At 64.0% G+C, this 111,386-nt stretch carries 104 protein-coding genes and 1 pseudogene; 65 read left to right on the forward strand and 40 right to left on the reverse strand.

Translation table 11 applies throughout. From position 1 onward, the window contains the following. From FNJ84_RS16245 to FNJ84_RS16260, 4 genes are all read left to right on the forward strand, one after another. On the forward strand, nt 1-1,436 hold a 1,436-nt coding region (locus FNJ84_RS16245; RefSeq protein WP_143794359.1), incomplete at its 5' end, for a type VI secretion system Vgr family protein. A gap of 4 nt (nt 1,437-1,440) precedes the next feature. Then, nucleotides 1,441-2,499 (forward strand): hypothetical protein, encoded by a 1,059-nt coding sequence (locus FNJ84_RS16250; protein WP_143794360.1) that lies wholly within the window; start codon nt 1,441-1,443, stop codon nt 2,497-2,499. Between the two features lie 140 nt (nt 2,500-2,639). After that, on the forward strand, nt 2,640-3,155 hold the full coding sequence (locus tag FNJ84_RS16255) for a hypothetical protein (protein WP_143794361.1): 516 nt from the start codon (nt 2,640-2,642) through the stop codon (nt 3,153-3,155). Then, a complete protein-coding gene (locus FNJ84_RS16260) occupies nt 3,155-3,757 on the forward strand; it encodes a hypothetical protein (protein WP_143794362.1) in 603 nt (200 codons plus the stop codon). The genes FNJ84_RS16255 and FNJ84_RS16260 overlap by 1 nt, the downstream gene beginning before the upstream one ends. Nucleotides 3,758-3,847: 90 nt before the next feature. On the opposite strand, the gene FNJ84_RS16265 is transcribed toward FNJ84_RS16260, so the two are convergent. After that, on the reverse strand, nt 3,848-5,227 hold the full coding sequence (locus tag FNJ84_RS16265) for a HAMP domain-containing sensor histidine kinase (RefSeq protein WP_255471255.1): 1,380 nt from the start codon (nt 5,225-5,227) through the stop codon (nt 3,848-3,850). Further along, nucleotides 5,220-5,891 carry a response regulator transcription factor gene (locus tag FNJ84_RS16270; protein WP_143794363.1) on the reverse strand — a complete coding sequence of 224 codons (672 nt, stop codon included), beginning with the start codon at nt 5,889-5,891 and terminating at the stop codon, nt 5,220-5,222. The genes FNJ84_RS16265 and FNJ84_RS16270 overlap by 8 nt, the downstream gene beginning before the upstream one ends. Before the next feature lie 169 nt (nt 5,892-6,060). Here FNJ84_RS16270 and FNJ84_RS16275 point away from each other — a divergent pair, with 169 nt between their 5' ends. The 10 genes from FNJ84_RS16275 to FNJ84_RS16320 all read left to right on the forward strand — a co-directional run bounded on the left by FNJ84_RS16275 (nt 6,061) and on the right by FNJ84_RS16320 (nt 16,246). Further along, the gene (locus tag FNJ84_RS16275; RefSeq protein WP_255471256.1) at nt 6,061-7,593 is read left to right on the forward strand and encodes a glycosyltransferase family 39 protein; all 1,533 of its coding nucleotides are present in this window, start codon (nt 6,061-6,063) and stop codon (nt 7,591-7,593) included. Continuing rightward, nucleotides 7,593-8,606, forward strand: a complete 1,014-nt coding sequence (locus FNJ84_RS16280) for a glycosyltransferase family 2 protein (protein ID WP_255471257.1) — start codon at nt 7,593-7,595, stop codon at nt 8,604-8,606. The genes FNJ84_RS16275 and FNJ84_RS16280 overlap by 1 nt, the downstream gene beginning before the upstream one ends. Beyond that, nucleotides 8,600-9,007, forward strand: a complete 408-nt coding sequence (locus FNJ84_RS16285) for a GtrA family protein (protein ID WP_143794364.1) — start codon at nt 8,600-8,602, stop codon at nt 9,005-9,007. The genes FNJ84_RS16280 and FNJ84_RS16285 overlap by 7 nt, the downstream gene beginning before the upstream one ends. A gap of 87 nt (nt 9,008-9,094) precedes the next feature. After that, nucleotides 9,095-9,760, forward strand: coding sequence for a helix-turn-helix domain-containing protein (locus FNJ84_RS16290; protein WP_143794365.1), 666 nt, complete (start codon nt 9,095-9,097; stop codon nt 9,758-9,760). 39 nt (nt 9,761-9,799) lie between these two features. Continuing rightward, complete coding sequence (locus tag FNJ84_RS16295; protein ID WP_185968568.1) at nt 9,800-11,392, forward strand: ABC transporter substrate-binding protein; 1,593 nt, start codon at nt 9,800-9,802, stop codon at nt 11,390-11,392. 72 nt (nt 11,393-11,464) lie between these two features. Beyond that, nucleotides 11,465-12,472 (forward strand): ABC transporter permease subunit, encoded by a 1,008-nt coding sequence (locus tag FNJ84_RS16300; protein ID WP_143794367.1) that lies wholly within the window; start codon nt 11,465-11,467, stop codon nt 12,470-12,472. Beyond that, a complete protein-coding gene (locus FNJ84_RS16305; protein ID WP_143794368.1) occupies nt 12,469-13,371 on the forward strand; it encodes an ABC transporter permease subunit in 903 nt (300 codons plus the stop codon). The genes FNJ84_RS16300 and FNJ84_RS16305 overlap by 4 nt, the downstream gene beginning before the upstream one ends. Nucleotides 13,372-13,374: 3 nt before the next feature. Continuing rightward, the gene (locus tag FNJ84_RS16310; protein WP_143794369.1) at nt 13,375-14,226 is read left to right on the forward strand and encodes an ABC transporter ATP-binding protein; all 852 of its coding nucleotides are present in this window, start codon (nt 13,375-13,377) and stop codon (nt 14,224-14,226) included. Then, on the forward strand, nt 14,226-15,098 hold the full coding sequence (locus tag FNJ84_RS16315) for a dipeptide ABC transporter ATP-binding protein (RefSeq protein WP_143794370.1): 873 nt from the start codon (nt 14,226-14,228) through the stop codon (nt 15,096-15,098). The genes FNJ84_RS16310 and FNJ84_RS16315 overlap by 1 nt, the downstream gene beginning before the upstream one ends. Continuing rightward, entirely contained in the window at nt 15,098-16,246 is a 1,149-nt protein-coding gene (locus tag FNJ84_RS16320) for a Xaa-Pro peptidase family protein (protein ID WP_143794371.1), read from the forward strand. The genes FNJ84_RS16315 and FNJ84_RS16320 overlap by 1 nt, the downstream gene beginning before the upstream one ends. A gap of 43 nt (nt 16,247-16,289) precedes the next feature. Here FNJ84_RS16320 and FNJ84_RS16325 read toward each other — a convergent pair whose 3' ends face one another. Next, nucleotides 16,290-17,975: an amidohydrolase gene (locus FNJ84_RS16325; RefSeq protein ID WP_143794372.1), complete on the reverse strand. Its 1,686-nt coding sequence runs from the start codon at nt 17,973-17,975 to the stop codon at nt 16,290-16,292. A gap of 349 nt (nt 17,976-18,324) precedes the next feature. Here FNJ84_RS16325 and wrbA point away from each other — a divergent pair, with 349 nt between their 5' ends. The 6 genes from wrbA (at nt 18,325) to FNJ84_RS16355 (ending at nt 22,994) form a co-directional block, all read left to right on the forward strand. Continuing rightward, nucleotides 18,325-19,008, forward strand: a complete 684-nt coding sequence (gene wrbA / locus FNJ84_RS16330; RefSeq protein ID WP_143794373.1) for an NAD(P)H:quinone oxidoreductase — start codon at nt 18,325-18,327, stop codon at nt 19,006-19,008. 24 nt (nt 19,009-19,032) lie between these two features. Continuing rightward, nucleotides 19,033-19,620 carry a VOC family protein gene (locus FNJ84_RS16335; protein ID WP_143794374.1) on the forward strand — a complete coding sequence of 196 codons (588 nt, stop codon included), beginning with the start codon at nt 19,033-19,035 and terminating at the stop codon, nt 19,618-19,620. Nucleotides 19,621-19,712: 92 nt separating this feature from the next. Continuing rightward, entirely contained in the window at nt 19,713-20,726 is a 1,014-nt protein-coding gene (locus FNJ84_RS16340) for a TAXI family TRAP transporter solute-binding subunit (protein WP_143794375.1), read from the forward strand. Continuing rightward, a complete protein-coding gene (gene rraA / locus FNJ84_RS16345) occupies nt 20,723-21,250 on the forward strand; it encodes a ribonuclease E activity regulator RraA (protein WP_221932001.1) in 528 nt (175 codons plus the stop codon). Before FNJ84_RS16340 ends, rraA (FNJ84_RS16345) begins: the two co-directional genes overlap by 4 nt. 45 nt (nt 21,251-21,295) lie before the next feature. Beyond that, entirely contained in the window at nt 21,296-22,261 is a 966-nt protein-coding gene (locus FNJ84_RS16350) for a hypothetical protein (protein ID WP_143794377.1), read from the forward strand. A gap of 16 nt (nt 22,262-22,277) precedes the next feature. After that, nucleotides 22,278-22,994 carry a dienelactone hydrolase family protein gene (locus FNJ84_RS16355; protein ID WP_143794378.1) on the forward strand — a complete coding sequence of 239 codons (717 nt, stop codon included), beginning with the start codon at nt 22,278-22,280 and terminating at the stop codon, nt 22,992-22,994. A 40-nt stretch (nt 22,995-23,034) separates the two neighbouring features. On the opposite strand, the gene FNJ84_RS16360 is transcribed toward FNJ84_RS16355, so the two are convergent. Both FNJ84_RS16360 and FNJ84_RS16365 read right to left on the reverse strand, forming a co-directional pair. Next, nucleotides 23,035-24,210 (reverse strand): MFS transporter, encoded by a 1,176-nt coding sequence (locus FNJ84_RS16360; RefSeq protein WP_143794379.1) that lies wholly within the window; start codon nt 24,208-24,210, stop codon nt 23,035-23,037. Nucleotides 24,211-24,374: 164 nt separating this feature from the next. Further along, the gene (locus tag FNJ84_RS16365; protein WP_185968569.1) at nt 24,375-25,091 is read right to left on the reverse strand and encodes a GntR family transcriptional regulator; all 717 of its coding nucleotides are present in this window, start codon (nt 25,089-25,091) and stop codon (nt 24,375-24,377) included. Nucleotides 25,092-25,228: 137 nt separating this feature from the next. On the opposite strand from FNJ84_RS16365, the gene FNJ84_RS16370 reads away from it, so the two are divergent. From FNJ84_RS16370 to rraA (FNJ84_RS16395), 6 genes are read left to right on the forward strand one after another with little or no spacing between them, the layout of a single operon-like run. Continuing rightward, nucleotides 25,229-26,446 carry a CaiB/BaiF CoA-transferase family protein gene (locus tag FNJ84_RS16370; RefSeq protein ID WP_143794381.1) on the forward strand — a complete coding sequence of 406 codons (1,218 nt, stop codon included), beginning with the start codon at nt 25,229-25,231 and terminating at the stop codon, nt 26,444-26,446. After that, nucleotides 26,446-27,354, forward strand: a complete 909-nt coding sequence (locus FNJ84_RS16375; protein ID WP_143794382.1) for a hydroxymethylglutaryl-CoA lyase — start codon at nt 26,446-26,448, stop codon at nt 27,352-27,354. Before FNJ84_RS16370 ends, FNJ84_RS16375 begins: the two co-directional genes overlap by 1 nt. Next, entirely contained in the window at nt 27,351-28,649 is a 1,299-nt protein-coding gene (locus tag FNJ84_RS16380) for a TRAP transporter large permease (RefSeq protein WP_143794383.1), read from the forward strand. Before FNJ84_RS16375 ends, FNJ84_RS16380 begins: the two co-directional genes overlap by 4 nt. Before the next feature lie 30 nt (nt 28,650-28,679). Next, on the forward strand, nt 28,680-29,714 hold the full coding sequence (locus tag FNJ84_RS16385; protein WP_143794384.1) for a TRAP transporter substrate-binding protein: 1,035 nt from the start codon (nt 28,680-28,682) through the stop codon (nt 29,712-29,714). 2 nt (nt 29,715-29,716) lie between these two features. Then, the gene (locus FNJ84_RS16390) at nt 29,717-30,214 is read left to right on the forward strand and encodes a TRAP transporter small permease (protein ID WP_143794385.1); all 498 of its coding nucleotides are present in this window, start codon (nt 29,717-29,719) and stop codon (nt 30,212-30,214) included. A gap of 30 nt (nt 30,215-30,244) precedes the next feature. Continuing rightward, nucleotides 30,245-30,772 carry a ribonuclease E activity regulator RraA gene (gene rraA, locus FNJ84_RS16395; protein WP_143794386.1) on the forward strand — a complete coding sequence of 176 codons (528 nt, stop codon included), beginning with the start codon at nt 30,245-30,247 and terminating at the stop codon, nt 30,770-30,772. Here the strand turns inward: rraA (FNJ84_RS16395) and FNJ84_RS16400 are convergent. Next, entirely contained in the window at nt 30,764-31,267 is a 504-nt protein-coding gene (locus FNJ84_RS16400; RefSeq protein ID WP_143794387.1) for an Lrp/AsnC family transcriptional regulator, read from the reverse strand. The two genes, rraA (FNJ84_RS16395) and FNJ84_RS16400, sit on opposite strands and share 9 nt — an antisense overlap. A 131-nt stretch (nt 31,268-31,398) precedes the next feature. Between FNJ84_RS16400 and mdeB the strand changes: the two genes are divergently transcribed. The 3 genes from mdeB to lpdA are packed head-to-tail and all read left to right on the forward strand — an operon-like array spanning nt 31,399 to nt 37,041. Then, complete coding sequence (gene mdeB, locus FNJ84_RS16405) at nt 31,399-34,059, forward strand: alpha-ketoglutarate dehydrogenase (protein WP_143794388.1); 2,661 nt, start codon at nt 31,399-31,401, stop codon at nt 34,057-34,059. Nucleotides 34,060-34,069: 10 nt separating this feature from the next. Continuing rightward, nucleotides 34,070-35,335, forward strand: a complete 1,266-nt coding sequence (locus tag FNJ84_RS16410) for a 2-oxo acid dehydrogenase subunit E2 (RefSeq protein WP_143794389.1) — start codon at nt 34,070-34,072, stop codon at nt 35,333-35,335. An 8-nt stretch (nt 35,336-35,343) separates the two neighbouring features. Further along, nucleotides 35,344-37,041 (forward strand): dihydrolipoyl dehydrogenase, encoded by a 1,698-nt coding sequence (gene lpdA, locus FNJ84_RS16415; protein ID WP_143794390.1) that lies wholly within the window; start codon nt 35,344-35,346, stop codon nt 37,039-37,041. 13 nt (nt 37,042-37,054) lie between these two features. Here lpdA and FNJ84_RS16420 read toward each other — a convergent pair whose 3' ends face one another. Further along, the gene (locus tag FNJ84_RS16420; RefSeq protein ID WP_143794391.1) at nt 37,055-37,708 is read right to left on the reverse strand and encodes a TenA family protein; all 654 of its coding nucleotides are present in this window, start codon (nt 37,706-37,708) and stop codon (nt 37,055-37,057) included. Then, a complete protein-coding gene (locus FNJ84_RS16425) occupies nt 37,701-38,543 on the reverse strand; it encodes a BtpA/SgcQ family protein (RefSeq protein WP_143794392.1) in 843 nt (280 codons plus the stop codon). Before FNJ84_RS16425 ends, FNJ84_RS16420 begins: the two co-directional genes overlap by 8 nt. A gap of 33 nt (nt 38,544-38,576) precedes the next feature. Here FNJ84_RS16425 and FNJ84_RS16430 point away from each other — a divergent pair, with 33 nt between their 5' ends. Beyond that, nucleotides 38,577-39,455: a PfkB family carbohydrate kinase gene (locus FNJ84_RS16430; protein WP_143794393.1), complete on the forward strand. Its 879-nt coding sequence runs from the start codon at nt 38,577-38,579 to the stop codon at nt 39,453-39,455. A 9-nt stretch (nt 39,456-39,464) separates the two neighbouring features. Here FNJ84_RS16430 and FNJ84_RS16435 read toward each other — a convergent pair whose 3' ends face one another. Genes FNJ84_RS16435 through FNJ84_RS16460 form a run of 6 tightly spaced genes read right to left on the reverse strand, consistent with a single transcriptional unit; the run spans nt 39,465 to nt 45,083 of the window. Next, nucleotides 39,465-40,229 carry a glutamine amidotransferase gene (locus FNJ84_RS16435; protein ID WP_143794394.1) on the reverse strand — a complete coding sequence of 255 codons (765 nt, stop codon included), beginning with the start codon at nt 40,227-40,229 and terminating at the stop codon, nt 39,465-39,467. Nucleotides 40,230-40,251: 22 nt separating this feature from the next. Continuing rightward, entirely contained in the window at nt 40,252-41,316 is a 1,065-nt protein-coding gene (locus tag FNJ84_RS16440) for a phosphotriesterase (protein ID WP_143794395.1), read from the reverse strand. Further along, nucleotides 41,313-42,317 (reverse strand): ABC transporter permease, encoded by a 1,005-nt coding sequence (locus FNJ84_RS16445; RefSeq protein WP_143794396.1) that lies wholly within the window; start codon nt 42,315-42,317, stop codon nt 41,313-41,315. The genes FNJ84_RS16440 and FNJ84_RS16445 overlap by 4 nt, the downstream gene beginning before the upstream one ends. Continuing rightward, nucleotides 42,317-43,105 carry an ATP-binding cassette domain-containing protein gene (locus FNJ84_RS16450; RefSeq protein ID WP_143794397.1) on the reverse strand — a complete coding sequence of 263 codons (789 nt, stop codon included), beginning with the start codon at nt 43,103-43,105 and terminating at the stop codon, nt 42,317-42,319. The genes FNJ84_RS16445 and FNJ84_RS16450 overlap by 1 nt, the downstream gene beginning before the upstream one ends. Further along, nucleotides 43,102-44,037 carry a substrate-binding domain-containing protein gene (locus FNJ84_RS16455; RefSeq protein ID WP_143794398.1) on the reverse strand — a complete coding sequence of 312 codons (936 nt, stop codon included), beginning with the start codon at nt 44,035-44,037 and terminating at the stop codon, nt 43,102-43,104. Before FNJ84_RS16455 ends, FNJ84_RS16450 begins: the two co-directional genes overlap by 4 nt. Nucleotides 44,038-44,063: 26 nt before the next feature. Further along, nucleotides 44,064-45,083, reverse strand: a complete 1,020-nt coding sequence (locus tag FNJ84_RS16460; RefSeq protein ID WP_143794399.1) for a LacI family DNA-binding transcriptional regulator — start codon at nt 45,081-45,083, stop codon at nt 44,064-44,066. Between the two features lie 333 nt (nt 45,084-45,416). On the opposite strand from FNJ84_RS16460, the gene FNJ84_RS16465 reads away from it, so the two are divergent. Both FNJ84_RS16465 and FNJ84_RS16470 read left to right on the forward strand, forming a co-directional pair. Next, a complete protein-coding gene (locus FNJ84_RS16465; protein ID WP_143794400.1) occupies nt 45,417-47,465 on the forward strand; it encodes a DEAD/DEAH box helicase in 2,049 nt (682 codons plus the stop codon). 177 nt (nt 47,466-47,642) lie between these two features. Then, nucleotides 47,643-48,134 (forward strand): RidA family protein, encoded by a 492-nt coding sequence (locus tag FNJ84_RS16470; protein ID WP_143794401.1) that lies wholly within the window; start codon nt 47,643-47,645, stop codon nt 48,132-48,134. A 110-nt stretch (nt 48,135-48,244) separates the two neighbouring features. On the opposite strand, the gene FNJ84_RS16475 is transcribed toward FNJ84_RS16470, so the two are convergent. Beyond that, a complete protein-coding gene (locus tag FNJ84_RS16475) occupies nt 48,245-48,760 on the reverse strand; it encodes a hypothetical protein (RefSeq protein WP_143794402.1) in 516 nt (171 codons plus the stop codon). Nucleotides 48,761-48,796: 36 nt separating this feature from the next. On the opposite strand from FNJ84_RS16475, the gene FNJ84_RS16480 reads away from it, so the two are divergent. From FNJ84_RS16480 to FNJ84_RS16500, 5 genes are all read left to right on the forward strand, one after another. Beyond that, nucleotides 48,797-49,012, forward strand: a complete 216-nt coding sequence (locus tag FNJ84_RS16480) for a hypothetical protein (RefSeq protein ID WP_143794403.1) — start codon at nt 48,797-48,799, stop codon at nt 49,010-49,012. A gap of 3 nt (nt 49,013-49,015) precedes the next feature. Continuing rightward, on the forward strand, nt 49,016-49,816 hold the full coding sequence (locus tag FNJ84_RS16485) for a flavin reductase family protein (RefSeq protein WP_143794404.1): 801 nt from the start codon (nt 49,016-49,018) through the stop codon (nt 49,814-49,816). Between the two features lie 607 nt (nt 49,817-50,423). Continuing rightward, nucleotides 50,424-51,623 carry a 3-oxoadipyl-CoA thiolase gene (gene pcaF / locus FNJ84_RS16490; protein WP_143794405.1) on the forward strand — a complete coding sequence of 400 codons (1,200 nt, stop codon included), beginning with the start codon at nt 50,424-50,426 and terminating at the stop codon, nt 51,621-51,623. Between the two features lie 228 nt (nt 51,624-51,851). Beyond that, a complete protein-coding gene (locus tag FNJ84_RS16495; RefSeq protein WP_143794456.1) occupies nt 51,852-52,190 on the forward strand; it encodes a helix-turn-helix transcriptional regulator in 339 nt (112 codons plus the stop codon). A gap of 143 nt (nt 52,191-52,333) precedes the next feature. Further along, nucleotides 52,334-53,329 carry a cation diffusion facilitator family transporter gene (locus FNJ84_RS16500; RefSeq protein WP_143794406.1) on the forward strand — a complete coding sequence of 332 codons (996 nt, stop codon included), beginning with the start codon at nt 52,334-52,336 and terminating at the stop codon, nt 53,327-53,329. A 9-nt stretch (nt 53,330-53,338) separates the two neighbouring features. Here FNJ84_RS16500 and FNJ84_RS16505 read toward each other — a convergent pair whose 3' ends face one another. Then, nucleotides 53,339-54,046 (reverse strand): FCD domain-containing protein, encoded by a 708-nt coding sequence (locus tag FNJ84_RS16505; protein WP_185968570.1) that lies wholly within the window; start codon nt 54,044-54,046, stop codon nt 53,339-53,341. A 115-nt stretch (nt 54,047-54,161) separates the two neighbouring features. Here FNJ84_RS16505 and FNJ84_RS16510 point away from each other — a divergent pair, with 115 nt between their 5' ends. The 5 genes from FNJ84_RS16510 to FNJ84_RS16530 are packed head-to-tail and all read left to right on the forward strand — an operon-like array spanning nt 54,162 to nt 59,611. Beyond that, entirely contained in the window at nt 54,162-55,127 is a 966-nt protein-coding gene (locus FNJ84_RS16510) for a TRAP transporter substrate-binding protein (RefSeq protein ID WP_143794408.1), read from the forward strand. Nucleotides 55,128-55,167: 40 nt separating this feature from the next. Continuing rightward, nucleotides 55,168-55,647 (forward strand): TRAP transporter small permease, encoded by a 480-nt coding sequence (locus tag FNJ84_RS16515; RefSeq protein ID WP_143794409.1) that lies wholly within the window; start codon nt 55,168-55,170, stop codon nt 55,645-55,647. 3 nt (nt 55,648-55,650) lie between these two features. Next, nucleotides 55,651-56,955 carry a TRAP transporter large permease gene (locus tag FNJ84_RS16520; protein ID WP_143794410.1) on the forward strand — a complete coding sequence of 435 codons (1,305 nt, stop codon included), beginning with the start codon at nt 55,651-55,653 and terminating at the stop codon, nt 56,953-56,955. Beyond that, nucleotides 56,955-57,677, forward strand: coding sequence for an RraA family protein (locus FNJ84_RS16525; protein WP_143794411.1), 723 nt, complete (start codon nt 56,955-56,957; stop codon nt 57,675-57,677). Before FNJ84_RS16520 ends, FNJ84_RS16525 begins: the two co-directional genes overlap by 1 nt. Further along, nucleotides 57,677-59,611 carry an aconitase family protein gene (locus FNJ84_RS16530; protein ID WP_185968571.1) on the forward strand — a complete coding sequence of 645 codons (1,935 nt, stop codon included), beginning with the start codon at nt 57,677-57,679 and terminating at the stop codon, nt 59,609-59,611. Before FNJ84_RS16525 ends, FNJ84_RS16530 begins: the two co-directional genes overlap by 1 nt. Before the next feature lie 26 nt (nt 59,612-59,637). Here the strand turns inward: FNJ84_RS16530 and FNJ84_RS16535 are convergent, their stop codons facing one another. From FNJ84_RS16535 to pobA, 10 genes are all read right to left on the reverse strand, one after another. After that, nucleotides 59,638-60,129, reverse strand: a complete 492-nt coding sequence (locus tag FNJ84_RS16535; RefSeq protein WP_143794413.1) for a MarR family winged helix-turn-helix transcriptional regulator — start codon at nt 60,127-60,129, stop codon at nt 59,638-59,640. A gap of 68 nt (nt 60,130-60,197) precedes the next feature. Continuing rightward, nucleotides 60,198-61,376: an NAD(P)/FAD-dependent oxidoreductase gene (locus FNJ84_RS16540; RefSeq protein ID WP_143794414.1), complete on the reverse strand. Its 1,179-nt coding sequence runs from the start codon at nt 61,374-61,376 to the stop codon at nt 60,198-60,200. Next, nucleotides 61,373-61,696 carry a 2Fe-2S iron-sulfur cluster-binding protein gene (locus FNJ84_RS16545; RefSeq protein ID WP_143794415.1) on the reverse strand — a complete coding sequence of 108 codons (324 nt, stop codon included), beginning with the start codon at nt 61,694-61,696 and terminating at the stop codon, nt 61,373-61,375. Before FNJ84_RS16545 ends, FNJ84_RS16540 begins: the two co-directional genes overlap by 4 nt. 10 nt (nt 61,697-61,706) lie before the next feature. Then, complete coding sequence (locus FNJ84_RS16550; RefSeq protein ID WP_255471260.1) at nt 61,707-62,939, reverse strand: cytochrome P450; 1,233 nt, start codon at nt 62,937-62,939, stop codon at nt 61,707-61,709. A gap of 14 nt (nt 62,940-62,953) precedes the next feature. After that, a complete protein-coding gene (locus FNJ84_RS16555) occupies nt 62,954-63,664 on the reverse strand; it encodes an ABC transporter ATP-binding protein (RefSeq protein WP_143794416.1) in 711 nt (236 codons plus the stop codon). After that, entirely contained in the window at nt 63,657-64,418 is a 762-nt protein-coding gene (locus FNJ84_RS16560) for an ABC transporter ATP-binding protein (RefSeq protein ID WP_143794417.1), read from the reverse strand. The genes FNJ84_RS16555 and FNJ84_RS16560 overlap by 8 nt, the downstream gene beginning before the upstream one ends. Next, complete coding sequence (locus FNJ84_RS16565) at nt 64,405-65,355, reverse strand: branched-chain amino acid ABC transporter permease (RefSeq protein WP_143794418.1); 951 nt, start codon at nt 65,353-65,355, stop codon at nt 64,405-64,407. The genes FNJ84_RS16560 and FNJ84_RS16565 overlap by 14 nt, the downstream gene beginning before the upstream one ends. A gap of 3 nt (nt 65,356-65,358) precedes the next feature. After that, nucleotides 65,359-66,219 carry a branched-chain amino acid ABC transporter permease gene (locus FNJ84_RS16570; protein WP_143794419.1) on the reverse strand — a complete coding sequence of 287 codons (861 nt, stop codon included), beginning with the start codon at nt 66,217-66,219 and terminating at the stop codon, nt 65,359-65,361. 54 nt (nt 66,220-66,273) lie between these two features. Continuing rightward, complete coding sequence (locus FNJ84_RS16575; RefSeq protein ID WP_143794420.1) at nt 66,274-67,440, reverse strand: ABC transporter substrate-binding protein; 1,167 nt, start codon at nt 67,438-67,440, stop codon at nt 66,274-66,276. 583 nt (nt 67,441-68,023) lie between these two features. Then, nucleotides 68,024-69,202 (reverse strand): 4-hydroxybenzoate 3-monooxygenase, encoded by a 1,179-nt coding sequence (gene pobA, locus FNJ84_RS16580; protein ID WP_143794421.1) that lies wholly within the window; start codon nt 69,200-69,202, stop codon nt 68,024-68,026. A gap of 91 nt (nt 69,203-69,293) precedes the next feature. On the opposite strand from pobA, the gene FNJ84_RS16585 reads away from it, so the two are divergent. The 6 genes and pseudogenes from FNJ84_RS16585 (at nt 69,294) to FNJ84_RS16605 (ending at nt 75,019) form a co-directional block, all read left to right on the forward strand. Further along, nucleotides 69,294-70,160, forward strand: a complete 867-nt coding sequence (locus FNJ84_RS16585; protein WP_255471261.1) for a helix-turn-helix domain-containing protein — start codon at nt 69,294-69,296, stop codon at nt 70,158-70,160. A gap of 19 nt (nt 70,161-70,179) precedes the next feature. After that, nucleotides 70,180-70,338: a hypothetical protein gene (locus FNJ84_RS22060; protein ID WP_185968572.1), complete on the forward strand. Its 159-nt coding sequence runs from the start codon at nt 70,180-70,182 to the stop codon at nt 70,336-70,338. 291 nt (nt 70,339-70,629) lie between these two features. Next, nucleotides 70,630-72,273: pseudogene (locus FNJ84_RS16590) on the forward strand (BCCT family transporter). Nucleotides 72,274-72,439: 166 nt separating this feature from the next. Beyond that, on the forward strand, nt 72,440-73,555 hold the full coding sequence (locus tag FNJ84_RS16595; protein WP_143794423.1) for a mandelate racemase/muconate lactonizing enzyme family protein: 1,116 nt from the start codon (nt 72,440-72,442) through the stop codon (nt 73,553-73,555). A gap of 1 nt (nt 73,556) precedes the next feature. Further along, entirely contained in the window at nt 73,557-74,288 is a 732-nt protein-coding gene (locus tag FNJ84_RS16600) for an SDR family NAD(P)-dependent oxidoreductase (protein WP_143794424.1), read from the forward strand. Beyond that, entirely contained in the window at nt 74,285-75,019 is a 735-nt protein-coding gene (locus FNJ84_RS16605) for an SDR family NAD(P)-dependent oxidoreductase (RefSeq protein WP_143794425.1), read from the forward strand. Before FNJ84_RS16600 ends, FNJ84_RS16605 begins: the two co-directional genes overlap by 4 nt. A 4-nt stretch (nt 75,020-75,023) precedes the next feature. Here FNJ84_RS16605 and FNJ84_RS16610 read toward each other — a convergent pair whose 3' ends face one another. The 4 genes from FNJ84_RS16610 to FNJ84_RS16625 are packed head-to-tail and all read right to left on the reverse strand — an operon-like array spanning nt 75,024 to nt 79,510. Then, a complete protein-coding gene (locus FNJ84_RS16610) occupies nt 75,024-76,364 on the reverse strand; it encodes an FAD-binding oxidoreductase (RefSeq protein WP_143794426.1) in 1,341 nt (446 codons plus the stop codon). Then, a complete protein-coding gene (locus tag FNJ84_RS16615) occupies nt 76,361-77,863 on the reverse strand; it encodes an aldehyde dehydrogenase (protein WP_143794427.1) in 1,503 nt (500 codons plus the stop codon). Before FNJ84_RS16615 ends, FNJ84_RS16610 begins: the two co-directional genes overlap by 4 nt. Beyond that, nucleotides 77,860-78,783, reverse strand: coding sequence for a dihydrodipicolinate synthase family protein (locus FNJ84_RS16620; protein ID WP_143794428.1), 924 nt, complete (start codon nt 78,781-78,783; stop codon nt 77,860-77,862). Before FNJ84_RS16620 ends, FNJ84_RS16615 begins: the two co-directional genes overlap by 4 nt. Nucleotides 78,784-78,793: 10 nt before the next feature. Further along, nucleotides 78,794-79,510, reverse strand: coding sequence for a GntR family transcriptional regulator (locus FNJ84_RS16625; protein WP_143794429.1), 717 nt, complete (start codon nt 79,508-79,510; stop codon nt 78,794-78,796). Nucleotides 79,511-79,657: 147 nt separating this feature from the next. Between FNJ84_RS16625 and FNJ84_RS16630 the strand changes: the two genes are divergently transcribed. The 4 genes from FNJ84_RS16630 (at nt 79,658) to FNJ84_RS16645 (ending at nt 83,724) form a co-directional block, all read left to right on the forward strand. Beyond that, nucleotides 79,658-80,743 carry a glycine betaine/L-proline ABC transporter ATP-binding protein gene (locus FNJ84_RS16630; protein ID WP_143794458.1) on the forward strand — a complete coding sequence of 362 codons (1,086 nt, stop codon included), beginning with the start codon at nt 79,658-79,660 and terminating at the stop codon, nt 80,741-80,743. Then, on the forward strand, nt 80,743-81,678 hold the full coding sequence (locus tag FNJ84_RS16635) for a proline/glycine betaine ABC transporter permease (protein WP_143794430.1): 936 nt from the start codon (nt 80,743-80,745) through the stop codon (nt 81,676-81,678). The genes FNJ84_RS16630 and FNJ84_RS16635 overlap by 1 nt, the downstream gene beginning before the upstream one ends. 34 nt (nt 81,679-81,712) lie before the next feature. After that, complete coding sequence (gene proX / locus FNJ84_RS16640) at nt 81,713-82,696, forward strand: glycine betaine/L-proline ABC transporter substrate-binding protein ProX (protein WP_143794431.1); 984 nt, start codon at nt 81,713-81,715, stop codon at nt 82,694-82,696. A gap of 80 nt (nt 82,697-82,776) precedes the next feature. Next, nucleotides 82,777-83,724, forward strand: a complete 948-nt coding sequence (locus tag FNJ84_RS16645) for a GlxA family transcriptional regulator (protein ID WP_143794432.1) — start codon at nt 82,777-82,779, stop codon at nt 83,722-83,724. Between the two features lie 6 nt (nt 83,725-83,730). Here the strand turns inward: FNJ84_RS16645 and FNJ84_RS16650 are convergent, their stop codons facing one another. Beyond that, the gene (locus FNJ84_RS16650; protein WP_143794433.1) at nt 83,731-84,372 is read right to left on the reverse strand and encodes a TetR/AcrR family transcriptional regulator; all 642 of its coding nucleotides are present in this window, start codon (nt 84,370-84,372) and stop codon (nt 83,731-83,733) included. 115 nt (nt 84,373-84,487) lie between these two features. Here FNJ84_RS16650 and FNJ84_RS16655 point away from each other — a divergent pair, with 115 nt between their 5' ends. Genes FNJ84_RS16655 through FNJ84_RS16670 form a run of 4 tightly spaced genes read left to right on the forward strand, consistent with a single transcriptional unit; the run spans nt 84,488 to nt 90,270 of the window. Next, a complete protein-coding gene (locus FNJ84_RS16655; RefSeq protein ID WP_143794434.1) occupies nt 84,488-86,533 on the forward strand; it encodes an NADH:flavin oxidoreductase in 2,046 nt (681 codons plus the stop codon). A 1-nt stretch (nt 86,534) separates the two neighbouring features. After that, entirely contained in the window at nt 86,535-87,563 is a 1,029-nt protein-coding gene (locus tag FNJ84_RS16660) for a proline racemase family protein (protein ID WP_143794435.1), read from the forward strand. Continuing rightward, entirely contained in the window at nt 87,563-88,294 is a 732-nt protein-coding gene (locus tag FNJ84_RS16665; protein ID WP_143794459.1) for an NAD(P)-binding domain-containing protein, read from the forward strand. The genes FNJ84_RS16660 and FNJ84_RS16665 overlap by 1 nt, the downstream gene beginning before the upstream one ends. Beyond that, a complete protein-coding gene (locus tag FNJ84_RS16670; RefSeq protein WP_143794436.1) occupies nt 88,291-90,270 on the forward strand; it encodes an FAD-dependent oxidoreductase in 1,980 nt (659 codons plus the stop codon). The genes FNJ84_RS16665 and FNJ84_RS16670 overlap by 4 nt, the downstream gene beginning before the upstream one ends. Before the next feature lie 8 nt (nt 90,271-90,278). Here FNJ84_RS16670 and FNJ84_RS16675 read toward each other — a convergent pair whose 3' ends face one another. Together FNJ84_RS16675 and FNJ84_RS16680 are read right to left on the reverse strand one after the other, a co-directional pair. Continuing rightward, nucleotides 90,279-91,364, reverse strand: a complete 1,086-nt coding sequence (locus FNJ84_RS16675) for a hybrid-cluster NAD(P)-dependent oxidoreductase (RefSeq protein ID WP_143794437.1) — start codon at nt 91,362-91,364, stop codon at nt 90,279-90,281. Nucleotides 91,365-91,368: 4 nt separating this feature from the next. Beyond that, nucleotides 91,369-92,607: an aromatic ring-hydroxylating dioxygenase subunit alpha gene (locus FNJ84_RS16680; RefSeq protein ID WP_143794438.1), complete on the reverse strand. Its 1,239-nt coding sequence runs from the start codon at nt 92,605-92,607 to the stop codon at nt 91,369-91,371. 323 nt (nt 92,608-92,930) lie between these two features. Between FNJ84_RS16680 and FNJ84_RS16685 the strand changes: the two genes are divergently transcribed. After that, nucleotides 92,931-93,386, forward strand: coding sequence for a MarR family winged helix-turn-helix transcriptional regulator (locus FNJ84_RS16685; RefSeq protein WP_143794439.1), 456 nt, complete (start codon nt 92,931-92,933; stop codon nt 93,384-93,386). A 64-nt stretch (nt 93,387-93,450) separates the two neighbouring features. Here the strand turns inward: FNJ84_RS16685 and iolE are convergent, their stop codons facing one another. Continuing rightward, nucleotides 93,451-94,353 carry a myo-inosose-2 dehydratase gene (gene iolE / locus FNJ84_RS16690; RefSeq protein WP_143794460.1) on the reverse strand — a complete coding sequence of 301 codons (903 nt, stop codon included), beginning with the start codon at nt 94,351-94,353 and terminating at the stop codon, nt 93,451-93,453. 271 nt (nt 94,354-94,624) lie between these two features. On the opposite strand from iolE, the gene FNJ84_RS16695 reads away from it, so the two are divergent. Together FNJ84_RS16695 and FNJ84_RS16700 are read left to right on the forward strand one after the other, a co-directional pair. Beyond that, nucleotides 94,625-95,605, forward strand: a complete 981-nt coding sequence (locus tag FNJ84_RS16695) for a substrate-binding domain-containing protein (protein WP_221932002.1) — start codon at nt 94,625-94,627, stop codon at nt 95,603-95,605. A 210-nt stretch (nt 95,606-95,815) separates the two neighbouring features. After that, nucleotides 95,816-97,567 (forward strand): alpha/beta hydrolase, encoded by a 1,752-nt coding sequence (locus FNJ84_RS16700; protein ID WP_185968573.1) that lies wholly within the window; start codon nt 95,816-95,818, stop codon nt 97,565-97,567. Nucleotides 97,568-97,682: 115 nt separating this feature from the next. Here FNJ84_RS16700 and FNJ84_RS16705 read toward each other — a convergent pair whose 3' ends face one another. Then, complete coding sequence (locus FNJ84_RS16705) at nt 97,683-98,618, reverse strand: LysR family transcriptional regulator (protein ID WP_143794442.1); 936 nt, start codon at nt 98,616-98,618, stop codon at nt 97,683-97,685. A 107-nt stretch (nt 98,619-98,725) separates the two neighbouring features. Here FNJ84_RS16705 and FNJ84_RS16710 point away from each other — a divergent pair, with 107 nt between their 5' ends. Genes FNJ84_RS16710 through FNJ84_RS16735 form a run of 6 tightly spaced genes read left to right on the forward strand, consistent with a single transcriptional unit; the run spans nt 98,726 to nt 105,393 of the window. Then, entirely contained in the window at nt 98,726-99,874 is a 1,149-nt protein-coding gene (locus tag FNJ84_RS16710; protein WP_143794443.1) for a CaiB/BaiF CoA-transferase family protein, read from the forward strand. 1 nt (nt 99,875) lies between these two features. Further along, nucleotides 99,876-100,829, forward strand: a complete 954-nt coding sequence (locus tag FNJ84_RS16715) for a hydroxymethylglutaryl-CoA lyase (protein WP_143794444.1) — start codon at nt 99,876-99,878, stop codon at nt 100,827-100,829. 45 nt (nt 100,830-100,874) lie between these two features. After that, complete coding sequence (gene dctP / locus FNJ84_RS16720) at nt 100,875-101,864, forward strand: TRAP transporter substrate-binding protein DctP (protein ID WP_143794445.1); 990 nt, start codon at nt 100,875-100,877, stop codon at nt 101,862-101,864. Beyond that, the gene (locus FNJ84_RS16725; protein ID WP_143794446.1) at nt 101,861-102,400 is read left to right on the forward strand and encodes a TRAP transporter small permease; all 540 of its coding nucleotides are present in this window, start codon (nt 101,861-101,863) and stop codon (nt 102,398-102,400) included. The genes dctP and FNJ84_RS16725 overlap by 4 nt, the downstream gene beginning before the upstream one ends. Next, a complete protein-coding gene (locus FNJ84_RS16730; protein ID WP_143794447.1) occupies nt 102,397-103,683 on the forward strand; it encodes a TRAP transporter large permease in 1,287 nt (428 codons plus the stop codon). Before FNJ84_RS16725 ends, FNJ84_RS16730 begins: the two co-directional genes overlap by 4 nt. 45 nt (nt 103,684-103,728) lie before the next feature. After that, on the forward strand, nt 103,729-105,393 hold the full coding sequence (locus tag FNJ84_RS16735; protein ID WP_255471262.1) for a thiamine pyrophosphate-dependent enzyme: 1,665 nt from the start codon (nt 103,729-103,731) through the stop codon (nt 105,391-105,393). A gap of 19 nt (nt 105,394-105,412) precedes the next feature. On the opposite strand, the gene FNJ84_RS16740 is transcribed toward FNJ84_RS16735, so the two are convergent. From FNJ84_RS16740 to FNJ84_RS22555, 5 genes are all read right to left on the reverse strand, one after another. Then, a complete protein-coding gene (locus FNJ84_RS16740) occupies nt 105,413-105,811 on the reverse strand; it encodes a DUF4150 domain-containing protein (protein WP_143794448.1) in 399 nt (132 codons plus the stop codon). A 4-nt stretch (nt 105,812-105,815) separates the two neighbouring features. Then, nucleotides 105,816-106,820 carry a DUF2169 domain-containing protein gene (locus tag FNJ84_RS16745; protein ID WP_143794449.1) on the reverse strand — a complete coding sequence of 335 codons (1,005 nt, stop codon included), beginning with the start codon at nt 106,818-106,820 and terminating at the stop codon, nt 105,816-105,818. 45 nt (nt 106,821-106,865) lie between these two features. Continuing rightward, the gene (locus FNJ84_RS16750) at nt 106,866-109,292 is read right to left on the reverse strand and encodes a hypothetical protein (protein ID WP_143794450.1); all 2,427 of its coding nucleotides are present in this window, start codon (nt 109,290-109,292) and stop codon (nt 106,866-106,868) included. Continuing rightward, on the reverse strand, nt 109,289-110,305 hold the full coding sequence (locus tag FNJ84_RS16755; RefSeq protein WP_143794451.1) for a hypothetical protein: 1,017 nt from the start codon (nt 110,303-110,305) through the stop codon (nt 109,289-109,291). The genes FNJ84_RS16750 and FNJ84_RS16755 overlap by 4 nt, the downstream gene beginning before the upstream one ends. A gap of 1 nt (nt 110,306) precedes the next feature. Continuing rightward, the coding region (locus FNJ84_RS22555) for a type VI secretion system Vgr family protein (RefSeq protein WP_143794452.1) at nt 110,307-111,386 on the reverse strand (1,080 nt) is incomplete at its 5' end.

Below are 111,386 nucleotides of genomic sequence, written 5' to 3' on the forward strand. Positions count from 1 at the left end.
TGTGCCTGTCGGCCAGCCATCATTTCGTGTCCGAGGCTTACGGCTCGGGCGGTCCGGGCAGCGACGGCTATGCCTTTACGGGCAGCTATGTGCTGATGCCGGACACGGCGCCGATGGTGCCGCCGCGGCGGACGCCGGCGGCGCTGGTGCAGGGCCCGCAGACGGCGGTGGTTGTCGGCGAGGGCGAGATCGACTGCGACGAGTTCGGGCGCATCCTGGTGCGGTTTCACTGGGATCTGGCGGGGGCCTATTCGATGCGCTGCCGCGTCAGCCAGAACTGGGCCGGGGCTGGCTGGGGCGGCATGGTCATCCCGAGGATCGGGATGGAGGTTCTGGTCGAGTTTCTGGAAGGCGATCCCGACAAGCCGGTCGTCGTTGGCAATGTGTTCAACGGCAAGAATGATGCGCCCTATCCGCTGCCCGCGCACAAGACCAAGGCCGTCTGGCGGTCCAAGACCCATCAGGGCGAAGGTTTCAACGAGCTTAGCTTCGAGGATGAGCAGGGACAGGAAAACATCGCCCTTCACGCGCAGAAGGACCAGACGCTGAAGGTTCTGAACAATCGCATGAAGCGGGTCGATAACGACCAGATCGAAAGCGTTGGCAGCAACAAGTCGATCGAGGTCGGCAGCAATCATCAGGAACGCATTGGCGGCTCGATGAACCTGACGGTTGGGGGTGGCAAGGCCGGGTTGTTTGCCGCGCTGGCGGGGGTCGCGGGTCAGGCGACGAAGGATGCGCTGAACGTGGCGCAGGAAGCGGGCGATCCCTCGATCCCGGCCTTTCTGGGTGGGGTCGTTGCCGCGACGATTGGCGGCGAGATGGCGTCGGGGCCAAGGATATCGGCCTTTGACGCGGCCGGCCAGAACCGCGCGATTGCCGGGGCCGAACAGGTGGGCACCGGCACCGCATTGGGAAGCGTTCTGTCGTCGATCATGCCGGTTTCCGGGGTCATGAACACCGTGATCGAGAAGTTCCAGTCCGACACGATCGGGCTGGCGCGGACGGAACAGATCGGGCTGTTCAAGAACACCATGGTCGGCGCGGTGCGCAACACCATGGTCGGCGGCAAGGAATTCACCAAGATCGGGGTCGAGCAACGGCTTCAGGTCGGCAAGATCAAGACCGTCGATGTCGGCGAGGAATATACCACCCATAGCGGGCAGCGGGCTGCCCACAGCTCGGGCAAGCTGTATCAGATTTCCTCGGAAGAGAAGTTCGAGGGCACCTCGAAGGTCTGGGAAATCAAGGCTGATGACACCATCCTTTTGTCGGCGCCCGGCGGCTATGTCGAGATCAACAAGACCGGTGTGCGCATCCGCGGATTGAAGGTGCTGATCGAGGGCAATTCCATCGACTTCAAGTCAGGTGGTCCCGGCGAGGGCAGTAAATGCCTGCGCGCCATGGCCAAATCGGCCACCCCCTTCGTGAGGTAGGCCGATGCAGCAGGACGATGCATGGTCGTTGGGCGGGACCGTCCGATCCGAACCCGAGGCACGGGCTAGGGTCTCGCTGGAACAGGGGCTGCTTGCGCTTGATCACAAGGCGGCACCGGTCTTTGCGGTCCTTGATGGCGCGCAGTTCGATAACCTGCCGCAAGAGCTGATGATGGGCGGGTTCGTCAGCCGGTCGCTTTACCTTGACCGTGGCGACAACAATCCCGAACAGATCATCACCGCCCCGCATATGGTCTGGCTGGACGAGCGCCCGGAAAAGATCGGTGGCCGGGCGCCCGAGATCACCATCCCCGCATTGCTTGACCTGATTGTCGCCCGTCCCGCCGCCGTCTTCTGGCAGTGTCCCGATGGTGCGAATGCCCTCTACAGGCATCTCAGGGGCATCAATATGGTGCTTTATCCGAAGGCGGCATTGCCAGATTTCGAGGAGCCCGATACCCTGCCGGGGGATGGTGACGTTTTCCCGGCTGCACCGGATACGCATACGCTGGTCCTGTTTCGTCACGCAGATTCGAATGTGATTGCACAAAGCCTGCCTGCCCTGGAGCCAGCCCATCTGGCCCGATTGTTCGGACCGGCAACAGCAATTCTTGCCATGCCGGAACGGGAATGGTCCTGGTCAGACGCACCGCTGTTCGCGGCCAGGCCCGATGGGCTGCCTGCCGCGCCACCCGGTCCATTGCGTTTGTCACAGGCCGAGCTGGATGGAATTTCACAGGCGGCAGAGCGTGCATCGCAACAGCGCATCGTCGCCTATCTGGGCGCGGCGGCGCCGCAATATACCGATCGCCTGCAACCGCAGCAGCTGCATCAGCTGACGGATGCCGCCATTCGTGATGGCCGGCAGATCGGTCTGCGCACCGAGAAGGGCTTTGGCCTGCTTGCCATGCTGTCGCTGCTGACGGGCGGGGAATTGCTGCGTGATCAGCGCTTCATGTCCGGTATTGCAAATGATCCAAGACCGTCAGACGAGGTTCTTGATGAGGTGTTTGACGATATTGCCAATATGTCGAAATCAGATCTTGCGGCGCTGACCCCATGATCCTGCCATTTCTTGCCGCGCTCGCCGTTCGTGCCGTCATCAGTTACGCTGTCAAGGAAGGCATCGAATATGTCGTCGACAAGGCCCGTGACGCTGCGGTTCGGGCGATTGTCAATCGTGCCCGGAACTATGCCGAACAGATGCTGATCAAGCAGGCGCGCGAACAATGCCCAACCTGCGATCCGCAGGATATTCTGAAAAAGATGACCGATCCCTGCGCGATGTTGAACAGGGGAAAGGGCAGCGGGCCCTATCGGGGCGGGTCCGATACCGAAATGGGCAAGCCCGTGGGTGATGGCAAGGACAGCCATCACATGCCGGCAAAGGCAAACTATCCGACCTGGAAAAGCACCACGCCAAAATCGGTCTATGGAAAATGGCCGGCCATACAAATGGACGCAAAAGATCATGGAAGCACGTTCAGCAATGGCCGTAATCCGCTAAGCGGGGCTTATGCGCGGGCGCAGAAATATGCTTTCAAGGAATATGGATATCTGGCGGCCTTTGCGCTGGATGTGGCGGAAATCAAGCTGAAATTCGGGAATAAATACGACGAAGCCCTAAAGGAGGCGGCGGCCTATGCGGCTTGTGTCGCGGCTTTCCCTGATAAGTATAAATGGAAAGATACTGGCGGAAATAGAAGGGGCCGGCGATAATGGATCAGCACTACAAGTCAGACAAGGGCTTTGGGCCTTTGCAGTTTGGCATGACCCGCGACGAGGTGGTGGCTATCATCGGTGCGCCCGTTAGGCAGCAAAGTTTCGATCCGGCGCAGGCCGCTGCGCCCGATGCACTGATGGCAACCATCGAAAATGCCGGGGTCGAGGGCGCAGACGAGTTCGTCGCCCAGATTTACAAAGGTCAGGCCTTCGACGAATACAATACCGGAGAAGGCGAAAAAAGTACGCAGGCGCCTGCCTGGTTGTCCTATGTTACCTATTTCCATGGAAGTTTATCAGCAATCGCTGTATATGATTATCCAGACAAGGTCTATGTCGGAGGGGTCGATATTAATGATCGCACGCCGATGGAAGTGGCGCTGTCATTGTTGGAAATATCTGACAATGCCTATGAAGAAACAAGCTATATGTATTTTCCCGATCTGGGCGTCAAACTTTTCGTAGAGCCAGAGGCATCCGGCCCCAACATTTTCCTGGATGGGCGAACGGAAGAGGCACTTTTCGATGCAGATGAATATTCCCGCGTCGAAAAGGACGATGTTATCGAATATCTTTCAAGCCTTGAGGACGAGGATTGAACGATCGCCCGATGCAGATCCTTTGCTGGGTCATCTGCATCTCTGGCTGATCCATGCGGGCCGGCCAGCACCGCGGGCCGTGTTCCGATCTTACTGAAACCTGATCCAGACGCGCAGGCCGGGATGGTTGTCCTGCATCTCGACGCGGGCGCCATGCAGATCGGCGATTGCCTTGACCATGCTGAGGCCCAGCCCGTTCCCCGGCGTCGTGCGGCTTTTCTCCAGGCGGTAAAAGCGGCGCATGACCTTGTCGCGCTCATCGGCCGGGATGCCGGGGCCGTCATCCGCAATCTCGACGGTGATGCCGCTCGGGCCCGCTGACAATGTCACCTCGACCCGCGCGCCGGCGGGGCTGTGGCGCAGCGCGTTTTCCACCACATTCGCGATCATCTGGGTCAGCAGGTGCCCGTCGCCCTGAACCGCAGCCTCGGCGTTGCCGACCGTGACGATCAGCGTCTGACCATTCTCGTCGGCCACGGCGCCATAGGCATCCTCGATCCGCGCCAGGATCGGGGCCAGCGTGATCGTCGTGAAATGTTCCGAGCGCCGCCCGGCCTCGATCTGGGCAATGCTGAGCAGGCTGTGGAAGGTCTCGATCAGGTGATCGACGATCTCGGTCGCGGCCTGAACGTCTTCTTCGGTCTGGGCCGACAGCTTGCCCGATTGCTGCATCGCATCCAGCCGCTGACGAAGGCGCTGCATCGGGGTGCGAAGATCATGGGCAATATCGGCCGAAATCTGCTTCTGGCTTTCGACCATGCGCTGAAGCTGGGCAATGGTGCTATTGATCTCGTCGGCGACGCGGACAAGATCGTCGCCTTCGCCGCCCGAGGTCGGCGCCCTTGTCCCCAATTGTCCGGCGGCCACGGCTTTCAATGTCGATGATATCTGGGTCAATCGCCGTTCCGTCCTGCGACCGACGATCACGCCGGCGATCAGCCCTGCAAGCAGCAGCATGACAAAGCCGATGGCAAAGCCGCGTACAAGCACCTCGCGCAGTTCCTCAAGGAAATAGGTGCTGGTGCCAAGCGTCAGGCGGTTCGGGCCAAGATCGACGGCATGCAGGTGATAGCCGATCACCTCGTGGTAGCGCGGGTGCACCGGGCTGACCGTATCGGCCGGGACATGGCCACTGGTGCCGTGCCAGTCGATATTGGCCACATTGCCGGCGATGATCCTGCCGCCCGCATCCTCCAGCAGATAGATGCGGTAATCCTCGAAATTGAAGCCGGCGAAACCATCCAGCTTGGCCAGGACGGCATCCAGCCCCGCGCGTTGATACAGCTGGGCAAAGCCCGCCGCGTCCTCTGCCAGCTGGTCGGACACCCATTCGGTGATCTCGCGGTTGGCAAATATGGCGGTCAGGACGAAAACGATGGCGGTGATGATGGCGTAAAGCGCCGCGAAACGCAGCGACAGCCGCGCCGAGGTCGAACGCAGAAAGCGCGATATGGCCGCGCGGCTAGCCATGCAGGCTATAGCCGGCGCTGCGGATGGTATGGATCAGTTCGGTGTCGAAAGGTTTGTCGACCTTGTTGCGCAGCCGGCTGATATGGGTTTCCACCACATTCGTTTTGGGGTCGAAGTGGAAATCCCAGACCGATTCCAGCAGCATCGTGCGGGTCAGCACGCGGCCCGCATTGCGCATCAGGTATTCCAGCAGGCTGAACTCGCGCGGTTGCAGGTCCAGCAGAACGCCGCCGCGCGTCACGGTGCGGCGGATCAGGTTCATTTCCAGATCGGCGACCTGCAAGACGGTTTCTTCTGTTTTAAGCGGCGGCCGGCGGGTCAATGCCGCAAGGCGCGCCGCCAATTCCTGAAACGAGAATGGCTTGACCAGATAGTCATCCGCCCCGGCCTCCAGCCCTTCGACGCGGTCGTCGATGCCACCCATCGCGCTGAGGATCAGGATCGGCGTGTCACAACCCGCGCCACGCACCGATTTTATCAATGTCAGCCCGTCCAGCCCCGGCAGCATCCGGTCGAAAATCATCACGTCATAGTTGTTGTCCAGCGCCGACAGAAAACCGTCGCGGCCATTGTCGCAATGATCGACCAGATGGCTTTGCGCCTTCAGGCTTGCGATGATGTATTCAGCCGTTTCGATATGGTCCTCGACCACAAGGACGCGCATGGGCTTTGCTTTCTGCACTGGTTTCGCAACAGCAGGGATAGACCCGTGCGCGCGGCGGTCAAGACGCTGGAACATTACGGATTGGTATAGTTCCGGCAAGCACCCGGACAGTTCGGCTTAGCTAGATCGCGGGTGACATCAGCCCAAGCCGATCGAGCAGGACGATATAATGATAATCAATGAAACCTATCCGGGCCATGGCCCGGCGGTGGTTCAGGCGCGACCCGGTGCGCGCCTGACGGGGCGGTATTTGCGCCTGGACGCCGGGTCGCGCCGCTTTCTGATAGCCGTTGCCGCAGCCTTCTGCGCGCTGCGGATCTGGGCGATGGTCGTGGTGCCTTTCACCGACACGACCGAGGCCCGCTATGCCGAGATTGCCCGCAAGATGGTCGAAACCGGAAACTGGCTGACGCCGCAATTCGACTATGGCGTTCCGTTCTGGGGAAAGCCGCCCTTGCACAGTTGGCTGTCGGCCGCCGGCATGCAGGTCTTTGGCGTCCATGAGGCGGCGGCACGATTTCCGATCCTGCTGACCGCGCTGGCGGTGCTGGCGCTGATCTTGATCTGGGTGCGGGACAAGGTTGGCCGCGATGCCGCGATCTGTGCGGCGGTGGTGCTGGCGACGATGGGGCTGTTCTTCGGCGCCTCGGCTTTCGTGATGACGGATATGCCTATGGTGCTTGGGACAACCCTGGCGATGGTGGGTTTCTGGAATGGGATCGAGGATGAGGCCGGCGTTTCCCTTTGGGGATATGCCGTCTTTCTGGGCCTGGCGATCGGACTGCTGGCCAAGGGCCCTGTCGCGGCCGTCCTTTGTGGCATCCCGGTGGTTTTGTGGCTGGCCCTGACGTGGAACTGGCAGGTTCTGCGCCGCCTGCCATGGGGGCGCGGGACGGTGCTGCTTCTGGTGCTGGTCCTGCCCTGGTATGTCGCCGCCGAGAAGGCGACGCCGGGCTTTCTGCACTATTTCCTGATCGGGGAACATGTGCAGCGGTTCCTGTCCCCCGGCTGGCAGGGCGATCTTTACGGGTCGGGCCATCAGGAAGCCAAGGGCATGATCTGGCTGTTCTGGCTGATGGCCGCGCTGCCATGGAGCCTGGTTCCCGCGCTGCTGTTGACGCGGGCGCGTGCCACATTTGGGGCTTTCCGGCGGGATCGGTCCGGCTGGCTGCTGTATTTGCTGCTTTGGGCGCTGTCGCCGCTGCTGCTGTTCTGGCCCGCCTCGAATATCCTTGCGGCCTATGTCCTGCCTGGGCTGCCAGCCGCCGCGGTTCTGCTGGTGGTGTTGTTCGCGCAGGTGTTTGGCCCGCGACCGGGCCGGGCCGCCCGGATCGGGTTTGCCACGGCCTCGGTCGCGACGCTTGCCTTGTTCACGGCGCTGACGGTGGCTGCTGCCTTTGCGCCCGGCCAGATCCGGCTGAAATCCGACAAAGGGCTGGTTGCTGCTGCCAGCGCGGCCTTGCCCCACGCGCCGCTTTATACCGTGGGCGGGCGCAGCTATTCGGCCGAGTTCTATTCGCAGGGTCAGGCGCGCGCCGTCGACACCGCCCGATTTGTCCGACTGGCCCAAGGGGGGGCGCCGGCGGCGTTTTCAGTAACGCCGGACATGGTGACGCAGGCGGCCGGGCTGGGGCTTCGCAACATCGGCGCCTATGGGCGCCATGTCCTGTTCGTCACGCAAGGCGAAGGTAAGGTGAAGTGATGGGAAAGATGCGCGATATTGCTGTTGAAACCGCCGATTTGTTGCCAAACTGGCGTGATCTTGATCCCGCACTGCCGGATCTGTCCTTCGTCATCCCGGCCTATAACGAGGCCGAGACCATCGCCGAAACCCTGTGCCGGGTATCGCGCAAGGCGCGGCAATTGGTGGCGCGGTCCGAAATCGTGGTCGTCGATGATGGCAGCAGCGATGACACGCTGGACCGGGTTCGCGCCGGTCAATGGCAGGTGCCCGTTCGCCTGCTGCGCCTGTCGCGGAATTTCGGCAAGGAACAGGCGATCATGGCCGGGCTGCGCCATGCGAGGGGCCGGGCAGTCGTGGTGCTGGATGCCGATCTGCAAGAGCCGCTGCACCATGTCGATACCATGCTGGACCATTATCGCGCAGGATATGAGATCGTCTATGCCGTCCGCGCCCATCGCGACGATGAAGGCTGGTTGAAGCGCCGCTGCACGGCCGCCTTCTATCGGTTCCTGAATTTCGGCAGCGAGGTGGCGATGCCCGCCGATGCGCGGGATTTCAGGCTTATGGATCGCAAGGTCGTCGACGCGCTTTGCGCCCTGCCGGAAAACAACCGCTTCATGAAGGGGCTTTATGCCTGGGTGGGGTTCCGCGCGCTGGCGATTCCGGTCGAGTTGCAGCCGCGCGGCGGCGGGCGCTCGAAATTCGGCTTTCGACGGCTGTTGCGGCTTGGCCTGACGGGGCTGACCGCGTTCACCGACTGGCCGCTGCGCATGTGGACGGGCATCGGCATGGTTCTTGCCACATTGTCGATCTTTTACGGGCTTTTCCTGGCCGGCCGCACCTTGCTGCTGGGTCATGACGTGCCCGGCTGGTCGACCCTGGCGGTGGCGGTCTTTTTCTTCAGCGGGGTCCAGCTGATGTCTATTGGCGTTCTGGGCGAATATCTTGCGCGCGTGTTCAACGAGGTGAAGGGGCGGCCCGGCTATCTGATCGCCGAGGATGTCAGCCTGATGCCCTCGCCCGAATGCTGAAGCCGGTCGTCCGTTTCGCGCTGACCGGCGGGGTGGCGACCCTTGTGCATCTGGGTGTCGCGCTGGTGCTGGTCCGCCTTGGTGTCGCGCCGCCGGTCGGGAATGCAGCGGCTTTCTGTGCCGCGTTCGTGGTCAGCTTCTGGGGGCATCACCTCTATACGTTTTCAGGGCATGGCGCGGTTGCGCATCATGCCCTGTTCCGGTTCCTGATCGTGGCGATTATCGGGTTCCTGTGGAATGAAACCATGCTGCTGTCGCTGTTGGCCACCGGCACAACGACCGCCGCCGGGGCCATCCTGTTCTCGACCGCTTCAGCCGCGCTTTGCACCTTCATCCTGTCGCGTGTCTGGGCATTCCGGCGAAAGCCCTTGGCCGATGAAGGGCCGGTTTTGGTAAAATAATTTTACTGACAGAAAAATTCGTTGCATCTGCGATAGGTTTCGGCCCAATCTCTGCGCCCAACAGGCATCTGCTGGTCGGGGACGGGGATGGGACGGATAACGGCAGGCGCGCCGGCTGCCCTTGGGCGACGGATACGCAAGCGCAGGCAGATGATGGCCATGACCTTGCAGGAGCTTAGCGCAGCCTGCGGCGTTTCGGTGGGCTATCTCAGCCAGGTCGAGCGTGACAACGCCACCCCCACCCTTGGCACGCTGGCCGAGATCGCGGCCGCGCTGGATGTTGGCATCGACCATTTCATCGCCACCCCCCGGCAGTCCGAAAGCGTCACCCGCGCCGATGAACGCCAGCCGTTTTCGGTTTCGGGAACCTCGATCATCTATGAACAGATCGGGGCCGAGTTTCCGGGCCATGAACTGACCTCGTTCATCATGAACGTGCCCCCCGGCTATCGCTCTGAAACCGTGCAGCATGCCGGGGAAGAGCTGATCTTCGTGCTGCAAGGCGCGGTGCTGCTGGTCGTCGATGGGCAGAAATTTCTGCTGCGCGAAGGCGACAGCATGCATTATCTTGGTCAGCATCCGCATTCCTGGTCGAATCCGCTGGATCGTGTGGTGCGCCTGTTGTGGACAGGCAAGATGCTGCATGGGGCGACGCCCTCGGCTTATATTCCGCGCGAGTCCGGTCTTGCATCGGTCAGTGCTGATGACCTATTCGTCGCATCTAGGGATGTGACGGACGAAACTGCCGAATGACATGGCAGATCAATTTCTAACCTCAAAGGGAGTATAACCGTGAAGCTGTTTCTCGTATGTGCGTCGGCGCTGGCGCTAAGCGCGGGCCTGGCCCAGGCCAAAACCTTCGTCTATTGTTCCGAGGCCTCGCCCGAAGGGTTCGACCCCGCGCCCTATACCGCCGGCACCACCTTTGATGCGTCGGCCCATCCGATCTATAACCGCCTGACCGAGTTCAAGAAGGGCACGACCGAGGTCGAGCCGGGCCTGGCCGAAAGCTGGGAAGTGTCGGAAGATGGCACCGAATACACCTTCCACCTGCGTCAGGGCGTGAAGTGGCATTCCAACGAAAAATTCACGCCGACGCGCGATTTCAACGCCGATGACGTGCTCTTCTCGTTCGACCGTCAGGGTAATGCCGAAAACCCGTGGCACCAGTATAACCCCGGCATCACCTATGAATACTATACCGCGATGTCGATGCCGGAACTGGTGAAGTCGGTCGAGAAGATCGACGACTATACCGTCAAGATCACGCTGAATTCGCCGGAAGCCCCGTTCCTGGCCAATATCGCGATGCCCTTCGCCTCGATCGTGTCCAAGGAATATGCCGACGCGCTGGAAGCGGCAGGCACCCGCGAGGACCTGAACAACATGCCGATCGGCACCGGGCCGTTCAAGTTCGTGGCCTATCAGAAAGACGCCGTGATCCGCTACGCGAAGAACCCCGATTACTGGGGCACCGCGCCGATCATCGACGATCTGGTCTTTGCCATCACCCCCGACGCCGCCGTGCGCCTGCAAAAGCTGAAGGCCGGCGAATGCCACCTGATGCCTTACCCCGCGCCCGCCGATATCGAGGCGATCCGCGCCGATACCAACCTGAAGCTGGACGAACAGGCCGGTCTGAACGTTGGCTATCTGGCCTATAACACGACGCTTGCGCCCTTTGATAATCCGCAGGTCCGCAAGGCGCTGAACATGGCCATCAACAAGCAGGCCATCGTGGATGCGGTGTTCCAGGGCGCAGCTGAACCGGCCAAGAACCCGATTCCGCCGACCATGTGGTCCTATAACGACGCGATCCAGGACGATCCCTACGATCCCGAAGCCGCCAAGGCGATGCTGGACGAGGCCGGTGTCAGCGATCTCACGATGCAGATCTGGGCGATGCCGGTGCAGCGCCCCTATATGCCCAACGCGCGCCGCACCGCCGAGCTGATGCAGGAAGACCTGTCCAAGGTCGGCGTCAAGGCCGAGATCGTGTCATACGAATGGGGCGAATACCTGGCCAAGTCGATGGAAGCGGGCCGTACCGGCGCGGTGATCCTGGGCTGGACCGGCGACAATGGCGACCCCGACAACTTCCTGTCGGTGCTGCTGTCGTGTGATTCGGCGGGCGAGGGCGGTGCGAACCGCGCCTTCTGGTGCAACGAGGAGTTCTCGTCGCTGCTGAAGGACGCCAAGGTGACCGCCGACCAGGCCGAACGGACCGCGCTGTATGAGCAGGCACAGGTGGTCTTCAAGGATCAGGCGCCGTGGTATACGATTGCCCATTCGACGCAATATGTGCCCATGTCGGCCAAGGTTTCAGGCTTCGTGATGAGCCCGCTTGGTGATTTCACCTTCGAAACCGTCGACATCGCGGAATAATCCGCCATCCTCAATCGGGGGTAACCAGACGCGCGGGGCCGGTCCCCGCGCGTTCCACAAGGAAAGAGGCGCATGGTCCGTTTCATCCTCAACAAGCTGCTGTATCTGATCCCGACCTTCCTGGGCATCACCATCATCGCCTTCAGCTTTGTCCGCATCCTGCCCGGCGATCCGGTGCTGCTGATGGCGGGTGAACGCGGCGTCAGCCCGGAACGGCATGCGGAACTGACCGCGCAGCTTGGCTATGACAAACCCGTTGTCATGCAGTATTTCGACTTTCTTGGCCGGCTGTTGCAGGGCGATTTCGGCACCTCGCTGGTCACCAAGAAGCCGGTCCTTGACGAATTCATGGCCCTGTTCCCGGCAACGGTCGAGCTGGGCCTTTGTGCCATCATCCTGGCCACCGTGATCGGGGTGCCGGTGGGCATCCTGGCCGCGATCAAGCGCGGCAGCTGGTTCGACCAGATCTCGATGACCACTGCGCTGGTTGGCTTTTCCATGCCGATCTTCTGGTGGGGCCTGCTGCTGATCATCTTCTTTTCCGGCATGCTGGGCTGGACGCCCGTGTCTGGCCGGATCAGCCTGCTGTATTACTTCCCGACGCCGACCGGCTTCATGCTGATCGACAGCCTGCTGTCGGGCCAGCCCGGCGCGTTCAAATCCGCGGTCAGCCACCTGATCCTGCCCTCGATCGTGCTGGCCACGATCCCGCTGGCAGTGATCGCGCGCCAGACCCGGTCCGCCATGCTGGAGGTGATGGGCGAGGACTATGTCCGCACCGCCCGCGCCAAGGGCATGCCGCAGCGCCGGGTCATCGGCGTCCATGCGCTGAGGAACGCGATGATCCCGGTCGTCACCACCATCGGCTTGCAGATCGGTGTGCTGATGGCGGGCGCGATCCTGACCGAGACGATCTTTTCCTGGCCGGGCATCGGCAAGTGGATGATCGATTCCATCAGCCGCCGCGACTATCCGGTCGTGCAATCGGGCCTTTTGCTGATCGCCGGCATGGTGATGCTGGTCAACCTTCTGGTCGACCTGACCTATGGCCTTATCAACCCGAGGATCCGCGCGTCATGAGCGATACAACCGTCAAACTTTCCGACGCCGCCATCCGCCGCCGCATGCTGGCCGAGTTCTGGTTCTATTTCAGCCAGAACCGGGGCGCGGTGCTGGGGCTGGTGGTCTTTATCCTGCTGGTGCTGGTCGCGGTCTTTGCGTCCGTGCTGGCGCCCCATGATCCGACCGTGCAATATCGCGACGCCTTGCTTGTTCCGCCAGTCTGGCAGGAAGGCGGACGGGCCGAGTTCCTGCTGGGCACCGATGCGGTGGGCCGCGACATGCTGTCCCGGCTGATCTATGGCGCGCAATATTCGCTGTTCATCGGTATCGTCGTCGTGTCCATCGCGCTGTTCGGCGGCATCATCATCGGGCTTCTGGCCGGCTTTTACGGCAGCTGGGTCGATACCGTCATCATGCGGGTGATGGATGTGATCCTGGCCTTCCCCTCGCTGCTCTTGGCGCTGGTGCTGGTGGCCATTCTGGGGCCGGGGCTGACAAATGCGATGATCGCCATCGCCATCGTCTATCAGCCACATTTCGCCCGCCTGACCCGCGCCGCCGTGATGGCCGAACAAAAGCGGGAATATGTCACCGCCGCGCGCGTCGCGGGTGCGGGTAACCTGCGGCTGATGTTCAAGACCATCCTGCCCAATTGCCTGGCGCCGCTGATCGTGCAGGCGACGCTGTCCTTTTCATCCGCCGTGCTGGATTCGGCCGCACTTGGTTTCCTTGGCATGGGCGCGCAGCCGCCCGCGCCGGAATGGGGCACCATGCTGGCCGAGGCGCGCGAATTCATCCTGCGCGCCTGGTGGGTGGTGACCTTCCCCGGCCTCGCCATCCTGATCTCGGTTCTGGCGATCAACCTGATGGGCGACGGATTGCGCGACGCGCTTGACCCCAAGCTGAAGCGGAGCTGAGCCATGACCAACAAAACTGGGGCATTGCTGACCATCAAGAACCTGACGGTCAAATTCGCCACTGCCACCGGCAGCTTTACCGCCGTGGATGGCATCGACGTTCATGTCGACCGGGGCGAGGTTCTGGCCATCGTCGGCGAAAGCGGCTCGGGCAAGTCGGTCTCGATGCTGGCGGTGATGGGGCTTCTGCCCGACACCGCCACCATCACCGCCGATGTCATGACCTATGACGGCCGCGACATGCTGAAGATGTCGCCCGCCGAACGCCGCAAGCTGATCGGGCGCGAGATCACGATGATCTTCCAGGAACCCATCGCCTCGCTGAACCCGTCATTCACCGTCGGTTTCCAGATCGAGGAGGTGCTGCGCCTGAACCTGGGCATGTCGCGTCGCGATGCCCACCAACGCGCGTTGGAACTGTTCCGGGCGGTCGGCATCCCGGAACCCGAGGTCAAGATCAAGGCCTATCCGCACCAGATGTCGGGCGGCCAAAGCCAGCGCGTGATGATCGCCATGGCCATCGCCACCAACCCGCGCCTGCTGATCGCGGATGAACCGACCACGGCGCTGGACGTGACCATCCAGAAGCAGATTCTGGACCTGCTGATGAAGCTGCAAGAGGATTACGGCATGGGGCTGATCCTGATCACGCATGACATGGGCGTTGTGGCCGAAACCGCCGATCGGGTGGTCGTGCAATACAAGGGCAAGAAGATGGAGGAAGCCGACGTGCTGTCGCTGTTTGAATCGCCCCAGCATCCCTATACCCGCGCGCTGCTGTCGGCTTTGCCGGAACATGCGACTGGCGACCGGTTGCCCACCGTGTCCGATTTCTTCCAGCAGGAGGGTGCGTGATGCCAGATCAAAACCCCGCCGCCGGCACGCCTGTCGTCGAGGGCCGCGCCATCGTGCAGGATTACCGCGTTCCCGGCAGCATGTTCGCCAAGGGCAAGACCGTCCGCGCGCTGAACGGCATCGACTTCAAGGTCGAGAAGGGCAAGACGCTGGCCATCGTCGGCGAAAGCGGCTCGGGCAAGTCGACGCTGGCGCGGATCATCGCGCTGATCGACGCGCCCTCGGGCGGCGAATTGCTGATTGATGGCGAGGTGGTGGACATCCATCGCCACCGCCCCGGCCCGGCGCTGCGATCCAAGGTGCAGATGGTGTTTCAGAACCCCTATGGCAGCCTGAACCCGCGCCAGAAGGTCGGTGACGTGCTGATGGAGCCCCTGATCATCAACACCAAGGTCCCCGCCGCCGAGCGCCGCGAGCGGGCCGAGGCGATGCTGAAAAAGGTCGGGCTTCAGCCCGAGCATTTCAACCGTTACCCGCATATGTTCTCGGGCGGGCAGCGGCAGCGGATCGCGATTGCCCGCGCGCTGATGCTGAACCCGCAACTGCTGGTGCTGGACGAACCGGTCTCGGCCCTGGATCTGTCGGTGCAGGCGCAGGTGCTGAACCTGTTGGCTGATTTGCAGGACGAGTTCGACCTGACCTATGTGTTCGTCAGTCACGACCTGTCGGTGGTGCGCTATATCGCCGATGACGTGATGGTCATTTCAAAAGGCGTCGCGGTCGAACAGGGCACGCGCGAGGCGCTGTTTGCCGATCCGCAGCATCCCTATACGCGCTCGCTGTTCGCCGCGACGCCGATCACCGATGTCGAGGCCATCCGTGCCCGTGTTGCCCGGCGCAAGGCGACGCGGTCGGCACAGCCGGTCGCCTGATGGGGGGCTTTGACAAGGCGCTGGCGGCGTTCACCCCGGTGGACGCCCCGGCGATCGCCACGGCCGAGTTTCAGGCCCGGATCGCCGCGCTGTCGGCGGCTATGCGGGGGCAGGGGCTTTCCGCGTTATGGCTGGATGCGACCGCTTCGCTGACCTATTATACGGGGCTGTCGCTGCATGCCTCGGAACGGCTGCACGGGGCGCTGATCAGGGCCGATGGATCGCTGGTCTATATCACACCCAATTTCGAACGGCCCAAGCTGGAAACCATGATCCGGGTTCCGGGCGAAATCGCCATCTGGGAAGAGGACGAGGATCCCTTTGCCCTGATCGCTGCGCGGGCAGGGGGTCGGATCGCGCTGGATCCGGCCATGCCCTTTGGTTTTGCCGGCCGGCTGATGGCCGTGCGGGGTCTGGCGGTCTGTTCGGCCCAGGATCTGATCGCGGCGCAGCGACGGATCAAGTCGCCTGCCGAACTGGCAATTCTGCAAGTCGCGATGGATGCCAGCCATTCGGTGCAGCAGGCCGTTCGTGCCGGCCTGCGGCCTGGTGTCTCGACGGGCGAGGTCGCCGATTTCGTCAATGCCGCGCATCTGGCGCTTGGGCTGGGGCCGGTCTTTGTCGCCGTGCAATTCGGCGAGGCGACGGCCTATCCCCATGGTGTGCCCTATCCGCAGGTGCTGCGCGATGGCGATATGGTGCTGGTCGATCTGGGGGGGCGGTTGCACGGCTATCATTCCGACATCACCCGGACCTATGTATTCGGCGCCGCCAGCGAACGGCAACGCCATCTGTGGTCCTGCGAACAGCGCGCCCAGCAGGCGGCATTTGCCGCCGCGCAACCGGGCGCGACCTGCGCGGCGGTGGATGCTGCCGCCCGCGCCTCGCTGCTGGCCGATGGGTTCGGGCCGGGTTACCGCGTGCCGGGCCTGCCGCATCGAACCGGCCACGGGCTTGGCCTTGAACTGCACGAGGAACCCTGGATCGTCGCAGGCAACCAGACACCGCTGGTCCCCGGCATGTGCTTTTCGATCGAGCCGATGCTGTGTGTCTATGGCGAATGCGGCGTCCGGTCCGAGGATATCGTCTATATGACGGCGGACGGGCCGCGCTGGTTCTGCCCGCCCGCCACCTCGGTGGCGGGCTGACCTGTCGTTTGCGGCCGTCGGGCAGTTGCGCCCGATGGCGGTGTCAGTTTGCGGTGCCAGTCAGTTGGTCATGGACAATCTCGCCATCCACCAGCGTCAGATCAGCGCGAATTGTGTCGATCTGATCGGCGGGTATGGTCAGGAAGGGCTGGTCCAATACTGCCAGATCGGCCTGTTTGCCGGCGCTCAGCGTGCCGCGCCGGTCCTCGGCAAAGCCCAGCCACGCTGCATTGGTCGTGTAAAGCCGCAGCGCTTCCTCGCGGGTCAGCAACTGGTCGGCGGGCTTCTGCACCACCCCGCCCAACGAGGTGCCGGTGACGTAATACTCGATCGCCTGCCAGACGCCATAGACCCCGATCCGGGTGGAATCGGTCCCGCCCGCAACCTTCAGGCCCAGATCCAGCGCGGTGCGGACGGGGGGCGATTTCGCGGCCACGTCCGGCCCGTTGGCGGCAAGGATGCCGGGGGCCTCGAAATAGGGGCCCATCTGCACCGAATAGGCCAGCCCAAGCGCGGCCATGCGCTGCAAGGTCTGTTCCGATCCGGTGTTCAGATGCGCCAGCGACCAGCGCAGGTCCTTGATCGGATGGCGGGTGTTCACATCCTCGAACACATCCAGAATCGCGGCGGCGGCATCGTCGGTATAGGCGTGAAATTCCAACGGAATACCACGCGCGGCGGCGAAATCGCCGATGTCGCGCAGCCGGTCATGGGCGGGCGGCGGCGAGGTGAAGCCCGGCCCCATCTGAACACCGTCATACATCTCGCCCACCAGTGCCTCGCCCAGCCCGCTGAAGCCGACGCGGCCCGCCTCGTAATGCGGCTGGCGGAAGGCCATGAAATTCGCGATCCATTCCGGTTCGTTGCCAGGTTTCTGGCCCGGAATGCGATAGCTGACGCGCAGATCCAGTTGGCCCGAGCGGTCCAGGTCGAACAGCATCTGGTAATTCTCGGGCGCGCCTGCGGTCGCATCGACAATGGCTGTCACGCCAAAGCCGTTCAGGGTCGCAAAGAAGGTTTTCAGACTGTCGACCCGCAGTGCCGGATCCTGCGGCAAAAGCTGCGGCAGCAGCATGTTATAGGGATAGACCCCACCCAACAGCCGGCCGGTGGCCAGTCCGTCAGCGTCGCGCTCGATGGTGATGCTGGGCGGGACGGCGGGCTCGGGGCTGTTCAGCCGCAGCACCTCGATCCCTTTGGCGTTGACCCAGGCGTCATCGTAAAGCTGCTGCACATAGACCGGATGATCGGGCACCGCAGCCGTCAGATCGGCGGGCGTCGGTCCACGCTTTTCCTCGAACTGCTCGGGGATCCACGATCCGGCCACGACGACCCATTCATCCGCCCCGCGACCCGCAGCATCCGTCGCCAGTTTCTGCAAGGCCGAGGCAAGGCTGGTCTCGCCCAGCCAATAGGTTTCCTGCGTGAAGGATTGCCCGCCCCGGATCAGGTGACTGTGGGCATCAGCCAGGCCGGGGATCACGGTGCGCCCGCCCAGATCGACCTGCCGCGTGCCGTCACCGGCCAGCGCGCGGATCGCCGCATCGTCGCCGACCTGCTGGATCGTCTGGCCGGAAATCGCGATGGCGCTGGCTTGCGGCTGGCTGTCATCCAGGGTCAGCAATTCGCCGTTATAGAGGATAAGGTCTGGTGCCTGCGCCTGCGCAAGCGCCGACGCCGGGGCCAGAGCGGCAAGCACGATGGCTGCCTTGGCGAGTGAACGGGTCATGGGGTCTCCTTTTCGGTTCTGCATCTCGGGGATTGCCGGTGCGAAGCCTTGCGCCGACGGGGTGCCCGCTGCTGCCCTGTGATCTGGCCATGGCCTGACCCGGCGAGGATGGGCGCGGCACCCGCAAGATAGGGGCAGCGATTTCATTGCAACAAGAGGGCACAGCCATGTGACCTGCGCGCGCCGCGCGCCGCGCGCCCATGCGGGCGGGTGCGCCTTGTATTGCAGATGTGCCGGTGTCATGGCGCGGGCTCGCGTTCTGGTGAATAAAATGCACAAATTTCGATAACCACGACGTATTGCAAATGTCAAATTATCGTTTTACGGTAATTTAACTATCGAGGACATCATGATTCGATTGATCCCAGAGGCAAAGGACGTGCGGACGCTGGTGTTGTTTCACTCGCGCACCGGCAATACCCGGCTGCTGGCCGAGGCCGTGGCCGAGGGCGCGCGGATCGGTGGTGGTGCCTCGGTCGCGCTGCGTCACCTGCCGGAACTTGGTGATCAGGATGCCTTGCTTGCGCATGACTATGTCGGGCCGAAATATGCCGCCGTTCGCGCCAGTTGTCCCACTGCCGCGATCCAGGATATCGCGGCGGCGGATGTGGTCATTCTGGGCTGTCCCACCCGCATGGGCGGGATGACCGCCGAGATGAAGGCGCTGATCGACGAGTTGGGCGGGGTCTGGCAAAGCGGCGCGTTTCAGGACAAGGTCGGCGCCTGTTTCACCACCGCCTCGACCCCGCATGGCGGGCAGGAAATGACGCTGATCGGGATGTCGGTGGCGATGATCCACCTGGGCATGATCCTTGCCGCGCCGGGCTATACCGCGCGGATCACCGAAAACGCCGGCTCGCCCTATGGCGCAACCGCGACATCCAAACATTTCGGCCAGCGCGTCGGGCCGACCAGCGACGACCTTCAGGCGGCACGCGCCCTGGGGCGTCGCGCGGCGCTGGTCGGGCGCGACCTGCTGCGCGGCCGCGCCGCCGCCGAACACCCATTGCCGGGCCAACAGACCACCGGCTGAACCGATCGAGGAGGAAAAACGATCATGTCCGAACTACAGAACCGCACATCCGCCATTGGCGCGCGTGATCTGGACGACAGCAACGCCTTTGGCCTGGCCAGTGTCGATCATTTCGCGCTGCCCACGCGCAATATCGCGCTGATGGAGAAATTCGTCCGCGAGGTGCTGGGCGGCGAACCCTATTATTACGCCGGTTTTGACGATGTCGACCGCGACATGGGCCGCGTGCCGCATATCTTCATCCGCGTCGGCAATGTGCTGTTCCAATGCACCGAGGTCCCCGAGGGCGAGATGACCGTCAGCAAGGATGACGAAAATGTCGCGCCCCATGTCGCCTTCAAGGTGACCGCAAAGGATCTGGAAGCGAATTTCGAACGGCTGAAGAAAATCATTCCGGTTTCCGGCCCCTATCGCCATCGGGGCATCGACTGCACCACCTTCTACTTCATGACGCCCGAGGGTCATAAGCTGGAAATCTGCACCTGGGAGCCCTACCCGGAAGAGAAATCCATGATGATGGGCGCCCCCGGCGTCGGCATCATGAAGTGGAAGGATCTGGTCCATGACTGGCCGAACATGCCAGCCCGGCAGCCCGAGGGCGTTGACGGCTAGGCCGTCGCCCCTGCTGCGCGATCTGCGGGCCGGCGGCTTCTGCCGCCCGCGACTTTCCCTGTCCAAGGGCATGCCATGCCAAAGGAAACCCCATGATTGTCACCAACGACACCGATCCCCTTGAATTCAAGATGCTGACGCCGGGCTTCAACTGGCTGCGGTTGGGGGCGGTGATGGCCCATGCCATCAACGGCTATCACAGCCCGCTGCCCAAGGGCTCGACCATCTCGACCCATACCGATCATCCGGGGCGGATGTGTTTTGCCGGGCCGCAACTGGTTCATGACGGGGTCTATCAGACCGGGTTGTCCTCGCCGCCCTGGCTGGTTCGTTCGATTGCCGAAGGCGGGATTCTGGGTGGCGAAAAGCTGGACCTGGCGGCCATCGCCACGCTGCCCCATGACGACCTGTCCACGATGATGGTCCGGCGCGAGTTGGGCATCACCCGGATCGAGGATATCCGCGACCGCAAAATCCCGCTGCGTGTAGGCATCCCGCCGCGTGGCATGGGCCATCCCGGCGGCTGGATCATCGACAAGGTGCTGGAGGAATACGGCTTCTCGCTGGCCGATATCGAAAGCTGGGGCGGGCAGGTGATCGACGCCGACCGCGCCCCCATCGACGCGCTGGCCGTGCATGTAAAGCAGAAAAGCCGCCTGCAAAAGCTGCGCGACGGCGAGCTTGATGCCATCTTTGACGAGGCGATCATGACCCAGCCCTGGCATGACATAACCCAGGCCGTCGACATGCAGTTCCTGTCGGTCAGCGATCAGGTTCTGACCCGGCTGGAACAGAAACATGGCGCACGCCGCAAGGTGATGAAGGCGGGGCGTTTCCGTCTTCAGGATCAGGACATCGCCTGCGTCGACTTTTCGAACTGGTGCCTGTTCTGCCGTCGCGATCTGCCGGATCGCTATGCCTATCTTCTGGCGCAGGCGCTGGTCCAGCACGGGGCCGAGGTCGAGGGCATGTATCCTCCGCCTTTCAGCCCGCTGACCTCGCCTGTCAGCGCGCAGGCACTGTGCCTTGACGACACGCTGCCCTTCCACCCCGGCGCGATCCGCTTCTATGAAGAAGAGGGCGCGGTGATCGGTGGCCCGAAATGAGTGGGGCGATGCAGGCGACCACCGCCGATCTGCACGATTCCGATCCTGATGGCACCCGCGTGGTCGAGGCACAGTTCCGTGCCTTTGGCCAGCGGCGGCGGTTCTGGGGCCACTGCGTGCCCGTACGGACCTATGAAAGCCACTTGCCGGTGCTGGAAGCACTGCGCGGTGATGGGCAGGGCAAGGTGCTGGTCGTCGATGGCGGCGGCTCGCTGCGGATCGGGATCATGGGTGATCGGCTGGCCGAGATCGGCGTGGCGAATGGCTGGGTCGGTGTGGTGATCAACGGCGCGATCCGCGATTCCGTGGTGATTGACCAGCTTGATCTGGGCGTGCGCGCGCTTGGCGTGACGGCCCGGCGCGGCAGCGCCACCACCGCCCCCGGCGGGCCCGAGTCGGTCGGCTTCGGCGGCGTCCGCTTTACCCCCGACGACTGGATCTATGTCGACGAGGATGCGGTGATCGTCCGTTCTGTCCGGCTCGATCCTGCCGAACTGAAGCCATTGCCGGGCGCAGGCTACTGACTGCCCGGCATCCGCCGCTTTCATCACATGCTTTGGGAGGAGCAGATGGACAGACGCCGTTTCATCAATCTGGCGGGGTGTTCCGCCGCAGGGGTCATGCTGGGGGCGCTTGCCTTGCCCGGCTGGCGGTCAGCGGCGGCGCAGGGCGCAACCGAACCGCAGCCTTTTGGGGCGGAAAAGCTGGGCACCGTCAGTCAGACTGATGCGGGCAAGGTGCTGGCGATGGATTCATTGCTGAACATCTATGACCCGCGCGTCACGCCCGCCGATGTCGTCATCGCCGGGTCCTATTGCGGTGCCTCGACCCTGCCGCATGTGGTGCGCCAGGGCGTGCGCGGCGTCGTCGCCCATGATGCGGGCATCGGCAAGGATCGGGCCGGCATCGGCGCGCTGCCCGTGGGCGATCAGCATGGCATTCCGGTGGCGGCTGTCGAGACCATGTCGGCGGCGCTGTCCAATGGCCGCTCGATGGCCGGGGGTGTGATCAGCTTTGCCAACCAGACCGCGACTTCGCTTGGCGTGACCGTCGGGATGTCGGCAATCGAGGCCGCCACATTGATGCTGGGCGCGCCCTTGCGCCAGCCATCCGAGACCGAACTGCCGCTGGATCGCCGCATCAGCGAGATGATCAAGGTGGGCAGCGGCAGGGCCTATGCCTCGTCCGCCGTGACCAATTTTCCCGAAGGTGATGAACATGCGCAGGATGTGATCGTCTGGGGCGCGCATATGGGTGCGATTGCCGGGCCAATCATCGAAAAGCGCCGCTTCAAGGGCTGCATCGGCAATGATTGCGGCAAGGCCAGGTTTGACAGCGGCATCGCGGCCCTGCCGATCCTGAACCGGATGGGGATCATGGCAGCCTCGGTCGGAACGATGTCAGCGCGGATTGGCGATGGTTACAGCAGTTGGAACGACGGTCGGATATCGGCGGCGAATGATCTTGCGCTTGCGGCCGGTGTGGCGCTTGAGATGCCGGCCTCGGATGCGGCGCGGCTGATGTTGCTGGCATAGGAAAGGGACAGGGATCATGCAGACCGAGGATTTCGATTTCGACTATCAGGGCCAGCGCTGCGGCGCCTATGCGGCCTGGGATGACAGCCTTGCCGGGCCCCTGCCGGGGGTGCTGGTGATCCACGACCTGTGGGGGTTTGGCGAGCAACCGAAGGATCGGGCGCGGCGGCTGGCGGCGATGGGCTATCACGCGCTTGCGGTCGATCTTTACGGCGACCGGCGCGAGCCGCAGACGCTGGACGAGGCGTTTCCGCTGGTCGGGCAGTTGCGTGGCGACGTGCCGGCGCTGCGCAAGCGGCTGCATCATGTGCTGGACATGCTGGCGGGGCGGCCGGGGGTCGATGCCGGGCGGCTGGCCTCGATCGGGTTCTGCCTGGGCGGGGTCAGCTCGCTGGAACTGGCGCGGGACGGGGCCGATCTGCGTGCGATTGTTGGGTTTCATTGCAATCTGGACACGCCGTTGCCGGCGCAGAAGGGGCAGGTGCGGCCGTCGATCCTGATCTGCACGGGCGGCGATGATCCGATCATCCCGCAGGACCAGATCAGCGGTTTCATGGATGAGATGCGCGATGCCGGTGCCGATTGGCAGATGAATTTCTATGGCGGGGCGGGGCATAATTTCACCAACAACTTCGCTGACCGCGCGGGCATTCCGGGCGTCGCCTATCAGGAAACCGCCGACCGCCGCGCCTGGCAGGCGCTGGCCGCTTTCTTCGAAGAGAACCTGCGCTGACAGGCGGCCCGCGCCGGGGGCGCCGCCGGCCGCGGCGGCGTCAGGAAGCGCCCTTGCGGGGCGATCCGACGCTGCCCAGCAGCCAGGCGATCAGGGCGGCCATTGGCAGCAGGACGATCGCGGCGATCAGGAAGGTCGTCGGATAGCCGTACAGATCGACCAGCGGCTGAATGACCAGCGGCGACAGGAACTGCCCCAGAAACAGCGCCGTCGTGACCGTGCCCGATACCGCGCCGCGGCGGCGTTCGGGCGCCACGGTCAGGGCCGAGACGATGAAGGTCGGCATGACATAGCCAAGCCCCAGCCCGATCAGCAGCGACCCGATGCGCACCCCGGTCATGGACTGGATCTGATGCAGCGCGAAAAAGCCTGCCGCGATGATCACATAGCCAAGCGCCGGGGTCAGCCCATTGCCAAGCCGCGCCCGGACGGCGGCAAAGCTGATTGCCGAAATCCCGCCGGTGATGGTCAGCAGCGCCATTGCCTGTGCCGAGGCGGCGGGTTCGGGATGGCCGATGCTGACCAGATAGAACGGGATCTGCGTCGGCACGATATAGAACAGCACCAGCGTCAGCGACGCCATGACCGAGATGATGGCCACGATCCTGGGCCAGTCGCTGTGGCCCTCGGCCGGGTCGCCGCCGCTGACCTTGGCGCTGCGGTCCGGCTCGGTCAGGGCGAACCACAGGAAGGGCAGATAGGCGAAACCAAGCGCATAGATCAGGAATGGCAGGCGCGGCGAGATGCCCGCAAGCCAGCCCGCCAGCGCGATAAAGACGAAGCCGCCCAGATTGGTCGCCCCCATCTGCCAGCCCATGAAGCGCCCGCGATCGGCTGCCGCGAAGTAGTCGCCCACCAGCGCCGATTGCGTCACCATGATCAGCGCCACACCAAGCCCCAGGATCAGGCGGCTGACAAAGATCCCCTCCAGCGAGGGCAGCAGCGCGCCTGCGGTCCCCGAAATGGCGTAAAGCGCGACCCCGGCCAGCAGCAACGGCCTGCGTCCGAACCTGTCCGAGGCCATGCCGATACAGGGCGCCGAGATCGCCACCAGCAGCGAGGGTGCCGTGACCAGCAGTCGCGTCAGCAGCCCCGCATTGGGCGTGTCGGCAAAGCTGGCCTCTAATCCCGGCAGGGCTGGTGTGATGGTGGCATTTGACATGATTGTCAGCGTCGCCGCCAACAGCAAGGCCCAGACCCTTGGATCGCTTGCCATGCTGCGGCCGGCCGGATTTTGCGGGTCTGATGCCATGTGATGTTCTCCGTTGCGGGGGCGGGACGGCGCCGCCAGCGGTGGCTTTGCCTGACGCGCGGATCGCGCCATGGTGATCTATTGCGTTCCGGTCTGCAAGAACCGGCACGCGGCACGGTTTCAGGTCATCAGCCGGGTCGGACCGGCATTTTGCCCTGCCGGGGCGCGGGGTGATCGGCCTGAGGATCGGTCAGCACGAAAGAGGCGGCGGACAGGATGTGAACCTCCATCGCCTTGCCGGCCAGTTCGACCATGCCACCGGCGATCGCGACCGCGATTTCGTGGTGATGGCTGGCCGATCGCATCCGCTGTTCGGTGCCATAGGCTTGCAGCGTCAGCGTCACCAGATTCACGTCGATCGTGCTTTGCAGCAGCAGCTCCAGCCGGCGGGCATGGGCGGCCTCGACGATCTTGCAGTGAAACAGCGCGTTTTCGGCGTCGATCCGGGGCACGACATCGGCATGCGGGTCCGACAGCATCTCGTCCACCAGCAGCGCCATCCGGGCGGCCGAGGCGACCAGTTCGGCCCGCTGCAAGGGCGTTGCAAATTCGGCGGCGCGGGCGGCGGCATAGGATTCCAGCCGCGCCCGGATGTCAAAGATCGTGCGAATTTCGTCGCGGGTGGGCAGGATGCACCACAGCCCGCTGCCCTTGCGCCGTTGCAGCAGCCCCTCGATCAGCAGGCGTCCGACGGCGTTGCGCACCGGGGTGCGTGACAGGTCCAGCATCTCGGCCAGCCCTGCCTCGGTCACCTTGCGATCGGTGGGAAGCCGGCCACTGAGAATCGCGCTGCGCAAGATGCGATAGGCACGGTCTGCTGCGGTTTCGCCCTTGGGTTCGGCCATGTTTGTCCCGAAAATGGATGCAATTTTTTTCACCATAGGGCTTTTGAAAAGTAAATACTTGCAGAATCGGAAATTGTGCCTAAAAAATGTATCCAATTTCGCGACGGGAGGGTTGCGAAAGCGGAGGAGCAGGCAGAATGACCGGAACGAGGCAAGGCGGCTTTGGCCCGCTTGCGGGGCTGCGCGTGATTGAAATGGGGCAGCTGTTGGCCGGGCCGTTTGTCGGCACGCGATGCGCCGATTTCGGCGCTGATGTCATCAAGATCGAGGCACCGGGGCAGGGCGATCCGATCCGAAACTGGGGCCAGCATCAGCATCAGGGCAAGACGCTGTGGTGGCCGATCATGGCGCGCAACAAGCGGTCTGTTTCGGCCAATCTGCGCGATCCGCGCGGGCAGGATCTGGTGCGGAAACTGTTGGCCAATGCCGATGTGCTGATCGAGAATTTCAAACCCGGCACGCTGGAGAAATGGGGCATGAGCCCCGATGACCTGCACCGCATCAACCCCGGTCTGGTGATCGTGCGGGTGTCGGGTTTCGGGCAGACCGGTCCCTATTCCGCCCGGCCCGGATTCGCCTCGGTGGGCGAGGCGATGTCGGGGCTGCGCTATATCAACGGCTATCCCGATACGCCGCCGCCGCGCTTTGGCATCTCGCTTGGTGACACGCTGACGGCGCTTTTCGCCTTTGAGGGGATGATGATGGCGCTGTGGTGGCGCGACCGCAATGGCGGCAAGGGCCAGGTCGTCGATGCGGCGATCACCGAAAGCTGTTTCGCCATGCTGGAAAGCTGTGTCACCGAATATTCCAAGGCGGGCTATGTGCGTCAGCCCTCGGGGTCGGGGCTGGCCAAGATCGCGCCATCGAACATCTATCCCAGCAAGGATGCCGGCTATGTGGTGATCGCGGCCAATGTCGATGCGATGTTCCGCCGGCTGGCCGATGCGATGGATCGCCCGGAACTGGCCAGCGACCCGCGGTTCGCCACCCATCTGGCGCGTGGCGAACATGCCGAGGTTCTGGATGCGATGATCGGTGAATGGTCATCAGGGATGACGATGGCGGCACTGACCGCGCGGCTTGAGGAATTTGGCGTGGTCTATGGCCCGATCAATACCATCGCCGAGGTGGTCAGCGATCCGCATTTTCGTGCCCGCGGGATGGTCCGCGACATCGAGGACCCGGAATTTGGCACCATCACCGTGCCGGGCGTCTTTCCGGTCCTGTCAGAAACGCCGGGGGATATTGCCTGGCTTGGCCCGCAAGAAATCGGCGCCAGCAATGCCGAGGTCTATGCCTCGCTTGGGCTTGATGCCGAGGAACAGGACCGGCTTCGGGCCGAGGGGGTGATCTGATGGTGACGATCTGCGAGGTCGGCCCACGCGACGGGTTGCAGAACCTGCCGCGTATCTTTTCTGTTCAGGAACGGATTTCGATGATCCGCGATCTGGCCGATGCCGGGCTGCGCCATATCGAGGCCGTCAGCATGGTCAACCCGGCCCGCGTGCCGCAGATGGCCGAAGCCGAGGCGGTTCTGGCCGGCTTGCCGGAACTGCCGGGGGTGCGGCTGTCGGCGCTGGTCTTGAACCGGCGCGGGGCAGAACGCGCCCTCGCCACCCGCGCGGACGAGATCCGCTTTGCGACCGTGGCCTCTGATACCTTCTGTCGCCGCAACCAGGGCATGAGCACCGATGACAGCCTTGCAGAATTTGGCCGCGCCGCAGCCATGGCACGCGAGGCCGGGCGTGATCCTGTGGCGGTGATCGCCACCGCCTATGGTTGCCCCTTTGAGGGCGAGATCGCACCCGCGCGCGTGGCTGGCATGGTTCAGGCTGTGATCGCGACCGGCGCCAGTCAGGTGATTTTGGCCGATACGATCGGGGTTGCCGCACCCGCCGATATTCAGCGCGTTCATGACGCAGTCGCGCCGGTTTTGGGCGGAACGCAATGGGGCGTGCATCTGCACAACACCCGCAACACCGGATACGCCAATCTGATCACGGCCATCGGGTTAGGCGCCACTGTGGCCGATACCGCCATTGCCGGGCTTGGTGGCTGTCCTTTCGCCCCGCGCGCGACCGGCAATATCGCCACCGAGGATGTGAATTATCTGCTGGCCCGGCAAGGCATCGAAAGCGGTCTGTCGAACAGTCGGCTGGCGGATCTGGTCGATTGGATCGAGGCGCGTGTCCCTGACAAGATCACCGGCCAGCTGTCACGCGCCGGCTGGTTCCCTGCCGCCGCTGCCGAGGTCGCCGCATGATCGAGCCTGTCATCGTCCTTGTGATCCTGCTGGGTCTGATCTGTATCGGCGCGCCGATCTTTCTGGCGCTTGGTGCGGCGGGGCTGGTCGGGTTGTATATGGCGCGTGGTGCCATCGCACTGTTTTTCGGGCCGACCTCGCTGTTCGCGCAGCTGAACAGCTTTGAATTGCTGGCCCTGCCGCTGTTCGTGCTGATGGGGAATTTTCTTTCAGCGACCCCGGTGGGCGAAAACCTGTATCGTGCCGCCGCGCTGTGGTTCAACCGCGTGCGTGGCGGGCTGGCGGTGGCGACGGTGGGCGCCTCGACCGTGTTCGGCGCGGTCTCGGGCGTGTCGATTGCCGGCGTGGCGGCCATCGGGTCCATCGCCGTGCCGCAGATGCTGGCGCGGGGCTATTCGCACCGTCTGGCGGCAGGGTCCGTCGTCAGTTCCGGCGCGCTGGCGATGCTGATCCCGCCAAGTGTGCCGCTGATCATCTATGGCGCGGTGTCGGGCGTCTCGGTCGCCGATCTGTTCGTCGGTGGCGTGGTGCCGGGCCTTCTGCTGGCCTCGGTTCTGGCGCTGTATATCTGGATCCGCGCAACGCTGAACCCGGCCGAGGCGCCGCTGGAACATGCCGGCCAGGCCGATTGGGGCGCCCGCATCCGCTCGCTTGGCGGGCTGTGGCATGCGGGGCTGCTGATCCTGATCGTGCTGGGCGTGATCTATAGCGGCGTCGCCACGCCAAGCGAGGCCGCGGCCTTTGGCGCGCTTGGCGCCCTGGCGCTGGCCGGGCTGGTCTTTCGCAGCCTGACATGGGCAAAGCTGTGGGGCATCATCGCATCCAGCGCGCGGATATCGGGGGCGATCCTGCTGATCATGGGCTGCGCCCGGATCTTTGGCGATTATCTGAACCTGATCCGCCTGCCCGACGCGATTTCGCAGGCGTTGACCCAGACCGATCTGCCGCCCTTTGCCATCCTGATGATGATCATGGTGGCGCTGCTGATCCTGGGGATGCTGGTGGATGCGGTCTCGCTGATCGTGGTGACGACGCCGATCCTGCTGCCATTGATCACGGCGCTTGGCTATGACCCGCTGTGGTTCGGCATCATTCTGGTGATGAACCTTGAAATGGCAGTGATCACCCCGCCGGTCGGGCTGAACCTGTATACGCTGAAGGCCGTCGCGCCCGTTCTTGCGATCGAGGACATCATTCGCAGCGTCCTGCCCTTCGTGCTGCTGCAATTCGCGGTGCTGACCCTGTTCGTCCTGATGCCGGAACTGGCGTTGTGGCTGCCGGGGCTGATGCCCTGACCGCCAAGAAATAACTGGGAGGAGAAAACCATGACCACAAGACGCAATTTCCTAAGCACCGGCGCGGCCCTTGGCGGGCTGTCCATGCTGGGCCTGCCCCGCCCGGCCTTCGCTGCCGGCGAGACGCTGACGGGGGTTAGCTATCTGCCGCCGTCCTATGCCGATCTGGCCTATGGGTCGCAGGGGTTGGTCGACCGCGTGAACGAGGCCGGGCAGGGCGTCGTGGCGCTGGATTATCATGACAGCGCGCGGCTGTTGTCGGCGGATGAACAATTGCCGGCCCTGCGTGCGGGCACCATCGACTTCATGTTCCACACCACGTCCTATGTCACGCGTTCGCTGCCGATGCTGGGCGTGCTGGGCCTGCCGGGCGTTGTCGGCGCGCTTTACGAAAACCCCGACCGGCTGCGCCGGGGCGCCCCGCTGTTCGAACTGATCGCCGGGGAACTGGCCAAGCAGGGCATCACCTGCCTGTCGCTTGGCGGCGGCATCATGGAACCCGAATATGTCTGGAGCATCGAATCCGCCCCCATCACCTCGCTGGCCGAGATCAAGGGCAAGAAAATCCGGCTGGTATCCTTCGAGGCCTCGGCCGCGCTGGAACATTTCGGCGCAGCACCCGTCCGCGTGCCCTCGTCCGAACTGTATATCGCGTTGGAACGCGGCACGGTCGACGCGGCGGTTGCCAATATCTCGACCATCAATGGCCGCTCGATCCAGGAACAGGTGCACTACGCCTATCGCCTGCCGGTGACGGGCTTCGCGATCGGTGTGTTCCTGACCACCCGGCGGTGGGAATCGCTGTCGGACGAGGTGCGTCAGGTCTTCATGCAGGGCGTCGATTGGTTCGATCAGGAAAGCGCGCGTGCCGCCAATCAGGACTGGTTCCGCGACAAGTACTGGCCGACCTTCCAGGAGGGCGGCTTGCAGGTCGTCGACCCAAGTGCCGAGGAACTGACCGAGTTCGACACGATCAACGCCGATGTCCGCCAGATCTGGCTGGAGGAAGTGGGCGAAGAGGTCGGCCAGCAGGCCATCGCGCTGGCCATGGGCGAGGGGGCCTGATCATGTTGCGCGCCGCCGACCGGGCCTTGGGCTGGCTGACCTGGACCTTGCAGGCCGGCGGCGCGCTGGCGCTGGCCTTCATGATGCTGACCATCGGCTATGACGCGCTGATGCGGCATTTCTTTGCCCGCGCGACCAGCTGGAGCATGGAGGTGAACGCCTTTCTGCTGGTCTATCTGGCGCTGGTCACCTCGGCCGAGACGCTGCGGCGGGGCGAACAGATCGGCATCGGCTTTCTGGCCGAACGCTGCGGCCCCGGCCTTCGGCGCGTGCTGCGGATCGTCATCGCGCTGGTCGGTGCGGGGTTCTGTTTTACGCTGACCTGGCGCGGCTTTCTGCTTGCCCATGACGCCTGGTCCTTTGGCGAACGGGTATCCAGCGCGTTCGGCACGCCGATGTGGATCCCCTACAGCTTTATCCCGTTGGGTTTCGGGCCGCTTGGGTTGCAGTTCCTGGCCAATGCGCTGCGCGATGGGCCCGATGAAATCGCACCGCTGTGACGACGGCAGGCCCGGAAGGCGAGGAAAACCATGTCTGAAGATCAGCCGTTCAACGGTGGCACATCCGATCTGTTCGACCGCGACCCCGGCCATGTGCGCGTCGTCGATCTGCAATTCCGGCGCTTTGGCCTGAACACCCGGTTTCACGGGCGCTGCGTGCCCCTGTGGTCGGCGGGATCGCATCAGCCGGTGCTGGCGGTGCTGTCCATGGACGGCCGGGGGCGCGTGCTGGTGGTGGATGGCGGCGGCGACCTGACCATCGGCCTGATGGGTGATCGTCTGGCCGGGATCGCGATCCAGAATGGCTGGGCCGGCATCGTCATCAACGGCGCCATTCGCGACAGCGCCCAGATCGACGGCATGGCCATCGGCGTTCGTGCCATGGGAACCACCGCCCGGCGCAGCCTGGCCGAACCCCCGGCCCCGCCCGCCGGTCCGGTTCGTTTCGGTGGCGTCGTATTCACGCCGGATGACTGGATCTGCGCCGACGAGGATGCCGTGGTTGTCAGCGCCGCTGATCCGGCCCAGGGCGGCTTTGCCGGCGATGGGTCAGCTTGACCGCCGGCGTTGTTGTATGGCCAGTTGCTCGATCGGCAGGGCGGTTTTGTATTTGGCCTGTTTCAAGGCAAAGCTGGACCGGATGTTCATCACCCCCGGCGTTTTAGACAGCCGGTCGACAATGAAATTGCGCAGCGCCCCGATATCGGGGACCAGAACGCGCAACAGGTAATCGGCATCCCCGCTCATCAGATAGCATTCCATCACCTCGGGCAGGTTTTCCATCGCGGCCTCGAACTTGGCCAGCAGGGTCTCGGTCTGCTTGTCCAGCGTGATCTGGATAAAGACGTTGACATCCGCCCCCAGAAGCACCGGGTCCAGCAGCGCAACGCGGCGCATGATCACCCCCGACTGTTCCAGCGCCCGCACCCGCGTCAGGCAGGGCGAGGGCGACAGCCCCACTCGCGCCGCCAGGTCGACATTGCTTAGTCCCGAATCGTCCTGAAGCGCGTTCAGGATGCGCATGTCGATGTCATCCAGTCGAATATTCGGCATTATGTTTCGCTATTCCGTTTGTGAACGATATAATGTTCCTAAATTTACGAAGTTTGCAACATGTTCGGCATGAAATTCGGCATCCTGCGCGCTATGCTTCGCGCGAGACATTTCGCAGACAGGACCGCGCCATGCTGAACAAGGCACAAGCCACCAACGTCGTTAACGACAGCGACCCGTCCGAGACCTCTGACTGGCTGGACAGTTTCGCCTCGCTCTTGCGGGTCGAGGGGCCCGATCGCGCTGCCTTCCTGCTGAACGCGCTGGAACGCGCCGCCAAGGATCTGGGCGTGGTTTCCGAGGCGCCGCCCTTTTCGCCCTATCGCAACTCGATCCCGCTGGAAAAGCAGCCCGCTTTCCCCGGCGACATAGAGATCGAGCAGCGCATCACCGCCATCCTGCGCTGGAACGCGCTTGCGATGGTGATGCGGGCGAACAAGGCTTACGGCGAACTGGGCGGGCATGTCGCCAGCTATGCGTCCGCTGCCGAACTGTTCGAGATCGGCTTCAACCATTTCTTCCGCGGCAATGACGATGGCGGCGGCGATCTGGTGTTCTTCCAGCCGCATTCCGCCCCCGGCGTCTATGCCCGCGCCTTTCTGGAAGGGCGGATGGATGCGGACCGGCTGGCGCATTACCGGCAGGAAACATCCGAGCCGGGGCTGTGTTCCTATCCGCATCCCTGGCTGATGCCGGAATTCTGGCAGGTGCCGACCGGGTCGATGGGGATCGGGCCGTTGGCGGCGGTCTATCAGGCGCGCTTCATGCGTTACCTGCGCGATCGCGGGCTGGCTGATACCGATGGCCGCCATGTCTGGGGCGTTTTCGGCGATGGCGAGATGGACGAGCCGGAATCCATCGCCGGCCTCGCGCTGGCAGCGCGCGAAAAGCTGGATAACCTGACCTTCATCATCAACTGCAACCTGCAACGGCTGGACGGGCCGGTGCGCGGCAATGGCCAGATCATTCAGGAACTGGAACGCACCTTCAAGGGCGCGGGCTGGAACGTCATCAAGGTGTTGTGGGGGTCGGAATGGGATGCGCTGTTCGCGCGCGACACCGGCAACGCCCTGTTGCGCCGCTTTGCCGAGACGGTGGATGGCAAATACCAGACGCTTGGTGCCAATGACGGCGATTACAACCTGGCGCATTTCTTTGACGAAGACCCCGAGGTCAAGGCGCTGGTCGCCCATATGTCGGGCGACGATATCGACGCGCTGAAACGCGGCGGCCATGATTTCCGCAAGCTTTATGCCGCCTTCAAGGCCGCGCGCGATACCACGGGCCGCCCCACGGTGATTCTTGCCAAGACCAAGAAGGGTTACGGCATGGGCGGCACCGGCGAATCGCGCATGACCGCGCATCAGGCGAAGAAGCTGGACAGCGAGGGGCTGCTGGCCTTCCGCGACCGCTTCGCGCTGCCCTTGAGCAATGAACAGGTCGAGGCGCTGGATTTCTATCGCCCCGCCGAGGACAGCGCCGAGCTGACCTATCTGCAAGCCCGCCGCGCGGCCCTTGGCGGCTATCTGCCCGCCCGCCGCACCGCCGCAGCAGCCGTGCCCGTCCCGCCGCTCGCCGGTTGGGGCGAGTTCGCCCTTAGCGCCGGGGGCAAGGAGATGTCCACGACCATGGCGCTGGTCCGCATGTTCTCGAACCTCTTGAAGGACAAGGCCCTTGGCCCGCGCATCGTGCCCATCGTCGCCGATGAAGCGCGCACCTTTGGCATGGCGAACATGTTCCGCCAGATCGGCATCTATGCCCCCGATGGCCAGCTTTACGAACCCGAAGATGCCGGTTCCATGCTGTATTACCGCGAAAGCAGCGACGGGCAGTTGCTTGAGGAAGGGATAACCGAGGCAGGCGCGCTGTCATCCTGGACCGCTGCGGCCACGTCCTACAGCGTGCATGGCCTCAGCATGCTGCCCTTCTATATCTACTATTCGATGTTCGGCTTCCAGCGGGTCGGAGACCTGATCTGGGCCGCCGCCGACCAGCGCGCGCGGGGCTTCCTGATCGGGGCCACCGCCGGGCGCACGACGCTGGCGGGCGAGGGGTTGCAGCATCAGGACGGCACCAGCCTGCTGGTCGCGGCGACCGTGCCGAATTGCCGCTCTTATGACCCGGCCTTCGCCTATGAAATGGCGGTGATCGTCGATCACGGCGCCCGCTCGATGACCGAGGAACAGCGCGACGAATTCTACTACATCACAGCCTATAACGAGAATTACGCCCAGCCCTCGATGCCCGAAGGCGTGGCCGACGGGATCATTCGCGGCCTTTACCGGCTGCCCGATGCCGGGGGCGATGCGCCTGCCGTCCGGTTGCTGGGTTCCGGCTCGATCCTGCCCGAGGTGCAGGCGGCGGCGGATCTGCTGGCGGATGACTGGGGCGTGAACCCTGCTGTCTTCAGCGCCACCAGCTTTGCCGAACTGGCCCGCGATGCGGCGGCGGCAGAGCGCGAGGCGATGTTTGGCGGCACCCGCCGCACCAGCCATCTGGCGGCGATGCTGCCGGGCGATGCGCCGGTGATCGCGGCCACAGATTATGTCCGCGCCTTGCCGCAGATGATCGCATCCTACCTGCCCGCGCGGCTGGTGGCGCTTGGCACAGATGGCTTTGGCCGCTCGGACACGCGGCCCGCGCTGCGCCGGTTCTTCCAGGTGGACCGCTGGCATATCGCGGTCGCCGCGCTTTCGGCGCTGGCCGAGGCCGGCAAGATCGACGCAAGCGTCCCGGCCAAGGCCGCCGCGCAATACGGGCTGACCACCGGTCCCGCCCCCTGGACCGTGTAAGGACCGCATCATGAGCGACATGATTTCCGTCACCCTTCCCGATATCGGTGATTTCAAGGACGTGCCCGTGGTCGAATTGCTGGTCGCCCCCGGCGATCAGGTGGCCGTCGATACCCCGCTGCTGAGCGTCGAATCCGACAAGGCCACGATGGAGGTGCCAAGCCCCGCCGCCGGTATCGTCCAGACGATTTCGGTGCAGGTGGGCAGCAAGGTCTCACAAGGCTCGGCGCTGATGATGCTGAAGGCGGTCGCGGGTAAGGCCGCGCCTGCTGCGGCGCCTGCGATCGCGGCTCCGGCTCCGGCGCCAACACCCGCCCCAGCCCCGGCACCCGCACCCCCGCCGCCGCCCGCCCCGGCACCCAAAGCCACAGCCGATGGCCTGCCTGCCCATGCCACGCCCTCGGTCCGCGCCTTTGCGCGGGAGTTGGGCGTTGACCTTGGCCGCGTCACCCCCTCTGGCCCCAAGGGCCGTATCCTGCGGGAAGACGTGACCGCCCATATCAAATCCGCGCTGGCCAGCCCCGGCGGCGGCGCCACCGGCAGCCTCGGCGCGGGCCTGCCCGACTGGCCGCAGGTCGATTACGCCGCCTTTGGCCCGGTCACGCGCCAGCCGATGGGCCGCATTCCCAAAATCTCCGCCGGAAACCTGACGCGGAACTGGCTGACCATCCCGCATGTCACCAATTTCGACCGCGCCGACGTGACCGATCTGGAAGCCTTCCGCCAAGCCGCCAATGCCGAAAAGGGCGCGGCAAAGCTGACCATGACGGCCTTCCTGATCAAGGCCTCGGCCGTCGCGCTGCGCGCCCATCCGCGTTTCAACGCCTCGCTGGACGGCGATGATCTGGTCATGAAGGATTACGTCCATATCGGTTTCGCCGCCGATACGCCGAACGGGCTGATGGTGCCGGTGATCCGTGATTGCGACAAGAAGGGCGTGCGCGAGATTGCCGCCGAGATGGCCGCGAAGGCGCAGGCCGCGCGGGATGGTAAGCTGCCGGGCACCGATATGCGGGGCGGCTGCTTCTCGGTCTCGTCGCTTGGCGGGGTCGGGGGGACTGGCTTCACCCCGATCATCAACGCCCCCGAAGTGGCCATTCTGGGCGCGGGCCGTTCGTCAATCGAGGCGGTCTGGGACGGCATGGCCTTCCAGCCGCGCGACGTGATGCCGCTGAGCCTGTCATGGGATCACCGCGTCGTCGATGGCGTCGCCGCCGCGCGCTTCCTTGGCCAGATCGCGGCCCTGATGGCGGATTTCCGCCGCGCCATCCTGTGAGGTCCGAGATGCAGACAGACTTGCGCATTCCCGATATCGGGGATCTGAAGGACGTGCCCGTGGTCGAGGTCCTGATCGCCCCCGGCGACAGCGTCGAGGCAGGCCAGACCCTGATCCTGATCGAATCCGACAAGGCCACGCTGGACGTTCCCGCCGACGCCGCCGGCAAGGTCGCCGAGGTGCTGGTCAAGCCCGGCGACACCGTTTCGGCGGGCAGCGTGATCGTCCGGATCGAGGCGGCAGGGGCGACAGAACCCGCGCCCACACCCACACCCACACCCGCGCCCGTCGCCGCCTCGGTCGCGGCCGAAACCCCAACGGATGCCGTTGATCTGGTGGTCATCGGCGCCGGTCCGGGCGGTTATTCCGCCGCCTTCCGCGCCGCCGATCTGGGCCTTCGCGTGGCGCTGATCGAGCGGCATCCGACCCTTGGCGGCGTTTGCCTGAACGTGGGCTGCATTCCGTCGAAGGCGCTGCTGCATCTGGCCGCCGGCCTGCGCGAGACGACCGCGCTGGCCGCCCATGGCATCCGCTTCGGCACACCGGAAATAGATATGGACGCCATCCGCGCCCATAAATCCGGCGTCGTGAACAGGCTGACGCAGGGCCTGAACGGGCTGGCCAAGGCGCGCAAGGTCAAGGTGATCCATGGCGAGGCGCGGTTCACCGGCCCGAACGCCCTGAGCGTCACGCGCGAGGATGGCAGCGAGGCCGTGGCCTTCAAGCAGGCCATCATCGCCACTGGCTCGCAACCGGTGCGGCTGCCGATGCTGCCCGATGATCCGCGCATCGTGACCTCGACCGGGGCGCTGGCGTTGCCCTTTGTCCCTGACCGGATGCTGATCATCGGCGGCGGCATCATCGGGTTGGAGCTGGCCACGGTCTATGCCGCCCTTGGCGCCACGGTCGAGATTGCCGAACTGGCCGACAAGCTGATCCCCGGATCGGATCGGCAGGCGGTGAAGATCTGGCAATCGGCCAATCCCGACCTGTCCGGCGGGATCATGCTGGACACGCGGGTCGAGGCCGCGACGGCTGGCCCGGACGGCATCACCGTCACGCTGGCCGGCGCCCATGCGGGCCAGCGCCGCTATGATCTGGTGCTGCAATCGGTGGGTCGGGTGCCGACGCCTGCCGCAAGCCTTGGTCTGGATGCGACGGGCATTGCCCCGGACGCGCGCGGTTTCATCCCGGTTGACAGCCAGATGCGAACCGGTGTGCCGCATATCTTCGCCATCGGCGACATCATCGGCGGCCCGATGCTGGCCCATAAGGCCGTGCATGAAGGCCATGTCGCGGCCGAGGCCGCCGCCGGACACAAGGCGCATATGGACGCGCTGGTCATCCCCTCGGTCGCCTATACCAACCCGGAAATTGCCTGGGTCGGCCTGACCACCGATCAGGCCAAGGCCGAGGGCCGTAACATTCAGACGGCCGATTTCCCCTGGGCGGCCTCGGGCAGGGCGCTGGCCAATGGCGATGGGCGCGGGATGACGCGGCTGATCTTCGACCCTGATACCCGGCGGATTCTTGGTGGCACCATCGTTGGCGCCAGTGCAGGTGATCTGATTGGCGAGGTTTGTCTGGCCATCGAGATGGGTGCTGATGCCGAGGATATCGCCCGGACGATCCATCCCCATCCGACCATGACCGAAAGCATCGGCATGGCTGCGGAAGTCGCCCTGGGAACCATAACCGACCTGTGATTGCCGCCCGGCGTCACAGGCCGCCGGGATAGGCCCCGTCGTGGAAACCGATTTCCAGCCGCTGCACCTGTGCAAAGATCTTGCTGGCGGCGGCTTGTTCGTCGGGCGTCATCTGCTGGCCCAGCTTGTCCAGCCGGTCGCGCAACCATTCTGCCTGCGCGCCAAAATCGGGGTCCGCGTGTAGCGCGATCCAGTCGCGCAGCATCGGGTCCGTCAGGGGCGCGTTCTGAACGGCGCTGCACCAGGTCCAATACATCCATTCCGCCGCGAACATTGCGGTGATGATCTGGGCAAAGCTGCCCTCGCGGGCGATGGTCAGCATGCCCTGGCGAAAGCCTGCGACCTTGGGCAGGGCCTGCAATGCCGGGTCGGGGGCGATGGCGCGGCGGGCGAAGGCCGCCTCGAAGTATGGCATCTGCTCATTGGCCAGCGCGTCCAGCGAGGCGATCAGCCGGCGGCGGTCACCCATGTCATCGGTCCGGGCCACGGCATAGGCAAAGATGGCGATGGCGGTTTCGACGAAGGCCCCCTCGATCAGCAGGTAACGGTCGAATACGGCGTCGGGCAGCCGGTCGGCCGCGATATCCTGCACGAAACGGTGGTTCACCATCGCCTGAAACACAGCGTCGTTTTCGGCCAGAATCCGGTCGGTCAGCCGATCAGCCATCCAGCCCCTCCGCTGCGGCGGCGACGAAACGGCGCACGCGGTCGGGATCGACCGGGTTCCACCAGACGCCCCCCTGTTTCAGCGACGAGGCGACGATGACGCCATTGGTGCGCTTCAGGATTTCCACGATATTGTCCTCGGTCACGCCTGACCCCACCAGCAAAGGCAGATGGGTGGCGCTGCCGATTTCCTCGATCTCGTCAATGGTGGCGCTGTTGCCGGTGCGCTGGCCGGTGGCGATGATGCAATCGCTGTCGAAAAAGGCCAGATCGCGGGTCAGTTCGGGGATGGAACGATCCGCCACGATGGCGTGGCTGCCATGCTTGACATGGGCATCGGTGAAAATTCGTACCCGTTCTGCGCGCAGCAGGGACCGATAGCGCAGGGCCTCGGCGGCGCGGCCCTCGATAAAGCCCTCATTGGCGACATAGGCATTGGCCCATTGGTTCACGCGGATGAAATCGGCGCCACCGGCGACGGCCACAGCAAGCGCCGGCAGGGGGGCGTTGGCCAGCACGTTGATGCCAAGCGGCACATCAAAGGCCTGCCGGATGCGGTCGGCCACGACCGACATGAAGGCGGGGGTTTCCGGGCCGATATCCTCGGGTTTGGAAAAGGGAATGTCGCCATGGTTTTCGACGATCAGGCCGTGCAGGCCGCCGGCGATCAGCTTTTCGGCATCGCGCATGCAGGCGTCATAGATCGCGCTCGGCGTTTCGCCGCGATAACGGGGCGCGCCGGGGAAGGGCGGGCAATGGATCATGCCGATCAATGCCTTGTCCCGTCCGAAGATATCTTTTATCGCGCCCGAGGCTCGGTCCGAGATAAGCTGCATGTCATGACCTTTCGGATGGGGGGGTGAAGCCGGATGAAAGCCTTTGTCATTGGCAATGTCGCCTTGGACGAGACCGTTGCCATAGACGATTTTCCGCGCGCGGGGGCGTCCATTTTCGGGGCGCAGTTGTCGCGTGATCTTGGGGGCAAGGGCGCCAACCAGGCCATCGCCATGGCGCGGACGGGGCTGGATTGCCAATTGGTCGCCGCCATCGGACGGGATGCGCGAGGCGAGGATATCGCCGCGCGGCTTGCGGTCGAGGCGCTGCCGGCCGATCTGATCTTGCTGGACGGGGTGGCCACGGATTTTTCCATGATCCTGATGGCCAGCATCGGCGAAAACGCGGTCATCACCACACGAGAGGCGGCCGCAGCGTTGACGCCCCAACAGGCGCGGCTGGCGCTGACGCCTGCGCAACCGGGCGATCTGTTGGCGATGCAGGGCAATCTGTCGATCGAGACCACGCGGGCGGCACTGATGGCGGCGCGCGAGGCGGGGCTGATGTCGGCGCTGAACCCTTCGCCGCTGCAACCGGTCTTTGCGACGCTTTGGCCGCTGGTCGATACCGCCTTTGTCAATGAAGGCGAGGCCGAGGCCCTGGGCGGTGTCGATGCGTTGCTGATGGCCGGCGCGGGCCAGGTGGTGCTGACCCTTGGCGGGCGCGGCGCGGCGCTGATCCGGCGGGGCGAGACGGTGCAGGTGCCGGCGCGGACCGCGCAGGTCGTCGACACCACCGGCGCGGGCGATTGCTTCATGGCCGTCGCGCTGGCCTCGGCGGGGTTGCGCGGGGTGGGGCTGGATGCCCGCGCATTGGCCCACGGGGCGGCCGCAGCCGCCCATACGGTCGCACGGGCGGGAACGGTGGCCGCTTTCCCGGATCGCGCCGGCATGGCCGCGATCCTGTCGGCCTGAATCTGGCGCTCAGCGGGCGACAAGCCAGCCCAGCACATTCCGCCACAGCCGCGTATAGCCGTCCCATGCGCAAAACTCGGGCGATAGCCAATGTGGCGCGATATCCGAGGTCCATGCCGCGGTGCGCCCCTTGCCATGCTGACCCAAGACCAGCAGCGGATAGCCGCCCTGATCCTCGGGCAGTCGGGCAACAACCGTGGTGCCATCGCGCGCCACGACCTCGTTCACGCCAAGGATCGGCGGCCAGGCCGTGCCCGTCAGCCCCGCCATCACCGGATGATCTGGCAGCAGAATGTCGGCGACGGCGCCCTCGGGGATCTCGACCCGGTCATCCCAGGGATGGCAGGTGACGGGCAGCACGTCCTCGACCGCCGTATTGCGCCAGCGGGCCTTGCCGTCGATCCCCTGGAACGAGAAATAGCCGCCCATCATGATCAGGTTGCCGCCCTGGGCGACCCAGTCCTTCATCATCCGCAGCCGGTTCGGCACGCATTGCGAGCGCAGCCAGACATCGGGTGGCAACAGGAAGGTATTGGCGCCGATATCGGACAGGATGATCACGTCATATTCGGCCAGCCCGCCGATTTCGAAGGGAAAGCCCTCGGCCGCGTCATGGGCGGTCATGTAGTCCAGATGGAAATCGCTGCCCGCCAGCGCATCCAGCAACGGCTTTGCGCCGGACATGAAGCGGACCGAGCCGAACTGGTCAAAGCCCTTGTAGTGGGTTTCCGATGTGGTCCAGCTTTCGCCGACCAGCAGCACCTTGAAACTCATGATCTTGTCCTTTGTCTTTGGGTCAGGCCGTCGCATCGAAGACGCGGCGAGGATTGGTCACCATCAGGGCTTTCAGCGCTTCGGGCGCGATGCCGTGGCGTGCAAGGCGGGGCAGGAAATGCCGGGTCACGAAAGCATAGCCATTGCCGCCATAGCGGGTCAGCATCATCTTTATGAACACGTCCTGCGACAGCAGGATCCGGTCCAGAAAGCCGTGATCGGCGAGGTTCACGATGGCACGCGCCGCCTCGTCGTCCGAGGGGCATTGCACGCCCTGATCGGCATAGAAGAAATCCATCCCGATCATGTCGAATTCAATAAAGGCCCCCCGCTGCGCCAGCGTCGCCTGATAGACCGGGTCGCCATGCGAGGGGTTCATATGGCACAGCACCGTGTGGCGCAGATCGGCGCCTTCTTCCTCGACAATATCCAGCACCCGGTGGCCAAGCCGGAACCACGCGGGCAGATGCACCATCAGCGGCAGTCCGGTGCGGACCTGCGCCCGCGCCGCGCCGCGCAGGGATTTTTCCTCATCCGCCGTGAAGTCGGAGGAAACGCCGATCTCGCCGATCAGCCCGATCCGCGCGTCGGTGCCATCGGTGCCGGTCAGCGCCTCGGCCACGATTTCATCGGCGATGTCGTCAGCGGACAGCCGGCCGACATGTTCGGGCATGGAACTTGCCAGATAATAGCCCGCCCCCATGACGATCTGCACCCCGGTTTCCGCCGCGATGCGCCGCAGCGCCACAGGATTGCGGCCGATGCCGCGACAGGTGGGGTCGACGATGGTTTGCCCACCCGCCCCGGCGAATTGCGCTACCTCGGCAATGGCCAGATCCAGATCGTCCAGCGCGATATTGTGCTTGTTGACGAAGGGATCCTGACGCAGCTCCGACAGGATCTCGATACTGACCGGTGCATCGGCCAGATGCTGACGTTCGGGTTCCTTCGGCGGGTTCCACCAGCATCGGCAGTCGTTTTGCAGATGTTCATGCATCAGTGTATGGCCAAGCCGGGCCGAGGGGACCGGTCCGGTCACGGTCATCACCTGACCGGACCGAATGTGGCAGGGGGAAAGCTCGCTCATGCAGCCTTCCTTTTGCCAAAGCGCCAGTTGCGGTCGAACAGCCGGGTGTTCATCCAGATGGCGATCAGGATGATCGTGCCGGTCACGATCTGGGTGAAGAAGGGCGAGATATGCATCAGGATCAGCCCGTTGCCGATCACTGCAATGGTCATCGTGCCCAGCACCGTCCCCAGCATCGAGGCCTTGCCACCCATCAACGAGGTGCCCCCCAGCACCACGGCGGCGATCACCTGCAATTCGAACCCCTGCGCCGCATTGGACGAGCCCGAGCCAAGCCGCGCCGCGATCAGGATGCCCGCCACCGCGCAGGCCAGCCCCGAGACGACATAGACCGAGGCCAGCACCCGCTTGGCCGGCATGCCGACGCGACGCGCGGCCTCCATGTTCGAGCCGACGGCGATGACCTGCCGGCCGTATTGGGTGCGCAGCATGACCACAAAGCCAAGAACCGCGATGGCCACGGCAATGACCGCCGGCACGGGAATCCCGGCGATGGTGCCCCGACCCAGCCAGAAAAAGCCCGGCACGTCGCGGATCGGGATAGAATAGCCCTCGGTCAGATACAGGGCCACGCCGCGCAGGATCGACAGGCCCGCCAGCGTGACGATAAAGGCCGGGATGCCCTGATAGGCGATGAACCAGCCCTGCACCGCGCCGATGCAGGCCCCCACCACCAGCATCAGCAGCACCGCCGCCGGCCAGCCCAGCCCCGCCGCCATGACGATGGCCGCAAGCGCGTTGATCAGCGCCACCATCGAGCCGACCGACAGGTCGATGCCCGCCGTGGTGATCACCAGCGTCATGGCTACGGCCACGATCAGGATCGGCGCCGCCTGCCGCAGCACGTTCAGGATGTTGCCAATGCTGAGAAAGGTCGAGCTGAAGCTGCCAAAGAACAGCACGCAAAGCGCAAAGAACAGCGCGATGGACAGAACCTGCGCGTGATCGGCGATGAAATCGGCCAGTTTCGATCCGGCCTGCCGCTCGGTATAGGTGGCCATCAGTGCCCCTCCTTTCCGACGATGAGATCGACAAGTTCCTGAAGGTCGGTCTCGTCCATGTTGCGTTCGGCGACCTTGGTGCCCTCGTACATGACGGCGACACGGTCGCAGACCCGGAACAGATCCTGCATCCGGTGCGTGATCAGCACCACCGCCACGCCCCGCGCCTTGACCCGGTTGATCAGGGCCAGAACCGCCTCGACCTCGGCCACGGCCAGCGCCGAGGTCGGCTCGTCCATGATCAGCACCTTGGGCTGGAAACTGGCGGCGCGGGCGATGGCGATGGCCTGACGCTGGCCGCCCGACAGTTTCTCTACCTTGGCGGTCAGGCGCGGAATGCGGATTTCCAGCGCGGCGAGCATCTTTTCGGCCTCGGCCAGCATGCGGGTCTGATCAAGAAACGGCCCGCGTTTCAGTTCGCGGCCCAGGAACAGGTTGCCCACCACATCGACATGATCGCAAAGCGACAGGTCCTGATAGACCATCTCGATCCCCAGGCTGCGCGCCTCGGACGGCGTGGAAAAGCGGACGGGCCGGCCCTCCATGCTGATGGTGCCCTCGTCGGGGATATAGGTCCCGGCCATGACCTTGGACACCGTGGATTTGCCCGCCGCATTGTCGCCGATCAGGCCCAGACATTCGCCGCCACGGATGTCCAGATCGACACCGCGCAGCGCCTGATGCGAGCCGAAGGTCTTGGCTATGCCGCGCAGGCGAAGGATCGGGTCGGCCGGAAGGGGGGTAGCCCCCCTTTCGGCCTGCGCTGGCTGCTGGATGGCCGCCGTCATTCGAACAAGGACCGGAAGTCGTCGACATTCTCCTTGGTCACGATGGCAACCGGCACCGCGATATTCGCCTCGACCGTGCCGCCATCGGACAGCGCCGTCAGCGCCTCGACGGCCGCCGCGCCCATCCCGGCCGGATCCTGCTGGATCACCGCCTTGACATATCCCTCGTCGATGGCGTCGACGACCTGCGCGGTCAGATCCCAGCCAAAGACCGAAACATCGGCCTGACGGCCCTGGCTGGCCACGGCGGCGATGGCACCCATCAGCGCGGGTTCGCCGGTGGCATAGATCGCGTTCATGTCGGGATTGGCGGTCATCAGGTTTTCAGCGGCGGCAAGCGCCACATCCTGCACGTTCTGGCCGTCCACCGTATTGGCGACGGTCACCTTGCTGGTATCCAGCGCCTGTTCGAAGCCGTCCTTGCGCACGTTCTGGATGAACGAGTTCAGCGCGCCGACGATGCCCAGCTTGGACGGCTCGACCATGGTTTCGTTGTAATGCGCGGCCAGATCGGCCCCGGCCTTGGCATTGTCGACGCCGATCTGCGCCTTTTGCGGGCCTTCGGGCAGGATCGCGTCGATGGCCACGACCGGGATGCCGGCCGCAGCAGCCTGTTCCACCGCCGGCATGATGCCGTTCACGTCGATGGCCACGACGGCCAGCCCGTCGACGCCTTCCTGAATATAGGTCTCGATGGCGCTGTTCTGCGCGGCGGGGTCGTTATTGGCGTTGAAGATCACCAGCTTGGCACCGGCCGCCTCGGCCGCCGTCGTCGCGCCACGGTTCATTTCGTTGAAGAACAGCGCCTCTTGGTTGATCTGGACCAGCGCAAAGGTTTTCTGGTCCTGTGCAAGCGCCGGGAATGCCGCCGCGCCAATCAGGCTGGTGGCAAGAAGCACGCCGAGGGTCCGGCGATGGAACATAGCTGTCATGTCATTTCCTCACTGTTGATGTTGGGTCAGGTGGTAAGGATCGGCGGGGCGACCGAGGCCCGTTCGATCAGGGTGACAGCAAGCAGCTCCTCTTGCGGAAGCTTGCCCTGCTCGGCCGGGTCGGTATCCAGCAAAAGCTGCAAGGCGCGCTTTCCCAGATCCCAAACCGGTTGCCGCACCGCTGTCACCGCCGGTGCGAAAAGATGCAGCGGGCCGACATCGTCAAAGCCCACGACTGACACATCGCGCGGCACCGAAAGGCCGGTCCCGCGCAGAATTTCGTAAAGCCCGATGACCAGCTCGTCCGAGGTGGCGAAGATCGCCGTCGGCCGGTCGGCGGGGTCACGGGCGATGAAGGCACGCGCGGCCTCGCGTCCGGCCTCGACGGTATAGGCACCGCTGAACCGCTCGATCCGGGCGGCGGGGCCGGCGATCTCGCGCAGGCCGCGGGCAAAACCGGCAAAGCGCCGCGCCCCGCTGATCATCTGATCGACGCCGCCGATGAACAGCGCATGTCGATGTCCGGCCTGCGCCAGATGTCGGCCGGCCAGACAGCCGCCGTGATCGTTGTCGCAAAACAGTTTCGGGACATTGGCGCCGGGAACGTCCTCGTCCACCACGACACAACGCGCGGTCGCATTGATCTTGGCCGCCAGCGCGGGGCTGCCGGCGTGATTGGTGATGAAGATCAGCCCGTCGGCATGGCCCTGACGGATATGATCGAGATAGGTCATCTCGCGGTCGGGCCGGTTCAGCGTGGCATGCAGCGCAAGCGACAGGCCCCGCCGGTCGGCATCCGCCTCGACGGCGGCGACGAAGCCGGCGAAGAACGGGGTCGAGATTTCGGGCACGACCAGCGCGATTGTATCCGATCGCCCCAGGCTTAGCCGCCGGGCATGGGGGTTGGGGACATAGTTCAGCCGGCGGATGGCGGTGTCGATGGCCTCGGCCGTGCGGGTCGGCAGTTCCAGCGAACCGTTCAGGTAGCGCGAAACCGTCGTTTTCGAGACATTCGCTGCCGTGGCCACGTCCTGAAGATTTGCCATAAGCCAGATTTCACCCGTCAAAGTTTGTGAATCGGTTTAGTAAATGGGTTTACTAGACTGAAGTAATCCTAGAATTGACGTTTTGTAAACGATTCTTGCGCAGGCGGCCGAATCTGTGATCGACAGGCGCCGTGAACAGCCGGCGTGCTGCCGCCGCCCGTCCTGGCAAAGTGCCGCGAATGACCGCCTGTTGCGGCAATGCGCCTTTGACTCTGCCGCCGCCTGACGATATGGCAGCGGATCGGCTGATCCAGACATGCAGGCGGGTGAACACCCGCAGATGCCAGGAACGGGCCACCAACACGGGCCAAGGCCCCAGTTCAGGCAGAACCAATGACCCAGAACGAGATTGCCGCGCCGCTGGCGGCCGCGCTGGCCGAACGGGGCTATGCCACGCTGACCTCGGTGCAGCAGGCGGTGCTGAACCCCGAGGCGCGGGGGCGTGACCTGCTGGTCTCGGCGCAGACCGGATCGGGCAAGACCGTGGCCTTTGGCATCGCCGCCGCACCCGATCTGCTGGACGGGGGCGAGCATCTGCCCACCGATACCGCGCCGCTGGCCCTTGCCATTGCGCCGACGCGGGAACTGGCCTTGCAGGTCGCGGCCGAGCTCAGCTGGCTGTATGCCGCGACCGGCGCGCGCATCGTCACCTGTGTCGGTGGCATGGACTATCGCACCGAACGGCGGGCGCTGGATCGCGGGGCGCAGATCGTGGTCGGCACGCCGGGCCGGCTGCGCGACCATATCGAACGCGGCAGCCTTGACCTGTCCGCCCTGCGTGTCGCCGTGCTGGACGAGGCCGACGAGATGCTGGATCTGGGTTTCCGTGAGGATCTGGAATTCATCCTGCAATCCGCGCCCGAGGATCGCCGCACGCTGATGTTTTCCGCCACGGTGCCGCCGGCGATCGAGAAGCTGGCGAAGGATTTCCAGCGTGATGCGCTGCGCGTTGCCGCCATGGGCGAGGCGCGCCAGCATGGCGACATCGCCTATCGCGCGCTATCGGTGGCGATGCGCGACCGCGAGAACGCCATCTTCAACCTGCTGCGGTTCTATGAGGCGCGCACGGCCATCGTCTTTTGCAAGACCCGCGCCAATGTCAATCACCTGCTGGCGCGGATGGGCAATCGCGGCTTTCGCGTGGTGGCGCTGTCGGGCGAGCTGTCGCAGCAGGAACGCACCCATGCGCTGCAAGCCCTGCGAGACGGGCGGGCGCGCGTCTGTATTGCCACCGATGTGGCGGCGCGCGGCATTGACCTGCCGGGGCTGGAACTGGTGATCCATGCTGATCTGCCGACCAATTCCGAAACGCTGCTGCACCGCTCGGGCCGGACCGGCCGGGCCGGGGCCAAGGGCGTTTCGGCGCTGATCGTGACGCCATCCGATTACAAGAAGGCGCAGCGCCTGTTGCAGGGCGCCAAGGTGGTGGCCGATTGGGGCAAGGCGCCCTCGGCCGAAGAAGTCGGCGCGCAGGACGATCTGCGGATGCTGGATCATCCGGCCCTGACCACGGGGCTAGAGGATATGACCGTCGCCCATGACCTGCTGGCCCGTGTCGGACCCGAACAGATTGCGGCCGCCTTTGTCCAGCTGTGGCGCGAAGGCCGCCCCCCGCCCGAGGAACTGACCGATACGCCGCCACCTTTGGCCGCCGCGCCGCGTGCGCCGCGCGAATTCGGCGGCTCGGTCTGGTTCTCGCTTTCGGTTGGCCATACCGGCCGGGCCGAGGCGCGCTGGCTGCTGCCCAAGATCTGCGAGGCTGGCGGCATCACCCGCGACGCCATTGGTGCGATCCGGGTGCGCGAACATGAAAGCTATGTCCAGATTGCCACGGCCGAGGCCCCGCGCTTTGGCGAGGCGGTCGAGATCGAGCCCGGCCTGATGATGACCCGGATGGCGGGCGAGCCGTCCTTTGACCGGCCGGCCGCGCCCAGGCCGCACCGGAAACCCGCCGGTGACAAGTCTCCCAGAACCCGCAAGTCGGACGTGGCAAGCAAGGCTGCCAGCGATTTGCCCGCAGCCCCGGCATCGGTGCCTGCACCAAGGCCCGCGCGCGCCTGGGCGCCGGATCTGGCGGCTGCACCGGATGTCACAGAACCGGCGGCACCCCGCGCAAAACCCCGTTGGAGCGCGGCGCAGAAGGCCGCCAAAAGCAAGGCGGCCAGTGCATCGCCCCGCGAGGATGCCAAGCCGGCAGCCTTCAAGCCCAAGGGCAAGGCCAGTGGCAAGCCGGGTGGCAAACCGGCGGGGTTCAAGCTCGCTGGCAAGCCGGGCGGGAAGCCGGGCGGCAAGCCGGTCGGCAAACCCAAGGGCAGGCAGGGCGTCGTCAGGCGTGCCGATGCGGGCAACGCCCCGCCGCGTCGCCCGAAGGGCCGGGGCTAGGATCTGTTCGGTGGGCTGTTCCTGCCGGTTTAGCCGGCAGCAGCGCTTTCTACCAGAAGGATTGGTTCTGACCGGGAACCTGCCCGCGTGGCAGGCGTTGGCGGGGCATGTCAGATCATTCTGGCGGATGGGCACCTGCGCCCGTCGCCCTTGTGTTTTCCAATCAGGAGCCAATCCATGACCGTCTTGAAACCCTTTGCCGTCCTGACCGCGCTTGTGCTGACCGCCGCGCCTGCGCTGGCGCAGGACGTCACGCGCCACCCGATCCCGGATTCGGATTTCCCGATCCTTCAGGCGGTCGAGGTGCCGGCGGGCAAGACCACCGTTTACCTCAGCGGCACGGTGCCGGCGGTTCTGAACGCTGATGCGCCGGAAAACAGCGTCGAGGCATTCGGCTCGATGGAAGAGCAGACCGTCTCGGTGATGAACCGCATCAAGGAACAGCTGGAGGGGATGGGCCTGACCGTCGGTGACGTCGTCAAGATGCAGGCTTTCCTGGTGGCACCCGAGGGTGGCGCCGTGGATTTTCAGGGCTTCATGGCCGGCTATTCGCAGTTCTTCGGCACCGAGGATCAGCCAAACCTGCCTGTGCGCTCGGCCATGGTGGTGGATGCGCTGGTCAATCCGGGCTGGCTGGTCGAGCTGGAGGTGACCGCCGTTCGGCCCTGATGCCACCGGCGACACGGCAGCGGCGACACGGCAGCGGCCGGGCCGGGCGGCCTAGCCCCACCGAGACCGCGCCTGCCATCCCACGAGAAAACAAATGGCAGGCGACCAGATCACGGCCGCGCGGCGGTCAGCGGCTGCCGCCAGATATCAAAGCGACGCCGCCGGCCCGAGGTCTGTTCGATCATGGCATCCAGCATCGTGCGGATATTTGCCAGGATGATCGGCGTATTTAGAAAGGTGGCATGGATGCCTTCCCTTAAGGTGGTCTTTGTCACGGCATGGTCGTCCAGCAGCCGTCTGCATCCTGTCGCTGTATCCCCCCGCCGTGGCTGTGGATCGGTCGGGGCAATCCCAAGGCGCTTGCCCGCGATCTGCGCGACGGGCATAATCTGTTCGTGACGTCGCTGCTGAACGGCAATGATGTCATCCGCAACTTGCGCGTGCGGATGGAACAGGTCGCCGAGGGAGAGGGCAAGAACCTGGACAAGGATGTTCATTTTGGTTCCCAGTGTTGTGGCTATGCATCGGACAATCAGGCCGAGATTGGCCGCTGTCTGGACAATGTCCGCTTTCAGCGCCGCATTTCCGAAAGCCTGAAATGCCGCGCACAGTCTGATGACGGCCATATGGTCAGGGAAACTCCGTCCAATACCGAACCGGCCATGGAACAGCCGAGGGCCAATCTGCCGGTCGGCTCGGTCAAGCTGGTGATCGGCAAGCTGCTTGAGGAAATCTCGATCCTGAAGCCCAAGCAGATCGCGCTGCAAACCCAGTTGCGCGATTTCGATCAAAAGACGATGCCGCGCCAGATCGAATTGTGGGGTGACCGGATCATTCCGGCGGTTCGCAAGGAACTGGCCCAGAAGCAAGCGGCCTGAGCGATGCGGCTGTATCTAGGGCTTTCGGGGGCGATCACATTGATCGAGCCGGTCGATTTTCGCCGGCTGGACGTTCTGATTGATCCCCAGATCAACGGCCGGCTGGATCCCGCGATCGCCCGGATCGGCCACCGCGACGGCGACCAGCATGTCTGGCTTTGTCCCCAGATCCTGCGCTTTCTGTCCGGCCATGCCGGCGAAGCGGACTGGGAAGCCGGCTTTGGCGGCATGCTGGCCTATGCCGCCAAGGCGGGTTGGGTCAATGGCGAAGGCATGGTTCGCGCCCATCTGACATGGGTCGAGAACCGCGAGATGGTCTCGCACGACGATTTCAAGGCAGCGATGCGGGCCTTGCCGGCAGGTATCGCCGCCATCACCACCCTTGGCGGGGGCGAACCGGCGGCGCTGATCGTGTCCAGCCTGACCTCGATTTCAGCCGATCCGCCGATGGTCGGGTTCTTCATCAACGAGAAATCGCCGATGGCGGGTCACCTGCTGGAAACGCAGAAATTCGTGGCCAATATTCTGGGTCATGAACATGCCCGGCTGGTCCAGACGGTTCTGTCGCAGCCGCAGGGCAACGCGCGATTCGCCGGCGGATCCTGGGCGGCGGGCTATGGCGACATTCCGGTGTTGCAGGATGCGGTGGCGTCGATGGAGTGCGACATCGTCCATAACTGGCGCCTGGGCACGCATCGGCTGTTCGTCGGTCTGATCCGTCATGCGGCCAGCCGGACAGGGGCCAATCCATTGGTGAATTTCGGCGCCGAGATCCGCAGCCTGCAAGCCGGTGACGGCGCATGATGCGGGGCGGTGCGGCAGACCACATGGCCGCCGCGCCAATGGCATCGCAGATCTGACCGCCGTTGCGAATGTCGGTTTCGTGCAGCGGACACGCAGGTCCCGGCTACCTTCAGCGCCGCCCGGAAGTCGTCGCCAATGGCGATCGAGCGGTCAGGCAGCGCGATCTTTGCGCCGGCCCGCATCAGGCATGCGGCAAGTTTCCTGCCTTTATACCGCCAGCGGCCCAAGCCCGTCCTGCGATTGATGCAGGTCTTATCCGCGTTTCCTGGCCATTCTTCGCGGCCTTTCCTGCATGACACTGCCGCGATAAAGCCGGATTGCTGGCCTTTGGCGGCGGATTTCGGCTGTCCGTTTTCGCGGCGGGTCCGCATTGTGGGATGGCCATTGGAAGATAACGACATTCAGGACGGGGCCGCCACCCGGCCTTGCGACATGGAACTGGCCCTGATCCACGGTTATGGTTTCCCGCGCTGGCGGGCTGGGCCGATACGCGGCGGCGGCTGTGGGGCAAGTCAGCCGGCTGTCCCGGCGAAATTGCCATGACGGGGCGCAGGCGTCATTCTGGCCCGAACGTGAATCAAGGCGACATCCAGAAGGTGAGATACGCATGAGCGAAGCCTATATCTGCGACTATATCCGCACGCCCATCGGGCGTTATGGCGGCGGGCTTTCGGCGGTCCGGCCCGATGACCTGGGCGCAGTGCCATTGCGGGCGCTGATGGCGCGGAACGCCCAGGTGGACTGGGCGGACGTCGATGACGTGATCTTCGGCTGCGCCAATCAGGCCGGCGAGGATAACCGCAACGTTGCCCGCATGTCGCTGTTGCTGGCGGGGTTGCCCGTGACGGTTCCGGGCACGACCATCAACCGGCTGTGCGGATCGGGGATGGATGCGGTTCTGGCAGCCGCCCGCGCGATCAAGGCTGGCGAGGCCGATCTGATGATCGCCGGCGGCGTCGAGTCCATGAGCCGCGCCCCCTTTGTCATGCCCAAGGCCGACAGCGCCTTTTCCCGCAATGCCGAGATCTTTGACACCACCATCGGCTGGCGGTTCGTGAACCCGGCGATGCAGGCGGCCTATGGCACGGATTCGATGCCGCAGACTGGCCAGAACGTCGCCGACGATTACGCCATCCCGCGTCAGGCGCAGGACGCGATGGCGCTGGCCTCGCAGCAAAAGGCGGCCGCGGCGCAGGCCAGTGGCCGGCTGGCGCGGGAAATCACCCCGGTCAGCATTCCGCAGCGCAAGGGCGACCCGCTGGTTGTGGAACACGACGAACATCCACGCGAGACGACTGCCGAGGCGCTGGCCAGGTTGCGGCCGCTGTTCCCCGATGGTTCGGTCACGGCGGGCAATGCCTCGGGTGTGAATGATGGGGCGGCGGCGCTGATCCTGGCCTCGGAATCGGCGGCGCGGCGATACGGGCTGACCCCGATCGCCCGTGTTCTGGGCGGCGCAGCGGCCGGGGTCCAGCCGCGTGTGATGGGCATCGGTCCGGTGCCCGCCTCGCAAAAGCTGATGGCGCGTCTGGGGTTGGAACAGGCTGATTTCGACGTGATCGAACTGAACGAGGCCTTTGCGGCGCAGGGTCTGGCATCACTGCGCCAACTGGGTATCGCGGATGATGACCCGCGCGTGAACCGCAATGGCGGCGCCATCGCGCTTGGCCACCCGCTTGGCATGTCGGGGGCGCGGATCACTGGAACGGCGGCGCTGGAACTGGCCCTGACCGGCGGCAGAAGGTCGCTGTCGACCATGTGCATTGGCGTCGGGCAGGGCATCGCCATCGCTTTGGAACGGGTCTGAATACCGCCAGGGCAGGCCGAGGCGGTCGCGATGTGTGGCAAAAGGTGATCTGGTCATCGCCATGGCCGACATACGGATCGCTCCGCCGAAAACCCGCCGCCGCCGCCGTCATTGCCGACCGGGGGGTGCCGGCAATGCACCCGGCGATGCGGCGGGCGGCGGGATGTTGTGATCATCCGGGCGTCTTGATAGGCTTTGTGACCTGCCCTGACAGCGAAAGTATGCGTGATGGATGCCAAGATGGGGTCGGATCATGACCGGTCCGGTTCGCTGACCCAGACTGACGTGACCGTTCTGGCCGAGACCTTTCGCCTGCTGGGCGATCCGTCGCGGTTGCGCATCGTGCTGTGTTGCCTTGAAAGACCGATTGCCGTCAGCGACATCGCGCAGCGGCTGGATCTGTCGGTCTCGCTGGTCAGCCACCATCTGCGGTTGCTGCGTGCCGCCAGGCTGCTGAAGGGCGTGCGACAGTCCAGGCAGATCTTCTATGAGGTCGCGGACGAGCATATCAGCCATATGCTGCAAGACATGGCCAGCCATATCACCGAGGACCATCCGGCCGACTGAAAGCCGCGCGGTCACCTTTTCGCATCCCTGGCAGTGGTGGCTGTCGGGTGATTTTGCCTGGTCGGATGCCCGGTTTCCCGTTCTTGACAATGCAACAGTTGAACAGCTATTCAACTATTGCATTAATCGAATCGGAACACAGCATGACACAGTCGCAGCAGCATGATCATTCCACACATGCCGGTCATGACCATGACCATGACCATGATCACAATCATTCACATGTCCCGACCGTGACCGGGGAAAATGAACGCAAGATCCTGATCTCGTTCTTCATCATTTTCGGCTTCATGCTGGTCGAGGTGGCTGGCGGTATCATCTCTGGCTCGCTGGCGCTTCTGGCGGATGCCGGTCACATGCTGACCGACGCCTTGGCGCTTGGCCTTGCCTATGTTGCCTTCAGGCTTGGCCGCAGGGCGGCCGATGGCAGGCGCAGCTTCGGCTATGCCCGGTTCGAGGTGATCGCCGGGCTTGTCAACGCGCTGACACTGTTCGGCGTCGTGGGTTTCATCCTTTATGAAGCCATCGAACGGTTTCGCGAACCGCAGCCGGTTCTGGCCGGCTCGATGTTCGTGGTTGCCGTCATCGGCATGGTGGTGAACCTGTTCGTTTTGTGGTTCCTGACGCGCGGCGATACCGAGCATGTCAACATCAAGGGCGCAGTCCTGCATGTCATGGGCGATCTGCTGGGATCAGTGGGGGCGATCACTGCGGCCATCGTGATCTGGTATACGGGCTGGACCCCGATCGACCCGATCCTGTCGGTTTTTGTGTCGCTGCTGATCCTGCGCAGCGCGTGGGGCCTGCTGAAGAACACGCTGCATATCCTGCTGGAAGGCGCGCCCCGCGATGCCGATGCCCAGGTGGTGATTCAGCGCCTGAAAGCCGAAATTCCGGGGGTAGAGGATGTCAGCCATGTTCATGTCTGGCAGATCACCTCGGGCCGGGCGCTGGCGACGCTGAAGATACGGCCCGCCGCAGGGGCCGATCTGCGGGCGGTGATCACGCGCGCCGAACAGATGCTGCAATCGGTGTTCAAGATCGAACATCCGACGGTGGGCATCGACTGGACCGGAACCGAGGCTTGCAGCCTTGGACAGCCCGCGCCGCAATCAGGTCATGTCGGGCACAGCCACTGAACCGCTGCGCTATTCCATCACGGCCCAATAGGCGTCGATGGATTCCTGCAAATGGGCGGTCATCGCGGCCTCGGCCTTTTCGGGGTCGCCGGCGCGTATCGCATCGAGGATTTCGACATGGCGCGCAAAGGCCCGCTCGGCCGAGCCTTGCTGCTGCACCGCGACGCGGCGATGTTCGGCCAGCCAGGCCTGAACGGCGGTGTGCAGGGAATCGACAAAGACGTTCTGGCTGACCTTTGCGATGGCCAGATGGAAATCCATGTTCGTTCTGACAAAAGCCTCGGGATCGCCGATGGTCTTGCCATTGGCGTCCAGCGCGGCCTCGATGGTCGCGATCTGATCGGCTGTGGCTGATCGTGCCGCGACACGGGCCAGAAAGGCCTCGAACAGCATCCGCGCCTCTTGCAATTGGCGCAGCCTCTCGGGGCGGGACAGCACGAAACGCGCCGGCCCGCTGAGTTCCTCGATCAGGCGTTCGGCCGTGGGTTCGACCACCCGCGCGCGGCGGCCATTCACCAATTCGATCAGCCCGCTGGTCTGCAAGGCAAACAACGCCTCGCGGATGGCGGTGCGGCTGACCTCGAACCGTTCGCACAGGTCACGTTCAGCTGGCAGGAAGTCGCCCGGCTTCAGGCTGCCATCCACGATCGCCGCTTCGATCTGTTCGACCACCTCTTCATATAGCCGCCTTTTTCGGACCGGTTCGGCGTTCAACATCGCTGCTCTCCTTCGTCGGGACCAGCTTAGACCGATCCTGTCGTTGCATCTACCTTTCATTTGGTATAATAGGTAGACAGCTGATGGGAGGAATCAGCTTCAGGGAGGGAAAGACATGCAATTTGCACGCACGGGCACTGCGATCCTGCTGGCACTGGCTGCATCTGCGGCGCCGGTCATGGCCAAGACGACACTTCAGCTTGCCTCGGTCGAGACGCCGCAGACGGTCTGGGGGCAGGCGGCGCAGCGTTTTGCCGATGGCGTGGCCGAGGCGTCAGCCGGCGAGATCGAGGTGCAACTGGCGCTGTCGGGTTCCACCGGCACCCCGCGCGAAACGCTGGAGGCGCTGACCATCGGCACGAATGACATCGTGATGACGGTGGTGGCGTCGCTGAACACCTATGATCAGATCGCGGCCATCGAAAGCTATCCCTATCTGTTCCGCGACGCCGATCATTTCGGCAAGGTATTCAACGGCCCCGTGGGCGAAGAGCTGCTTGCCGAAATCACCGACCGCACCGGTTTTCGTCTGGTAGGCGCGGGGATGCGCGGGGCGCGCGAAATGGCATCGGTCCGCGCGATCAATACGGTCGATGATCTGGCCGGGCTGAAGATCCGCGTGCCGAATATCGACATCTTCGCGGCAACATGGGCCACGCTTGGCGCCAGCCCGACGCCCATGTCCTCGAACGAGGTCTATAGCGGGTTGCAATCGGGCATTATCGACGCGGTGGAAAACCCGCTGTCGGCGCATCTGCGGTCGAAATATTACGAGGCCGCCGATTATGTCATCATGACCGATCACGTTTATGGCGCCTATACGCTGATCTTTGACGAGGCGCGGTTTTCCAGCCTCAGCGAAGCCGAGCAGCAGATCATTCTGGACGAAGGCCGCAAGGCGATGAACTGGGGCGCCCAGCAGGAACAGGCGCAGGATGCGGCGGACAAGGAAAAGCTGGCTTCGTTCGGGGTCACGATCATCCAGCCCGATCTGGCGCCCTTCCGCGAAAAGGCGGCTGCCGTCGCCGATCAGTTCCCCGATCTGAAGCCCTGGGTCGAGAAGATTCAGGCCGTCGAATAGCAAGGTCGCCGGTTTTTCCGGCCAGCAAAGGAACATTGCCATGCAAGTCCTTCAACGGCTGACCCGTGGCCTGATATGCGGCCTTGGGCTGACCGCCAATCTGCTGCTTGTCGCGATGCTTGCCGTCATCGGGATGCAGGTCCTGGCGCGCTTTGTCCTGGGCGCGCCGACCATGTGGGCCGAGGAACTGGGGCGCTATCTTCTTGTGGCCGTCACCATGCTTGGCTCTGCCATCCTGATGGAGAAGAACGAGCATATCCAGATCGACACATTCGTCGGCATCTTGCCCCCGCGTGTGCAGATCGCGCTTGGCTGGCTGCGCGACGCGATCTCGCTGACGGTTTGCGGCCTGATCGCCTGGTATGGCTGGACGCTGGTTGGCATCGGCGCGCGGCAAAGCTCTACCGGGTTGCCGATCAAGATGTCGCTGCCTTATCTGGCGATCCCGGTGGGGGCCGCGCTGATGGCGCTGGTTCTGGTGCTTGGGCGTCTGAACGGCCAGTCTGGGCGCGAGGGCTGAGAGATGGAACTGGCAATCATTGCGCTGATCCTGACCGGGGTGATCACCTTTTGCATCCTGATCGGCGTGCCGCTGGCGCTGTCGATCATCGCGGGTTCGTTCGCGGCGATCTTTGCCCATGGCGGCGCCAACCCCGTCATCGCGCCACAGCGGCTGTTCGCGGGGATGGACAGCTTTTCGCTGATGGCGATCCCCGCCTTTCTGTTTGCCGGCGCGATCATGTCGAATGGCGGCATCTCGGCCCGGCTGATCGACTTTGGCAATGCGCTTGTCGGGCGATTTACCGGCGGGCTGGCGATTTCGAATGTCCTGAGTTCGCTGATGTTCGGCGGTATTTCGGGATCGGCCGTCGCGGATACGGCAGCCATCGGCGGCACCTTCATCCCCGAAATGAAGAAAGCCGGTTATCCGGCCGGTTATTCGGTGGGCATCACGGCGGCATCCTCGCCGATCTCGCCGCTGATCCCGCCCTCGATTGCCTGGATCGTCTATGCCTATATCACCGATCAGTCGGTCATGCGGATGTTCCTTGCCGGGTTGATCCCCGGATTGCTGTGGGGGCTGGCGCTGATCGTCGCGGCCTGGGCCATCGCGCGGCGCAACCGCTATCCGACGCAGCCGCCGGCATCGTTCAGCACCATCTGGGGCAAGTTCGTCATCGCCTTTCCGGCGCTGGTCACACCGGCGCTGTTGCTGGGCGGCATCCTGTCGGCGCTGTTCACCGTGACCGAGGCATCCGTGGTGCTTGTCGTCTATGCCATGCTGGTTTCGGGGCTGATCTATCGAGAGCTTAGCTGGAAGGTCGTGATCGCGTCGCTGACATCGGCCATGCGGCTGACGGCTGCGGTGATGATCATCCTTGCCGGTGCGTCGTTATTTGCATGGATGCTGGCATGGGTGCATGCGCCCGAAAGCTTTGGCGCATGGTTGCAGGGGTTCGTCTCCACGCCCGTCGCCTTCCTGATCCTCGTCAATATCCTGCTTTTGTTCATCGGAATGGTGATGGAGGTGAACGCAGCCAAGGTGATGCTGCTGCCGGTGCTGTTCCCGATCAGTCAGCAACTGGGCATCGACCCGATCCATTTCGGCGTGGTGGTGACGGTGAACCTGTGCATCGGGCTGATCACCCCGCCCATCGGCATCGTGCTGGCCATCGCAAGCCAGATTGGCAATATCTCGATCGTTCAGGGCACGCGCGCGGTGATGCCGTTCCTGATCGTGGCGCTGGTCGTGCTGATGATCCTGACCTTCGTGCCGGTTCTGTCCACCTTCCTGCCCGATCTGCTGATGGGACCGAGGCAAAGCTGATGGCGATGTTCGACGCGTTCAAACAGCTTGGCACCGCGCTGATCAGCGATGTGCTAGACGAGGCGGGGTTTCACAGCCAGACCCTTGACCCGGCAATCGCGGGCATCGGCGGCGGGGCCGGTGCGGTGGTGGCCTTTTGCGCCCCGGCGGTCTGCGTGCAGGGGCAGCGACAGGTCAATACCGCGATCTCGCCCGGCCCATCCGCGACCATGCCGCTTTATCAACTGCCGATGCTGGCGCGCGGCCATGTGGTTCTGGTTCTGGCGACGGGCGGCTTTCGTGGGGGGGCGGTCACGGGTGGGCTGCTTGCAGATGAACTGGCGCAGGTATCCTGCGCCGGGCTGGTGACCGACGGGCTGGTGCGCGATGTGGGCGAGCTGGATCAGATCGGCCTGCCGATCCGGGCGGCGGGGGCGATCCCGCTGAACGGGGCGCGCCGCTTTTGCCTGACGGGCTGGAACGCGCCCGTGCAGATGCCCGCGCCCGAAGGTGGCACGATCACCGTCCATCCCGGCGATGTTGTTCTGGGTGACCGGGACGGCACGGTCATTGTTCCGCAACAGGCAGCGCCCCAGATATTGGCAATGGGTCAGGAATTGCAGCGGCGCGAGGAACGGCTGCGCATCGGCGCCGCACATCTTTCCCCGGCCGAGCGCGCCGCCGCACGTGCAGCCCGGATGAGCCATGTCAGATGGCTGCGCGGCACAGAAAAGGCAATGTGATGAAATTCGACGGACGCATCCTGATCCTTGGTACGGCACCGCAGGCGGTTCAAAGGCAATTGGCGGGCGAGGATTTGTCGCTGACCGATGCCGGCGATTTGCGGGGCGACATCTCGACCGACGAAATCACGCCGCTGCAAATCATGCTGAACTATGACAGCCGGCTTGCGCGCTTTGCCCATACCGGGCTGACCATCAACGGCGAAAAGCCCTTGGGTGAAAATGCCATCGCGGATGGCAGCTTTTCGGTGCTGGTCGCGGGGCGGCGCTATGGCAAGGGTTCGTCGCGCGAACATTCGCCGCTGGCCGAATATTCCGCCGGTATCCGGCTGGTCATCGCCGAGGGTTTTGAGCGTATCTATCGCCAGAACTGCGATAATATCGGGCTGTTCACCTCGACCGATATGGGCTTGGTCGACCGGATCCGGGCGGGCGAGGATATTCCGGTTGATGAACTGGTTGCCGGGCGCGATCCGCTGGCGCAGGCGATTTTGCGTGCGGGTGGGCTGTTGGCCTATGGCGATCGCTATCTGCGAGATGCCCGGTTGCGGCAGATTCAGACCGATGGCCCGCGCACCTATGCGCAAAAGATCGTCGACCGTTTTGCCTTGCAGGTCGAGGGGCTGGACTGGCAGGCGAGACCCGGAACGGGTGGTTTCGTCCGCGCCGATTTCCGGTTCATTCACGAATATTACACGGCGATGGCGGCGCATATGCTGCACAACCATTACGGCCGCCCGCTGACCCTGTTCGAGCCGCAGAACATCCTGCTGTTCGAAGATCACCTGTCCTATGCCCACCGCTCGCCCACGCATATCAAGTTGGGGCTGCTGCCCGATGTGCGCGCAATCAGCGAGGCGCATCGCACCTTTGGCCGCGAATACGGGCTGACCGATCACGGCTATCTGCTGGGCGAGGAGGGAAGCGAAGGCATCAGCCATGCGATGATGGCCGAAAGCTATGCCTTGCCCGGCCGGATCGTGGTTGGCACCGACAGCCACACACCGCATTCCGGCGCGATCGGCGCATTCGCCTATGGCGTGGGCACGACCGATATGGCCAATGCCTTCATGACCGGCGCGGCGCGGCTGACCATGGCCGAAAGCCTGCTGATACGGCTGGAAGGGCGGCGCAACCCCGGCGTCACCGCCAAGGATATCGTGCTGCATCTGCTGGCCACCGATTTCATCCGCGATGGCGGCGGCGTGGGCAAGATCTTTGAGTTTGCGGGGCCGGTGATCGACGCCATGTCGATTGATGAGCGCACCACCATCACCAATATGGTGGCCGAGCTTGGCGGCCTGACCGGGCTTTGCGCGCCCGATGCCGAAACCGTCCGTTTCCTGAAACAACGCCGAGGCATCGACTTCCCGCTTGAGGACTGGATGCGATCAGACCCCGGCGCGTCCTATGCCGCGACCATCGAACTTGATTGTTCCGGCATCGGGCCGATGCTGGCCAAGCCCGGTGATCCGGGGAATGGTATCGCGCTTGCATCGCTGGATCACGAGGTTCGCGTTGACATCGCCTATGGCGGGTCATGCACCGCCGGAAAGCGCGACGATTTCGACAATTATCACGCTGTCGCCAAATGGGCGCTGGATCACGGGCTTAAGGTGGCTGATGGCGTGAAGCTTTACCTGCAATGCGGCACGATTCAGGTTCGCGATTATTGCCGCGAACAAGGCTATTTCGAAACGTTCGAGGCCATCGGGGCCGAGATGCTTGGCCCGGCCTGCGGATCCTGCGGGCAATGTGGGCCGGGTGTGTCCGAGACGGCGGATCAGGTGACGATTTCTGCGATCAACCGCAACTTTCCCGGTCGCGGCGGCCCCGGAAAGACCTGGCTGGCCAGCCCGCCCACGGTTGTCGCCAGCGCCATCGCAGGCAGGATCTGTTCGTTCGAGCAGCTTCAGGGGGAAACACCCGGCTGATCGGCACGGACTGGCGCCCCGCCGGTTCAGTCGAAGTTGGCAAGAATCTGGCGCAGGGTCTTCAGAAAGCTGTCCAGCTGGTCCGGGGTCAGCCCCTGAACCATGTCCTCTTCGCTTTCCAGCGCCACGGCCATGATCTCGTTATGAACCCGCAGCCCTTCATCGGCCAGTGACCAGCGCCGTTTTCGCGGATCGTTGGGCGCGGAATCAAAACGCAGATAGCCAAGGTCATCGAGGATCTTCAGCGAACGGCTGACCGCCGCCTTGTCCATCTTGATGACCTCGCAGATGCGATGGGCCGAGATCTCTGGCTCGATGTTCAACATCGACATGACGCGCCATTCGGTAATGCCGATGCCAAACCTTTCGCGATAGACAGGCGAAGTCTTGCGCTGCCAGGAATTGCTGATCGCGTTCAGCAGAAAGGGGGCGTAATGCTCGATATCAAGGATGGTTATCCCGTCGCGCGTTTTCGTCGGGCTGTGGATGCGCGCGGCATCGGGGATCCTGTCAGTCATGGCTCTGCCTCGGGTATTGTATTCTGCTGGTAATTGGTTCTCCCGGCCTTGTCACGGGCGACCGCAAATCAGGCGATCAGGTCGCCCGCCTCGGCGGCAAGGCTGGATCGCAGGATTGGCTGGCCTTCGGACTGGGCCATCAGGCGGCGAACCTTCATATGGGTTTTGGCGTCGTTGATGGTTTCAACCGCTGTCAGCACCTCGCCGTCAAAGCGCCAGACAGCGCCGTTTTCGTCCTGATGCGCGCTGTCGCCCGGCCCGGCAAGCCCGGCGATCTGAAGCTTCCAATCCGACTGATCGGACCAGAACCACGGCACCGCCGCATAGGCATCCCGCGCGCCATGCACCAGCCGCCGGGCGATGGCGCGGGCATGATCGGTCGCCGCCTGCACGCTTTCCAGCCGCACCGGCTGGCCCGTGCGAGGATCGGGAAACACCGCGCAATCGCCAAGGGCCGAGATTGCGGGATCGGATGTCGACAGCATGGCATCGACGACGATGCCGTTTTCGACGGTCAGCCCGGCATCGCGGGCCAGTTCGGTATTCGGCACGACACCTGCTGCCAGCAACAGAAGATCGGCGGCGATGCAGGTGCCATCGGCAAGCGCGATCCCGTCTGCCGTCACCTCGGTCACGGGCTGGCCAAGATGCACGACCGTGCCCATGCTGCGATGCATGTCCAGAAAGCGCGCCGACATTTCCGGCGACAACACGCGGGCCATCAACCGTTCTGCGGCCTCGGCCACGGTGACGTGATGACCAAGCGCGCGGGCAACGGCGGCAAACTCCAGCCCGATAAAGCCGCCGCCTATCACCGCCACGCGGCGCGGGCGGTCCAGTTCGGCGCGCAGTCTTGCGGCATCCCGAAGGCTGCGCAGATCAAGCGCGCGGTCCAGGCCGGGGATGGGCGGCCTCAGATTGCGCGTGCCGGTGGCCAGGATCAGGTGGTCATAGGCGAAGTCGCGTCCGCCCGCCCGCACGACCTGCGCTTTCCGGTCGATGGCATCCACCGTGGTCGAATGGTGAAGGTCCACGGCGTTCTTTTCAAAGAAGCTGGCCGGGCGAAGGGTCAGCTTGTCGGCCTCGCCCGATTTCAGATAGGCCTTGGACAGCGGCGGGCGCTGATAGGGCAAGCCGGGTTCTGCCCCGATCAGCGTGATCACCCCGGCATAGCCTTCCTGCCGCAGGCTCATGGCGGCCTGAAAGCCGCCCTGACCTGCGCCAATGATGACCGCGCGGTTCGTCATATCTGGGCCTCGGGCAGATGGATGACCAGACCGTCCAGATCATCCGTCAGCTTGATCTGGCAGGACAGGCGGCTGGTCGGGCGCAGTTCCGAGGCCGCGCATTCCAGCATGTCATCCTCGCCGTCATGGCGTTCGCCGGTGCGCGCAGCCCATTCGTCATCGACATAGCAATGGCAGGTCGCGCACATCATCGAGCCGCCGCATTCGCCGACAATGCCATCGACATCATGGGCGATGGCCGCATGCATGACATTGTCGCCGGCTTCGGCCTGAATTTCGGTTCTGCCGCCATCGGCCGCGATATAGGTCAGTTTCACCATTTTTTCTTCCTCAGGCGGGGATAAGTTTCAGGGGCAGCTGGTCCAGCGCGTGAATGGCGTTATTCGGCCGCCAGACTGCTTCGCCGGCCGGTTCGATCCGCGCCACCTTGCGCGACAGCGCATGCAGGATCGCTTCCATTTCCGCACGCGCGACGTTCTGGCCGACGCAGCCGTGAATGCCCGCGCCAAAGGCCATGTGGCCGGTGGGGCGGCGGTCGATGCGGAAAACCTCGGGGTCCCCCCATTTCTCGGGGTCCATATTGGCGGCGCCAAGGACACAGATGATCTTGGTGCCTTCCTCAACCGGGAAGCCCGCGATTTCGGTATCGTGCCCGGCGGTCCGGCCAAAGGTATGGACGGGCGAGGTAAAGCGCAGCACTTCCTCGACCGCAGGGCGCACCAGCGAGGGGTCGTCGCGCAGCCGCTGCCATTCCTCGGGGTGCTGCGAGAAACACCACAGCGCGTTGCCGATGCCCGTGACGGTCGTGTCAACACCGGCGGACAGGAACGAACGCACCAGCATCGGCGCTTCTTCCTGATCCAGCTCGCCCGTGTCGGCAGCGTCATAGATCATCGCACCAAGCCCGTCATCGGTCAGCCGGTCGCGGGCACAGGCGGCCATGATCCACGGCGCGATTTCCGCGTTGCGTTCCAGTGCCCAACGACGCAGGCGGTTGTCCGGTCCCATGGCGTTGAACACGCAGGCGCCGTAATCGACCAGAATGCGCTGATCCACATCCTTCATGCCTACCGCGCGGGGAAAGACCGCGACGGGGAAGGTCTCGGCCAATTCGGTCACGCCGTCGAAACTGTCTTTTTTCAGCAGGCTGGATACCAGTTCTTCGGCCGTGGCGGCGAACATGTCGACCAGCCCTTTCACCATCTTGGGCGAAAGCGCGCGCGACATGACCTTGCGCGTGCGGGTATGGTCGGGGGGATCCACCTCTAGAATGATCGAGGGCGCACGCCATGGCTTTTCAATCGCGAAGTCGTTCAGCCCCACGCCGCGGGACGAGACGAAATTCTCGTGATCACTGAATACCTTATGCGTCGTTGCATATTGCCCAAGCGCAAGGATCGAAAGGCGCGGGATATAAACCACCGGCCCCTTGGCCCGCAGTTCGGCATAATATTCCAGCGGGTCGCTCAGGATCGCTTCGCCATAGGGGTCGATATCCCAGACGGGGATACCGGGCGCCGGAGTGATGCGTTTGTGGCCTTCGATCAGTTCCATCGTGTTCATGGCATTTCCTCCTGTCATGTCTCAATGCCGACACCGACATGTCGGTGCAGCAGATCGGGTCTTTCCCGTAGTTCGGTGGCGGGGCCGTCAAAGACGATCTGGCCGTTGGACATCAGCACCGCGCGGGTCGCAAAGCTAAGCGCGGCCTCGACATGCTGTTCGACCAGAACCACGGCGCGGGTTCCGTCGGTGGCCAGTTCCTCGAAGGCCGCCATCAGTTGTTCGCAGATAACCGGGGCAAGCCCTTCAAGCGGCTCGTCCAGCAAGATCACCTCGGGGCGGGTCATCAGCGTTCGGGCGATGGCCAGCATCTGTTGTTCGCCACCCGACAACTGCGTGCCGCCATTGCGCCGCCGTTCTTTCAGGCGGGGGAACAGGGTGTAAGCCTCGTCCAGACTGGCATCGCCCCTCATCGCAGAAAGAAGGTTCTCTTCCACCGAAAGCGAGGGGAATATGTCGCGGGTCTGAGGCACCAGCCCCAGACCAGCCGCATTGCGCCGGAAGGGTGCCATCGCACCGATTTCCAGCCCGTGCAGCCGCACCTTGCCGCCATGCAGGCGTGTCAGCCCCATGATGGTGGCAAGCAGCGTTGTCTTGCCCGCACCATTGCGGCCGATGACCGCCAGACGCTCGCCTTTGGTCAGCGAAAGGTCGATACCGCGCAGCACATGCGTCGGCCCATAGCCGGCCGTGACGGCGGAAAGTTCAAGCAGCGGCTCAGCCATGTGCGCCCCCCAGATAAAGTTCGCGCACGCGGGCATCCCCGGCGATCTGCTGTGGTGTGCCCTCGGTCAGGATCTGTCCCGCGACCAGCACGATGATCGAGTTGGCGACGCGGAAAACCAGATCCATGTCATGCTCGATCACCAGCACGGCCAGATCTTTCGGCAGCCGCTCAATCGCCTCGACGATCAGATGCGTTTCGCTGGAGGGCACACCGGCGGCGGGTTCATCCAGGATCAGCACACGCGGCTTCAGGGCCAGCGTCAGGGCCATTTCCACCAGCCGCTGTTGGCCGTAAGCCAGCGAGTCGACGGGGCGTTCCGCCAGCGGGCCCAGTTCGAACTGGTCGATCAGGGTTTGCACCTCTGCCTCGGTTCCCGCATCGCCATTGGCGGCGCGCAGCATGGAATAGCCCAGCCTTTTGCGTTCAATCACCGGCATGCGGATGTTTTCCCGCACGCTGAGCGAAGGAAACAGCGTGGTGATCTGGAAGGTCTTGGCGATGCCCCGCCGCACCCGTGCCGGTTCGTTCAGCGCCGAGATATCTTCGCCGTCGAACCGGATGGTGCCGCTGCTGGGGGGCAGGATTCCCGTCACCAGATTGGCGAAGGTGGATTTGCCTGCCCCGTTCGGGCCGATCAGCGCCTTGCGTGCGCCGGGCGGCAGGTCCAGGTCGATATTTTCCGACACGGTCAGCCCGCCGAAGTGCTTTGACAATCCGCGAACTTCAAGCCCCTTGGATTCAGGTCCCTGCATCGCGCCCTCCCTTGAAGATTTGCGTCAGCGCGGCGGGCATCGAGATAAGCCCCTTGGGCAGCAGAAAGACCACCGCCAGCACCATCGCGCCGATGACGAAAAGCCAGTTGAACGGATCATTCGACGCAGCCGTGTGATGCGCCCACATGAAGACGAAGGTGCCGATGGCGGCGCCGTAAAGACGCCCGGTGCCGCCCAGGATCAGCATGATCAGTGCCTCGGCCGACAGCACGAAGGCAAAGGTTTCAAGGCTGACAAGCTGGGTGATCTGCGCGGTCAGGGCGCCCGCAATCCCGGCAATCGCGCCGCCGATGGTATAGGCCGCCACCCGGCGCCAATAGACCGACACCCCGATTGCGCCCATACGTGCGGGGCTTTCATGAATGCCGCGCAGCGACAGGCCAAAGGATGACCGGCCCAGCACCATCAGGAAGCAGAAGATGACGGCGACTACGATCAGCGCATACCAATAGCCGACCTGCCCGACAAAATCGAACTCGAACAGGCCAAGGACCGGGTCCATCCGAATACCGCGCAGCCCGTCCGCACCGCCGGTGATGTCACGGGCGCGGTTGGCGATCTCGGCGCAGATCTGTGCGACGGCGATGGTCAGCATGATGACCGTAAGCCCCTGCGCCCGCAGGATCACCAGCCCGGATACCAGCGCCAGAATCGCGCCAGCCACCGCACCGGCCACCAGCCCGGCCAGCGGATCGGCCCAGACATGGATGGCAAACAGCCCCGCCGCATAGGCGCCAGCGCCATACATCGCCGCCTGTCCAAGCGTCGCGATGCCGGCATAGCCAAGCACCAGATCAAGTGACAGCACCAACAGCACCATGATCAGGATACGGGTCAGAAAGGCCAGGTTATAAGGCAGCAGGAAATACAGCCCGACTGCCACGGCCAGAAGGATCAGGGGAACAAAACGACCCATGGCTTACGCCCTCCCCATCAGGCCCTGCGGACGCAAGGCAAGCAGCGCGATGACCAGCGCGAAAAAGGCGATGGTGGCGATGTCGGGAACCAGATAGCGGGCGGCCGTCTCGGTCAGTCCGATACCAAGTGCTGCGGCGAATGAACCAGGGATGGAACCCATGCCGCCGATTGCGACGACGATCAGGAACAGCACCATATAGCGCAGCGGGTAATAGGCGTCGATCGGCAGCAGTTCTGCCCCGAAGATGCCGCCGATCGCGGCAAGGCCGGCGCCGATACCGAAACTGGCCATATAGATCTTGCCCGTGTCGATCCCGATGGATGATGCGGTTGCGCGGTTATCCACCGCCGCTCGCAGCTTGATGCCAAAGCGGGTGCGGTCGATCAGCCACCACAGGCCAATGATCACCGCAAGGCCAAGCGCGATCACGAAAATCCGATGGAAGGGCAGGGTGCGGAAGCCCAGATCGACCGGCTGCGAAAGCGCCGAAGGCAGTGGAATGGACAGAAGGCTTGACCCCTGCCACAGGTTCACGCTTGCGATCATCAGGAAGGTAAGCCCGATGGTGGCCAGCACCTGCTGCAACTCTCCGAAATCATAGATCCGGCGATAGATCAGGCGTTCCAGCGGAAGGGCCAGCGCGACGGTTCCCGCCACGGCCAGCGGCACCGCCAGCCAGAAGCCAAACCCCAGATCCTGCAGCAACCAATGTGCCAGCGCGCCGCCGATCATGGCGAATCCGCCATGGGCAAGATTGACCACCCGCATCAGCCCCATCGTGACCGAAAGACCGACCGCGATCATGAAGAGGATCATCCCGTAGGCGACACCGTCCACGGCTATATTCAGCAATAATGACATGTCTGTGTCCTGTTCAGGTCGGGTGCCGCGAGGGGTGCCCCGCGGCTTTCCCGATCACTTGTCCCAGCCCAGATCGCCGACAGTGGCGATGATACCCTTCTCGGTATTCTGAAGAAGGTTGGTGTCGGGGTTGCGCTCGACCTCGCGGATATAGACGTTCTGGATGACGGTCCGCGTTTCCGGGTCCATTTTCAGCGGACCGCGCGGGCTTTCCCATTCCAGCGATTTAACCGCCTCGACTGCGGCAGGCCCGTCCGATCCGGCAGCAGCGACCATTTGATAGATAAGATGCACGCCGTCATAGGCACCAACCGAAGCCCAGTTGGCGATGGCTTTGGGATCCAGCTCGTTCAGCTTGGCAAGGAAGGCGCGGTTGGCGTCTGAATCATGCGCGCCGGAATAGTGATAGGCGGTGGTCAAACCAATGGCCGCATCGCCCAGACCCTGAAGATTGACCTCTTCCGTCTCGGCGGTTCCCAGAAAGCGGATGCCTTCGGCCTTCAGGCCGTTCTCGTTATAGGTCTTGGTAAAGGTGAAGGTGGGTGGCCCGCCCGGCAGGAAGGCGAAGACCGCATCGGGTTTCTGGTCGCGCACCCGCTGGATGAAGGGGGTGAAATCGGTCGTCGACAGCGGCATGCGGATCTCGTCGATCACTTCGCCGCCCTTTGCCTCGAACGCCTCGCGAAAGGCGTTTTCGGCGTCGATGCCGGGGCCGTAATCCGTAACCGTCGTGGCCACGGTGCGAATGCCCTGATCATAGGCCCATTCGGCCAGCGGAACCGAAACCTGCCACAGTGTATAGCTGGTGCGCAGGAAGAACTCGCTGTCCTTGTTGATCGCGGATGTTGCGGCGTTGAAGATCACCGTGGGGGTTTCGGATTGCGTCGCCATCGAGGCCACGGCAAGCGCGTTCGGCGTGAAGGTGAAACCGGCAAGATAATCCACCCGGTCGCGGATCAGCAGTTCCTGCGCCAGCGCGCGCGCCTGATCGGGGTTGGTGCCGCCGACATCCTTATAGATGAATTCGATCTCATGCTCGCCGGCGGTCTTGCCGTGCTGGGCCTGATAGGCCTCGATCGCCTGCCGATACTGGGTGCCGTATTGTGCGAACGGCCCCGAGAATGAGGCGATTACGCCCACCTTGATCGTATCTGCCCAGGCTGCGCCTGTTACGCATGTCGCAATCGCCAGCGCCAGTGCGGCGCCCTGTTTCAAGCTCATGTCTTCCTCCCGTTTGCGCGGCCGGCTCCTCCTGCGCCGCGATCTGGTTTACCGGCCCCGGTCACGGGGATGGCTTTGATCGGGACGCGCAGCATTGCCGCGAATCCCGCTCTGGCTGTCGTCGATCGTCGTCTTTCTGGTTGGTGAAGCTCATCAAGTTGATGAATCAACATTGGCGAAATTAAGGATTCGAGATGATGTGTCAACTAAGTTTCGATCTCGCATCGTGCAGATCAGACTAAAGTGGTGGGCGGTTGTGTTTGCCGGTTCCGGCTTGTCCAGGGCGGGGCGGGGGCGGGCATGGCGTCACACATGCGTCGACGATTCATATCTTGATGATTGATTTAATTTGATGAATTTGGCGCCGGTCCGCGCGTCGGCCGGTCGTGGAATCTCGCGCGCCATGCATGGCGATGTGGAATGCGCCGCCATTTGGAAAATGATTCCGAATGGCGGCGGGTTATGGTCAGGCAGGTGTCTGTCACCGGGGGCAGAGGGTGACCGGCGGGCAGTCCTGCCGAATCATCAGGGGGGATGGCTGGTCGGGCGACGCTCTGCCATGGGCGGGGCCGCCCTCGCGGTATCAGAAGGGAAGGCCGACATAGTTCTCGGCAAGATCGCGGCGGGCCGTTTCCGAATGCGCCAGATGGTCCAGCGTCGCCTTGCGCATCTGTTCGGCAAAGGCGTCCTCGCCGTCGAAACGGTGCAGCATCGTCGTCATTTGCCAGCTGAAGCGCATGGCCTTCCAGACCCTGGCAAGCGCGCGGGCAGGGTAGTCGTCGATCCCGGCTGTGCCCTTGCCCATCACGGCCTCGACCAGCGCGCCATGCAGGTAATGGACATCCGACGCCGCAAGGTTCAGGCCCTTTGCGCCGGTCGGCGGAACGATATGGGCGCTGTCACCGACAAGGAAAAGATTGCCCCAACGCAAGGGTTCCGAGACGAAGGACCGCAACGGCGCAATGGATTTCTCGATCGAGGGGCCGGTGACCAGGCGCTCTGCGGCGTCCGAGGGAATCCGCCGGGCGAACTCGTCCCAGAAACGCTGATCCGACCAGTCCTCGACCTTGTCGGACAGCGGAACCTGCACGTAATAGCGCACCAGGTTCTCGTTGCGCATCGAGGCCAGTGCAAAGCCGCGGCGCGAGTTTGAATAGATCAGCTCGTCACTGACCGGCGGCGTCTCGGACAGGATACCCAGCCAACCAAAGGGATAGACCCGTTCGAACTCGCGCCGTTTTTCGTCGGGAATCGTCTTGCGGGATACGCCGTGAAACCCGTCACAGCCCGCGACATACAGGCATTCCAGACGCTTGCGCAGGCCCTGATGGGTGAAATCGACATGGGATCGCGCCTGATCCAGATCGCTGATCACGACATCGGTGACCTCGTGCAGGATCGAGGTCCCCTGCTGGTCCTGCGCGGCATACAGGTCTTGCGTCACTTCGGTCTGGCCATAGACCATGACCTGCTTGCCGGTCAGTGCCTGAAAGTCGATATGCACCATCGTTTCGTCATCGGCCAGATTGCAGCCGTCATGGGGGATGCCCTCGGCATCCATCCGCGCGCCGACGCCAGCCTCGTGCAGCAGCTGAACCGTGCCGCCTTCCAGAATGCCGGCGCGGATCCGTGACAGGACGCGCTCGCGACTGCTGCGTTCAAGGATGACGGTCGCCACCCCCGCGCGGTTCAGCAGCTGTGACAAAAGCAGCCCCGAGGGGCCGCCGCCGATGATGGCGACTTGCGTTGTGATCGTGGTCATATGCGTATTCTCCCGGATTTCTCGGAGAGATTATCTTGGTGACTTGTCGGTGCGAATGGACGGGTCCGGCATTGGCTGGTATTTTTCGTGCATGAGCGACGCTGGCACTATTCCCGTATTCAACCTGTTTTGCGAAACCGCCGTCTTTCCCGACGTGGTGCATTGTGAACGTGTGCTTGACCGGGCCGGCCTGCATGACTGGGTGATCTCGCCGCATAGGCATGGTCAGATGTCACAGATCTTCCATATCGAGCGCGGCTCGGCCCGGCTGACGCTGGATGGCGCCAGCAGCCGGCTTGAGGCCGGCGAATATCTGTTCATGCCGCCACAGGTCGTCCACGGCTTTGCTTTTTCGCAAGGAACCGAGGGCGTGGTGCTGTCATTCCCGTCGCCCGTCATTGCCCGCCTCGGCCCGCGGACGGCGGCGCTGAATGCATGGCTGGCCGTCCCGCAGCAGGGGCCGGTGTCGCCGGCGACCGCCCAACTTATCGCCATGACCGCCGAAATCTATGGTTCGGCCGGGATGTTTCGCGCCCAAAGGCTGATCGCTGTCGCCCATGCATTGCTGGCGGGGCTGGCCGAAGAAAGCCTTGCCCGCGATGGTGCGGTGCAAGAGGCCGGCCGCCAGATGCAGCGGCTTGACGGGCTGATCGCGGAACATCAGGGCAAGGGCTGGGGGGCGCGTGACTATGCCTCGGCGCTGCATGTCACGACCGGCCATCTGAACCGCATCGTGCGCGGGGCGACGGGTCGCAGCCTGACCACCTATCTGGAAACGGCGCTGATGACCGAGGCCTGCCGTCTGATCGCCTTTACCCGTCTGCCCCTGGCCGAAGTGGGCTATCGCTTGGGGTTCCCCGACCCGTCCTATTTCTCGCGCCGCTTTCGCCTGCGCGTGGGCCGCTCGCCAACCGATTATCGCGCCACCGTTCTGAATGGCGGTAAGGATCTGCCGTAACGCCCGCCGGCATCCGCCGATGACCTTGCAGATAATCGACATCGCGCAGCTGCTGGCTTTTGTGGTGGTCGTGGCCATACGCCAGCGGCACAGGGACATGCCGCAATGGATCGCCTTTGCCGTTGCGGCCGGGCTGGGCGTGACCGGGCTGGGCGTGACCGGGCGACTGGCCGCCTGACAGGCTTCTACCTGCGCCAGTGTCGCTTTTCGCAGTCAAATTTCGCATTTCGTCCATCCCTCGGCCGGCAGCCTTGTCATTGTGCCCTATGCATGCAGCATTTTTCGCGGATCGACGACAGACAGGATCAGCCGCAGCCATTCCCGGCCGCCGGATGTCCATGCCCTGTCATTGCCTGATCCACGCCCGTGCAATCGCGGGCAAGCCTGACCGGTGGTCATGGCGGCCGCACCCACGACACTAACCTATCCCGACCGTAACCCAGCAAGACATGTGAGGAGACAGACGACGATGAAGCAAGTGCCACCGCCTTTCACGGATGTCGAGATCGACACTCAGCCCCACGGTTTCTACGAAGGTTATTCCCTTCCCATCGCCGTGGTTTCCAAGACCGCCATGTCGCTGCTGGTGGTCTGGGCGCTGATCTTTCCGCTTAGCGCGGGGGATGTGCTGTCGCGGGTCAATTCCAGCCTTCTGGACATTTTCAACACCTTCTATGTTCTGTCGGTGGGGCTGTTCGCCTGGTTCCTGGCGATTGTGGCAATCCTTCCCTCGACCGGCCGTCGCCGCCTTGGACCCGAGGGCGAAAAGCCCGAGTTTTCGACCTTTTCCTGGTTCGCGATGATGTTCGGGGCCGGGCTTGGGGTCGGGCTGATGGTCTATGCCACGGCGGAGCCGATCGGGCTTTGGGGATCGAACCCCGAAATCGTGCGCGGCAATGTCGAGCCCAATACCGTCGAGGCACTGCAATCGGCCTATCGCTACAGCTTCATGAATTACGGGTTTCACGCCTGGTCGATCTATGTCGTGACCGGGCTTAGCCTGGCCTATTACGCCTATACCCGCGATATGCCGCTGACCATTCGTTCGGCGCTGACCCCGATCCTGGGGCGGTCCATCAACGGGGCGTTGGGCCATGTCGTCGACATCCTTGGCGTGGTGGCGACGATTTTGGGCGTTTCTGTCACCATCGGCTTTGGCGTCAGCCAGCTGGTCGAGGGGGCCTATTCCATCTCGGGGATCGAATGGCTGCTGCAACCGGGCGTGGATGGCGGCGCGCCGGTGCCTTCGACGGTGGGCCTGCTGGTGGCGCTGGTGCTGGTGATGGGGCTTTCGGTCATTTCGGCGGTGTCCGGCGTCGGGCGCGGGGTGAAATACCTGTCGAACCTGAACCTGATCCTGTCCTGCGTGCTGCTGTTGACCTTCGCCGTTTTCGGATCCTTCCTGTTTGCCATGACCACCTATGCCAAGGCGCTGGTCGACTAGCTGCTGTATTTCCCCGCCCTGTCATTCGAGGCCTGGTCGACCTCGACCGATCTGGGCAAATGGCAATCGGGCTGGACGACATTCTACTGGGCCTGGTGGATCGCCTTTTCGCCCTTTGTCGGGTTGTTCCTTGCCCGCATTTCCAAGGGCCGGACCATCCGCGAATTCATTCTGGGTGCCGTGATCGCGCCCTCGCTGGTCTGTTTTGCCTGGTTCACCATACTGGGCGGCACTGCCATCGACCTGGAACTGCGCGGGATCGCGCAGGGCGCCATTCTGGATGCCTCGCTGACGAACAAGCTGTTTGTGACGCTGCAATTCATGCTGTCGGATGGGCTGTACGCCTTTGTCACGGTAATGAGCGTGGTGCTGATCCTGACCTTCCTCGTCACCTCGGCGGATTCGGGCATTCTGGTGATGAATACGATCATGGCGGGCGGGGCTGTCGATACCGGCATCAAGCATCGCATCATCTGGGGCATTCTGCTGACCTTGGTGATCGCGGCGCTGATCATTGCTGGCGGAGGCGGGTTAAGCGCCTTGCAGAATGCGATGATCATCGGCGCTTTGCCCTTTACATTCGTCATGGTGCTGATGTGCCTGTCTTTGGTCAAGGCGCTGTATCGCGACCATCTGCGCGACCGCTATGGCGTCGCGCTGGAAGCCTGACAAAACCTGAGATCCATTCTGAAACCCGCCCCGAAACGGGCGGGTTTTCGTATTTTTATGGCCGGCTTCGTGCAGGTCGTTTCCTGCAAGGAAATTTCGCATTCCTTGACGCGGCGGGCTGGAATGATCGCCAATCTGGCCCTGCCATCCTAGCCGAGTATCCCCCATGAACATCGCCGAAATCCGCATCTACAGCCACGAGTTGCCGGTCAGAAACGGCCCCTATCGCATGGCCAGTTCCCAGGTCTGGTCGCTGACCACCACATTGGTCGAGTTGGTCGCCGACAACGGCCTTTCGGGCTGGGGCGAGACCTGCCCCGTCGGCCCCACCTATGCCGAGGCCCATACCGGCGGCGCGCTGGCGGCGCTGATACAGATGGCGCCGGGGCTGATCGGCGCCGCATTGCTGCCGGTGCCGCTGCATCGGCGGATGGATGAATTGCTGTGCGGCCACAACTATGCCCGCGCTGCCATCGACATCGCCGCCCATGACCTGTTGGGCAAGCATCTGGGCGTCAGCGTCTCGGACCTTTTGGGTGGCGCGCTGACGGACCGTGTGCCGTCCTATTACTCGATCGGTATCTGCCCGCCCGACGAGGCCGCACGGATCGCCGCCGAAAAGCAGCGCGAAGGCTATCCGCGCCTGCAACTGAAGCTGGCGGGTCGCCCGGTCGATCAGGATATCGAGGCGCTGCGCAAGGTCTGGCAGGCTGTCGGGTCGACCGGGATCGGGCTGGCGGCTGACGGTAATCGCGGCTGGACCACCCGCGATGCGCTGCGGATCAGCCGCGAATGCCCGGATATCCCCTTCATTCTGGAACAGCCCTGCGACAGCATCGACGATCTGCGCACGATACGATCTCTGTGCCATCACGGCATCTATATGGACGAAAACGGCACCAGCCTGGCCTCGGCCGTCATCGCAGCCGGTTCGGGGCTGGTCGACGGCTTCGGGATGAAGGTCACGCGCATCGGCGGGCTGCATCCGATGCGCGCCTTCCGCGACATCTGCGCCGCCCGGAATCTGCCCCATACTTGCGACGATGCCTGGGGTGGCGACATCATAGCCGCCGCCTGCACCCATGTCGCCGCCACCGTCCCGCCGCGCCTGCTGGAAGGTGCCTGGCTGGCCGCCTCCTATATCGACGGCAATTATGACCCTGTGAACGGGATCAGCATCGAAGGCGGCCATATCGCGCGACCCAGGGGGCCGGGGCTGGGCGTGGTGCCCGAGCCGGGTATCTTCGGCGATCCGGTCGCCGTTTTCGGCAAGGGGGCCTGAGATGGAGCTCAACGGAAAACGCGCATTGATCACCGGCGCCGCAGGCGGGATCGGCGGGGCGATCACGCGGATGCTGCGCGAGCGCGGCGCGCGGGTCGCGGTTGCGGATCGCGATACCGGCGGGGTCGAGGCCGACGCGCATCTGCCCGGCGATCTGCTGGATGGCGCCTATGCCGACGCCTTGCCGGGTCGCGCGGCCAAGGCGCTTGGCGGGCTGGATATCGTCGTCAACAACGCGGGCGTCATCACCCGCGGGCCGGTCACCGACAGCAGCGATGCCGATCTGGCGCTGTCCCTTGGCGTCAATGTCACCGCGCCCTTCCGCATCTGCCGCGCCGCCATTCCGATCATGGCCGAGGGCGGTGGCGGAGCCATCGTCAATGTCGCATCCTGCTGGGGGCTGCGGCCCGGCCCGAACCATGCGCTGTATTGCATGACCAAGGCCGCCATCGCCTCGCTGACGCAATGCATGGGCATGGATCACGCCCATCAGGGCATCCGCATCAACGCCGTCTGCCCGAACGAGGTGAACACGCCGATGCTGCTTACAGGCTTTGCCCGGCGCGGCTTTGACCCCGATAGGGCAGTGGCCGAACTGGGCCTGACCGTGCCCCTCGGCCGCATCGCCGAGCCCGAGGATATCGCCGATGTGGTGCTGTTCCTCGCCTCGGACGCGGCGCGTTACATGTGCGGGTCGCTGGTCGAGGTGAATGGCGGAAAGGCCGTGGCATGATGCGCTTTCAGGGCAAGGTCGCGCTGGTCACGGGCGGGCGCAGCGGCATCGGTCGCGCCATCGCGGCGCGGCTGCGCGACGAGGGCGCGCGGGTCTTTACCGCCCAACGCGGCCCCGACCCGGAATTCGACGGGATCGAGGTCGATTTCGCCGACCCGGACGCCCCGGCGCGGGTGGTGGATCAGGTCACCGGGCAGGCCGGGCGGCTGGATGTGCTGGTCAACAATGCCGGCGTCATGCAGGAAGCCGGCATTGCCGAAATGTCGCTGGCCGACTGGCAGCGTACGCTGGCCGTGAACCTGACGGCGCCCTTCCTGACCATCAAGGCCGCGCTGCCGCATCTGCGCGCCGCGCGTGGCTCTATCGTCAATATCGGTTCCATCGAGGGGCTGGGCAGCAATCCGCAGCACGCCGCCTATTGCGCGTCCAAGGCGGGGCTGCACGGACTGACGCGGGCGGTGGCGGTCGATCTGGGGGCCGATGGCATCCGCTGCAATGCGGTGGCTCCGGGCTGGATCGACACCGATCTGAACATGGATTTCATTGACAGCCAGCCCGATCCGGCCCGGTTCCGCGACCAGATCGGCCGCATTCACCCGATTGGCCGCACCGGCCAGCCCGAAGAGGTCGCCGCGCTGGTGGCCTTTCTCGCTGCCGGGGAAAGCGGCTTCATCACCGGGCAGGTCTATGTCGTCGATGGCGGGCGCATGGCGAAACTGAGCCTGCCGTGACCGCCTATTCGTCCCGCGCGCGCCATTCCTTCCAGCGCAGCACCGCATTGGCGCCGATCTGCTGGAAGGGCTGCGGCGGCAGGCGCTTGGGCCGTGCTTGGGTGGTGAAATAATCGGTAATGGCGCTGGTCGTCCCGCAGGCCAGTTCCGCAGCGCCGATGCCGGTCAGCGTGCCCCGTGTGGTGCCAAGCCCGTTCTGGACGCAGCCGGAAAACACGCCCTTATCGACCTCGCGCATCACCGCAACGCCATTCAGGCTCAGGCACAGATGCCCGGCCCAGCCATGTTCCATCCGCATCCCCGCAAGCTGGGGGAAACGCTGGTCGAACTTGCGCTGCATCACGCCCGCCGCCCGCGCCATCTCGGATGCCGAGGGCCGCGTGCTGGGACGCAGCGTGGCGCAGCTGCGAATGACGATGCGATTGCCGCCTTGCCCGGCATCAATGCGCCTGACCGTGGTGCCCATCGGGTCCGATGGCGTGATCCCCCAACGCGGCTGACCGCCCAATCTGGCCAGCGCATCAGCCCCCAGTTCCGGGGTCATGACAGCATAAAGAAACAGGTGCATCAGCCGCCCGCGCTCGAACCCGAAGCTTTCCAGATGGCCGTTGACGGTCAGGATCACGCGCGGCGCGCTGACCGCACCCTTGGCGGTCTCGACCCGCCAATGCCCCGATTGCCGCCGAAAGCCGGTGGCGGGCGAGTTCTCGTAAATCGCAACCCCCTGCGCCGCCAGCCCGCGCGCCAGCCCCCGGATATATCCGGCAGGTTGCAGCATCACCGTTCCCGGCGTGTAAAGCCCCGAGGCATAGTGACCCGAGCCGGTCAGTTCTCGCATTTGCTGGGCGTCCAGCATTTCGCTGGTCTCGGCCAAACTCGCCAGATGCTGCGCATAGCTGGCATTATGCGCCTGAGCCGCCGCGCTGACCGCGCCATTCACCTTGCCCGCCGGGTCGTAGAAATTCGGGTCGATGCCGTATTCGTCCACCGCCTCGTCAGCAAAGCCGATGGCGTGGCGGTTCAGCCCGATCATCACCCGGTCGTCGCCGGACCCCGAATAGTCATCCGATTGCAGATCATGCGGCAGGTCGATCATGAAGCCGGAATTGCGGCCTGCGGCGCCCTCGGCCACGCGCCCGGCCTCCAGCACGACAACCCGTGCACCGGGCTGCAACTGGGTCAGCCGCCGGGCCGCTGACAGCCCGGCGAAACCCGCTCCGATGATGACGAAATCGGCGGCCTGGTCAGCCTCCAACGCGCGGGCAGGCGGCTGCGGTCCGAGGATCGCGTTCCATGCCGCTGCCCCTTGCTGAACCGGAAGACGCTTCGCGCGATGGTCGCTCAATCCACGGCCTCGTCGCTGTCATCGGCAAGGTCGATCCAGATGGTTTTCAGCTGCGTATACTGGTCATGCGCGTGTATCGAATTATCCCGCCCGCCAAAACCCGACTGCTTGTAGCCGCCAAAGGGCGTGGTGATATCGCCCTCGCCAAAGCTGTTCACTGTCACCGTCCCGGCCCGCAGCATCCGCGCCCCGCGAATGGCGCGCTTGGCATTGGCGGTGAACAGGGACGCGCAAAGTCCGTAATCGGTATCATTGGCCACGCGGATCGCCTCGTCAAAACTGGCGACCTCGATCACGGAAAGGACCGGGCCAAAGATTTCCTCGCGCGCCAGCAGGGCGTCATTGCCGGGCACCTCGACGACCGTTGCCTCGACAAAGGCGCCATCATGGGTCTTGCCGCCGATCACGACCTTTTCGGCCTTGTCCAGATAGCCGCTGACCTTGGCGAAATGCGCCGGGCTGACCAGCGCGCCGACCCGCGTTTCGGGGTCCAGCGGATCGCCCACGTTCCAGGCCTTGGCGTGATGGGCGATGCGCGCCAGCAGATCGGCTTTCACATCCTTGTGGACGATTAGCCGCGAGGCCGCCGAGCAATTCTCGCCCATGTTCCAGAAGGCGCCATTGACCACATGCGCGGCGACGCGGTCCAGATTTTCGGCGTCCTCCAGAACGATGGCCGGGTTCTTGCCGCCCATTTCCAGCACGACTTCCTTGACGTTCGATTCCGCCGAATAGGTCAGGAAACGCTTGCCGGTCACGGTCGAGCCGGTGAAGGACACCATGTCGATATCGGTGTGCCGGCCGATGGGTTCGCCCACCTCGGCTCCGCCGCCCGGCAGCACGTTCAGCACACCGGGCGGCAGGCCCGCATCGCTGGCCAGTTCGGCAATGCGCAAAGCGGTCAAGGATGTCTCTTCGGCGGGTTTCACGATGACCGAGCAACCCGAGGCCAGCGCAGGGCCGATCTTCCAGGCCAGCATCAGCAGCGGGAAGTTCCAGGGCAGGACCAGACCCACCACGCCGATGGGTTCGCGGATGATCATGGCGATATGATCGTCGGATGCCGGGCTGACCTGATCATAGATCTTGTCGATCAGTTCCGCGTGCCATTTCAGGCAGTTGATGGTTTCCGGCACATCGACGGTTTCGCAATCATAGATGGTCTTGCCCGAATCGAGGCTTTCCATCACCGCCAGTTCATGCGCGTTGCGGGTGATCAACTTGCACAGCCGGATCAACACATCCTTGCGCGCGGAAGGGTGCAGGCGCGACCAGCGGCCATCCTCAAAGGCCTGGCGCGCCTTTTCGACAGCGAAATCCACGTCAGCCGCGTCACAGGCGGCAATCTGGGCCAGATCCTCGCCCGTGGCCGGGTTCACCGTGGCGAAGGTCTTGCCCGAGATCGCCGGGCGAAAGCCGCCGTCGATGAAGGCACCCGTGGGCAGGTCCAGATCCTTGGCGATGGCCCGGTATTCGTCTTTCGTCAGCAAGCTGCTCATGCCCGGCCCTCCGCCTGAATATCCGCAATCGTTCGTTTCAATACGCTGACCACCTGTTCCAAGGCGCGCTTGTCATCCTTGTTCAGCGCCTTCAGCGGGGCGCGCACGACCGAGCAGTCGATGCCGGTCATGGTCACGCCATGCTTGATGGTCTGGATGAACTTGCCGCCCTGTTCCAGCACCCGCATCAGCGGCATCATCGCCGACATGATCCGGCGGCCCTTGGCGAAATCGCCCTCGATCACGCAGGCCTGATACAGCGCGACATGTTCCCCCGGCAGGAAATTCGAGCCGCCGCAGACCCAGAAGGGCGCGCCCCAGGCAAAGAATTCCAGCGCCTGATCGTCCATGCCGCAGCCCAATTGGATATGCGGATAGTCGCGCGCCAGAAGATGCACCCGGTTGATATCGCCAGAGCTTTCCTTGATGCCGCAGAAGTTGCGTGACCGGCCGACGCGGTCCAGAAATTCCTCGCCCATCATGGTGCCGGTGCGGCCGGGATAGTTATACAGCATGATCGGCAGGTCGGCGGCCTTGTCGATGGCCAGCGCGTTCAGCGCGTTTTCGCGGTCCGTGGGCACCGAATAGGGCGGGCTGGCCAGCAGGATCGCATCGGCGCCCATGTCACGCGCCGCCCGCGCCAGTTCGATCGAATCCGAGGTCAGCATCGCGCCCGTGCCCACCACTACCGGCACCCGGCCCGCCGTATGTTCGACGGTCAGCCGGGCAATCTCGATCCGCTCGGCGACGGTCTGGGCGTAATTTTCGCCGGTCGAGCCGCCCGAGATCAGACCGTGCACGCCCTGGCCGATCAGCCAGTCGATGACGCGGCCAAGATCGTCGGCGCGCAGGGTCATGTCCTCGGCCCAGGGGGTGACCACCGGGGTATAGATGCCGTCAAATCGGAAACGTGGTGTCATGCGGTCCTCGTCAGGTTGTCGACAGGGCGGTTTGGGGGCGGGGCAATTCGCCCAGGGGGATGTCCAGCCGGGCGGGCATCACGAACAACTCGATCTGGCCGCGCGACAGGTTCCAATGCTCGTCGGCCAGCTGGCCCGCGCGTTCCGCGTCGCGGGCTTCGATTGCTGCGATGATTTCGTCATGCTGCTGGCTGGCCTTGGACAGATTCTGCACCATCTCGGGCGATTGCGGGCGGTAGAAGGTGGTCCCGATCCGCGCATGGTCGATCAGCAGCCGGTTGAACGAAGGGGACAGGTAGATATTGCCCGCCATCTCGCCAGTGATCTCGTGAAAGCGGTGATTGGCAAGCGAGCGGTCGACCGCGCTGCCGTCGCGCAGGGCGGCGCGGAACCGGGCCTGAGCATCGCGCAGGCCTGCAATCTGGCCGGCATTGGCGTTCTGCGCCGCCAGCCGCAGGATCGCGCCATAGATCATCGGGGCCGCGACAAAGAAATCGCGCATCGTCGAAAGGTGCATTTCCGAGGCGCGGGCCGAGCGGTTCTCGCGCAGGACGACATAGCCCTCGCCCGCCAATTGCCGCAGCACCTCGCGCAAGGGGGTGCGGGAAATTTCGAACTCACTGGACAGACGCGCCTCGTCGATATCGGCGCCCGGCGCCAGCCGGGTTGACAGGATTTCCAGGCGCAGATGCTCGTACAGCACCGTCTTGGTGGTCTTGTTTTCCATGTTCTTCCTTCGCTTCTGCCGGTTTGTCGGCGGTCCCGAGGATGGATTGGAATCACATCATGATCTAGTGTGACAAACTGTATAAAGTATGTATAAAGTTATGCGACAGATGCAATACATAAAGCGACTCGTGATGGGGAAAGCATGATGATTTCTGGGGAGGGCGGTCCGGTCATCGACTGCCGAAATCTGTGGAAGATCTTTGGCCATCGGGCGGATGAGGCGATGAAAGCCGTTCGCGAACAAGGTCTTGGCAAATCCGACGTGCGCGACCGTTTCAATTGCGTCGTCGGCGTTCAGGATGCCAGCTTCACCGTCGCGCGGGGCGAGATCTTTTGCATCATGGGGCTGTCCGGTTCGGGAAAGTCGACCCTGATTCGCCACGTGAACCGGTTGATCGAGCCGACCTCGGGGCAGATGATGATCGAGGGCCACGACATCAACACGCTGCCGCGCGAGGCCTTGCGCCAGATCCGCGCAGAAAAGATCGGCATGGTGTTTCAGAACATGGCGCTGATGCCGCATCGGACCGTCATGGACAACGTCGCCTTCGGCCTGGAGGTGCGCGGCAAGTCCCGCGACGAACGCCATCACGTTGCGCAGCGCGCCATCGAGGCGGTCGATCTGGCCGGTTGGGAAAGCAAGTATCCAGATGAGCTGTCGGGCGGCATGCAGCAGCGGGTGGGCCTGGCCCGCGCCATCGCCGCCGATCCGGCGATCCTGCTGATGGACGAACCTTTCTCGGCGCTGGACCCGCTGATCCGGCGGCAGTTGCAGGACAAGTTCATGGCGCTGTCGGCCGAGATGAAAAAGACCACGCTGTTCATCACGCATGACCTGGACGAGGCGATACGCATCGGCGACCGCATCGCCATCATGAAGGATGGGGTGCTGGTGCAGGTCGGCACGCCCGAGGAAATCGTGACCGCGCCGGCCGATGATTATGTGGCCGATTTCGTCGCCGGAATATCCAAGCTGGATCTGGTGACCGCCGCGCGGATCATGCAGCCCCTTGGCCAATATGCGCAGGGCAATGGCCCGCAGGATACCGCGTCCTGGCCGGTCGCCCGCCCCGAGGACAAGCTGAACGAACTGGTCGAGCTGGCCGTGGGCACCGACGATCCGATTCTGATCGTGGCCGGTGAACAGCCGATCGGCGTGGTCACCAAGCGCGCGCTGTTGCGCGGCATTCAGGGGCGCGACGACGCCAATGCCGAAGGAAAGGCCGCCTGATGGACGAGAATTTCAACTGGCTGAACCCCTTTGCCTCGGTCGATCTGGGCATTGGCGCATGGGCCAATGGCATCAAGCAATGGGCCATCTCGAACCGCGAGATGATCCAGCCGCCGAAACAGTTCTTCGAATCGGTCATCGCGGCCATCGAGGGCGCGCTGCAAGCCATTCCGCCAGTGGTGATGCTGGTCATCATCGGCCTGATCGCCTGGCAGGCGGCGGGACGGCGCGCGGCGGGGATCGTGGTGGCCTGCCTGATCGTGCTGGGCCTTCTGGCGCCCGAGGCATGGGGGCTGGCGATGACCACGCTGGCCATCGTGATCGCCTCGGTCATCCTTTGCGTGCTGATCGGGCTGCCTCTGGGCATTCTGGCGGGCAAGAATGACCGCTTTGAAGGCCTGATTCGGCCGGTGCTTGATACGATGCAGACCATTCCGGCCTTTGTCTATCTGGTGCCGGTGGTGATGATGATCGGCATCGGCAATGTCTCGGGCGTGATCGTCACCATCATCTTTGCGCTGCCGCCGCTGGTGCGGCTGACCTCGCTTGGTATTCGCGGTGTGAACCCCTCGGTTGTCGAGGCCGCGCGGGCGTTCGGCGCCTCGCCCCGGCAGATCCTGTTCAAGGTCGAATTGCCGCTGGCCACGCCGACCATTCTGGCGGGGCTGAACCAGACGATCATGCTGTCGCTGTCGATGGTGGTGATCGCCTCGATGATCTCGGTCAAGGGCCTGGGCAACGAGGTGCTGCGCGCCATGGGCCGGCTGGATGCCGGCAAGGCCATCGTCGGCGGCCTTGGCATCGTCATGCTGGCCATCGTGCTGGACCGGATCACCCAGGGGCTTGGCCGTTCCGGTCGCGAACGCGGCCATCGTCACTGGTGGGAAACCGGCCCGGTCGGGCTGCTGACCCGCCCATTCCGCAAAACTGCCTGAAAACCAACCGCATAAACCAACCTGGAGGACAATAATGAAACTGATTTCCCTGACTGCGGCGATGGCATTGGCGCTTGCCGCCCCCGCCTTTGCCCAAGACAAGCCCGGCGAAGGCGTCACCGTGCGCCCGATGCTGCCGACCCAGATCGAGGAGCACTTCCAGCACCGCATCCTGTTCCGCGCGCTTCAGGATCTTGGCTATACCGTGGCCGAGCCGAACGAGGCCGAATATCAGACCATCCACCTGGCCCTTGGCACGGGCGACGCGGATTTTACGGCCGTCAGCTGGCGCACGCTGCATGATGCCTTTTATCAGGAAGCCGGTGGCGACGCGGTGCTGACCAAGGTTGGCACCTATATTCAGGGCGCGCTTCAGGGCTATCTGGTTGACAAGGCCACCTATGATTCCGGCGTTACCGATCTGAGCCAGCTGAAAGACCCGGAAATTGCCGCCAAATTCGATGCCGATGGCGACGGCAAGGCCGATCTGGCCGGCTGCATCCCTGGCTGGGGGTGCGAGCGGGTGATCGAAACCGCGCTGGACGCATACGAGCTGCGCGATACCGTGACCCATAACCAGGGCGCCTATCAGGCGATGATCGCCGATGTCATGGCCCGTTTCCAGAATGGCCAGCCGATCCTGTATTACACCTGGACGCCCTATTGGGTTTCGGGTGCGCTGGTGCCGGGTCGCGATGTCGAATGGCTAAGCGTGCCCTTTACCGCGCTGCCCGAAGGTTACACCGGCAATACCGAGTTCAACGGCAAGAACCTTGGCTTTGCGGTCGACAGTATCGGCGTCGTTGCCCGAAATGACTTCCTTGAGGCAAATCCGGCAGCGGCCAAGCTGTTCGAGGTCGCAACGCTCGACATCAACGATATCTCGGCCGAGAATAAGCTGATCGCCGATGGCGAGGACAGTTCGGCCGATATCGACAAACATGTCGATGACTGGATCGAGGCGCATCGCGAGACCTATGACAGCTGGTTGCAGCAGGCTCGCGACGCCGCCAAGTGACATAGGCCGGGTCCGGGCCATCATGACGGGTTGTGCGATCGCCAGGTCGCACAACCCTTTTACGTGCAGGGATGAGGAACATGCGGACCCAACATTTCGTTTTCATCCTGATCGAGGAACATACGCATCTGTCGCTGTCCTGCGCGATCGAGCCGCTGCGCATGGCCAATCTGATCAGCGACCAGCCGCTGTATTCCTGGTCCTACGCATCCGCGAATGGCGAAAATTCGACGGCCTCGAACGGCTCGGTCACGCTGGTGCAGCATGATCTGGCGAACCTGCCGCGTTGTGACCGGCTGTTCCTGATCAGCGGGATGAACATGAACCGCTATATCTCGCCTGGATTGCTGGTCTGCTTGCGTCAGGCGCGCAGCAGGGGGGTGCCCGTCGGTGCGCTGTGTTCCGCCGCCTGGATGCTGGCCGAGGCGAGGTTTCTGGACGGAATGCGCGCGGCGATCCACTGGGATTACCACGATGCCTTCGCCGAACGCTTCCCCGAGGTGAAATTGGTTCGCAACATCTTTGTCGCCGATGAGCGCCATGTCACCGCTGCCTCGGGTGCGGCAACCGCCGATCTGATGCTGCACCTGATCGCCGCCGATCACGGCTATGACCTGTCGGTCGCCGTTTCGGACATGATGGTCTATTCCAGTGCGCGCGAAGGCTCGGCCGAACAGAAGGTGTCGCTTCAGGCCCGCGTCGGGATGCGCAACCCCCATATCGCCCGTGCCATCCAGATCATGCGCGCCGCGCTGGAGGATCCGGTTCCCCCCGCCACGATCGCGCGGCAGCTGGGTATTTCGGTGCGGCAGCTGGAACGCCTGTTCGGGCGCCATTTCAACACCTCGCCCAAACGCTATTACACCGAGCTGCGACTGGAACGCGCGCGCAACCTGCTGCTGCAAACGGAACTGTCCATATCGGAAATCGCCGTTGCCTGCGGCTTTCAAAGCGGCGGGCATTTCACCCGCGTCTATCGCGACCAATATGGCACCACCCCCACGACACAGCGTGGCCGCATGGCCTGATGCCGTTCAGGCGGCGGGCTGAAAGCCGTGCAGGGCGTGAAAGCGGCGCAATTCGCGATCGCTTGCGGGCAGCCCGCTGAAGGTTTTCACATAATCGGGGATGCGGGCCATGCGGGTGGCCATATCCTCGCGCACCTGCATCGAGATATAGCCGATCTGCACCAGATAGACCGTGCGCGCCCGCACATCGGCCTCGCCCTCGGCAAAGCCGAATCGCCCGAACATGCGCCGGATTGCATCCAGCCGGGCAGCATCGGCGGCATTGACGCGGGCGGCCACCGCCTCGGACTGATGCGCCCAACCGCGCACCGCCAGATCCAGCCCCGACGCGAAGGGGCCGTCATCCAGAAAGATGCCGATCAGGTTCAGCACGGCCTCGCCAATCGTCTCGGCATAGGCTTCGGCAGCAGTGATCAGGCTGGCGGTATTCGTCGCCTCCCAATCATCCAGCAGTGCATCAAGCAGCGCCCCGCGATCCTTGAAAAACCAGTAGAAACTGGTGCGTGACAGGTTCAGTCGGGCCGCAAGCGGCTGGATCTTCACCGCGTCCAGACCGGCCTCGACAAAGGCGTCGCGCGCCGCCGTCAGCCATCCTTCGCGAGAGCCGCGCCAGCCGCTGTCCTTCTGATCGGGATCATGCGTGTCCATTGCCGCAAGCTAGCCCGCAATCCGGGCTTGCGCAAGAAAATCGTCACTAGTGAACGAAAACTTGATATAACTGAACAGTTTGACGATCCTGTACCCGCCAGCATGGGAGCGCGCGATGTCCAAAGACCCTCTCCTCCAGCCTTATCAGCTAAAGCACCTGACCCTTCGCAACCGGATCATGACCACCAGTCATGAACCGGCTTACCCCGAGGACGGGATGCCCAAGGAACGCTATGCCGCCTATCACGCCGAACGCGCCAAGGCGGGCGTGGCGCTGGCGATGACGGCGGGGTCGGCGGCGGTGTCCAGGGACAGCCCGCCCGTGTTCAACAACGTGCTGGCCTATAAGGACGAGGTCGTGCCCTGGATCCGGCGGCTGACCGATGCCTGCCACGACCATGGCTGCGCGGTGATGATCCAGTTGACCCATCTGGGCCGCCGCACCGGCTGGTCCAAGGGCGACTGGCTGCCCTCGGTATCGTCCTCGAAACATCGCGAGCCGGCGCATAAGGCCTTCCCCAAGCTGGCCGAGGATTGGGACATCCAGCGCATCATCGGCGATTTCGCCGACGCGACCGAGCGGATGAAGGCAGGCGGCATGGATGGCATCGAATTGCAGGTTTACGGCCATCTGCTTGACCAGTTCTGGTCGCCGCTGACCAATGATCTGGACGGGCCTTATGGCGGGCAGACGCTGGACAGCCGGATGAAACTGCTGATGGACGTGCTGGCCGGTATCCGCAAGCGCGTGGGCGATGATTTCATCGTGGGCCTGCGCTATACGGCGGATGAGGCCGAGGCGGGCGGCATCACCCCCGAGGAAGGGATCGAGATTTCCAAACGCCTCGCCGCCACCGGCATGGTCGATTTCCTGAACGTCATCCGGGGGCGCATCCATACCGACCCGGCGATGACCGATGTGATCCCGGTGCAGGGCATGAAGAACGCCCCGCATCTGGATTTCGCGGGCGAGGTGAAGAAGGCGACCGGCATGCCCACCTTCCACGCCGCCAAGATCCCAGATGTGGCCACCGCCCGCCATGCCGTCGCGGCGGGCCTTCTGGACATGGTCGGCATGACCCGCGCCCATATGGCCGACCCCCATATCGTGCGAAAGATCATCGAGGGGCGCGAGGATGACATTCGCCCCTGCGTCGGCGCGACCTTCTGCCTGGATCGCATCTATGCGGCCGGTGACGCGCTTTGCATCCACAACGCCGCCACGGGGCGCGAATTGACCATGCCGCATGACATTCCTGCGGCCGAGGCGAAGAAAAAGGTCGTCATCGTCGGCGCCGGCCCTGCGGGGCTGGAGGCTGCGCGCGTGGCCTCACAGCGTGGCCATGACGTGACCGTCTTCGAGGCGCAGCCCGATCCCGGCGGGCAGGTGCGGCTGACCGCGCAAAGCCCGCGCCGGCGCGAGATGATCTCGATCATCGACTGGCGCATGGCGCAATGCGCGGCGCGCGATGTGGAGTTCCGCTTCAACGCATGGGCGGATGCCGATGACGTCACCGCGCTGAACCCCGATGTGGTGATCGTGGCGACGGGCGGGTTGCCCAATACGGAACTGTTCGAAAGCGGGAAAGAGCAGGATCTGGTCGTCACCGCATGGGATATCATTTCCGGCGATGTGAAGCCGGGGCAGAATATCCTGATCTATGATGAAAGCGGCGATCACCCGGCGCTGATGGCGGCCGAGATTGCCGCCAAGGCAGGGGCGACGGTAGAAGTCATGACCCCGGACCGCACTTTCGCGCCCGATATCATGGCGATGAATCTCGTGCCCTATATGCGCGCGCTTCAGGACAAGGACGTGACCTTTACCGTCACCCGGCGGCTTCTGGATGTGACCCGCGACGGCAACCGGCTGAAGGCCAAGATCGGCACCGATTACAGCAGCTTCACCAGCGAAAAGACCTATGATCAGGTGGTGGTGAACTATGGCACGCTGCCGCTGGCCGACCTTTATTTCGACCTGCGCCCGCTGTCGTCGAACGAGGGAGAGGTCGATTACGACACCCTGATCGCCGGTGGCCCTCAGACCGTGACCCGCAACCCTGACGGCCAGTTCCAGCTGTTCCGCATCGGCGACGCGGTCAGTGCGCGCAACATCCATGCCGCGATCTATGACGCGCTGCGGCTGGTGAAGGATATCTGACATGCGATCCTCGCGCACGATCCATGTCATATCCGCCCATGCCGAGGGCGAAGTCGGCGATGTCATCGTCGGTGGCGTGCTGCCTCCGCCCGGCGATACCGTGTGGGAGCAATCCCGCTGGATCGCCCGCGACCAGTCCTTGCGCAATTTCGTCCTGAACGAGCCGCGCGGCGGGGTCTTTCGCCATGTGAACCTGCTGGTCCCGCCCAAGCATCCCGAGGCGCAGGCCGCATGGATCATCATGGAGCCAGAGGACACGCCGCCCATGTCCGGCTCGAACTCCATCTGCGTCTCGACCGTGCTCTTGGACGGCGGCCTGATCCCCATGCAGGAGCCCGAGACGCATATGGTGCTGGAAGCGCCGGGCGGGCTGGTCCGCGTGCGCGCCGAATGCCAGGGTGGCAAGGCGCAGCGGATTTTTGTCGAGAACCTGCCATCATTCGCCGCCGAACTGGATGCCGCGCTCGAGGTCGAGGGGCTGGGCACACTGACCGTCGATACCGCCTATGGCGGCGACAGTTTCGTGATCGTTGACGCTGCCGCCTTGGGGTTTTCGCTGGTCGCGGATGAGGCGCATGACCTCGCCACCCTGGGCGTGCGCATCACCAATGCCGCGACCCAGCAGCTTGGTTTTCATCACCCCGAAAACCCCGACTGGCGGCATATTTCCTTCTGCCTGTTCGCCGGGCCGCTGGTCGATGGCCCCGAGGGGTTAGAGGCCGGGGCCGCCGTCGCCATCCAGCCGGGCAAGGTCGACCGCTCGCCCACCGGCACGGCGCTGTCGGCGCGGATGGCGGTGCTGCATCAGCGCGGGCGGATGAAAGTGGGCGACCGGCTGACGGCGCGGTCCGTCATTGGCTCGACCTTCGGGGGGCGGATTCTGGGCGAGACCCGCGTGGGCGACCGCCCGGCGATCCGGCCTGAAATCTCGGGGCGTGGCTGGATTACCGGCATCCATCAGCACATGCTGGACCCCTCGGACCCATGGCCCGAGGGATACAAGCTGACCGATACATGGGGGGCCAGATGATGCGGATCGGGGTGATCGGAACGGGCACCATCGCGACAGCAGTGGTGCGCGGGATCGCGGGCGATGGCCATCAGATCACCGTGTCGGAACGCAGCGCGGCCAATGCGGCGGCGCTGGCGGGGGAGTTCGGGAATGTCTCGGTCGCGGGCAATCAGGCGGTGCTGGATGCCAGCGACGTGGTCATTCTGGGCCTGATGGCCGATCAGGCGGCGACGATCCTTGGCCCGTTGCAGTTTCGCGCGGATCAGCGGGTGATCTCACTGATGGCGGGGACGGGGCTGGATCAGGTCGCGGGCCTGGTCGCACCGGCCAAGGCCGCCGCGATCATGCTGCCCTTTCCCGGCATCGCCGCTGGCGGCACGCCGATCATGATGCTGGGCGATGCGGATCTGGTGGGCGCGCTGTTCGGGGCGAAGAACACCATATTCGCCCTGAAAGACGGGGCCGAGCTTGACGCCTATACCTGCGCGCAGGCGGTGGTTTCACCCGTGGCGCGGATGGTGGCGGACACCGCCGAATGGCTGGGCGCAAGGGTCAGCGACCCCGTGATGGGCGAGGCGTTCTTGCGCGAACTCGTCGCCTCCAGCCTTGCCGGCACGGAATCCCGCGCGCTGATCGCCGCGCTGAACACGCCCGGCGGCTATAACCAGCGGCTGCGCGTGCATATGGAGGACAGCGGTATCACGCCGGCGCTGATGCAAGGGCTGGACCGGCTGGAGTCCGCCTCGTGACGCTGAAGCACGCGCTTCAGCCGCTGGAATTGCGGCACAGGACGCTGCGCAACCGCATCGTCTTTGGTGCCCATACTGCGAATATGGCGCAGGACGGCATGCCGGGCGATCAGCATCTGGGCTATTATCTGGAACGCGCGCTTGGCGGGGCCGCGATGATCGTGGTTGAGCCGATGCCGGTTCACCCCGCCGCCCTGCTGACGCGGGGCAATTTCCGTCCCTGTTCGGACGCTGTGATCCCGCATTTCGCCCGGATCACCCATGCCTGCAAGGATGCCGGCGCGGTGATGGTTCAGCAGCTTTACCATGTCGGCGCGCATGGGGATTGGGATAACAGCTGGCATGCCAGCTGGTCGCCCTCGGGCGGGCCCAGCTATCACGACAATGATGGCAGCCACGCGATGACTGCGGCCGAGATCGACGAGACCATTCAGGCCTTTGTCGACGCCGCCATCCGCTGCCAGAAAGCCGGTTTCGACGGGGTCGAGGTCTGGGCTGCCTATCATTCCCTGCTGGATCAGTTCTGGACGCCCTTTTCCAATCAGCGTGGCGACGATTGGGGCGGTGCGCTGGAAAACCGCACCCGGCTGTCGCGCAAGATCATGGCCCGCATCCGCGCCGCCTGCGGCGATGATTTCATCATCGGGCTGGCCATCAGCGATAATGGCGACACCCCGCCCTGCCTCAGCCGCGACGAGACGGTCGAAATCGTCGCCCTGCACGACGCCGAAGGCTTGATGGATTACGTCACCGTCGGCGCCGGAAACTATCTGGATTTCCACCGCATCATTCCCAGCTTTCAATATCCCGAAAATCTGGGCGCCGATCTTGCCGCGCAGTTGAAACAGGCCGGGCTGCGCGCCCGTGTCATCGCCGAGGCGAATATCCGCACGCCCGAGAATGCCAATACGCTGATCGGGGCAGGGCAGGCCGATCTGGTATCCATCGTGCGGGGCCAGATCGCCGATCCGCATCTGGTCAACAAGGCGGCCTCGGGCAGGACCGAGGATATTCGGGGCTGCCTGTCCTGCAATCAGCAATGCTGGGGCCGGCGCGGGCGCGACTATTACATCTCGTGCCTCGTCAACCCGTCGGCGGGACACGAATATCTGTGGGGTGGCGATCGTTTCCAGCCCGCCGCACGGCCGCAATCGGTTCTGGTCGTCGGCGGTGGCCCGGCCGGGCTTGAAGCCGCCCGTGTCGCGGCGGCGCGTGGGCATCGGGTGACCCTTGCCGAGGCCGGGCCGGATCTGGGCGGGCAATTCCGGCTGGCGGGGCTGCAACCCCGCCGAGGCCAGATCACCGATCTGATCGGCTGGTATGGCCGGCAATTGCAGGGGCTGGGGGTCGATTTGCGGCTGAACAGCTATCTGGACGCCGAGGATATCGCGGCGATCGGCGCTGACCGGATCATCCTCGCCACGGGATCGTTGCCTGCCGGCACGGGGTTCCAGAAGGCGCTGCCGCAGATGGCCGCCCTGCCGGGGATCGGCATCGGCAATGTCTGGTCGGCCGAGGATGTGATGGGCCGCGCCGCCCGGCCGGGCGCGCGCGTCATCGTGCTGGACGAAGGCGGGCACTGGCGCGGCATCGGCACCGCCTGGCATCTGGCCGAGGCCGGCCATCAGGTCACCATCGTCACCCCCGATGCGATGATCGCGCGCGATCTGGTGCGCAGCGCGACCGATCTGCCCGCGCGGCAGGCGCTGGCCCGGCTTGGGGTGCGGTTCGTCACCGAAACCGTCCTGACCGAATGGACGGCAACAGGTGCGGTCACGCAGTCACTGCTGACCGGCGAGGCGGGGCATATCGCGGCCGATACGCTGGTGCTGGCGACGGGTAACCGGGCCGATAACGAACTGCCCGATGCCCTGCTTGACCTTGGCCTGCATCCCAGGCTGATCGGCGATGCCAGCACCCCGCGTCTGGCCTCGGCCGCAATCTTTGACGGGCGGGTCGCCGGAATGGCGCTGTAGCCGCCGGGTCAGATCTGGACCGCGACCGATCCGATCGGCTTGGAACAGCAAGCCAGGATATAGCCCTCTTCGATGTCGTCATCGCTGATGCCGCCACTGTGGACCATGTGAACCTGACCCGAGATCTTGCGGATCTTGCAGGTGCCGCAAACGCCGAAGGTGCACCCCGAAGGAATGACGATCCCGGCCTGCCGTGCAACCGCCAGAACGGTGTCGGTCTCTAGGCAGTCGGCGGTCACATCCGAAGCGGCAAAGACCACCTGCGCCGCCGCCTGCGCATCGGGAATGACATCATCGGGGATTTCGGCATCGGCCTCGGTCTCGACCGGTTTGGCAAAGCTTTCCTGATGATAATGCGCCATGTCATAGCCAAGCGCGATCAGCATGTCGCGCACCGAGTCCATGAACGGTTCCGGCCCGCAGCAATAGACCTCGCGTTCCAGATAGTCGCCCGCGATCAGGCCCAGCATCACCTGGTTAAGCGGCCCTCGGAATCCGGTCCAGACGCGATAGGGGTCATCATCCTCGACGATGAAATACAGCTTGATCGAGGGCACCCGCGCCGCCATCCCCTCCAATTGCTGCCGGCAGATGATTTCCGACGGGCGGCGGGCGCAGTTGACAAAGGTGACGTCGATATCGGTGCCGCGATCGAAAAGATAGGTGGTCATCGCCAGTGACGGCGTGACCCCTGACCCGGCCGAGATGAACAGGTATTTCTTCTTTTCCTTCTGCGGCAGCGTAAAGATGCCGGCCGGGCCGCTGACCTTGATCCGCATGCCCGGCGTCAGGTGATCCAGCATCCAGCGCGCGCCCACGCTGCCGGGTTGCGCCTTGATCGTGACCGAGACACCCATCGGCCGCGACGGCGAGGACGAGATGGTGAAGGTGCGCCAGACCGTGCCCCCCGGCACCGGCAGCTCGAAGGTCAGGAACTGCCCCGGCTGATGGGCGAACTGCGCGCCACTGGGCGAGACGAAGCTGATCGTGGCCACATCCGGCGCTTCGGGGACGACCGAACAGCATTCCAGCATCTCGCTGTCGCGCCAGATCGGGTTGACCTCGTGCAGGGTCAGGTCGTGGGGGGCTGCCATTGCCTTACTCCGCCGCGATGGCGCGGGCGCCGGTCATGGCGCGGATCATCGTGTCGGCATACCAGTCGACGAACTGGATCACCCCGCCTTCATGGATCTCGGAATAGGGGCCCGGCTCATAGGCGGGCGACATGATGCCGCGCTGGTTGTTCTCGACCACCTCGCGATCCTCGTCATTGGTGGCCACCCAAACCTCGGTCAGGCGCGGAATCTGATAGTCGACACCTTCCTGCGCATCCTTGTGGACCAGCCAGGTGGTGCGGACCTGGGTTTGCGTCGGGCTGATCGGGGTCACGCGGAACAGGGTGACGTGATCGGACAGGAAATGGTTCCAGGTGCCCGGATATTTGAACTTCAGCAGCGATCCGGCATCCTTGAACGGGATTGACGAGTTCGGCTTGCTCACAGCGACCTTGCCATCCATCGTATAGCTTTCCGCCGTGCCCAGAAGCGGCATCCGCATGAAGCGCCAATCCCCTGCCGCCGAGATCTTGTAAGCCGAGGGCGCGCCGACCTTTTCGCAGCGTTCGATATGTTGCAGGACCTCGGGGGCCAACTCGCCCTCGCCCAACCCGCCAAAGGCGCGCGGATCCTCGGGGAAGGTGCGGCACAGCGAGGGGTGGTTGCCCGCGCAGTGATAGCATTCGCGGTTGTTTTCCCAGACCAGCTTCCAGTTGCCCTGTTCGATGATCGTGCTTTCAAAGGCGATCTTGGAATTGGCCAGATCATGCGGCCCCATATAGGCCGCCGCCGCCGCCGCCAGCCCCTCGAAATCGGGGGCCTGATCGGCCAGGCAGATATAGACCATGCCGCCCGCATCGCGACAATGGACCGGCTTCAGCCCATGCGTCTTGGGGTCGAAATCCGGCCCCATGTCGCGCGCCCACAACAGCTTGCCATCCAGATCATATGTCCATTGGTGATAGGGGCAGACCAGACGCGGTCCGCGGCCCTTGGCGGTCTTGCACAGGACCGATCCGCGATGGCGGCAGGTGTTGTGAAAGGCCCGGATCACCCCGTCATTGCCGCGTACCAGCACCACGGAATAGACGCCTATTTCGTGCACGACGTAATCACCCGCCTTGGGCAATTCGCAGGACGGGATGGTGAACAGCCATTCACGATACCACAAATTGTCCATATCGGCCTGGAACACGCCAGGGTCGACATACAACTCGCGCGCCAGCGCATGTTTGGGTTTGCGGCGCATAAGCATCGACAGCACATCCGATTCACGCAGCATTTGGTATGTTCCTTCGCAAATTTCCTGGTCAGGCCGGGGCGATCATCTCTGGGGTCATTGTCGTCGGTAACGGCGCATGCAGGACATGACGGGTCAGCCTGCATGCGGTTCCTTGCCGTCAGTCAGCATCGAATCGGGCGTCGATACTTCCCGCCGAACGACATCCAGAGAGAAATTTGCGACCTGCCGCATGGGGTCACGCGCATTTGCGGCGATTCGTGACACCGCTGCGCGCCTGCACCGGGCGCCTGAATTGCGTTTGACCCGGTATACCTGGCGCCGCTATTGGTCGTTCGTATGCGAATGAATGCAACGGCAGGTTCATGACGATGCCCGATCCCGATCCCGATCCCGAGACCGAGACCGGCAGACCGCCGCGGCTGATCTATCTGCTGACCACGGCGCAGCGCCGGCTTGAGGCCTGGATCGAGCGGGACGCCAAGGGCATGACCGCCGCGCGGATCGGGCTGTTGCTGGCGGTGCCGACCGAGGGCGGCGTGGCGATGTCGGCATTGGCGCGCCTGCTGGATCTGGGTGCCCCTTCGCTGACCGGGCTGGTTGACCGGATGACGAAATCCGGGCTTGTGCGGCGGGTGCCCGACCCCGAGGATGGACGATCCGCGCTGGTCGAGCTGACCGATGAGGGCCGCGCAACCCGTCACGAGGTGATCTTGCGCGCAAAGGACGTGAACCGTCAGCTTTGCGAAGGCTTTACCGAGGAAGAAATTGCCGTTGTCGGGCGCTGGTTGCAGGCTGTCCGCAACAGATATGCGCCCTAGTGGCAGGCGTCAGCGCCTCGCCCGACGGCCGTTGCCGGGCCGCATGCCGGGGCAGCGGCCATGATTACCCGCGATCCAGGCCGGCGTCGCGCGCGGCCGCCTTCAGCGCGCTCAGCCCCATTGACTGATAGGTCAGCGGCGCATGACGCCTGGGGTCCTGTTCCGCCTCGATCACCAGCCAGCCGTCATAGCCTGCCTCGGCCAGAATGCGCAGCAGCGGCACAAAGTCGATCTCGCCCTCGGGATCGCCGGGCACGGTAAAGGCACCGGCCAGAACCCCGTGCAGGAATGACAGCCGCTGTGTCCGCACCCGATCGGTCACCGGGCGGCGGATGTTCTTGGCATGGAAATGCGCCACCCGGCCCGCATGTCGGCGCAGCACCGCCTGCGGATCACCGCCGCCAAAGGCGCAATGCCCGGCATCGAACAGCAGATGCGTATGCGGCCCGGTCGCAGCCATCAGGGCGTCGATATCCTGCGGGCTTTCGACCACGGTTCCCATGTGGTGATGATAGGCCAGCCGCATCCCCTGCGTCGCCAGATAGGCCGCGAAGGCCTCGATCTTTGCGCCAAAGGCGGTCATCCCGGCCGGTGTCAGCACCGGCCGGTCGTTCACCGCCACATTCGGATCGCCATGTACCGTATTCGAGCATTCGCAGGTGATGCAGACGGTGCAGTCATTGGCCTTCAGCCGCGCCAGATGCGGCTGCACCGCGTCGATCTCGGCCTCGACGGTCCGGGTCAGCAGGGCCGTCGAATACCAGCCCGAGATGAAGCGCAGACCATATTCGCCCAGCAATTGCCTCAGTGCCTGGGGATCCTGCGGCCAGCGATGGCCGTTTTCGATCCCGTCAAAGCCGATCAACCGGCCGGCCTCGTGCAGGATCTGGCGGGTCGGGATATGGGCGCCGATGGTCTGGTCGTCGTCATTGGCCCAGGCAATCGGGTTGGTGCCATACAGGATCACGGAATATCCTCCTGGCTTTGCGACGGTGGCCGGATGCGCGGCGGGGCCCTCGATGCTGCCCGGCGCCACCATAACGCGCTTGTCAGCCGGCACGACGGAAAAGGGAATGTGCGGTGCGCGGGCGATGATGGCTTTCGATCAGGCCTGATGTGGTGCCGTTGCCCTCGACCGCCCAGCATAGGTCGCGCGCGACGGCCCGGCCGCACCCAGCACCTTGTGCGCCTTCCTGGTTAGGCCTGTCCCGCCACCTTAAATGCAGAGGAGGAAACCCATGACGTTCAGAAAGCTGATGCGGAATACCGCGCTGGCCGGGATCATCATCGCCGGTTGCCCCGCCGGCACCATGGCCGAGGGCGCCAGGATCGCGATTGTCGGCGGCAAGGCGGACGATCCGTTCTTTGCCAAGGTCAAGCGTGGTGTCGACGATGCCGGCCAGCTGGTTACGGCGCGCGGCGGCTCGGTCAATTATCCGGCCTTGCAAAGCTGTGACAATCTGGGGCCCGACGCGGCCGAGCTGATCCGCACGGCGGTCAGCCAGAATGTCGACGGCATCGCCGCACCGAACTGGGTGCCAGAGGCGCAGGATCAGGCGTTGCAGGCCGCGCGTGACGCCGGCATCCCTGTCCTGCTTTGCAATGCGGGCGGTACCGAGAAGGCGCAGGAACTGGGCGCGATCAACTATGTCGGAACCAAGGATTACTCCGCTGGTCTGGCCGCAGGTGAGTATGCCTCGCGGAACGGTGCGAAGAACGTGCTCTGCGTAAACACCTTTCCCGAAGCCGCCAATCTGGAGGCGCGCTGCAAGGGCATCATCGACGCCGCAACCGAAAATGGCGCGGCGGCCAGGCAATTGCCGCTGCCGGCAAGCAGCTTTGGCGACCCGACGGCGGTGTCCGAGGCCATCAAGGCAACCTTGCTGCAAGATGACAGCATCGACGCGGTCATCACACAGGGCAGCCAGCATGCCAACAGCGGCGCCTCGGCGATCGCGCAGTCGGGCGCGGCCGAACGGGTGATGCTGGGGACGTTCAACCTTGACGGTGCCAGCCTGTACCGGATCAAGGATGGCACGCAGGCCTTCGCGGTGGATCAGCTGGGCTATATGCAGGGTTATCTGGCTGTGTTTCTGCTGGATTCCTATGTCAATTACGCGATGGATCCGCCCAGCAAGCCGATCCTGACCGGGCCGGTCATCGTCGATGCCGCGAATATCGACGCGACCATTGCCGGCGTCGATGCGGGTGCCTGCTGACGGCAGGCCCGGCCGCTTTCCGCCGCGCGGGGGGCGCTGCCTTGCGCCCCTTTTCGTCCCCCTGTCCGGGGCCGTGCGACGGTGCAGACGATCGGCCAATCCGGTGCTACCATCCCCCGACAGTGGGGCAGCGGATCAGGGGAATCTGCTCGTCCCGCATCGTGCAAGGCTGGGCTGATGCGCAAAGCCCGATGGGGAGGAAAGACCAGGATGGACCAGACAAGGATCGCCGAGCAAACCAGCGAGTTCGCCCAGCTGATGCAGCGCGCGCAAAATCTGGCGCAGCGCAGCGGCGCGGCGGCCATGGCCAAGGCGACGGGACGCGAGTTCTCGGTTCTCGACGCCGGGACCGTGGCGCAGGCCTATGCCCGTGCGGGTGTGCAACTGGCGGGTGATCCCTTTGCGCTGGCGCGGTTCCAGATGGACCTGTGGGCCGACAGCGCGCAGGCCTGGATCGGCGCCTGGTCGGGGCAGGGCGAAGGCAGCAAGGACCGGCGCTTTCGCGATGATCGTTGGGATGGCGATCCGGTCAGCCGTGGCCTGCGCGATGTGCATCTGGCCATCGAGAATGCCGCCGACCGGTTGATCGAGACCTTGCCGCAGGACAGCAAGGACAGTCTGCGCGTCGGCTTCTATACCCGCCAATTGCTTAGTGCGCTGTCGCCCAGCAACTATCTGGCGCTGAACCCCGCAGCGCGTCAGCGGTTTCTGGAAACCGAGGGCCGCAGCCTGCTGGACGGCTTTGGCAACCTGCTGGACGATCTGGAACGTGGCGACGGGCGGCTGGACATCAACATGACCGACCGTCAGGCGTTCGAGGTCGGGCGCGATCTGGCCACGACGCCGGGGCAGGTGATCTGGCAGAACGATCTGATGCAGCTTATCCATTATGCGCCGCTGACCAAGACCCAGTTCAAGCGCCCGCTGCTGTTCGTGCCGCCGTGGATCAACAAATTCTACATCTTCGACATGAAGCCGGATAACAGCCTTGTCCGCTTCATGCTGGAACAGGGGCACAGCGTCTTTTTGATTTCCTGGGTCAATCCGACCCAGCAGCATGCCGAGCTGAGCTTCGAGGATTACATGCGCCTTGGTCCGCTGGAGGCGCTGGACAAGATCCACGACGCGACGGGCGAGAATGAATTCGACATTCTGGGTTTCTGCATCGGCGGCATTCTTGTGACGGCGACGCTGGCCTATATGGCGGCCAAGGGTGACGAGCGTGTCAAGACCGCGACGACGCTGGCCACGATGGTTGATTTCACCGATGTGGGCGAGATCGGCGTTTTCATCGACCGCGACCGGCTGAAGGTGCTGCGCGAACACATGGCCGAAAAGGGCTATCTGGAAAACCATCACTTACAGGACATGTTCTCGATGATCCGCGAGAATGACCTGATCTGGTCTTTCCATGTGATGAACTATCTGATGGGCCGCAAGCCGCCGGCCTTCGATCTGCTTTACTGGAACGGCGACAGCACCCGGCTGCCTGCGGCCATGCTGCTGTGGTATCTGGAGAAGATCTATATCGAGAACGGGCTGCGCAAGCCGGGCCACCTGAAGATGGACGGCGTGCCCATCGACATCGGCAAGATCAAGATTCCCTTCTATGTGCTTGCCACGAAAGAGGACCACATCGCCCCCTGGCCCTCGATCTATCCGACGGTGGGATTGCTGGGCGGGGAAACCAGCTTTGTTCTGGGTGGTTCCGGCCATATCGCCGGGGTGATCAATCCGCCTGCGAAACGGCCGAAATACGGCTTCTGGACCGGCCAGCGCTATCCCGAAACGCCGCAGGACTGGCTGGCCGGTGCCGATAAGCACGAGGGGTCATGGTGGCCGCATTGGGCGGATTGGATCGCGGCCCGCAGTCCGGGCAAGAAGGTGCCCGCCTATGATCCGGCCAAGGGCGGTCTGCCCGTGATCGAGCCCGCACCGGGCAGCTATGTCAGGGCCAGTTAAGGCGCGCGTCGATCAGGTGATGACAGGATGAAAGGCAAGGCGGCGCGGTGCCCGGCAGGCATTGCGCCGTCCTGCCCCGATCGCGCGCCGATGGGTTGGCCTTGTGGCGCGGGCGTCACGGCATCAGCGACCGCCCCGGCCAGCTGCCATCCGACAATGCCGTGCGAACCGACTGGATGACCAGGTCGCGGATCGCGTTCTCGGCCTGCGTCTTGGCGGTGTCGGCGGGGCTTATCAGGAACAGCCCGCGTTTCAGCACCGGATCGACGATCTGGCGGGCGTGAAGGTTTCCGCTGGCAAGCTCGTCCCGAACAGTTGCCCGCGCCAGAATGCTGCACCCAAAGCCCGCGCGCATCGCCTTGACGATGGCGGTCAGCGAATCCAGTTCCAGATGCGGGCTGGGCTCGATCTGGCGGCGCAACAGATGGCTGTTGATGATCGCGCGCGAGGCGCGGACGGTGTTCAGCCCGATGACCTTGCCGCGCGGGATCCGGGCAAAGGCAATCGGGCCGTCTTCCGCGCCGATGATGTCGCGCGTGCCGATCAGATACATCTGTTCCTCAAGCAGCGGCAGGGTGGAAAAGCGGCTGTCATCGGGCGGGTTATAGCCGACGACCATATCCAGCTCGCCCCGTTCCAGCCGCGCGATCAATTGGCCGCTTCCGCCCTCGGTCATGTTCAGAAACACACCCGGAAGGTCAGAAATGCATCGCTGCATGATCGGAAAGGACAGCAGCCCGATTGCCGTGTGGCACAGGCCCAGCCTGATCGGCCCGGATGCCGTTTCGGTAAAGCCGCGCACATCCGCCTCGGCCTTGTCCAGCGAGGCGATGATGGCGGCGGCATGCTGATACAGCCGCTCGCCCGCCGCGGTCAGCGCGACACCGCGCGGCTTGCGGTCGAACAGTTTCACGCCCAGCAGCACCTCAAGTTCGGCGACATGATGGCTTAGCGCGGATTGGGCCACGCCCAGATCCTCGGCGGCATGGGCCATCACCCCCGATTTCGCGATCTGTGCGAAATAACGCAGCTGACGCAGGCTGAGCGGCATGGTGATCCATCCAGAGTTACAAAAATCAGAATGCTATCTTTAGAAAGTTCTATTTGTAAGAACCATGCCCCTGCAACAGGATATTCCCACAGATCAGGGAGGATCGGATGCCAGCATCATTGCCGCTTGAGGGGTTTCGCGTCGTTGAGATGAGCCACATGATCATGGGGCCGGCCTGCGGCATGTTCCTGGCCTTTCTGGGCGCCGAGGTGATCAAGGTCGAGCCGCCCGAAGGCGACAAGACGCGCAATCTGACCGGCATGGGCTCGGGTTTTTTCCCGACCTTCAACCGGGGCAAGAAATCCGTCGTTCTGGATATCAAATCCGATCAGGGCCGTGCCGATCTGGAACGTCTGCTGACCACCGCCGATGCCTTTGTCGAGAATTTCCGCGAAGAAAGCCTGCGCAAGATGGGGCTGGACCCGGACAGTCTGCGCGCCCGCTTTCCCCGGCTGATCGTGGCGTCCTGCAAGGGGTTTCTGAAGGGGCCTTATGAAAATCGCGCCGCCATGGACGAGCTTGTCCAGATGATGACCGGCATGGCCTATATGACCGGCCCGACCGGGCGCCCGCTGCGGATCGGGTCATCGGCCAACGACATCATGGGCGGGTTGTTCGCGGCGTTCGGCGTTCTGGGCGAGGTGATCGGCCGGCAAAAGACCGGCGAAGGCGCGGTGGTTCGCGCCGGTCTGTTCGAGAACTGCCTGCTGCTGGTCGCGCAGCATATGGTGCAATTCGATATCGAGGGCACCGAAAGCCCGCCCATGCCCGAACGGGTCTTTTCCTGGCCCGTCTATGACATTTTCCAGACCGCCGGGGGACGACAGGTTTTCGTCGGTGCCGTGACCGAAACGCAATGGACAGCACTTTGCGGGGTTCTCGCGCTGGATGACCTGCTGGCCGATCCGCGGCTTCAGACGCGCCCGCAACAGATCGAGGCGCGCGACTGGACCCTGCCGATCATTGCCGATGCGATCGGGGGCCGGGACTATCGCGAATTTCTGGCGGCTTGCGAGGCGGCCTCGGTCCTGTGTTCGCCCATCGCGCGTCCGGCCGAGATGTATGACGACCCCCATGTGCTGCGTCCGGGGGGGCTGTTGATGTCGCATTACGGCGATGGCAAGGTGCTGCGCGCACCGGGGCTGCCCTATTCGGTGGATGGCGTTTCACCGCATCCCCGGAACGTCGATCTGCCAGCGATCGGCCAGCACACGGACGAGGTTCTGGCTGCCCTGCCCAGGATGGAAAGGGCCTGAGATGAGCAAGCTGACCGATATCTACGCACCGGGCCGGCCGATCCTGCGCGAGGTTGGTTTGCGCGACGGGTTGCAGCTGACCAGGACCTATCCCTCTACCACGGCAAAGGCGGACTGGATCCGCCGCGAATATGCGGCCGGGATACGGCATTTCGAGGTGGGGTCGTTCCTGCCGGCCAGCCGCTATCCTCAATTCGCCGATATTCGCCAGATGACCGATCTGGTGAACGATCTGGGCGGGGCATGGTCGCTTGGGCTGGCGCTGAACCAGCGGGGCGCAAGCGATGCGCTGCAAGCCGGTCTGTCCGAGTTGACGGTGGTGCTGTCGGCTACCGAACAGCACAATTTGGCCAATGCCAGGCGGTCACGCGAACAATCGCTGGCCGAGATCGAAAATGCCGTAAGGATGCGCGACGAGGCCGGGTCGGACACGCTGATCAATGTCGGTATCGCGATGGCTTTCGGTTGTTCGCTGTCTGGCTGGGTCGATCCGGCCGAGGTCGAAAGGCTGGTTCAGCGCTGTCTGGATATCGGTGTCGATCTGGTCGGTGTTGCCGATACCGTCGGATATGCCGGCCCGCGCCAGATCGCCGCGCTTTGCAGCCGGCTGACCTCGGCACTGGGCGACCGCCCCTATGTGGTTCATCTGCATGACACACGGGGCATGGGCATCGCCAACGCCATGGCCGCCTTGCAGGCCGGGGCGCGAATTTTCGACGCCTCGCTGGCCGGGCTGGGGGGCTGTCCCTTTGCCCCCGGCGCGACCGGCAATGTGGTGATGGAGGATCTGGTCTATCTGATGGAAACATCGGGTTTCCCGACCGGCGTGGATCTGGACGCCCTGATCCCCATTCGCGACATCCTGGCACAGGCGATGCCGGAGGAAACACTGCACGGAACCCTGGCGCAGGCAGGCGCGCCCGCCGGCCTGAACTGGCGCGCGGCGGCGGCCTGAGCGCCACAGCAACATCATCGCATCGGGATCTTTGGGAGGAGACCTATGAAAACCCGCATCTTTCTGACCACGACCGCCTTTTGCATTGCGGCGCTGCCCGCCCTTGCCGCAACCGAAATGCGGTGCAGCCATCAGCTGCCGCCTCAGCACGAGGTTGCAAAGGTGATCGACAGATGGGCGGCCGAGGTCGAGACCCTGTCAGGAGGGGAGTTGGACGTGGTGCTTTTTGGCGCGAATGCCCTGGCAAAGCCCGAAGAGAATATTCCCGCCGTCGCCAAGGGCAGCTTTGAATGCGCGTTCTCGGTCAATTTCCAATGGGGCAAGACCCTGCCGGCGATGAACGTGACCCTGCGGCCCTATGCCTTCGGTGATGTCGAGATGTGGCGTGCATGGCCCGAATCCGAACCCGCGGCCTTTCTGGACGGGCTGATGGCGCAAAAGGGGCTTCATAACGTCGCCTGGCTGTTTCAGAACCGGGTGAATGTCTTCACCTCCAGCGACAGCCCGCTGATCGCGCCTGCCGATTTCAGGGGCGTCAAGATCCGCGGCCTGAACCCGGCCTTTGACAGCGGATTGACCGCGCTTGGTGCTGCGACCAGCTCGATGCCCGGATCCGAGGTTTATCAGGCGCTGGCGACCGGTGTGATTGACGCCGGCCTGACCGATATCGCCGCTGCCTATGCCCGGAAATACTATGAGGTGCAGAAATACATGGTCACGACGCCGGTGATTTCGGTCTTTTTCAACGGCTATGTGAATGGCAGGTTCTATGACGGCCTCAGCGATACCTCCAAGGCGGCGCTGGACCAGGCCGGCAAGTCTGCCGCGCAATGGGCCATCGACACCGCATTGGAAAACGAGGCGCTGATGCCCGACATGCTGCGCGCCGAAGGGGTCGAGCTGCATGTCAGCACGGCCGAGGAAGACGAGGCACTGAAGGCGATCATGCAGCCTGCTTTCGACGCGGCCTTCATCGCCGAGGGCGGCGAGGACGTGCAGAAGCTGCTGCAACTTGTCGATGGAATGGGCCAGTGACGCAGGCCTATCCCTCGCATAAGGCCGGTGGTGCCATGGCCCGCGCCCTGACCGGAACCCTGCGTGCGGCCGAGGGGCTGACCCATGCGGTCGCGGCGCTTGCGGCGGTGCTGGTGGTCATCGGTTTCGTCGCGGTTCTGGTCGCGGTGTTCTATCGCTATGTGCTGGGCACGCCGCTGAATGGCGTGGATGAGCTGACCGGCTATCTGGTCGTCGGACAACTGTGCTGTGGCTTGGGCTGCGCGCTGCTGATGCAGCGTCATATCGGCGTCGACATCCTGACGACTTCGGCCGGGCCCGGCAGCCGCCGCGCGCTGGCGATCTGGTCGGATTTCAGCGTTCTGGTCTGTGCCGGCCTGTTCACATGGTCGGCCTGGCATACGGTGATCTTCAACCGCGATTTTGGCACCTATTCGACCGGCCCGCTGGAGATCCAGATCTGGATCGCGCAGGCGCCGATGGTTCTGGGCGGAGTGGTGCTGGGCATCGCCGCGATCATCCGCATCCTGCGCGGCCTGACGGGGGAACAGCCATGACCGGCATTATCATCATCGCGATCCTTCTGGTGCTGTTGCTGTCGGGCATCCCGATCTTTGTGGCGCTGATGCTGACCGGATCGGCCATCCTGCTTTGGGCCGAGGGCTCGGTCGAAAGCATGGCTGACACGGTGTTCTCGCATCTCAATTCGCCGGTCCTGCTGACCATTCCGCTGTTCATCCTGATGGCGCAGTTGATGATCCGGTCCGGCGCGGTCGATGATCTGTTCGAGATGGCCAATACGCTGGTGGGCCATGTAAAGGGCGGCATCGGTGTGGCAACGATCCTCAGCTGCACGATCTTTGCGGCGATTTCGGGTTCGTCCGTGGCGACGGCGGTGTCGATCGGCCAGACGGCCATTCCGCAGATGAAGAAATTCGGCTTCCCCGAACGCAGCGCGCTTGGCCTGGTTGCCGCCGGGGGCACGCTGGGGATCCTGATCCCGCCTTCGGGGCCGATGATCCTTTATGCCGTGGTCGCCAATGCCTCGATCGGCGCGCTGTTTCTGGCGGGCATCATTCCGGGGCTGCTACTGGCACTGATCTTTGCCGTGTACTGCCTGATGAGCGCCCGGCGAGACGAGCGCATCGAAAGCGCGCCTTTCCCCGGTTGGGGCGCGGTGCTGCGGGCGATGAACAAGTCGATCTGGGCGCTGATGATGCCACCTGTCGTCATGGGCGGCATCTATTTCGGCATCTTCACCGCGACCGAGGCTGCCGCTGTCGGCTGTTTTTATGCGCTGCTGGTGGGGTTGCTGGTCTATCGCAATCTGGGCCTGCGGGTCATCGCGGACTGCCTGAAGGACACGGTGCTGACCTCGCTGATGGTCTTTGCCATCATCGCTGGCGCGGCGGTGTTTGGGAACGCGATCACCATCATCCGCTTGCCCAATGCGATTTCGGAATGGATCGTGGCGCTGAACCTGACGCCGCTGATGTTCATGCTGATCGTCATGGCGATGATCTTCGTCATGGGAATGTTTCTGGAAAGCATCGCCATCATCCTGATCACAACGCCGATCCTGCTGCCCTCGATGCATGCGCTTGGGATCGACCCGATCTGGTATGGCGTCCTGCTTATGATCAATCTGGAACTGGCGATGATCACGCCGCCGGTGGGCATGAACCTGTTTGTCATCAAGGGTATCACCCAAAGCCCGCTTTCGGTGGTGATCCGTGGCGCGGCGCCGTTCGTCTTGCTGATGATCGGCGGGATGTTGGCCATCATGGCCGTTCCGGGCCTTGCCACCTGGCTGCCGCAAATGGCCGGGTTCCGGTTCTGATCGGCGCCCGCCGCGCCGGGGCTTTACCACGGGGTCATTATCCTGATGCTGGGGATCACGAACCGCAACGGGCAGGAGCCGCAGATGCCGCGCATGACCACGGGCGAGATCATCGCCAGATCGCTGACCGTCAATGGTGTGGATACCGTTTTCGGGATACCAGGCGCGCATATGTATGACTTCAACGATGCGCTGGCCCGTGAAAGCGGCATCCGCTTCATCCATACGCGCCACGAACAGGGCGCGGGTTATATGGCCTATGGCTATGCCAAATCGACGGGGCGGGTGGGGGCCTATACGGTCGTGCCGGGGCCGGGGCTGCTGAACTCGGGCGCGGCGCTGTGCACGGCTTATGGTGGCAATGCGCCGGTCATTTGCGTGACCGGGGACATCATGTCCCACCTGATCGGGCAGGGCAGGGGGCAATTGCATGAACTGCCCGACCATCTGGCGACGCTGCGGGGGCTGACGAAATGGGCCGACCGGATCGACCATCCGACCGAGGCGGCCGCCAAGATGGACGAAGCCTTTCGCCAGATGCTGTCGGGACGCCAGCGCCCGGTGGGGATCGAGGCGCCCTGGGACGTGTTCGGCATGTCGGCCGAGGTGGCGCCGCCTGAACCGGCCCGGCCCCTGCCAGCGCCCGAACCCGATCCCGATCAGGTCGCGGCGGCGGTGGACATGATCCGGGCGGCCAGAAATCCGCTGATCATGGTCGGGTCCGGCGCGATCGGGGCCGAGGGTCAGCTGGCGGCGCTGGCCCGCCAGCTTCAGGCACCGGTAAGCGCGCACCGCTCGGGCAAGGGGGTTCTGCCCGATGACGATCCGCTGGCCCTGCTGCCACCGGCGGCTTGGCGATACTGGCAGGATTGCGACCTGCTGATCGGCATCGGGTCCCGGCTGGAACTGCAATATTTCCGCTGGCGCTGGATGCCGCCGGGGCTGAAGGTGCTGCGCCTTGACATCGACCCGACCGAGATGGTGCGGCTGAAACCCGATCTGGGTCTGGTGACGGATGCGACCCTTGGCCTGACGGCACTGTTGCAGCATCTGGCCAACGACCCGCCGCGACCTTCGCGCGAAACGCAGCTGGCGGCGCTGCGGGCGGCGGCCGATGCCGACCTGCGTGGCGTTCAGCCGGCCGAAAGCTATCTGCGCGTCATCCGCGACCTGCTGCCCCGCGACGGGTTTTTCGTGGAAGAGGTCAGCCAGGTGGGCTTTACCGCGCGCATGTGCTTTCCCGTCTACGGACCCCGGCAATATGTGACCTGCGCCTATCAGGACAATCTGGGCTTTGGTTTCAACACCGCGCTTGGCGTGAAGATCGGCAATCCCGACAAGAAGGTGATCTCGGTTTCAGGGGATGGCGGCTTCATGTTCGGTGTGCAGGAACTGGCCACGGCCAAGCAGTTCAACATCGCGGTGATCGCCATCGTCTTTAACAACTCGGCCTATGGCAATGTCCGGCGGGACCAGCAGATGCAATATGACAGCCGGCTGCTGGGGGCTGATCTGGAAAACCCCGATTTCGTCGCCCTGGCGCGGGCCTTTGGCCTGCGCGCCAGCCGCGCCGAGGGGCCGCAGCAGCTGCGTGCCGTGCTGGCCGAGGCGTTGCAGGCCGACGAGCCGGTGGTGATCGAGGTGCCGGTGCCGCGCGGCGCTGACAGCTCTCCCTGGCCCTTTATCCACCCTGCGCCAATGGCCGGCTGATGTCCCGGCATCGCCGCGCCTATTCGTAATAGACCAGCCGGCCGATCGTGTTCCCCGGCCCGTCGGGGCCGTTGCAGTTCATCTCGTACAGGTTGTCGTTCTGGATCAGCTCGGCCCCGTCGATAAAGATGTCGACCTTGTTCGATTGCGGCCGGCACCAGCCCAGGTTCACGCCGGATTTGACGCCGCCCATCTTGCCCGGCTCGTTTCCGGTGACCTTGTTGGTGCGGGCGTTCATGTTGAAGGCCTTCAGCCCGGTCAGCTGGATGCTGCTGACGGTCCGTTCCGACCAGTCCAGCCGCGAGATGATCATATAGGGGATCGGCACGGCCGAACCGCCCACCTGGGTCTTGCAGACATCGGGGGCCAGGCAGACGATGGTGGCATTCTTGCCGGAATGACGTGCGGCGGATTGCATCTTTTCAACCTCTTACGATCTCGGCGGGGAAAAAGGCGTCGCGGTCGGCCACCAGCGCCCGCCACAGCATCGTGACGGTGGCGTGGCCCTGGTCGATCGTCGCGACGTCGATATCCACCGTGTCCAGCACCATGGGGATCGCGTCGCCGGTCGGGTGCGATTGCAAGGCAAGACCGACCTTGGGCAAGGCCAGCGTCAGCGTTTCATGCAGATGCGAGACGCCGCGCAGCAGCAGGGTCTCGTCTCCTTGCAGATGCGGCGCGATCTGCAAGCGCAGCGGAGCGGCGTTCCAGAAGCCAAGATCATAGTCCAACGGCATGCGCGGATGGCGGTTGCGTTCCCAGGCCGCGTCAAAGGTGCCCGCACTGGCCCGGCGCGGCAGCCAGCCCTTTGCCAGTGGCATCGTGCCATGCACGGCCATGGGCGTGAAGGGTTGGGCGGCCGCGAACTCTGCCAGCAGCCCGATCTGCGGCGCGGGCCAGCCATCCAGATCCCGCGCGGCAACCTCGGTCATGAAGCCCTGCCCGGCGGGGTTCTGATCAAAGAACACCACCTGATCGCCCTGCCTGGTGGAACCGCCATAGGCCAGCGCATAGGTCAGCGGCACCTCGGTCGCCAGTTCGGGCTGGCCAAGCTGCCAGCGCGAACCGGTTTTGTGCCAGCGCGACGGCCCGCGCACATGAAAGCCATAGGACAGCCGGTCAGGAATGCTGATCGAAACCGGCCAGTCACGCCGGGCCGCATTGTCAAAGCTGCGGGCGCTGCCCCGGATCGTCAGGTCTGTTCTTGGCTTGAACGGCGCGATGTCCTGTTCGCGCGACAATGCGCTGGTGGCGGGGTCGCCCTCGAACAGATCGGCCATGTCCAGGGCGGGGGGCCGCGTTACCCGTGCGCCATCGGTCGACAGCACGAAGGCGGCCTTTGCCACCACGACGCCGACCTCGCTGTCGTCGGTGTGCCAATGCGGAAAGCTGATATGAGACAGCGGAAGCGTGGATGTCGTTTTCATCGGCCTGTTGCAATATGAGGGCGCGCCGTCACCGGCGCCGCCCCACTAAAGTTCCTCTTTGGGCGGTCGCAGGAAGGTCGAGCCGCCAATATCCATCGGGTGATAAGAGCCGGAAAGACCGCCCAATTGACTAATGCGATCAACCTCGACCTTGAAGGCGTCATAGGTCTTGCGCGCGCCAGCATACATCCGCATCAGATCGGAAAGCGGACTTATCTGGTCAATCAGCGACGCGTCGCGGGTGTCTTCGTCCAGTGCGTTCATCAGATAGCTGGCGGCCTCGGATGCGAATGTCTGAAAATCGGGGGCATTGGTCGCAAGGCCGGCAATCGCCTGAATATGCGGGAAGGTCATCCGCCCCGTTTGGTCATATTTCAGCAGGTCCAGTTCCGCAGCCTCGTCTTCGGTCGGCGCCGTTCCGGTGCCTTCGGTCTGGCCGGTCGCCACCTGATGCCGCGCGGGATCCTTGTAACGGGTCTGCGCGGCCAGCGGAAAGACAAGCGGTAGCAACTGACCATCGGGCACATCCTTGCCTTCGGCCAGTTCATAGGCGGGCACGGGCGTTCGAAAATCGAACTGCGATTCAGCCTCGCCGCCAACCGGGAAGGGACCGGGGCTGATGCCCTGCCGCAGATCGGCCACGCCAATCGCATTCGGGATCGTCACGCCCTGCCAGCGGAAGATGTCCCAGACCAGAGGGAAGCCGCCGGGGGTCTGGGCGGTTGTCAGCAACTCGCCCGAGACCTGCTTTGAGAAGATGGGAACCGACAGGCCGTCTTCGCGGGTGCTGTCCGCCTCTTGCTGGGCGGTGTTCTCGTGCAGACCGGCGGCATTGAAGATCTGGCAACCCAGCCTGATTTCGGGATAGCGCTTTCGGCAATACAGCGCCGCCGCCTGCGCCAGCCCACCGCCAAGCGAATGGCCGGTGATGTTCAGCCTGTTGCCACGGGCCTGGGCCTCGGGGATGGCGTCGTCAACCGCCTGTATGGCGGCTTTGTATTGTGCGCCAACCTTGCCCATGGCTTGCATGACATTCGCCGCCCAATCGCCATTTTCACTGTAATGCAGCGACAGATAGGCGTTGTAACGGGTCCAGATTTCGCCGCCCATCATGTCTTCGGCAAGGCGCATCAGCCGGGTGGTCGGTGGTCGCCGCGTCAGCCCGGACGCGTGCAGCACCGTCCGGGTTTCGGGGATGTCCAGTGCTTCAAGCTGCTCGGCCAGGCGCTCGGGCAACAACTCGTTGTGGTCGGTCGCGTCATTGGCGGTGTCGGGCAGCACGTCCAGTTCGGTGTGGTTCCACAGGCTTCGGATCAGCCGTGTCGGGGCCGCATTGATGTCGCGAATCGTATCGCCCACCTCGCCGATGCTTTCGCGAATCTTGGCCCAACCCGTCAGATCCTCGGTGCTTTCAGTGGCCGCCACGGCCTCTTCCCAGCCCGCGCCGAGGTGAAAGGGCCAGAAGATCGTGCCGCGCGACAGGATGCGGCCGTCGTCAAGCGTGCCCGCACCGTCACGCCGGCGCAGCAGCACTTCGGATCGCAGGCGCAGCGCCAGCGCAAGGCCGCGAAACTCTTCGTCCTGCAATTCACTGCCGCGATAGGCCAGAACCGGGGGGCAGGTCGGATTCCCCTGGGGGTCGGTCGCCAGCTTGGGCGAGACAAGCAGGCAATAGAACCCGGAATCCTGCCGGACGGTTTCGACGTCGCGGATGGTGGTGCCGTCGAAACCACCCGATGCCTCGCCGGTCTGTTGGGCGTATTCCTGTTTGTTCGTGGGCGTGGCGCCCGTCGCGGCAAGGCCGCGATCCCACTTGATGTCCCAGTGCTGATCCAGTGCGATATAGTCGGGGCGCAGGACCGGGGCGACGTTTTCAGGCGGGTTGTGATAGACGCGGATGGCGAACAGCCCGGCCTTGCGCAGGCAGGGTGTCATGTCCTGATCGCCCAGAATGATGGTGGGGTTGGTGCTGGTGCGGTTCAGGCAGCTGCAATCCTCGGCCAGGCGCAGCAGGCGTTCGGCATTGGCGCGGTGCCCGTCGCGCTGCATCCTGTTGACCTTGTCGCGCACGGTGCCGGGCGCGCCGCCATTATTCTCATCCGTCGCGGAATAGCGCCCGACGCCGCCCGCATTGATGGCCGAGTAGATCTCAAGCAACCCATGACCGGGGCGCACGCCGGTCTTTCGCAGGTATTTGGCCACCGCGCCATTCGGCCCCAGCTGGCTGTCGATGGGGTTGTTCCAGTCGACGCCAAATTCCTTTGCCTGCGGCTCGCCGAACTGGATCAGCCCGCGGTGCTGACCCCATTGCGTCGTGGGACCACGCTTGCGCGGATCGAATGATCCCGCCGTTTCATAGGAAATCGCCGTGGCCAGATCCAGCGGCGGGACCCCAAGGGCATCAGCCGTTTCGATGATGCCAACAGCGATGCGGACCCGCGGCCGTTCGCGGCATTCTGCGCAGACGCTCATTCGGCGGGCCGGGGACGCGGGGTGCGATCGGCATGGGTCCAGATCAGCGTGCCGTCAGTGATCGTCGGGCCGGTGAACTCTGGTCCCGAATGCAGCTGATCGGGCCGCAGATGCCAGCCGCCATAGGCATCCGGCGTCGGCGTTTCCAGCAGCGCCTGCAAGCGGGGCGGCGGCGCCCATCCGCTTGTTTCGATGATCGCGGCCAGAATGGTCTTGCGCCGCCACGAGGCATGCAGATCGGCCCTGCGGGTCGACCCCTGCTTGTCCAGCAGACTGCGTTCAAAGATATCATAGACGATCTGCACCTTGTCGACGGGCTGGCCAGCGAAATGCCCGGCATCGGCGATGCGGAACAACATCTCGCCCGCGACAATCCCCGAGGCGGAAAAGGCGATGGAATCATAGAAGCTGCGGGCCTTCGTGCCCTGCGGGGTCGGTGCCTGCAACCACGGATCGGCGCCGTGTTCCAACAGCATCAGCACGCCTTCCAGATTGTCGTTCTGGTGGTTCAGCGGCAGATTGCCGCTTTGATCGCGCATGAACTGCGCATTGGGGTCACCGCCGTTTTCCAGATACAGCCGCAGGAAGGGGATGCCGGGCGAATAATCGACAAAGGGCACGGCCTCTCTGCCCTGGCTCATGTCCAGCGCGTTGAACACCATGATGTTGTCGGCATAGTTCACATCGGCGCCGGCAGCGACTAGTGCCTCGGCCGCCGGAAAGTTCCGGTAAAGCAGGGTATCGTTCAGCAGATAACGCCTTTGGTTATCCGTGCCGATATAGGGCGCGTCGATGGCGGCTGTGTCCAGTGCGGCCAGATCGGCCGGGGCCGGGGGCTGACCGGCGCGGATGGCGGCCGCAACCTGTTGCAGCGCGCTGGGGGCGTCGGGATAGGCGACCTGGATTTCGGGGGTGATCGGCGTCATCGAACTGTCCTGAGAAACGGCGGCAAAGGCAATAAACGCAGCAATCGCGGCCGCCGCAGCGGTGCCAAGATATGCGATACGGGCCATGTCAGTTGACCTTCACCTTATCGGCCAGCAATTCGATCAGATCCGAGGCGACATTGAAAATCTTCTTGCCGTTCACCCTGATATTGCCGTCGCTGGTCATGGTGATCTGGGTCGGGCCGCAGGTCAGGCGGATTTCCTCATCCGCCTCGATATGGATCTGCTGCTTGGCGAACAGATCATACGAGGCCCCGACATTGATCGACTTGCGGTCGCCCACCCGTTCGGAATGCGATTCACCAATGGTCTGGACCTTGCTGCGCTCGACCGAGACGGTCAGATTGCCCTGGCCCTTGGGGCCCTCGCCCGGCCGCCCGATCTGGTTCGCGCGCGGGCCGATCCCCTCGACCAGCCGTTCGGATCCGGCGGGGCTGACGGTGCCGGCATTGGCCGGGCCGACGCGCAATTCCATATTGCCGTCGACCACCTGCATCAGATTGTTGCCGATTTCGCTGGATTTGTTGTGGCCGATGCTTTCGACCTTGTTCACATCGACGCGTTGGGTCTGATTGTTCTCGATCTTTTCGTTCCGGTCCCTTTGGGCGTGAACATAGATCTCTTCCTCGCCGCGCTTATCCTCGAAGCGCAGCTCGTTGAAGCCCTCGCCCTGATGGGTATCGGTCCTGAATGTGCTGCGGGTCTTGTGTTTGGGCAGTTCATAGGGCGTGTCGTTCTTGCCATTATAGACGCAGCCCGTGACCAGCGGCTTGTCGGGATCGCCTTCCAGAAATTCAACGACGACCTCCATCCCGATCCTCGGGATGACCATGCCGCCCCAGCCAGCCCCGGCCCAGTTCTGGCTGACCCGGCAGCGCATCGAGAAGGCCCCCGCCAGATCCCAGTGAAACCGCACCAGGATGCGCCCGAACTCGTCGCAGTCGATCTCGCCCTCGCCGACAACCACCGCCGTCTGCGGGCCCTGCACCAGCGCCGCCGGCGTTCGCCGCGGCGGCACCATCGGCGCCGTGTCCGGCATCAGCACATAGCTGCCCGTAAAGGCATAGCCGTCGCTGCCCGGACCGCCCGAGCCGTAAGCCTCGGACACGAAATGATGGCTGGCCGACAGGCACAGATAGCTGTCCCC

It is taken from the genome of Paracoccus sp. M683, from assembly GCF_007096355.1.
GTDB lineage: Bacteria > Pseudomonadota > Alphaproteobacteria > Rhodobacterales > Rhodobacteraceae > Paracoccus.

What these genes read in the sequence shown, in the direction of transcription:
- FNJ84_RS16480 (WP_143794403.1), top strand. Translation starts at nt 48,797, where the DNA reads ATGGAACAGCCGAGGGCCAATCTGCCGGTCGGCTCGGTCAAGCTGGTG.
- FNJ84_RS16300 (WP_143794367.1), top strand. Translation starts at nt 11,465, where the DNA reads ATGGTCCGTTTCATCCTCAACAAGCTGCTGTATCTGATCCCGACCTTC.
- FNJ84_RS16515 (WP_143794409.1), top strand. Translation starts at nt 55,168, where the DNA reads ATGCAAGTCCTTCAACGGCTGACCCGTGGCCTGATATGCGGCCTTGGG.
- FNJ84_RS16755 (WP_143794451.1), bottom strand. Translation starts at nt 110,305, where the DNA reads ATGGCCCGTATCGCATATCTTGGCACCGCTGCGGCGGCCGCGATTGCT.
- FNJ84_RS16375 (WP_143794382.1), top strand. Translation starts at nt 26,446, where the DNA reads ATGGTGACGATCTGCGAGGTCGGCCCACGCGACGGGTTGCAGAACCTG.
- FNJ84_RS16340 (WP_143794375.1), top strand. Translation starts at nt 19,713, where the DNA reads ATGATTGTCACCAACGACACCGATCCCCTTGAATTCAAGATGCTGACG.
- FNJ84_RS22060 (WP_185968572.1), top strand. Translation starts at nt 70,180, where the DNA reads ATGACCTTGCAGATAATCGACATCGCGCAGCTGCTGGCTTTTGTGGTG.
- dctP (WP_143794445.1), top strand. Translation starts at nt 100,875, where the DNA reads ATGAAAACCCGCATCTTTCTGACCACGACCGCCTTTTGCATTGCGGCG.
- FNJ84_RS16355 (WP_143794378.1), top strand. Translation starts at nt 22,278, where the DNA reads ATGCAGACCGAGGATTTCGATTTCGACTATCAGGGCCAGCGCTGCGGC.
- rraA (WP_143794386.1), top strand. Translation starts at nt 30,245, where the DNA reads ATGTCTGAAGATCAGCCGTTCAACGGTGGCACATCCGATCTGTTCGAC.
- FNJ84_RS16280 (WP_255471257.1), top strand. Translation starts at nt 7,593, where the DNA reads ATGGGAAAGATGCGCGATATTGCTGTTGAAACCGCCGATTTGTTGCCA.
- FNJ84_RS16460 (WP_143794399.1), bottom strand. Translation starts at nt 45,083, where the DNA reads ATGGCAAATCTTCAGGACGTGGCCACGGCAGCGAATGTCTCGAAAACG.
- FNJ84_RS16620 (WP_143794428.1), bottom strand. Translation starts at nt 78,783, where the DNA reads ATGACACCACGTTTCCGATTTGACGGCATCTATACCCCGGTGGTCACC.
- rraA (WP_221932001.1), top strand. Translation starts at nt 20,723, where the DNA reads ATGAGTGGGGCGATGCAGGCGACCACCGCCGATCTGCACGATTCCGAT.
- FNJ84_RS16585 (WP_255471261.1), top strand. Translation starts at nt 69,294, where the DNA reads ATGAGCGACGCTGGCACTATTCCCGTATTCAACCTGTTTTGCGAAACC.
- FNJ84_RS16360 (WP_143794379.1), bottom strand. Translation starts at nt 24,210, where the DNA reads ATGGCAAGCGATCCAAGGGTCTGGGCCTTGCTGTTGGCGGCGACGCTG.
- FNJ84_RS16435 (WP_143794394.1), bottom strand. Translation starts at nt 40,229, where the DNA reads ATGAGTTTCAAGGTGCTGCTGGTCGGCGAAAGCTGGACCACATCGGAA.
- FNJ84_RS16635 (WP_143794430.1), top strand. Translation starts at nt 80,743, where the DNA reads ATGGACGAGAATTTCAACTGGCTGAACCCCTTTGCCTCGGTCGATCTG.
- FNJ84_RS16285 (WP_143794364.1), top strand. Translation starts at nt 8,600, where the DNA reads ATGCTGAAGCCGGTCGTCCGTTTCGCGCTGACCGGCGGGGTGGCGACC.
- FNJ84_RS16410 (WP_143794389.1), top strand. Translation starts at nt 34,070, where the DNA reads ATGAGCGACATGATTTCCGTCACCCTTCCCGATATCGGTGATTTCAAG.
- FNJ84_RS16550 (WP_255471260.1), bottom strand. Translation starts at nt 62,939, where the DNA reads ATGAACACGATGGAACTGATCGAAGGCCACAAACGCATCACTCCGGCG.
- FNJ84_RS16630 (WP_143794458.1), top strand. Translation starts at nt 79,658, where the DNA reads ATGATTTCTGGGGAGGGCGGTCCGGTCATCGACTGCCGAAATCTGTGG.
- FNJ84_RS16350 (WP_143794377.1), top strand. Translation starts at nt 21,296, where the DNA reads ATGGACAGACGCCGTTTCATCAATCTGGCGGGGTGTTCCGCCGCAGGG.
- FNJ84_RS16380 (WP_143794383.1), top strand. Translation starts at nt 27,351, where the DNA reads ATGATCGAGCCTGTCATCGTCCTTGTGATCCTGCTGGGTCTGATCTGT.
- FNJ84_RS16745 (WP_143794449.1), bottom strand. Translation starts at nt 106,820, where the DNA reads ATGAAAACGACATCCACGCTTCCGCTGTCTCATATCAGCTTTCCGCAT.
- FNJ84_RS16270 (WP_143794363.1), bottom strand. Translation starts at nt 5,891, where the DNA reads ATGCGCGTCCTTGTGGTCGAGGACCATATCGAAACGGCTGAATACATC.
- FNJ84_RS16445 (WP_143794396.1), bottom strand. Translation starts at nt 42,317, where the DNA reads ATGGCCACCTATACCGAGCGGCAGGCCGGATCGAAACTGGCCGATTTC.
- FNJ84_RS16505 (WP_185968570.1), bottom strand. Translation starts at nt 54,046, where the DNA reads ATGTTGAACGCCGAACCGGTCCGAAAAAGGCGGCTATATGAAGAGGTG.
- FNJ84_RS16420 (WP_143794391.1), bottom strand. Translation starts at nt 37,708, where the DNA reads ATGGCTGATCGGCTGACCGACCGGATTCTGGCCGAAAACGACGCTGTG.
- FNJ84_RS16475 (WP_143794402.1), bottom strand. Translation starts at nt 48,760, where the DNA reads ATGGCCGTCATCAGACTGTGCGCGGCATTTCAGGCTTTCGGAAATGCG.
- FNJ84_RS16705 (WP_143794442.1), bottom strand. Translation starts at nt 98,618, where the DNA reads ATGCCGCTCAGCCTGCGTCAGCTGCGTTATTTCGCACAGATCGCGAAA.
- FNJ84_RS16320 (WP_143794371.1), top strand. Translation starts at nt 15,098, where the DNA reads ATGGGGGGCTTTGACAAGGCGCTGGCGGCGTTCACCCCGGTGGACGCC.
- FNJ84_RS16740 (WP_143794448.1), bottom strand. Translation starts at nt 105,811, where the DNA reads ATGCAATCCGCCGCACGTCATTCCGGCAAGAATGCCACCATCGTCTGC.
- FNJ84_RS16325 (WP_143794372.1), bottom strand. Translation starts at nt 17,975, where the DNA reads ATGACCCGTTCACTCGCCAAGGCAGCCATCGTGCTTGCCGCTCTGGCC.
- FNJ84_RS16275 (WP_255471256.1), top strand. Translation starts at nt 6,061, where the DNA reads ATGATAATCAATGAAACCTATCCGGGCCATGGCCCGGCGGTGGTTCAG.
- FNJ84_RS16470 (WP_143794401.1), top strand. Translation starts at nt 47,643, where the DNA reads ATGACCGTCTTGAAACCCTTTGCCGTCCTGACCGCGCTTGTGCTGACC.
- lpdA (WP_143794390.1), top strand. Translation starts at nt 35,344, where the DNA reads ATGCAGACAGACTTGCGCATTCCCGATATCGGGGATCTGAAGGACGTG.
- FNJ84_RS16675 (WP_143794437.1), bottom strand. Translation starts at nt 91,364, where the DNA reads ATGGCAGCCCCCCACGACCTGACCCTGCACGAGGTCAACCCGATCTGG.
- FNJ84_RS16265 (WP_255471255.1), bottom strand. Translation starts at nt 5,227, where the DNA reads ATGGCTAGCCGCGCGGCCATATCGCGCTTTCTGCGTTCGACCTCGGCG.
- FNJ84_RS16540 (WP_143794414.1), bottom strand. Translation starts at nt 61,376, where the DNA reads ATGACGAACCGCGCGGTCATCATTGGCGCAGGTCAGGGCGGCTTTCAG.
- FNJ84_RS16385 (WP_143794384.1), top strand. Translation starts at nt 28,680, where the DNA reads ATGACCACAAGACGCAATTTCCTAAGCACCGGCGCGGCCCTTGGCGGG.
- FNJ84_RS16735 (WP_255471262.1), top strand. Translation starts at nt 103,729, where the DNA reads ATGCTGGGGATCACGAACCGCAACGGGCAGGAGCCGCAGATGCCGCGC.
- FNJ84_RS16730 (WP_143794447.1), top strand. Translation starts at nt 102,397, where the DNA reads ATGACCGGCATTATCATCATCGCGATCCTTCTGGTGCTGTTGCTGTCG.
- FNJ84_RS16545 (WP_143794415.1), bottom strand. Translation starts at nt 61,696, where the DNA reads ATGGTGAAACTGACCTATATCGCGGCCGATGGCGGCAGAACCGAAATT.
- FNJ84_RS16365 (WP_185968569.1), bottom strand. Translation starts at nt 25,091, where the DNA reads ATGGCCGAACCCAAGGGCGAAACCGCAGCAGACCGTGCCTATCGCATC.
- FNJ84_RS16570 (WP_143794419.1), bottom strand. Translation starts at nt 66,219, where the DNA reads ATGTCATTATTGCTGAATATAGCCGTGGACGGTGTCGCCTACGGGATG.
- FNJ84_RS16520 (WP_143794410.1), top strand. Translation starts at nt 55,651, where the DNA reads ATGGAACTGGCAATCATTGCGCTGATCCTGACCGGGGTGATCACCTTT.
- pcaF (WP_143794405.1), top strand. Translation starts at nt 50,424, where the DNA reads ATGAGCGAAGCCTATATCTGCGACTATATCCGCACGCCCATCGGGCGT.
- FNJ84_RS16605 (WP_143794425.1), top strand. Translation starts at nt 74,285, where the DNA reads ATGATGCGCTTTCAGGGCAAGGTCGCGCTGGTCACGGGCGGGCGCAGC.
- mdeB (WP_143794388.1), top strand. Translation starts at nt 31,399, where the DNA reads ATGCTGAACAAGGCACAAGCCACCAACGTCGTTAACGACAGCGACCCG.
- FNJ84_RS16555 (WP_143794416.1), bottom strand. Translation starts at nt 63,664, where the DNA reads ATGGCTGAGCCGCTGCTTGAACTTTCCGCCGTCACGGCCGGCTATGGG.
- FNJ84_RS16680 (WP_143794438.1), bottom strand. Translation starts at nt 92,607, where the DNA reads ATGCTGCGTGAATCGGATGTGCTGTCGATGCTTATGCGCCGCAAACCC.
- FNJ84_RS16750 (WP_143794450.1), bottom strand. Translation starts at nt 109,292, where the DNA reads ATGAGCGTCTGCGCAGAATGCCGCGAACGGCCGCGGGTCCGCATCGCT.
- FNJ84_RS16485 (WP_143794404.1), top strand. Translation starts at nt 49,016, where the DNA reads ATGCGGCTGTATCTAGGGCTTTCGGGGGCGATCACATTGATCGAGCCG.
- FNJ84_RS16595 (WP_143794423.1), top strand. Translation starts at nt 72,440, where the DNA reads ATGAACATCGCCGAAATCCGCATCTACAGCCACGAGTTGCCGGTCAGA.
- FNJ84_RS16510 (WP_143794408.1), top strand. Translation starts at nt 54,162, where the DNA reads ATGCAATTTGCACGCACGGGCACTGCGATCCTGCTGGCACTGGCTGCA.
- FNJ84_RS16715 (WP_143794444.1), top strand. Translation starts at nt 99,876, where the DNA reads ATGAGCAAGCTGACCGATATCTACGCACCGGGCCGGCCGATCCTGCGC.
- FNJ84_RS16660 (WP_143794435.1), top strand. Translation starts at nt 86,535, where the DNA reads ATGCGATCCTCGCGCACGATCCATGTCATATCCGCCCATGCCGAGGGC.
- FNJ84_RS16250 (WP_143794360.1), top strand. Translation starts at nt 1,441, where the DNA reads ATGCAGCAGGACGATGCATGGTCGTTGGGCGGGACCGTCCGATCCGAA.
- FNJ84_RS16455 (WP_143794398.1), bottom strand. Translation starts at nt 44,037, where the DNA reads ATGACAGCTATGTTCCATCGCCGGACCCTCGGCGTGCTTCTTGCCACC.
- FNJ84_RS16600 (WP_143794424.1), top strand. Translation starts at nt 73,557, where the DNA reads ATGGAGCTCAACGGAAAACGCGCATTGATCACCGGCGCCGCAGGCGGG.
- FNJ84_RS16290 (WP_143794365.1), top strand. Translation starts at nt 9,095, where the DNA reads ATGGGACGGATAACGGCAGGCGCGCCGGCTGCCCTTGGGCGACGGATA.
- FNJ84_RS16525 (WP_143794411.1), top strand. Translation starts at nt 56,955, where the DNA reads ATGGCGATGTTCGACGCGTTCAAACAGCTTGGCACCGCGCTGATCAGC.
- FNJ84_RS16465 (WP_143794400.1), top strand. Translation starts at nt 45,417, where the DNA reads ATGACCCAGAACGAGATTGCCGCGCCGCTGGCGGCCGCGCTGGCCGAA.
- FNJ84_RS16390 (WP_143794385.1), top strand. Translation starts at nt 29,717, where the DNA reads ATGTTGCGCGCCGCCGACCGGGCCTTGGGCTGGCTGACCTGGACCTTG.
- FNJ84_RS16500 (WP_143794406.1), top strand. Translation starts at nt 52,334, where the DNA reads ATGACACAGTCGCAGCAGCATGATCATTCCACACATGCCGGTCATGAC.
- FNJ84_RS16315 (WP_143794370.1), top strand. Translation starts at nt 14,226, where the DNA reads ATGCCAGATCAAAACCCCGCCGCCGGCACGCCTGTCGTCGAGGGCCGC.
- FNJ84_RS16615 (WP_143794427.1), bottom strand. Translation starts at nt 77,863, where the DNA reads ATGAGCAGCTTGCTGACGAAAGACGAATACCGGGCCATCGCCAAGGAT.
- FNJ84_RS16440 (WP_143794395.1), bottom strand. Translation starts at nt 41,316, where the DNA reads ATGAGCGAGCTTTCCCCCTGCCACATTCGGTCCGGTCAGGTGATGACC.
- FNJ84_RS16560 (WP_143794417.1), bottom strand. Translation starts at nt 64,418, where the DNA reads ATGCAGGGACCTGAATCCAAGGGGCTTGAAGTTCGCGGATTGTCAAAG.
- FNJ84_RS16665 (WP_143794459.1), top strand. Translation starts at nt 87,563, where the DNA reads ATGCGGATCGGGGTGATCGGAACGGGCACCATCGCGACAGCAGTGGTG.
- FNJ84_RS16495 (WP_143794456.1), top strand. Translation starts at nt 51,852, where the DNA reads ATGGATGCCAAGATGGGGTCGGATCATGACCGGTCCGGTTCGCTGACC.
- FNJ84_RS16565 (WP_143794418.1), bottom strand. Translation starts at nt 65,355, where the DNA reads ATGGGTCGTTTTGTTCCCCTGATCCTTCTGGCCGTGGCAGTCGGGCTG.
- FNJ84_RS16685 (WP_143794439.1), top strand. Translation starts at nt 92,931, where the DNA reads ATGACGATGCCCGATCCCGATCCCGATCCCGAGACCGAGACCGGCAGA.
- FNJ84_RS16650 (WP_143794433.1), bottom strand. Translation starts at nt 84,372, where the DNA reads ATGGACACGCATGATCCCGATCAGAAGGACAGCGGCTGGCGCGGCTCT.
- FNJ84_RS16625 (WP_143794429.1), bottom strand. Translation starts at nt 79,510, where the DNA reads ATGGAAAACAAGACCACCAAGACGGTGCTGTACGAGCATCTGCGCCTG.
- FNJ84_RS16335 (WP_143794374.1), top strand. Translation starts at nt 19,033, where the DNA reads ATGTCCGAACTACAGAACCGCACATCCGCCATTGGCGCGCGTGATCTG.
- FNJ84_RS16260 (WP_143794362.1), top strand. Translation starts at nt 3,155, where the DNA reads ATGGATCAGCACTACAAGTCAGACAAGGGCTTTGGGCCTTTGCAGTTT.
- FNJ84_RS16430 (WP_143794393.1), top strand. Translation starts at nt 38,577, where the DNA reads ATGAAAGCCTTTGTCATTGGCAATGTCGCCTTGGACGAGACCGTTGCC.
- FNJ84_RS16655 (WP_143794434.1), top strand. Translation starts at nt 84,488, where the DNA reads ATGTCCAAAGACCCTCTCCTCCAGCCTTATCAGCTAAAGCACCTGACC.
- pobA (WP_143794421.1), bottom strand. Translation starts at nt 69,202, where the DNA reads ATGACCACGATCACAACGCAAGTCGCCATCATCGGCGGCGGCCCCTCG.
- FNJ84_RS16535 (WP_143794413.1), bottom strand. Translation starts at nt 60,129, where the DNA reads ATGACTGACAGGATCCCCGATGCCGCGCGCATCCACAGCCCGACGAAA.
- wrbA (WP_143794373.1), top strand. Translation starts at nt 18,325, where the DNA reads ATGATTCGATTGATCCCAGAGGCAAAGGACGTGCGGACGCTGGTGTTG.
- FNJ84_RS16310 (WP_143794369.1), top strand. Translation starts at nt 13,375, where the DNA reads ATGACCAACAAAACTGGGGCATTGCTGACCATCAAGAACCTGACGGTC.
- FNJ84_RS16700 (WP_185968573.1), top strand. Translation starts at nt 95,816, where the DNA reads ATGGACCAGACAAGGATCGCCGAGCAAACCAGCGAGTTCGCCCAGCTG.
- FNJ84_RS16575 (WP_143794420.1), bottom strand. Translation starts at nt 67,440, where the DNA reads ATGAGCTTGAAACAGGGCGCCGCACTGGCGCTGGCGATTGCGACATGC.
- FNJ84_RS16370 (WP_143794381.1), top strand. Translation starts at nt 25,229, where the DNA reads ATGACCGGAACGAGGCAAGGCGGCTTTGGCCCGCTTGCGGGGCTGCGC.
- FNJ84_RS16305 (WP_143794368.1), top strand. Translation starts at nt 12,469, where the DNA reads ATGAGCGATACAACCGTCAAACTTTCCGACGCCGCCATCCGCCGCCGC.
- FNJ84_RS16400 (WP_143794387.1), bottom strand. Translation starts at nt 31,267, where the DNA reads ATGCCGAATATTCGACTGGATGACATCGACATGCGCATCCTGAACGCG.
- FNJ84_RS16450 (WP_143794397.1), bottom strand. Translation starts at nt 43,105, where the DNA reads ATGACGGCGGCCATCCAGCAGCCAGCGCAGGCCGAAAGGGGGGCTACC.
- FNJ84_RS16645 (WP_143794432.1), top strand. Translation starts at nt 82,777, where the DNA reads ATGCGGACCCAACATTTCGTTTTCATCCTGATCGAGGAACATACGCAT.
- proX (WP_143794431.1), top strand. Translation starts at nt 81,713, where the DNA reads ATGAAACTGATTTCCCTGACTGCGGCGATGGCATTGGCGCTTGCCGCC.
- FNJ84_RS16695 (WP_221932002.1), top strand. Translation starts at nt 94,625, where the DNA reads ATGACGTTCAGAAAGCTGATGCGGAATACCGCGCTGGCCGGGATCATC.
- FNJ84_RS16530 (WP_185968571.1), top strand. Translation starts at nt 57,677, where the DNA reads ATGAAATTCGACGGACGCATCCTGATCCTTGGTACGGCACCGCAGGCG.
- FNJ84_RS16255 (WP_143794361.1), top strand. Translation starts at nt 2,640, where the DNA reads ATGCTGATCAAGCAGGCGCGCGAACAATGCCCAACCTGCGATCCGCAG.
- FNJ84_RS16425 (WP_143794392.1), bottom strand. Translation starts at nt 38,543, where the DNA reads ATGCAGCTTATCTCGGACCGAGCCTCGGGCGCGATAAAAGATATCTTC.
- FNJ84_RS16710 (WP_143794443.1), top strand. Translation starts at nt 98,726, where the DNA reads ATGCCAGCATCATTGCCGCTTGAGGGGTTTCGCGTCGTTGAGATGAGC.